The following is a 114,070-nucleotide window of genomic DNA, read 5'->3' on the forward strand; positions in this document are numbered from 1 at the left end:
GGGAGAGCGCAGGCGGTTCCTGGACGAGTTGATCACGGCACGCTCGCCGCGAATGGCCGCGGTGCGGTCGGACTACGAGCGGGTGCTGAAGCAGCGGAACACACTGCTGAAGTCGGCGGCGATGGCCCGTCGCCATGGTGGGCGCGGGGTGGATCTGTCGACGCTGGATGTCTGGGATCAGCATCTCGGGCGTGTGGGAGCGGAGCTGCTGGCACAGCGGCTCGATCTGATCGCGACGATTCAGCCGCTGGCCGACAAGGCCTATGAGCAACTGGCGCCTGGTGGCGGACCGGTCTCGTTCGAGTACCGCAGCTTTGTGAGCGGTGGGCTGCCGGGGGTTCATTCGCGTGAGGAGCTGTACGAGCAGCTGCTCACGGCGCTGGCGGATGCGCGTAAGCAGGAGATCGAGCGGGGGGTGACCCTGGTCGGGCCGCACCGTGACGATCTGGTGCTGAAGCTGGGTCAGCTGCCTGCGAAGGGTTATGCGAGCCATGGAGAGTGCTGGTCGTATGCGCTGTCGCTGCGGCTGGCTTCGTACGACCTGTTGCGGGCCGAGGGCAATGAGCCGGTCCTGGTACTGGATGACGTTTTCGCCGAGTTGGATGCCCGTCGGCGGGAGCGGCTGGCGGAGCTCGTGGCGCCGGGCGAGCAGGTGCTGGTGACGGCGGCTGTGGACGACGATGTGCCGGGTGTTCTGGTCGGTGCCCGCTTCGCGGTGGCCGGGGGCGAGGTGAGCCGGGCGTGAACGGGGAGCGGAAGGTGCCGGAGGCGTCGGGGGTGGATCTGGCGCGCCAGGCGCTGGCGGCGGCGAAGGAGCAGGCGCGGGCCCGTGGGGCCGCGGTGCAGCAGAAGAGGCAGGCCGGGCGGGGTGGACTGCGGTCGGGCGCGCGGGCGGACGGCCGGGATCCACTGCAGCTCGGGGCAGCGCTGGAACGGCTGAAGACGGAGCGCGGCTGGGAGATGCCGATGGCCGTGGGCGGGGTGATGGGGCGCTGGCCGGAGATCGTCGGGGACGATCTGGCGAAACATTGCGTTCCGCTGCGGTATGACGACGATCCTGCTGAGCGTGTGCTGACGGTGCAGTGTGATTCGACGGCGTGGGCGACGCAGCTGCGGTTGCTCGCACCACAGCTGGTGGCGCGACTGAACGCGGATCTTGGGCAGGGAACCGTGCGGCTGATCAAGGTGCTGGGGCCCGGCGGGCCGTCGCGCCGGTTCGGGCCGTTGCGGGCGCCGGGGAGCACGGGGCCGGGCGACACCTACGGCTGACAGCGCGGCTGACACGCACGGCTGAGGTGGGCGACCTCACTCTGACCGTCCTTCCCGCCTCAGACCGCCCCGGCCCCTGGCTGCCGGCCCGCTCCCTCGTGGTCCCATGACCCGTTCCCCAGGGGCCCCGGAGACGTGCAGCTCTCCCGGCGCAGCCGGTCCCGCCGCACCCTCGTCCCGTACGGCAGTGGGCCCCCGAGGTGTCCGACGCGGGGCCGCCGGGGCGGTTGCGGAATGGAACGCTCCTGCACGGAGGCCTCGCGAGGAGGAGGTGTCCCTCACCGTAGCGGGAGGTTGACAGGCCGAAAGCGCTGGATGCCCGCGTGAGCCTCTTGGGGCCCCATCCTGAATATGGGGAGTCGGGAGACGGAGGTTCAGGGCGGCACATGCGGACTCAGGTACCGGCAAACCCCCATTCATGTCGGCGCTACCGGTAGACTGATAACTAATCCCGCCCACTTGCGGAACATGTCGAACGACGCAGCCGCTCCCGCCTGCCCGGAGACCGGCTTGTGCTGTGCCAGAAAGGGCGCTTCGTGGCCGATTCCGGCAACCCCAACGAGAACATTCCGTCCACTGCCGGTGAGAACGGCGAGGTCACCGCCTCGTACGACGCCAGCGCAATCACCGTCCTCGAGGGACTGGACGCGGTCCGCAAGCGGCCCGGCATGTACATCGGCTCGACCGGCGAGCGTGGACTTCATCACCTGGTGTACGAGGTCGTCGACAACTCGGTCGACGAGGCCCTGGCCGGTCACGCGGACACCATCGACGTCACGATCCTTGCCGACGGCGGAGTACGGGTGGTCGACAACGGGCGCGGTATCCCGGTCGACATGCACCCCGTGGAAAAGAAGCCCGCCGTCGAGGTTGTGCTGACCGTGCTGCACGCCGGCGGCAAGTTCGGAGGCGGCGGCTACGCCGTCTCCGGCGGTCTGCACGGTGTCGGTGTCTCCGTCGTCAACGCGCTGTCGAGCCGGCTGTCGGTCGAGATCAAGCGTGACGGCTACCGCTGGACCCAGGACTACAAGCAGGGTGTGCCGACGGCGCCGCTGGCCAGGCACGAGCCGGTCTCCGACTCGGGTACGTCGGTGACGTTCTGGGCCGACCCGGAGGTTTTCGAGACGACCGACTACTCCTTCGAGACGCTTTCGCGGCGCTTCCAGGAGATGGCCTTCCTCAACAAGGGCCTGACCCTGACGCTGACCGACGAGCGCGAGTCGGCGAAGGCCGTCGTGGGTGCGGACTCGGCGGAGGAGCCGGAGGAGGTGCCCGCGCTTTCGGTGACGTACCACTACGAGGGCGGCATCGTCGACTTCGTGAAGTACCTCAATTCGCGCAAGGGTGATCTTATTCACCCCACAGTCATCGACGTCAACGCCGAGGACAAGGAGCGGATGCTCTCGGTCGAGATCGCGATGCAGTGGAATTCGCAGTACACGGAGGGTGTGTACTCCTTCGCGAACACGATCCACACGCATGAGGGCGGTACGCACGAGGAGGGCTTCCGCGCGGCGCTGACGGGTCTCGTCAACCGCTACGCGCGCGAGAAGAAGTTCCTGCGGGAGAAGGACGACAACCTCGCCGGTGAGGACATCCGCGAGGGCCTGACGGCGATCATCTCGGTGAAGCTGGGCGAGCCCCAGTTCGAGGGCCAGACGAAGACGAAGCTGGGCAACACGGAGGCGAAGACCTTCGTGCAGAAGGTCGTGCACGAGCACCTCAACGACTGGTTCGACCGCAACCCGAACGAGGCCGCGGACATCGTCCGCAAGTCGATCCAGGCCGCCACGGCCCGGGTCGCGGCCCGCAAGGCGCGCGATCTGACCCGCCGCAAGGGGTTGCTGGAGAGCGCCTCGCTGCCGGGCAAGCTGAGTGACTGCCAGTCGAACGACCCGACGCAGTGCGAGATCTTCATCGTCGAGGGCGACTCCGCCGGCGGCTCGGCGAAGTCGGGGCGTAATCCGCAGTACCAGGCGATCCTGCCGATCCGCGGAAAGATCCTGAACGTCGAGAAGGCGCGGATCGACAAGATCCTGCAGAACACCGAGGTGCAGGCGCTGATCTCGGCCTTCGGTACCGGAGTCCACGAGGACTTCGACATCGAGAAGCTCCGCTATCACAAGATCATTCTGATGGCGGACGCCGACGTCGACGGGCAGCACATCAACACGCTGCTCCTGACCTTCCTCTTCCGTTTCATGCGGCCGCTGGTCGAAGCCGGGCACGTCTACCTCTCGCGTCCGCCGCTCTACAAGATCAAGTGGGGCCGGGACGACTTCGAGTACGCGTACTCGGACCGCGAGCGTGACGCACTGGTCGAGCTGGGCAAGCAGAACGGCAAGCGGATCCGTGAGGACTCGATCCAGCGCTTCAAGGGTCTCGGTGAGATGAACGCCGAGGAGCTGCGCATCACGACGATGGACGTCGACCACCGCGTTCTCGGCCAGGTCACGCTCGACGACGCGGCGCAGGCCGACGACCTGTTCTCGGTGCTGATGGGTGAGGACGTCGAGGCGCGGCGCTCCTTCATCCAGCGCAACGCCAAGGACGTCCGCTTCCTCGACATCTGAGTCGGTCTGTCGCTGACCGCCCTGAAAGGATTTTGACCAGCAATGGCCGACGAGATCACTCCTGTCACCACTGAAGAAGAAGAGCCGTCCCTGCGGATCGAGCCTGTCGGGCTCGAGACGGAGATGCAGCGCTCCTACCTCGACTACGCGATGTCCGTCATCGTGTCGCGCGCGCTGCCCGACGTACGGGACGGTCTGAAGCCCGTCCACCGCCGGGTGCTGTACGCGATGTACGACGGCGGGTACCGGCCCGAGAAGGGCTTCTACAAGTGCGCCCGTGTCGTCGGTGACGTCATGGGTACGTACCACCCGCACGGCGACTCCTCGATCTACGACGCGCTGGTGCGTCTTGCGCAGCCGTGGTCGATGCGGATGCCGCTGGTGGACTCCAACGGAAACTTCGGCTCTCCCGGCAACGATCCGGCTGCCGCCATGCGGTACACCGAGTGCAAGATGATCCCGCTCTCCATGGAGATGCTGCGGGACATCGACGAGGAGACCGTCGACTTCCAGGACAACTACGACGGCCGCAACCAGGAGCCGACGGTTCTGCCGGCCCGTTTCCCGAACCTGCTGATCAACGGCTCGGCGGGTATCGCGGTCGGTATGGCGACGAACATCCCGCCGCACAACCTTCGTGAGGTCGCGGCGGGGGCGCAGTGGGCGCTGGAGCACCCGGACGCCTCGCACGAGGAGCTGCTGGACGCGCTCATCGAACGGATCAAGGGACCGGACTTCCCGACCGGTGCGCTGGTCGTGGGTCGTAAGGGGATCGAGGAGGCGTACCGGACGGGCCGCGGCTCGATCACGATGCGTGCGGTGGTCGAGGTCGAGGAGATCCAGAACCGCCAGTGCCTGGTGGTGACGGAGCTTCCGTACCAGACGAACCCCGACAACCTCGCCCAGAAGATTGCCGACCTGGTGAAGGACGGCAAGGTCGGCGGCATCGCGGACGTCCGTGACGAGACGTCGTCGCGGACCGGTCAGCGGCTGGTCATTGTGCTCAAGCGCGACGCGGTCGCCAAGGTCGTGCTCAACAACCTCTACAAGCACACCGATCTGCAGACGAACTTCGGCGCGAACATGCTGGCGCTCGTCGACGGGGTGCCGCGCACGCTATCGCTGGACGCTTTCATCCGGCACTGGGTGCACCACCAGATCGAGGTCATCGTCCGGCGTACGAAGTTCCGTCTGCGCAAGGCGGAGGAGCGGGCGCACATTCTGCGCGGTCTGCTCAAGGCGCTGGACGCGATCGACGACGTCATCGCGCTGATCCGGCGCAGTGACACGGTCGAGGTCGCGCGGGAGGGCCTGATGGGCCTGCTGTCGATCGACGAGATCCAGGCGAACGCGATCCTGGAGATGCAGCTGCGCCGGCTGGCCGCCCTGGAGCGGCAGAAGATCGTCGCCGAGCACGACGAGCTGCAGGCGAAGATCAACGAGTACAACGCGATCCTGGCCTCGCCGGAGCGGCAGCGCGGGATCGTCAGCGAGGAGCTGGCGGCGATCGTCGACAAGTTCGGCGACGACCGGCGCTCGAAGCTGGTGCCGTTCGACGGCGACATGTCCATGGAGGACCTGATCGCCGAGGAGGACATCGTCGTCACGATCACTCGGGGCGGCTATGTCAAGCGGACGAAGACCGAGGACTACCGCTCGCAGAAGCGGGGCGGCAAGGGTGTGCGCGGTACGAAGCTGAAGCAGGACGACATCGTCGACCACTTCTTCGTCTCGACCACGCACCACTGGCTGCTGTTCTTCACCAACAAGGGCCGGGTCTACCGGGCCAAGGCGTACGAGCTGCCGGACGCCGGCCGGGATGCGCGCGGACAGCATGTCGCGAATCTGCTGGCCTTCCAGCCGGACGAGCAGATCGCCGAGATCCTTGCGATCCGCGACTACGAGGCGGCGCCCTACCTGGTGCTCGCCACCAAGGCGGGCCTGGTGAAGAAGACGTCGCTCAAGGACTACGACTCGCCGCGTTCCGGTGGTGTCATCGCGATCAATCTCCGGGAGACGGACGGCGGCGGTGACGACGAGCTGATCGGCGCGGAGCTGGTGTCGGCGGAGGACGATCTGCTGCTCATCAGCAAGAAGGCGCAGTCGATCCGGTTCACCGCAACGGACGAGGCTCTGCGACCGATGGGGCGCGCCACCTCGGGCGTCAAGGGCATGAGTTTCCGAGAGGGCGACGAACTGCTCTCGATGAATGTCGTCCGGCCAGGTACGTTCGTGTTCACCGCCACCGATGGTGGGTACGCGAAGCGGACCAACGTGGACGAGTACCGCGTTCAGGGTCGTGGCGGCCTGGGTATCAAGGCCGCCAAGATCGTGGAGGACAGGGGTTCGCTGGTCGGTGCGCTGGTGGTCGAGGAGACGGATGAGATCCTCGCCATCACGCTCAGCGGCGGTGTGATTCGTACGCGAGTCAACGAAGTCAGGGAGACGGGCCGTGACACCATGGGCGTCCAGCTGATCAACCTGGGCAAGCGCGATGCCGTAGTCGGTATCGCTCGTAACGCCGAAGCCGGGCGCGAGGCTGAAGAGGTCGAGGGGACCGAAGACGCCGAGGGCGACGTGGCCGAGGCAGCCGAGGGCACCCAGCCCTCGGCCGGGGAGCACGAGGAGTAGAGCGTGAGTGGAGCCACGGGCGCCGGAGCGGCCGCTTCCGGAGCGAACGGTGCCCGTGGCCCTGCCGCGGACTCCCAGGGGGGAACCGTGACGGACACCCGAGAACCGCAGTCCGCGGGTGCGCAGCCCTACCACCCGCCGCAGGCGTACCCGGCTCCCGGGCCGGGCGCCGCGCAGGGTGGTCAGCAGGGGACTGCGGTGCGCCGGCCGCGTACGGGGGCCCGTACGGTGCCCCGTACCCGTAAGGCGCGGCTGCGGGTGGCCAAGGCCGACCCGTGGTCGGTGATGAAGGTCAGCTTCCTGCTGTCGATCGCGCTGGGGATCTGCACGGTTGTGGCGTCCGCGGTGCTGTGGATGGTGATGGACGCGATGGGCGTCTTCTCCACCGTGGGCGGGACGATCAGCGAGGCCACCGGGTCGAACGAGAGCAACGGATTTGATCTGCAGTCGTTCCTGTCGCTGCCCCGAGTGCTGATCTTCACCTCGGTGATCGCCGTGATCGATGTGGTGCTGGCCACGGCCCTGGCTACGCTCGGCGCGTTCATCTACAACCTGTCGGCGGGCTTCGTCGGCGGTGTCGAGCTGACGCTCGCCGAGGACGAGTAACCGTCGTCCGAAGGGGACCGGAACCGATTTTGGGACTGGCCACCACGTGCGCTAATCTTCAGGGGCAGCGCGGGGCTATAGCTCAGTTGGTTAGAGCGCATCCCTGATAAGGATGAGGCCACAGGTTCAAATCCTGTTAGCCCCACCGCGATGGTCGGCCCGGACGGAGATTTTCCGTCCGGGCCGATTGCTTTGTCCGGCGGTGATTGCTTTGGCCGGGGCGGAACTTGGGTTGCGAGGAGGTCACCGATCGGTATCGGTCGGTGTGTATAGTCGGGCGCCAGAGGTCCCTTACGTCAAGGAAAGACGAGGTCGCGCGGTGAAGAAGCTCCTCCTGGTCGCACTGGCCGCCATCGGCGGGCTCCTCGTGTACCGCCAGATCCAGGCGGATCGCGCCGAGCAGGATCTGTGGACGGAGGCGACCGACTCCGTGCCCGCAGGTTCGGGCGTGTGAGTCGAAAAAGCCTGAGTGACGGAGCCCCGGCCGCGATGCGGCCGGGGCTCCGTGCCGTTGCGGGACCGTGACAGCTGGGCCCTTGAGTTCACCTGAGCAAATCAATAGGTTGCGACAGCAAAGTCGGGCCATCGGGTGAGGGACCCCAGTGAGCAAACGCGTGGCGGCGGGCGGTGGGTGGCGGCGCTGGACCGGGCCGCGGTGAGGCAGGCCCTCGCCGCCGTAGGGCTCGCGGGCGACCCTGTGGCGGCGACGCTCCGCTCTCCACCGGGAAGCAGGAGGAAAAGGATGATTCAGCCGCGGGGGCGGACAGCGTAGGGCCGGGCGGTGCAGGATGGTCCGTCGCTGTGATCGCCGCGACTGCGGGCGGCGCGAAGGTCCCGCTGCTCGCGGTGCAGGTCTTGGTGCGGCGCGGGGTGGCCGGAGTGAGGACAAGGGGTAGCGCGTGAAGAGGCAGCGCAGCAGGAGCGGCCGGACGGCCCTCGTCGCGGCGGCGGCGATGTGCGTGGTGGCGGCCGTGCCCGGGGCGGCGTACGCCGCAGGTCCGGACGACCTGCCGCCGTACAGGACCGCCCCGGACGCCAGACCGGTGAAGGGGGCGGCCAGCAGCGCCGAAGGGCCGCGGCTGGATCCGGGCGGTATCTACACCGACAGCATCGAACCGGGCGAGGAGCGCTTCTACACCGTCGATCTGGATGCCAAGTCGAATGCCTTCGTCTCGGCGGTCGCCGCACCGAAGCCCGGCAGCAAGGTCGCGTTCAACGACGGCATCGACATCGTTCTGATGACCACCGGCGGTGACGAGTGCGGCAGCGCCGACGACACCGACTTCGGTTCGGAGCAGGCCCGGCCCATCGCCGACTACGCCACGCGCCGGATCCAGGAGGACGGGGATTGCCAGCAGGCGGGCCCGTACTACGTGAAGGTGGTGCGGACGAGCGAGAAGACGTCCGGGGCCGAGGCTTGGCCGGTCGAACTCGCCTTCATGCGGGAGCCCGGGCTGGCAAGCGGCGCGTCCGCGACCGCTCCGCCGACTTCCTGGAACTCGGCTTCGCCCGCCCCCGTGAGCGGCACGCCGCAGAAGCGGGAGGGCGGCACCGGGTTCAACGACGCCCGCGCCCTGGGGGACGGGGTGTGGAAGGACACGCTCGCGCCGGGCCAGACCCGCTTCTACCGGGTACCCCTCGACTGGGGGCAGCAGCTCACCGTCAATGCGGAGCTGGCCGGCGCGAAGATGACCAAGGACAGTGGATTCGCCTCCCCCGCGTTGACCACGGCGCTCTACAACACCGCGCGCGGGCCCGTGCTCTCCGAGGACACGTCGTACGACGGCAAGCAGGCCGCGGACGGGCTCGGACCGACCGCCCCCGTCGCCTACAACAACCGCTTCTCCGACGACTCGGCGGCGCGGCCCGTGCGTTTCTCGGGCTGGTACTACCTCGCTGTCACCCTCGACAAGAAGGTGGGCGAGTTCACCACGGGGACTGTTCCGCTGACGCTGCGGGTCAACATCGGCGGCAAGGCGGTACCGGGTCCCGACTACGACGGGGACGCCGCCGCGGCCGGCTTCGGGCTCACCGGATCCGACCGGGAAGCGGCGGAGAAGGGCCAGACCGCCGCCGAGGCCGGTGAGAGCGGCACGATGAAGGTCGTCGCCGCCGCGGGGATCGGGACGGGCACTGCGCTTGTGCTCGGGCTCGGCGTGTGGACGATGCTGGCCAGGCGGCGCGGGAGCACGGCACCCGCCGGGCCCGTGCCGGACGGGCCGACGCAGCAGTACGGGCCCTCCGCCTGGTAGTTCAGGACTGGGTCAGCGCCCAGATGCCCACCGCGTAGCAGAGCAGCGCCACCAGCAGTACCGGGATCGCCACCTTCGGGGGCGGTCCCGGTCGGCGCTGGAGGGGCGCGGTCGCAGGTGCCGTTCGAGCGGGAACCTGCGGGCCCTGGGCGGTGTATGGATGAGTGAGGGGATTGTCGTGCTGCACCGCTGACGTCGGGGCCTGGGAGGGGTCGTACGCCGCTGCGGGGAGGGGGGAGAGGGCATGCGCGGGTACGGGGGCGGAGGCCGGGTGATGCGCGGGTGTGGGGATGGGCGCGGGGGTGTGCGTGGGGGGAGTGGCCGGCTGGACCTGCTGCGGCAGTGGTGTGGCCTGCTGTGGGGGCGGCGCCAGATGGAAGCTGCCCGTCTCCGACATCGCCGGGGACTGCTGAGCGGGGTGCTGTGGGTGTGGCGTGGGCCGGTCGGCCGGCTCGGGGCCGTTCGGGCCGAAACCGGCCGGCAGCGGGCCGATCTGGTCGAAGACCTCGACCGGATCGTCGTCGGGACCCGGCTCCGGCAGCATCTCGGCGGCCGCGGTCAGCGCCTTGCGGGCGCCCGTTGCCGTACGGAACCGCGCCTGCGGGTCCGGCTGGAGCAGATTGGCGATCACTTGCCACAGGGGCTCCGGAATGCCCTGCGGCGCGCCAGGTGTCCCGTACGTGGCGAAGTGTTCGACCAGGGCCTGGGAGTCCGGCTTCTGGCCCTGCAGCAGATAGAGCGCTACCAGGCCGACCGCGAAAAGGTCGGCCGGGAAGTCCGGTTCCGCGCCCATCATTTGCTCCGGGGCGAAATAACCGGGCGTGCCCACCACGTAGTTGGTCTCGGTCAGCCTCGGCTCACCCTTGCGCATCGAGATGCCGAAGTCGGACAGCCGCAGATGCGGCCGTCCCGTCCCGGTGGCCTCGAGCAGGATGTTGGCCGGTTTGATGTCGCGGTGCACCACGCCTTCCGCGTGCACCGCGGTGAGACCCGCCAGCAGTTGGTCCAGCAGGTTGCAGACGAAGCGAGGAGGCAGAGGGCCGTAGTCACCGATGACATGGGCGAGCGAGCCGCCGCTCACCAAGTCCATGGTGAACAACACCTTGTCGTCATCGGCGGCCCAGGAGGCAGGGGCGAGTACATGGGGGTGGTCGATCCGCAGCGCCTGCTCGCGGACGAAGCGCAGCAGGGTGTGCGCATCGCTCTGCTGGAGCACCTTGGCCGCCACATACCGGCGGCGCCGGTGGTCCCAGGAGCGCCAGACGGCGCCTACTCCACCGCGTCCGATCGGATCGATCAGCTCGTACCGACCGGCAAAGACCTCACCCATTGCGCTGCGCCCGCTCCCCGTCCGACGTATTGCCGCTTAGCCCGCCTGGTTCAGCCCTGATGGGCCTCGTAGTGGGAGACCGCGTCCGCGGTCCGCCCGGCGCCGTACACCCTGAGGAACTCTGCCAGTTCCGGGTGGGTCGGTGCGAGGGTGTCCGCCGCATCGATGATGTCGCCGGCCGCCGACACCGAGCGCAGCAGGGACTGGATCTCCCGCACCACCCGGCGCACCGTGGGTGCACCGGAACTGCTCGTCGTCTGGCTGGTGTTGTTGAGCACAGAACCGCCCTGGGACTTCTTGATCTCGTCCATCCGGTCGGTGGCCTCGGCGGCGCTGACGCTGCCGTCGGCCACCTGGCTTGCCAGCTCCTGCAGGGCTTGGACGCGCTGGACCACGGCCGGGTTGCCGATCTTGGCTCGCTGGCCGCTCATCAGCTGGGAAAGCATGGGTGCGGACAGGCCGAGTACCGCCGCAAGCCTGGCCTGATTCAGGCCGAGGTCGTCGATGAGCCTACGGAAGAGCGCCCCCAGCGGCTCCCCGTACCAACTGCGCTGCAGTTCTCTGGCTCTCGCCGTCGTCTCCTGTTGTGCTGCATCCACTGCGTCTCCCCTTCGCTGGTGCGAACCTCGCGTGCATCTTACGGAGCGTGGTCGCCCACGGGGAGTCCTAATCATTTTGCGGGATACAGGGGGTCACCCGGTACTCTGTTCTGCGGCGGTCGCTCAGAGCGCCGTTGCGGGGCCTTAGCTCAGTTGGTAGAGCGCTGTCTTTGCATGGCAGATGTCAGGGGTTCGACTCCCCTAGGCTCCACGTGATCAGACCCCCCTAGCCTGCGGAAACACGGTCAGGGGGGTCTTTGCGTGAGGGCGCAAAGCTCCTCAGGCGAGGCCGGCCAGCGCTTCCGCCTCCTTTTCCGCGGAGAGACCGTCCGCGAGGGGCGGGGCGGTGTTCGCGGGCAGCGATCGACGCCACGCCCGGGTGTCCTTCACCGTCTCCAGGACCGGTCGGCGGCGCAGGCCCGTGGCCAGAACCCGGGAGACATCATCCGCGTGCACCGCCGCGTGGAGTTCGCTGCCCGGTGGAGCCCAGATCGGCAGATCGCTCCAGCCCTCGATGCCCGCGGCCCCGACGGCCTCCGGGGAGGCCCACCGCAGCTCGGCGTCCGATCCGGTGACGTGTACACAGGCCTCTATCAGGTCGCCCATCGTGGCGTGGCCGTGCGGGCCGACCGTGTTGTACGGGCCGTGCAGCCCGGCGGCCAGGGCGTCGAGCACCCACCTCCACACGGATTTCTCGGGTTACACCGCCCAGCCTGGGCGCGCCGCCCCTCCGTCACAACACCGCGCTCATGGAAGGTCCCGAACCCCCGGCTCGGCTGAGCCGATGCCGGGCAGCGGCCGGAGCCCGCCCGTCGGTCTTCGGCAGAGTGTTCCGCCTGATGGCCGGGGGAACGGTGAAAGGTGCCGGGAGACCATGGTCTCCCGGCACCTTTCACCGTTCTACGGACGGTCGCGGTCAGCGCCGCTCGTCGCGGTCGGTCGCCTCGGCATCGGCCTGCTTGGCCTGCACTTCCGGGTCGAGCGGGCCGGTGCCGTCGACCGAGCTCAGCGGGGCTCGGTCGGACACCTCGGTCGCCTCTGGCGGCTCGACCAGCCAGTCCGGGTTCGCCTGCTTGTCCCACCACTTCCAGGCGGCGAAAGCGCCACCCGCCAGCACGCCGAGCACCAGGAGACCCCTGGCCGCACGGCCGGCCTTGGCGCGCCGCTCGTGCTTCTTCACGAGCTTGCTGATCTCCTTGGCGGTCACGTGCCCGCGCAGCGCGGCCAGGGCAGCCGCCGAGCGGGCCGCGGCTTCCTCGGCGACCGGCTGCGCGGCCGCCACGGCGCTCTCCACGCGCGGAACGGTGTAATCAGCCGCATGGCGGGCGGCCTTCCGGGTACGAACGGCGGCCTTGTGCGCCGCCTCGTCGACCTTTGGGGGCACCCGGGGCGCCAGGTGCACTGCGTACTGCGTGCGGGCCTGGTGGGCTGCCGTGTGTGCGGCGTGCGAGACCTTCGGTGCGAGCCGTACGCGTGCCTCATGGGCGTAGTGCGCGGCCTGTTCCTTGGCCTGGCCGGCGTAGGGCGCCACCACTTCCGCGGCGTGCTGCACGCTGTCCTTCGCCGTACCGGTCGCGGCGCGCACGCTGTCGATGCGGGTCACGGGATCCTCCTCCTCGGTGGCGGACGAGTCTGGGGCTGTTTGGCCCAGGAAAGTCACGGTTCACCTTTCCACCCTTTGTCGGATCATGCCTGTCAGGCGGCAAGGTGGCATGTGCGGGCGGGCATCCGGGTCATCGGTGATGACACCGGGCAATGCGGTGCAAGGGGAGCTCGGCGACGACAATGCCACGGTTCGCCACGCCGCGCGGGCGGTTCGGCAGCTACTCGTCGCAATAAGGTCCGTGCGAGGATCGTGAGTCGTCAGTGAGGACTATGGAAGGCGGATCGTGTCCGAGCAGCTTTACGCCACTCTGAAGACCAACCAGGGCGACATCGAGATCCGGCTCCTGCCGGATCACGCACCGAAGACGGTCAGGAACTTCGTGGAGCTCGCCCAGGGCGAGCGTGAGTGGACCCACCCGGCCACCGGCAAGAAGACCAAGGACCCGCTGTACGACGGAACGGTCTTCCACCGTGTGATCAGCGGATTCATGATCCAGGGCGGTGACCCGCTGGGCAACGGCACGGGCGGCCCGGGATACGAGTTCGCGGACGAGTTCCACCCCGAGCTGTCCTTCGACAGGCCGTACCTGCTGGCCATGGCCAATGCCGGCCCGGCCACCAACGGCTCCCAGTTCTTCATCACCGTCTCGCCGACCGCGTGGCTGACCCGCAAGCACACCATCTTCGGCGAGGTCAGCAGCGATACGGGCAAGAAAGTCGTCGACGCCATCGCCGCGACGTCGACCAACCCGCGCACCGAGCGCCCGGTGCAGGACGTCGTCATCGAGTCGGTCGTCATCGAGAAGCGCCCGGTCGTCCTCGAGAAGCGCTGACGCGCCGCCTGCGTTTCCCGTTTCCCATTTCGTGTAACCCGGGAACCATTCCGCCCCGCTCGTCCGTACTGGATAGGCGGGGCGGCGCAGTGAGCGGTACCGCGAGCACAGAGAGCCGAGGGGACCAGATGGGTCAGCAGCCACCGGAAAGCCCGGAGCGGAGCGTGCCCGCGGACCGCCTGCCCGGCTGCTACCGCCACCCCGACCGCGAGACCGGAATCCGCTGCACCCGCTGTGAGCGGCCCATCTGCCCCGAGTGCATGGTCAGTGCTTCCGTCGGCTTCCAGTGCCTCGAATGCATCCGTGGCGGCTCGGGAACGGGGCACGCCCCGACCGCGAACCAGCCGCGCACGATCGCCGGCGGCGCGGTGGCCGCGGACCCGCATCTGGTCACCAAGGTGCTGCTGGGTCTCAACGCGGCGGTGTTCCTCCTCGGCCTGCTCCCGGGAATCGGCGACCGGGTGGTCGAAGAGCTACGCCTTGTCGGCCGCTACTGGGACTTTTTCGGAGCCCCTCTGGAGGGCGTCGCCGAGGGCCAGTGGTACCGCCTGCTGACCTCGATGTTCCTGCACCAGGAAGTCTGGCACTTCGCCTTCAACATGCTGGGACTGTGGTGGCTCGGCGGGCCGCTGGAGGCGGCACTGGGCCGGGCCCGCTATCTGGCGCTGTACCTGGTCTCGGGGCTTGCCGGCAGCGCGCTCACGTATCTCATCGCCGAGCCGAACCAGCCCTCGCTCGGGGCCTCCGGTGCGATCTTCGGTCTGCTGGGCGCCACCGTCGTCCTCATGCGGCGGATGAACTACGACTTGCGCCCGGTGTTCGCGCTGCTCGCGGTGAACCTGCTCTTCACATTCTTCGGGCCGGGCATCGCCTGGCAGGCGCATGTCGGCGGGCTGGTCGCGGGTGTCCTGATTGCCGTCGGGATGGTGCACGCCCCGCGCGAGCACCGGGCCCTCGTGCAGTGGGGCAGCTGTGCGCTCGTCCTCGCGGCGGTCCTCGTCACCGTCGTCACGCGTACGGCGATGCTCACCTGAGGACAGACACCCTCAACTGCGATCCCGCAGTTGTCCACAGCGAGTGGCGGATCTTGTGCACGCGGTGGGGAACACCTGTGCCCCCTGTCGCTGATCCGGGTTTTCCCAGAGAGGACAAGGGGCGAGGCTGTATACCGTGTGGCGTGGTGGCAGTCACACCAGCGTCAACACCCGTCGAGTTATCCACAGATCGTCTGACCTTTTCCCCACTGTGGATAGCGCTGTGGATAACTCAGGGCAGGACTTGACCGAGTGGGCCGAAAGGGCTACTTCCGCAGCGGATGCTTCCGGCTACTTCCACTGGGTGGAAACGCCGAAGCCCGCGGCGATGAAGCCGAAACCGACGACGATGTTCCAGTTGCCGAGGGCTTCGATCGGCAGCCGGGTGTCGGTCACATAGAAGACGACGATCCAGGCGAGCCCGATCAGGAACAACGCCAGCATGACCGGCGCGACCCAGCTGCGGTTGGTCAGCTTGATGCTGGTCGCCTGCTTCGTCGCCGAAGGCGGCGGCGTGAAGTCGGCCTTCTTGCGGATACGTGACTTCGGCACGAGGGACTCTCCTGTCGATGCGCTGCGTGACCGCGCAGGGAACTATGGGCTTGGGGCCGGGGCGGGGGACAGGGGGATCTCTGCCTCCCCCGGGCGTCCGTTAGCGTAGTGCTTCCGCGGCGCCGAAGGAGATAAGGGTACGTTGAGCAATTCTGCCGACCCTCCCACCAAGCCCGCCCGCCGCGTTTTCCGGCGGCCGGTCCGGCTGCTCACCGCTGCTGTTTTCGCCCTCGCGGGTCTCATCTTCGTCACCAGCTTCAACACGTCCAAGGGTACGAACATCCGCACGGACGACTCCTTGCTGAAACTCTCCGACCTCATCCGGGAGCGCAGCGGGAACAACGCGGAGCTGGAGGATTCGGCCGGGTCGGTGCGCGAGGACGTCGATGCCCTCGCCGAGCGCGACGACGGCAGTACGAAGGCCGAGGACGCCGAGCTCAAGGCGTTGCAGCGCGACGCCGGAACCGAGCCGCTGTCCGGCGAGGCGGTGACGGTCACGCTCAACGACGCCCCGCCGAACGCCACCGCCCGTATCCCCAACGTGCCGGAGCCGCAGCCCAACGACCTGGTCATCCACCAGCAGGATCTGCAGGCCGTCGTCAACGCCTTGTGGCAGGGCGGTGCCAAGGGCATCCGGGTGATGGACCAGCGGCTGATCTCCACGAGCGCGGTGCGGTGTGTCGGCAACACGCTGATCCTTCAGGGCCGGGTCTATTCGCCGCCGTACAAGGTGACGGCCGTCGGCGATCCGGCTGACCTCAAGCGGGCACTGACCGCCTCCCCCGCGATCCAGAACTACCAGCTGTACGTCGACGCCTACGGCCTCGGCTGGAAAGTCGACGACCACGAGGCGGTGACTCTTCCCGGCTACTCGGGCACAGTGGATCTCCACTACGCGAAGCCTGTGCGGTAGCCCCTGGGGAGGGAACGGCCGGTGAGCACCACGGTGACCGTGCGCCTGATCGTCCGGACCTTCAGCGAGGTGTGCATCACCGCCGGCACGCTGATCGTGCTCTTCGTGGCGTACGTGCTGTTCTGGACCGGCGTCAAGGCCGACAGCGCCATGGACGGCGAGATCGGCCGGCTCCGGGAGGGATGGGAGCAGGCCCCTGTGCCCATCGGTACGAATGACCGGCCGTCGCAGGCGGCCGGGCTACCCGCCCCGCCGCCGTACCGGGAGGGCAGGCCCTTCGCCGTGATGTACATCCCCAGGTTCGGCGAGCAGTGGCACAAGCCCGTCCTGGAGGGCACCGGGACCGGCACGCTGAAGAAAGGCCTCGGCCACTACGCGCGCACCACGTGGCTGGGCGGAACGGGCAACTTCTCGGTGGCCGGGCACCGGCGTACGCACGGGGACCCGTTCAAGGACTTCCCGAAGCTGCGGCCCGGAGACGCGGTGGTGCTGACGGACGGGACGACCTGGTTCACGTACCGGATATCCAGGAAGCCCTACCGGACGCTGCCGAGTGACGTCGGGGTGGTCGATCCGGTGCCCGAGAAATCCGGTTTCAACGGCCCGGGCCGCTATCTGACGCTGACCACCTGCGAGCCGGAGTGGGGGCACAGCCACCGGCTGATCGCCTGGGCGCATCTCGACGCCACCCGGCCGGTCGCGGAAGGGGAGCCGGAGGCATTGCGCAGCTGACCCACCAGTCCTCGCCGCTGCCCTCTAGTCTTGTGCCGTACCGATCGGAAGGGACAGCATGTACGGCTGGATCTGGCGGCATCTGCCGGGCAACGCAGGGGTGAGGGCTGCTCTCTCGCTCGTGCTGGTCCTGGCAGTGGTTTTTGTGCTCTTCCAGTACGTCTTCCCGTGGGCGGAACCGCTGCTTCCGTTCAACGATGTGACCGTCGACGAGGGATCGGGAGCCACGCGATGAGTGCACGCATTCTGGTCGTCGACAACTACGACAGCTTCGTGTTCAACCTGGTCCAGTACCTGTACCAGCTGGGCGCCGAGTGCGAGGTCGTGCGCAACGACGAGGTCGCACTCGCGCACGCCCAGGACGGCTTCGACGGCGTGCTGCTGTCGCCGGGTCCCGGTACCCCCGAACAGGCCGGCGTCTGCGTCGACATGGTCCGCCACTGCGCGGACACCGGGGTTCCGGTGTTCGGCGTCTGCCTCGGGATGCAGTCGATGGCGGTGGCCTACGGCGGTGTGGTGGACCGGGCCCCCGAGCTGCTGCACGGCAAGACATCGCTGGTGACCCACGGGGGCCAGGGTGTCTTCGCGGGGCTGCCGTCGCCGTTCACGGCGACGCGGTACCACTCGCTCGCCGCGGAGCCGGAGACGGTTCCGGCGGAGCTGGAAGTCACCGCGCGGACCGCCGACGGAATCATCATGGGGCTGCGCCACCGTGACCTCGCGGTGGAGGGAGTCCAGTTCCACCCGGAGTCCGTACTGACCGAGCACGGGCATCTGATGCTCGCCAACTGGCTGGTGCAGTGCGGGGACAGCGGCGCCGTCGAGCGGTCGGCGGGACTTGCGCCGGTGGTGGGCAAGGCTGTCGCGTGACCGCACTCCGCCCCGAGCGGGATTCCGGCTACGACGCCTCGTACGAGAACGGTTCGTACGAGGCTGCCGGTACGTTCGAGGCGGCCGTGGACCAGCTGGCGGACCCGCTGAACGACCCGCTCCCGGGGCAGCACGCGTCTCCCTGGTTCCGGGACGGGAACCAGCCCCCGCCGCAGCAGGCGCCCCAGCGCGAGGCCCAGGAGTGGTACGACCCTCAGGGCTATGAGCAGCAGTGGTACGGGGACCAGGCGCAGCCGCAGCCTGTCGGGCCCGCGGCCATGCCGACGCCCCCGCGCCCTCCCGCGCCTGTGCCGGCGCCCGCCCCGCAGCCCGCCCGCTTCGTCCCCGTACCGGACGACGAGACCGTGGCGCTGCGTACCGCTGAGACCCGGCGCGCAGTGCCGCCGGAGGTTCCGCCCACCGGGGGGCGCGCGGAGCGCCGCAGAGCGGCCAGGCGTGGCGGACGGCCCGACCCGGAGGCCGGCCCCGCCGCAGCCCCCGGGACGCGTATGGAGGCCAGGCTGGCCGCCCGGGCGCGCAAGGAGAGCCCGGCTGTTGTCGCGAGCCGTGTCGTCGGTGAAATGTTCATCACCCTCGGGGTGCTGATGCTGTTGTTCGTCACGTACCAGCTCTGGTACACGAACGTGCTCGCCGATCGGCAGGCGAACGGCGCGGCCAACAGCCTTCAGGACGACTGGGCGAAGGGGCGCAAGGCCGGTGCCTTCGAGCCGGGGCAGGGCTTCGCCATCATGTACATCCCCAGGCTCGATGTGAAGGTCCCGATCGCGGAGGGCATCGACAAGCACGGTGTGCTGGACCGCGGAATGGTCGGTCACTACGCCGAGGGCAAGCTCAAGACCGCGATGCCGTCGGACAAGCAGGGCAATTTCGCGGTCGCGGGCCACCGCAACACTCATGGCGAACCGTTCCGGTACATCAACCGGCTCGAGCCGGGCGACGCGATCGTGGTCGAGACGCAGGACACGTTCTACACGTACGAGATGGCGAGCATCCTGCCCCAGACGCCGCCCTCGAACGTGAGCGTCATCGGCCCCGTGCCAGAGGGTTCCGGCTTCACCGGTCCCGGCCGGTACATCACGCTGACGACCTGCACACCTGAGTTCACCAGTACGTATCGGATGATCGTCTGGGGGAAGATGGTGGAGGAACGGCCGCGCAGCAAGGGCAAACCGGACGCACTCGTCGGGTGAGGCGAGGGGCTGACATTTCTAGACAGGAACAGGTGCAGTGGCACGTGCGCGCAGCCGGATCGCCGGCGTCATCAGCGTCTTCGGCGAACTTCTCATCACGGCCGGTCTGGTGCTCGGGCTCTTCGTCCTCTACTCGCTGTGGTGGACGAACGTTCTCGCGGACCGTGAGGCCTCGAAGCAGGGCGACGAGGTGCGCGGCAACTGGGCGAACAGCGGCCCGGGCGCGCTGGACACCAAGGACGGCATCGGCTTCCTGCACGTACCGGCCATGGACAACGGCGAGGTGCTGGTCAAGCGGGGTACCGGTACGAAGGCGCTCAACGCCGGTATCGCCGGCTACTACACCGACCCGGTGAAGTCGGCGCTCCCATGGGACAAGCAGGGGAACTTCTCGCTGGCGGCGCACCGTGACGGGCACGGTGCGAAGTTCCACAACATCCACAAGCTGAAGAACGGCGACTCGATCGTCTTCGAGACGAAGGACCTCTGGTACGTCTACAAGGTCTACGCGGCGCTGCCGGAGACCTCGAAGTACGACGTGGGGGTCCTGAACCCCATCCCGAAGGGGTCGGGCAAGACGAAGCCGGGCCGGTACATCACGCTGACGACCTGCACGCCGGTGTACACGTCGAAGCACCGGTACGTGGTGTGGGGGCAGCTGGAGCGTACGGAGAAGGTCGACGGCCGGCGTACGCCGCCGCCGGAGCTGCTGTAGAGATCTCTCCCCGGTCCGGGCGCACAGCGAGAGGCCCCGGCACCCATCTCGTGGGTGCCGGGGCCTCTCGTCGTTCCGCGGGCTGCGTTCCCCGGCTGCGGGTCAGTCTCTGTCGCTGAAGAGGCCGCCGTTGTTACCGCCGTTGTTGTTCTGGCCGTTGCCGAAGGTCTTGAGGTCGATCTTCGTGCCCGGGGCGACCTGTGAACCTGCCCCGGGGTTGCTGGCCTGAACGAAGGCGTTGTCGTCCGAGGGGCCGTCGATATTGCCCACCTGCAGTCCTAGCTGCTGGAGCTCCTGGCGGGCCTGGCCGACCGTCTTGCCGAGCAGCAGCGGCACCTGGACCGGCTGCTGGGCCGCCTTGGCGACCTGGATGTTCACCGTCGAGCCGGGGTCCACCTCGGTGCCGGCCTGGGTGCCCTGCTGGACCACCGTGCCGGGCGGGGAGGCGGAGTCCACCTCGGTCGTGGTGCCGAGGACGAGCCCGACCGCCTCCAGGGCCTGCTTCGCCTGGTCGGGCGTCTTGCCCGTCAGGTCGGGCACCTCGACCTTCTTGATCTCCCGGGCGACGGTGAGAGTGATCTCGGTGCCCTTCTGGACCGAGGTGTCACCCTTCGGGTCCTGGGCGATGACGACGTTCGCGGGGCGTTCGGACTCCTCGGTCTTCTTGTCGACCTTGAAGCCCTTGTCCTCCAGCTGCTTCTTGGCCTCGGAGAAGGACAGGCCCTCGACGTTGGGCACGGTCACCTTCGGTGCGCCCGTCGAGACGACCACCGAGATGGTCTCGCCCTCCGCGAGCTTGGTGCCGCCCGCCGGGTCCTGGCTGCAGATCTTGTCCTTGGGCTGTTCCTCGCAGGGCTCCTGCCGGGCAATGGAGACCTTCAGGCCGACGTTGCCGACCAGTCGCTCGGCGTCGGTGAACGTCTCGCCCACCAGCTGCGGCACCTCGGACTGGCTGTCCCCGCCGCCGGGCCCGAAGAGCGAGCGGCCGATCAGGATCGCGCCGACGAGGACGAGGACGCCGGCCACCACCAGGAGGATCGTCGAGGTGTTCGACTTCTTCTGCCGGTCCTGGCGGCGCCGGTCCGACCGGTTGTCGTAGCCGTATCCGCCGTCGTCCGGGTTCATCGGCGGCAGCATCGATGTCTGCTGCGAGTCCGCCGAGCGCAGGGCCGTGGTGGGCTGGTCGTCGGGATAGCCGCCGTAGCCCACCGCGCCCATCGCCGCGGTGGCGGCGACCGGCTGGCCGTCGAGGCACGCCTCGATGTCGGCGCGCATCTCGTCGGCGGACTGGTAGCGGTAGTCGGGGTCCTTGACCAGCGCCTTCAGGACGATCGCGTCCATCTCGGGCGTGATCTCGGGGTCGAAGTTGCTGGGCGGCTGCGGCTCCTCCCGTACGTGCTGGTACGCGACGGCGACCGGCGAGTCGCCGACGAACGGCGGCCGGACGGTCAGCAGCTCGTAGAGCAGACAACCGGTGGAGTAGAGGTCGGAGCGGGCGTCGACCTGCTCGCCCTTGGCCTGCTCGGGCGAGAGGTACTGCGCGGTACCGATGACGGCCGCGGTCTGCGTCATGGTCATGCCGGAGTCGCCCATAGCGCGGGCGATGCCGAAGTCCATGACCTTGACCTGGCCGGTGCGCGTCAGCATGACGTTGGCGGGCTTGATGTCCCGGTGGACGATGCCGTTGCGGTGTGAGTACTCCAGGGCCTGGAGGATGCCGATGGTCATCTCCAGGGTGCGCTCGGGCAGCAGTTTGCGGCCGGAGTGCAGCAGCTCACGCAGGGTGGACCCGTCGACGTACTCCATCACGATGTACGGGATGGAGACGTTGTCGACGTAGTCCTCGCCGGTGTCGTAGACAGCGACGATCGCCGGGTGGTTGAGCGAGGCGGCCGACTGGGCCTCACGGCGGAACCGGGCCTGGAAGGACGGATCACGGGCGAGGTCCGCCCGCAGCGTCTTCACGGCGACGGTGCGGCCGAGCCGGGTGTCGTGTGCGAGGTAGACCTCGGCCATGCCACCACGGCCGAGCACCGAGCCCAGCTCGTACCGGCCGCCGAGGCGACGCGGCTCTTCCATAACTGTTCCAGCCCTCTCCGTCAGTCCCGACCGCACCGGTGTGTGGTCCGGCGGTGTGCTGTTCGCGCATACGCTACCGGCCACGCGAAGCTGATCCGTCCGCGACCGCCGGCTGATATCCGACCGGTACCGCTACGTGGCCGGATAGGCCCCTGATGTGACGCGAGTCACTTGCTGTCGATGACCGCCTTCATGACGGCCTTCGCGATGGGGGCGGCGAGTCCGCCGCCGGAGATGTCGTCGCGGACGGCGGCGCCGTCCTCGACCACCACGGCCACGGCGACCGGGGAGCCGTCGCCTGTCTTGGCGTACGAGATGAACCAGGCGTAGGGGTTCTTGCTGTTGTTCTCGCCGTGCTGGGCGGTGCCGGTCTTGCCGCCGACGGTCACGCCGTCGATCTTGGCCTTGGTGCCGGTGCCCGATTCGACGACGGTCTGCATCATCGCCTGGATCTTCTGCGCGTTCTCGGCGGAGAGCGGCCGGCTCATCTCCTGCGGCTCGTGCCTCTCGAGGACATCCAGGTTGGGCGCGGTCAGCTGGTCGACCATGTACGGCTTCATCAGCTTGCCGTCGTTGGCGATCGCGGCGGTGACCATGGCCATCTGGAGCGGGGTGGCTGCGGTGTTGAACTGGCCGATCGAGGAGAGCGCGTTGCCCGGCCTGTCCATCTTCGTGTCGTAGACGGAGGCGAAGGCGCGGACGGGGGTGTCGATCTCGGGGTTGTTGAAGCCGAACTTCTCGGCGGTCTCCACCATCTTGTCCCGCGTGACGTCGTCGCCGAGCTTGGCGAAGACGGAGTTGCAGGAGACCTTCATGGCCTGCATGAGGCTGGCGTTCTCGCAGCCGTTCGCGTGGTTGACCATCTCGGTCTGGGTGGTGGGCAGGATATAGGGGTCGGGGGTGTCCGTCGGCGCGTTGATGTCCGTGACCTTGCCGTGCTCCAGGGCGGCGGCGGCAGTGAGGACCTTGAACGTGGAGCCGGGCGGATACGTCTCCCGCAGTGCCCGGTTGACCAGGCGCTTGTCCTTGCCGTCCTTGAGCGAGACCCAGTTCTTCTCGTCCGTCTTGGAGTTTCCGGCGAAGCTGGACGGGTCGTACGAGGGGGTGCTGGCCAGCGCGAGGATCGCGCCGGTCTGCGGGTCGATGGCGGCGACGGCGCCCTTCTTGTCGCCGAGGCCCTTGAACGCGGCTTCCTGGGCGGCTGCGTTCAGGGTGGTGACGACGTTGCCGCCCTGCTTCTTCTCGCCGGTGAACATGCCGACCGTGCGGTCGAAGAAGAGCCGGTCGTCGTTGCCGGTGAGGATGCCGTCCTCGAGGGCTTCGATCTGGTTGGAGCCGAAGGCCTGCGAGGCGTAGCCGGTGACGGGGGCCCACATCGGGCCGTCCTTGTAGGTGCGCTTGTACTTGAAGTCGCTGCCGTTGGTGACGACGGACCCGGTGATGGCCTTGCCCTCGACGATGATGTTGCCGCGCTCCTGGGCGTACTGCTCGATCTGGACGCGGCGGTTCTTGGCGTGCGTGCTGAGCTCTTCGGCCTCGACGTACTGGAGCCAGTTGGTACGGATCAGCAGGGCGAGGACGAGCAGCCCGCAGAAGATCGCGATCCGGCGCAGGGGCTTGTTCACGGTCGGACCACCTGGGTCATCTCGGCGTCGGGGGACGGGGCGGGGGCCGGGGCGGGACGGCGCGCGGTGTCGCTGATCCGGATCAGGATGCCGATCAGCGCCCAGTTCGCGATCACAGACGATCCACCGGCGGCCACGAACGGCATCGTCATACCGGTCAGCGGGATGAGGCCCATGACGCCGCCGGCGACGACGAAGACCTGGATGGCGAAGGCTCCGGAGAGGCCGATCGCGAGGAGCTTGCCGAAGGGATCGCGGGCGGCGAGTGCGGTCCGTACGCCCCGCTCGACGATCAGGCCGTAGATCAGCAGGAACGCCATCGTCCCGGCGAGGCCGAACTCCTCGCCGACGGTGGAGAGGATGAAGTCGGAGTTGGCGGCGAAGCCGATGAGGTCGGAGTGGCCCTGGCCGAGTCCGGTGCCGAGGACGCCGCCGGAGCCGAAGGACATGAGCGCCTGGGCGATCTGGTCGCTCTGTTGGAGGGTCTCCTCGGCGAAGGGATTGAGCCAGAAGTCCACGCGCTGCTGGACGTGCGGCTCGAAGGTGGCCACGCCGACCGCGCCCACCGCGGACATCAGCAGACCGAAGACGATCCAGCTCGTCCGCTCGGTGGCGACGTACAGCATGATCACGAAGAGGCCGAAGAAGAGCAGCGAGGTGCCCAGGTCGGTCTCGAAGACGAGGATCAGGATGGACATGACCCAGACCACCAGGATGGGTCCGAGGTCCCGTCCGCGGGGCAGGTAGAGGCCCATGAAGCGGCGGCTGGCCAGGGCCAGGGCGTCGCGTTTGACCATCAGGTAGCCGGAGAAGAACACCGCGATGATGATCTTCGCGAACTCGCCGGGCTGGATGGAGAAGGGGCCCAGGCTGATCCAGATCTTGGCGCCGTTCACCGCGGGGAAGAACATCGGCAGGATCAGCAGGACCAGCGCCGCGGCCATGGAGATGTAGGTGTAGCGCTGCAGGATCCGGTGGTCCTTCAGCGTGAGCAGGACGGCGACGAGCAGGGCGATGCCGATCGCCGAGTACATCAGCTGCTTGGGGGCGTCCGCGCTGTGGGCGCCGAAGAGCTGCTCGGCCCGGCTGATCAGCCGCGGCGACTGGTCGAGGCGCCAGATCAGTACCAGGCCCAGGCCGTTGAGGAGGGTGGCCAGGGGGAGCAGCAGCGGGTCTGCGTACTTGGCGAACTTGCGCACCACGAGGTGGGCGATGCCTGCGAGCAGGCCGAGCCCGAGGCCGTAACCGATCATGCCGGTGGGCATTTCGCCGGTCATGGCCAGGCCCACGTTGGCGTACGCGAAAACCGGGATGACGACGGCGAACGCGAGCAGGACGAGCTCGGTGTTGCGTCGGCTCGGTGCGTCGATCGCGCCGATCGTGGTCGTGTTGGTGACAACGCTCATGGTGCTGAAGGCCCCCTACGGCTCTTACTGCTTACCGCACAGCGGGACCAGCTTTTTCTCTTCCTCGGAGAGGCTGGGACCGGGTGTGGGGGTTGCTTCGGTCGGCTTGTTCGTCGCGGACTGGTTCCCGGGAATGCCGGTGGTGCCACCGGCCTGTCCCTCGGCCTGCTCCGCCGGCTTGCTGATCTCCTGCTCGGCCTTGCGGCGCTGCTCGTCCTTCTTGCAGGCAGAGGCCTGGGTGGAGAGTTCCTGGATCTTCGCGCGGGCATCGCCGAGGCTGCCTTCGCTGATGGTGGCCACGACCTGCTTCTGCTTGAAGGTCGGGAGGTACTTGAGTTCGATCTCGGGGTGGTCCTTCTCGACCTTCGAGAGACTGACCCAGGCCAGGTCCTGGCTGATGCCACGGTAGAGCGCGACGTGCTCGTCGTTGACGCCGACGTAGTACTGGGTCTGCGTCCAGCGCCAGCCGCCGTACACACCGCCGCCGATGACCGCCAGCGCGAGTACCAGGAAGAACGATCTCTTCAGCCACTTGCGGCCGCCGCGCGGCTTCACGAAGTCTTCGTCGGTGTACGCGCCGAAGGCGCCGTCGGGCCCGCTGCCGTATCCCATGTCGTCGCCGCTGCCGGGCGGGCCGAAGCCACCCCCGGGAGCCTGCGGCGGTACCGGCCGGCCGAGACCGGCGGCGCGGCCGGCCGGGGTCTGCATGGCGCTGCCGTCGTTCGGCTGGTGCTGGTTCTCGGCGACCGCGCCGACGACGACGGGCGTGTCGCTGAGCTGCCCGGCCAGGGTGTCGCTGCCGTCGACGTCGAGGACGTCGGCGACGATGCAGGTGATGTTGTCCGGGCCGCCGCCGCGCAGCGCGAGCTGGATGAGCTCCTGCACGGTCTCCTGTGGGCCCTGGTAGCTGGCGAGGGTGTCCTCCATCGTCTGATGGCTGACGACCCCGGAGAGCCCGTCGGAGCAGATCAGGTAGCGGTCGCCGGCGCGGACTTCACGGATGGAGAGGTCGGGCTCGACGTGTTCGCCGCTGCCCAGCGCGCGCATCAGCAGGGAGCGCTGCGGGTGGGTGGTGGCTTCTTCCTCGGTGATGCGGCCCTCGTCGACGAGGCGCTGCACCCAAGTGTGGTCCTGGGTGATCTGGGTGAGTACGCCGTCGCGCAGCAGGTACGCCCGGGAGTCGCCGACGTGGACGAGGCCGAGCCGCTGACCGGTCCACAGCAGGGCGGTCAGGGTGGTGCCCATGCCTTCGAGCTGGGGGTCCTCCTCGACCATGACGCGCAGTTGGTCGTTGGCGCGCTGTACGGCGGTGCCGAGCGAGGTGAGGATGTCCGACCCGGGCACGTCGTCGTCGAGCTGTACGAGGGTGGAGATCACCTCCGAGCTCGCGACCTCGCCCGCGGCCTGGCCTCCCATGCCGTCGGCGATGGCGAGGAGGCGCGGGCCGGCGTAGCCGGAGTCCTCGTTGCCCTCGCGGATCATGCCCTTGTGCGATCCGGCGGCGAAGCGCAGTGAAAGACTCATGCGCACCTCGCCCGTCGGATCCGGGTACAACCGGTCTCGAGCCACACTGCCCACCCTCCGGTCGGGAGCGCGCTCGGGTCCGCTGTCGGGACCGCCGCGGCTCGCTCGCTCCGCTCACTCATTGTCGTACTACTTCCGCAGCTCGATGACGGTCTTGCCAATGCGGATCGGCGAGCCCAGCGGAATGGGTGTCGGGGTGGTGAGTCGGGTCCGGTCGAGATATGTGCCGTTGGTGGACCCGAGATCCTCGACGATCCACTGGCCGTCACGGTCCGGGTAGATCCTGGCATGCCTGCTGGACGCGTAGTCGTCGTCCAGCACGATCGTTGAGTCATGCGCCCGGCCCAGCGTGATGGTCTGGCCCTGGAGGGCGACCGTGGTGCCGGTGAGGGAGCCCTCGGACACGACCAGTTTGGTAGGTGCCCCGCGGCGCTGGCGCTGATGCGGAGGCGCGGCCTGTTGCCGGCCGGCCTGCTGCTGCTGGCGGCTGTCCGCGTTGCGGCGTGAGCCGCGCTGGGTCACTCTCGTACCGAACAGGTCACTGCGGATGACCTGTACGGCCACGATGACGAACAGCCACAGAACGGCCAGGAAACCTAGCCGCATGACCGTCAGGGTCAGCTCTGACATTGCCCCCGCTTCACCCTTCGGCTTGCCGGTAAACGATGGTTGTACTGCCCACGACGATCCGCGAGCCGTCGCGGAGCGTAGCGCGGGTGGTGTGCTGCCCGTCTACCACGATGCCATTGGTAGACCCGAGATCCTGGATCGTCGAGGGCGTTCCGGTCCGGATCTCACAGTGCCGGCGCGATACGCCGGGGTCGTCGATCCGCACGTCGGCTTCGGTGCTGCGACCCAGCACCAGCGTCGGGCGGGAGATCTGATGGCGGGTGCCGTTGATCTCGATCCAGCGTCGCACCTGCGTCCCGGGCATGGGGCCCGGGGTGGCCGGCCGGCGGTCCGCGGCTGCGGGACGCCCGCCGCCCGGCGGCGGCGCCGCCGGCATGGGCGGTGCGCCCACGGGCGGGTAGCCGTAGCCGCCGCGCTGGCCGGCGGCCGGGGCCGCTGGTGCGCGCTGGGGGCTCTGCTGGTCGGTGCTTGAGGCGAGGGTGCGACTGCGGACCCGGTAGAGACCGGTGTCGAGGTCGTCGGCCTTCTCCAGATGGACCTTGATGGGTCCCATGAAGGTGTACCGCTGCTGCTTGGCGTAGTCGCGGACCAGGCCGGACAGCTCGTCCCCGAGCTGGCCGGAGTACGGGCTCAGGCGCTCGAAGTCCGGGGCTGACAGCTCGACGATGAAGTCGTTGGGCACCACTGTCCGCTCGCGATTCCAGATCGTCGCGTTGTTGTCGCACTCGCGCTGGAGGGCGCCGGCGATCTCGACGGGCTGGACTTCGGACTTGAACACCTTGGCGAAGGTGCCGTTGACCAGACCTTCGAGTCGCTGCTCGAACTTCTTCAGGACTCCCATGAGGCACCTCCTCCGTCGTTGCCGTCCTGGTACTGCTTACTGATCGTATCCACGCGTCGGGAAATCGGCTGGTTCCCCTTGTCTGCCCTGTGGAGGAGTGTTGGTCCTCACAAGGGATCGTAGAGGCGGGCCATGGACAGTGTCCCGCACCTGGGCTGGTCTCCGGCCGGGCGGGGTCCGGCCGGGGTGTGTCCGCGGTGTGTGACGGGTGCCCGGAAACGGATGTGAATCCACCCTCGTCAGCGTGCTAATCTTCCGGATGTCGCCAGGCGCTCACACAAACCGGTGGGAGAGCCCAGGAAACAACACTCATGCGCGAGTGGCGGAACGGCAGACGCGCTGGCTTCAGGTGCCAGTGTCCTTCGGGACGTGGGGGTTCAAATCCCCCCTCGCGCACAAGGAAGTACCGACAGAGTGCCCCTCACCAGTGACAAACGTCACCGGTGAGGGGCACTTTCCGGTTCCGCCCGGCACTTTCCGGTTCCGCCCGGCACGGGCCTCCCCACCTTCGGTCGCGGCTACTCGAACCGCGCGGTGTCGCCCGCCCCTCGGCGTACGATCTCGACCTCGCCGCCGGAAAAGTCGATGACCGTGGTCGGCTCGGTGCCGCAGCCGCCCGAGTCCAGCACGGCGTCCACCACGTGGTCGAGCCGTTCCTTGATCTCCCAGCCCTGTGTCATCGGCTCCTCCTCGTCGGGCAGGAGCAGGGTGCTGGACAGCAGCGGCTCACCGAGGTCGGCGACCAGGGCCTGAGCCACCGGATGGTCGGGAATCCGGACTCCGACCGTCTTCTTCTTCGGATGCAGCAGCTGGCGCGGCACCTCCTTCGTCGCGGGAAGGATGAAGGTGTACTTGCCGGGCGTCGCGGCCTTGATCGCGCGGAACACGTCGTTGTCCACCTGGACGAACTGACCCAGCTGCGCGAAGTTCTGGCACACAAGTGTGAAGTGGTGGCGATCGTCCAGGTTCCGGATCGACCGGATCCGGCTGATGCCGTCACGACTGCCCAGCTGGCATCCCAACGCGAAACAGGAATCCGTCGGGTACACGACGAGCGCGCCGGACCGGATGCTGTCGGCCACATTGCTGATGGTGCGGCGCTGAGGGTTATCGGGGTGCACGTCGAAGTACTTCGCCATCCGCCGAGTCTAGGTGACCGGGCACCCGCCTTCGGGCGACCACAACGGCGCCGCCGCGCGGAAAGCGTCCCGGCCGCCCGCTGCCGAAGGTCCGCGAAGCGCCGCGACTTTCGTCGTGCCGGGTGAGACCAAAGGGGGACGCGGGCGTCCGGGCCGCTTGCCTAGGGTCTTCGCGTGCATGTGATTTCGAAGGTCCGGGCTGGATGGAACTGGCTGGCGACGCCCGAGCTGTGGTCCCGCCGGCGGTTCGCCGGCGAGGCCGTACTGGCAGTCGTCCTCGCGCTGATGGCGGCCGGCATCGAGGAACTCCTGGCCAGCTCAGGGCCGCGGACCGGGGCGGTGGCGCTGTGCGTCGTGTTGATGTCGCTGCTGCGGCGTCGGCTGCCCGCGAGCGTGCTGATGGCTTCGGGAGCGCTCGGCGGGCTGCTGGAGGGGCTCGCGCCGCTGCTGGTGCTGACCGGCTGGTCCGCGGGGCGCAGGATCGCAGGGGTGGGGCAGGCGCTGGCCGCGTTCACCGCTTCGTACGTCCTCTACGTCGGTGTCATGGCGGCGGACAACTGGCCCGGGCCGCAGCCGATCGCCATGGCGTTGTTCTCCTCGCTGTTCTACCTGGTGACGACGGCCATGCCCGGTCTCGTCAGCCGTTACTGGTCACAGCGCCGCACCCTGCTGCACACCCTGCAGGAGCGCAACGCCCAACTGCTGCGCGAGCGGGAGATGGTGATCGGTCAGGCGCGGATGCGCGAGCGCCAGCGGATCGCGCAGGACATGCACGACAGCCTCGGCCACCAGCTTGCGCTCATCTCCGTGCACACCGGCGCACTGGAGGTGGACCCGGCGCTGACGGACCGCCAGCGGGAGGCGGTCGGGGTACTGCGGGGCGCGTCGGTCGCCGCGATGCACGAGCTGCGCGAGGTGGTCGGCATCCTGCGGGACGGGGTCGAGGGCCCCGTACGCGGGGACGACGCTCACCCGGCGGCCCGCGGCGTGGCCGGCGTCGCCGGCCTGGTGGAGGCGTCGCGGGCGGCCGGGACGGAGGTGGAGCTGCGGTTCACGGGGGAGGCGCGGCCGCTCGCGGCGGCCTGTGACCACGCGGCGTACCGGATCGTGCAGGAGGCGCTGACCAACGCGTACAAGCATGCGCCGGGCGCCGCGATCACGGTGGAGCTGCGCTACGAGCCGGATTCGCTGGTGGTGGAGATCGCCAACGGGCCGGCAGTTTACCTGCCGGGTGAGGTGGTCAGCGGAAAGCAGGGGCTGACCGGACTGCGGGAACGGGCGCGTCTGGTGGGCGGCATGGTGCATGCCGGGGATGTGGAGGGCGGGGGCTTCCGCGTGGCGGGAGTTCTGCCGTACGGGCCGGACGGCGCGACATTCGTCGCTGCCGCCGACGACTTCCGGCAGCAGTCACAGCCGGTCTCCCTCGGGGACGGTGGTCCGGTCATCGATTGGGCCGGTTCGCAGAGGGAGTTCGTGATGGGTGGCAGGAACAGGTCGGGAGGGGTCGCGCTCGGCTGCGGAATCGCCGTGGCGGCGCTGGTGGTGGTGGTGATAGCCAGCGGCTTCGGACTGTTCTTCCTGATGGGCTCGCTCGACAAGGCCATGATCGACAGCGCTCGGTACGACGAGGTGTCCGTCGGCCAGTCCGAGGAGGAGGTGCGCGGGATGCTCCCGTCGGGAGACTCGGTGCTGACCTCCGGACTGAGCGGGAAGGGGCCGGCGGAACCGAAGGGCTCCACGTGCCTGGTGCTGATGTCGGAAGAGGCGGGCGACAGCCTGGAGACGGAGCCGGTGTTCCGGTTCTGCTTCAAGGACGGCAAGCTGATCGAGAAGAAGGCTTACGTCGTCAAGCGGTAGCGGTTCGCTTCAGGTGCGGGTGTGGGAGTACGTGTGACGGGTGTGACGGGGCCGGGGTCGGGGCCAGGGCCGGGGCCGATGGTCAGAGTCGTGATCGCCGACGACGAACCGCTCATCCGTGCGGGCATCCGGATGATCCTGACCTCGGACCGGTCCATCGAGGTGGTCGCCGAGGCCGCGAACGGCCGCGAGGCCGTGGAGCTGGTGCGCTCGTACGCCCCGGACGTGGTGCTGCTGGACATCCAGATGCCGCTGATGGACGGGCTGACGGCGCTGGCGGAGGTGCAGCGGAGTTCGCCGGCGGCGCGGGTGCTGATCCTGACGACGTTCGGGGAGCGGGAAAACGTACTGCGGGCGCTGGAGCATGGGGGAGCCGGGTTCCTGCTGAAGGACTCGGCACCTGCCGAGCTGATCCAGGCCGTACGGGCGGCTGCCGCGGGTGACGCCTATCTCTCGCCCGGTGCGACCCGGCACGTGGTCGACCAGCTGGCCTCGGGGCGGGCGGCGGGGCGTGGCGAGGGGCGGCGGCACGAGGTCTCCCCTGCGGCGGCCAGGGCGAAGGTCGCGGCGCTGAGTGAGCGGGAGCGGGGGGTCCTGGCGCTGCTGGGGGAGGGGCTGTCCAACGCGGAGGCGGGTAAGCGGCTCCACATGAGCGAGGCGACCGTGAAGACGTACGTCAGCCGGATCCTGTCGAAGCTGGAATGCGGGAACCGGGTGCAGGCGGCGCTACTGGCGCGGGACGCCGGCCTGTGACGGGACGCGGGCCTGTGACGGGATGCCGGCTGCGACGGGACACGGGCAGTGACGGGACCGGCCCGAGTGACGGACGGAGGCGGCACGGAACGAGGGGGAGGAGGCGGCACGGGGCATGCGGCACGCGGCTCCGGGCTGGGGCACGCGGCTCCGGGCTGGGGCCCGGAGCCGCCGACCTGCGCTGTCCGTGGGAGACGTCAGCCGGTGGGGAAGTCGTCCGGCGTCCTGATCCGGTCGCGGACCCACACGCCGGCCGGCTTCAGGGAACTGGTTCCCGCCCACGGCCCGTTGCTGTTGCAGGTGCCGCTGTTGAAGACGGCTCCGGAGCGGGAGTCGTCGGAGTAGTTCCAGTTGACCCAGCTGATCTTTTTGCTCGCCATCAGGTCCAGGTACTGCTGGGAGCGGCCGAAGTCGTTGCCGCCGTCGCCGCTCGCGGTCTGCGTACCGAACTCGGTGACGAACAGGGGGAGTCTGTCGGCCGCGCGGGACAAGGTGTTCAGGTACTCGGTGCCGTGCGAGGCCGCGTAGAAGTGGAACGTGTACATGATGTTGGAGGCCTGAACCGGGTTGTTGACGATCTCACTCTCGTCGCCGCCCTCGGAGACGCCGAGCGATGACCAGGCACGGGTGCCCACGAGAACCGGGGTGTCCGGGTCCTGGGCGCGGATGACAGGGATGAGCTGTTCTGCGTAGCTCTTGATGCGCGACCAGCTCACGCCGCTGGGCTCGTTGGCGATCTCGTACAGCAGGTTGGTCTTGTCCTTGTGGCGCTGGGCGATCTCGGTGAAGAAGGTCTTGGCGCGGCTGAGGTTGTAGTGCGGATCGCCGGGGCTGAGCATGTGCCAGTCGACGATCGCGTACATGCCGCGGGCGGTGGCCTGCTCGATGACCGAGTGGACCTGGTCGGTGAACTTGCGCGGGTCGGTCTCGTACCCGTCTTCCTGGATGTACATCGAGATGCGCAGGACGTCGGCGTTCCAGTCGGTGGCCAGGGCGTCCAGTGAGCCGGTGGTGACGCACTGGCCGTACCACTGCAGGCCGTGGGTGCTCATGCCGCGCAGCTGGACCGGTTTGCCGTACTGGTTGCAGAGCTTCGTGCCGCAGACCTTGAGCTGTCCGTTGATCTCGGCAGGGGGCCTGCCGTCGGGGGCAGGTGCGGTGTCGACGGTGAGGTGGTCGACGTTGGGGCCGCCGTTCGCCGTGGTGGCGGTGGCGCGGACGGTGTTGCTGCCCGCCTTGAGGGCGGCGGTCACCGAGGTGGTGAACCACGAGGTCCAGGCTCCGGTGCCGGGGAAGGCCTTGTCCGTCGCGGCCGTGGCGCCGTTGACGGTGATGGTCATCGGACGGTTGGCGGTGGTGCCGTTGGCGAACCGGAGGGAGAGGTTCGCGGGCCCGGCCTGGGCGGCGTCGACCGTCCATTGGAGGTAACTGCCGCTCGCGTTGTCGTAGTTGACGAAGCCGGTGCCGGTGTAGCCGGTGTGGTTCGACTCCACAACGCCCTGGGAGACCGTCGCGGATTCGGCTTCGTACCGGGTGGGGGCAGCCGAGGCGGTGTCCGGAGCGGCGGTCCCGGTGAGCAGAAGGGCCGTGACGAAGGCGGCCACGCCTCCGCCTCGCAACCAGAGCTGAGCTGATCTCATGGGGGCTCCAACTGGGATAGGAAACTTTCCTAACAGAATGGGAATAGCAGGCGGCGGGATCACTTGCAAGGGTCATGACAAGCAGGGCGAGATGGTGACCTCTGGAGTTGCCCACAGAGGGAGACGCTGGTCGGCACGCGGCGGTACGGTCGTCGGCGATTGATGTTGATGTTCCGGCGTTGCGTTGGCGTTGTACGGAGACGAGGGCATTCGATGGGTGAGGTCGACGGGGCAGTGGCGGACCTGCGGGCGCCGGTGGCCGGTGAGCAGGGGGAGCGCATCCCACCGGTGCCAGGTTTCGCGCCGCGGTTGCCGGAGGGTTCGCCGAGGGCCGAGGGCAAGGCACTTCGGGCCCGGGTCCCCCGGGCCTCGCACGGCTCGATGGTTCTTCCCGAGGGCCGGCCGGACGCGGTACGTGCCGTGGAGGAGTCCAACCAGGGCCGGGTGCCCGAGCTCACGCCGATAAGGGTGGGCAGGATGGCGGCCACGCCGTTCTCGTTCCTCCGCGGGGCCGCCGGGCTGATGGCTCATGACCTGCAGGGCACTCCGGTCACCGGGATCGGCGCGCAGATCTGCGGCGACGCGCACGCGGCGAACTTCGGGCTGTACGGCGATGCGCGGAACCGGCTCGTCATCGACCTCAACGACTTCGACGAGACCGAGTTCGGACCGTGGGAATGGGACCTCAAGCGGCTCGCGACCTCACTTGTGCTGGCCGGCCGGGTGGCGGGTGCGGCCGAGGACGTCTGCCGGGAGGCCGCCCTCGACGCGGCGGGCGCCTACCGGCGGACGATGCGACTGCTGGCGAAACTTCCCGTGCTGGACGCGTGGAACGCCATCGCCGACGAGGAGCTCGTCTCACACACCGACTCGCGGGATCTGCAGGGGACGCTGGAGCGGGTCGCCGAGAAGGCCCGCAACAACACCAGTGCGCGTTTCGCCGCCAAATCGACCGAGCCGACGGAGGACGGCGGCCGCCGCTTCGTGGACGCCCTGCCCGTGCTGCGGCGCGTGGGTGACGCGGAGGCGGCGGCGGTGGCGCTCGCGCTCGGGGAGTACTTGAGGACGGTCCAGGAGGACCGGCTGCCGCTGCTATCGCGGTACGCGATCCACGACGTGGCGTTCCGAGTGGTCGGGACGGGCAGTGTGGGGACGCGTTCGTACGTGGTGCTGCTGCTCGACCACCGGGGTGAGCCACTGGTGCTGCAGGTCAAAGAGGCGCGGCCATCGGCGCTGCTGCCCTATCTGCCGGGGCTGGGCTTCGAGAACCCGGAGCCCGTGCACGAAGGGCGCCGGGTGGTGCGCGGGCAGAAGCGGATGCAGGTGGTCAGCGACATCCTGCTGGGCTGGACCACGGTGCAGGGGCGGCCGTTCCAGGTGCGGCAGTTCAGGAACCGCAAGGGCAGCGTGGACCCGACGGCGCTGTCCTCCAACCAGGTCGACGACTACGGACGCATGACCGGTGCACTGCTGGCGCGAGCGCATTCGCACAGCGTCGATCCACGGCTCATCGCGGGTTACTGCGGCAAGAGCGACGAGTTCGACGAGGCGGTGGCCACGTTCGCGGTGGCGTACGCGGACCGTACGGAAGCGGACCATGCCGACCTGGTCGCGGCCGTCAAGGCGGGACGGATCGCTGCGGAGACGGGGGTGTGACCCGGGGTCGGGGTGTGACGAGGGTTCGCCCGGGCGCCCGTAGGCTGGGCGGGTGAGCCAGGAATCTGCCGGGGCGCCGACCGCCCGGAACGACGACGAGCAGCGCCGTGAGCATGAGCACGAGCAGCAGAACGACGAGCGGCGCGATGAGCAGCAGCGCCCTGAGCAGCAGCACGACCAGCGGCCGGAGGCACGGTTGGAGAAGGCCGTGCGGGCGGCCGAGCAGGCGCTGATCGAGTTCGAGATCGCGGTGGAGACCTTCCGGGTCGAGGTGGAGAACTTCTCCCGGATCCACCACCAGAAGCTCGGCCCGATGTACTCGCGTCTCGACGAGCTGGACGCGCTCATCGCGGAGGCCCGGGCCGCCCGCAGCGGCGATCCGGAGGATCTGCGCAGGGCCCAGGACCTGCGCGCCCTGGTGATGCCCATGCCCGGTGTCGAGGAGCTGTTCCACGACTGGATCGACTCCGACGGCTTCTCCCCCGAGGCCGCGGCGATGCTCACCGATCAGCAGGTGCAGCCGCCCAAGCGGGTCCGGCCCAGCGAGGAGGCCCGGAAGCTCTACCGCGAGCTGGTCCGGGAAGCGCATCCGGATCTGGCGCAGGACGAGGCCGAACGGGCACGCCGGGACCAGTTCATCGTCCGCGTCAACGCCGCCTACGGCCGCGGGGACGTGGCACAGCTGCGGTCGCTGGCCGAGGAATGGGCCGCGGGACCGGTCCCCGAGGGGCACGGGCCCAGTGAGAGCGAGGAGCTCTACGCGAGGCTGGAGTGGCTGGCGCAGCGCAAGGAGCTGCTGGCGGTGATGGCCCAGGAGCTGGAGGCCAGCGCCATCGGGGCGATGCTGAAGATGGCCCCCGACGACCCGGACCGGCTGCTGGATGAGATCGCCGAGCAACTGCTCGCGCAGGTCTCCGAGCGTGAGGCTGAGCTCGCAAAGCTGGTGGGTTAGGTTTTCGGTATTGCTTGCACGCGTACGAGAGAAGGCGTGACCCCATGAATTTCGGCTCGCTCCCCGCCGTGGACGCCGCGGCGGTGCCCGCCGAGGGCTTGGTACTGGACGTCCGGGAAGACGACGAATGGGCGGCGGGACACGTCGCGGGCGCCCTGCACATTCCGATGAGCGACTTCGTGGCGCGCTTCGGCGAGGTGACGGCGGCGGCCGAGGGCGGCCGCCGCCTCCACGTCGTGTGCCGGGTCGGCGGCCGGTCCGCGCAGGTCACCCAGTACCTGCTGCAGCAGGGCCTGGACGCCGTGAACGTTGACGGCGGCATGCTCGCCTGGGACCGTGCAGGGTTTCCGATGGTCACCGACAGTGGCGGCCCCGCGATCGTTCTGTAACGGACTGATCCCCGGCTGCCTCAGCCGAGGGCGTGGGCGGCCAGCAGGTCGCCCAGTGCCTCTTCGTGGGCTGCTGCCGGGCCGAGGGACAGCTCCAGCTGCTTGGCCCAGGCGTGGTAGCGGTGCAGCGGATAGTCCGTGTCCGCGCCGAAACCGCCGTGCAGGTGCTGGGCCGTCTGGACGACCCGCCGGACGCCCTCGGACGCCCAGATCTTCGCCACCGCCACATCGCCCGCGGCGGGCAGCGGTCCGCCGGCTCCGCTGTCGAGCCGCCAGGCCGCCTGCCAAAGGGTGACCTCCATGGCGCGCAGGTCGATATAGCGGTCGGCGGCCTGCACCGCGACCGCCTGGAAGGTCGCGATGGGGAAGCCGAACTGTTCGCGCTTGCCGGTGTAGTCGCCGGTCATGCGCAGTACCGCCTCGCCCAGCCCGAGCGCCAATGCGCAGGTGCCGGTGGCCAGCAGGTTGCGCAGCCGTTCCCAGGCGCCCTCCACGTCGATGAGGTGGCGGCTCTCGATCCGTACGGAGTCGAGAGTCAGCTCGGCGAAGCGCTCGCCGCTGGTGGACACCTGGTCGGCGAGGGAGAGGCCCGCCTCCTGGCGGCGGACCATGGCCAGCACGGCCCGGCCCTCGCCCGTATGGGCCGGAACAGCAATGAGGTCGGCGCTCTGGGCCCACGGCACACCCGTCTGGACCCCGTCGAGCACCCAGCCGACGCCGTCACGCCGTGCGGTGACGGCGAGTTCGGCCGGGTCGTGTCCGGTGCGGCCGTTGGCCGCGACCGTCAGCACCAGCTCCCCCCGTCCGGCACGGGGCAGGATCTCCGAGGCCAGTTCGGGGCCCCCGGCGGCCTGCACGGCCATGGTGACGGCGCAGTGCTCCAGTAGCGGCACCCGGGCGAGCACCTTGGCGGACTCGCGGAGCACCAGGCACAGGGCCGTGGCGTCGAGCCCTGCCCCGCCGTGCTCGGGATCCAGCACCAGGCTGAGCAGGTCGGAGCCGGCCAGCCCGGCCCAGAGCCCGCGGTCGAAGTCGTCGGCCACCGCTCCGGGAGTGAGCGCGGGGCTGGGAACGCTGTCGGGTTCGACGCCCGAAAAGACCGCCTTCGCCGCCTCGACGGCGGCCTGCTGCTCCTCGGTGAAGGTGAAGTCCACTGCCTGTCCTCCCGCGCACCCGGTTCCGCCCTGACCTGACGACCCGTCAAGATAGAACATGTTCTTGAAAAAGAACACAGCCGCAAAGAGAAGGCCTCCGCGATGGAACACGGAGAGGCAGATGTCAGCGGTCGAAGTCCAACTCCACCTCGTCCGTGGTCGCATGGGACTGACAGGCCAGTACGAAGCCCGCCTCGGTCTCCTCCGCCTCCAGTGCGAAGTTGCGGTCCATCCGGACCTCTCCCGAGACCAGGAAGGCGCGGCAGGTCCCGCACACCCCTCCCTTGCAGGCGTACGGAGCGTCCGCCCGGTTGCGCAGCACGGTCTCCAGCAGAGACTCGCCGTCCTGGGCCGGCCAGGTGCCCGAGCGGCCGTCGAGCTTCGCGGTCACCCGGCTGTGCACTGCCGTCGCGGCCACCGGTGCGGGGGCGGCGCCACCGTCCACGTGGAAGATCTCCTCGTGGATGCGGTGCCGGTTCACTCCCAGCCCGCGCAGGGCCCGCTCGGCTCCCTGCACCAGCCCGTACGGGCCGCACAGGAACCAGCCGGTGACGGTCTCCACCGGCAGCAGCGCCGGCAGCAGGCCGGTCAGCCGCTGTTCGTCCAGCCGGCCCGAGCCGAGACCGGCCTGCTGCTCCTCCCGGGACAGCACGGTCACAAGCTGGAACCGTTCCGGATAGCGGTCCTTGAGGTCGGCGACCTCCTCCAGGAACATCGTCGAGGCCGCGGTGCGGTCGCTGCGGATCAGGCAGAACCGCGCATCGGCGGTCTGCGCGAGGAGCGTGCCGGCGATGGCCAGAACCGGTGTGATGCCGCTGCCGCCGACGACCGCGGCGTAGTACCCGGGGGCCGGCTCGAGGACGAACCGTCCCGCCGGGGTCATCACATGCAGGATGTCGCCCGCGGCCAGTTCCTTGTGGGCGAAGGTGGAGAACTCCCCGCCCTCCACCAGCCGTACCCCCACCCGGAGTTCGGCCGGGGCCTCCGGGCCGAGCACCGGTGAGCAGATCGAGTACGTACGACGGACCTCGGTGTCGTCGACGTCCAGCCGGACAGCGAGATGCTGGCCCGGCGTGTAGCGGTACTCCTCGCGCAGTGCGGGCGGGACTTCGAGGGTCACGGCCACCGAGTCGTCGGTGAGCCGGTCGACCGCCGCCACGCGGAGCGGGTGGAAGCGGGCCATCTACAACTCCTTGAAGTGGTCGAACGGTTCGCGGCAGGCGGCGCAGCGCCGCAGAGCCTTGCACGCGGTGGAGGAGAACCGGCTCAGCAGCTCGGTGTCCGTCGACCCGCAGTGCGGGCAGCGGACCGAGAGTGCCACCGGTACCGCTCCGCCGGCGGCACGGGCGCGCGGCGGGGCGATGCCGAACTCCGCCAGTTTGCGGCGGCCTTCGGCGCTGATGTCGTCCGTCGACCAGGCCGGGGAGAGAACGGTGCGGACCGAGACGTCCGGTATCCCGTGCTCGTGCAGCACCTGCTCGATGTCCGTGGACATGGCCTCGATCGCCGGGCAGCCGGTGTACGTCGGGGTCAGCTCGACCTCGACCCTGCCGGGACCCAGTACCTGCACCCCGCGCAGCACCCCCAGTTCGGCGAGGGTCAGCACCGGCAGCTCCGGGTCGGGGACCGACCCGGCCAGCCGGGCCAGTTCCTCTTCGAGGGCGGTCGTGGTCACCATGACGCCCCCGGGTGGCTGCGGTGCAGGTGCTGCATCTCGGCGAGCATCCGCCCGAACGGCTCGGTGTGCAGGCCCTGCCGTCCTGCGCCGGCCGCCCAGGCTCCGGTCCGCGGCCCCTCGGGAACGGTCAGCGTCGCCCGCTCCAGTACCGAGGTCACCGACTCCAGCCAGCTGTCCTCGAGCGTGCGTGTGTCCACGGCCACGCCCTCGACCGGCCGGAACATCTCGCCGGTGAACCGCCACAGCGCGTCCAGCCCGCGCTGCATCCGGTCCCGGCTCTCCGTCGTGCCGTCGCCGAGCCGCAGCGTCCACTGCTCCGCATGGTCCCGGTGGTACTCGACCTCCTTGACCGCCTTCGCGGCCAGCGGGGCGAGCGCACCGTCCCCTGCCGCCAGCTGTCCGTACAGCAGGTGCTGGTAGGTGGAGAAGTAGAGCTGGCGGGCGATCGTGTGCGCGAAGTCACCGTTCGGCTGCTCCACGAGCTGCAGGTTGCGGAAGGCGCGCTCCTCGCGGAGATACGCCAGTTCGTCCTCGTCGCCGATAAGAGAGAGCAGCACCCGCGCCTGTCCCAACAGGTCCAGCGCGATGTTCGCCAGCGCCACTTCTTCCTCGAGCACGGGGGCGTGGCCCGCCCACTCCCCAAGCCGGTGGGAGAGCACCAGTGCGTCGTCGCCCAGAGCGAGAGCCGCCACGTCGGCCGTGGCCGCCGCGGTCTCCTGGCTCACAGGTACGCGGTTCATAGATGCCGTACACCTTCCGGGATGTCGTAGAACGTCGGGTGGCGATAGGGCTTGTCGCCCGCCGGCTCGAAGAACGAGTCCTTCTCGTCGGGGGACGAGGCGGTGATCGCGGTGGAGGGCACCACCCAGAGCGAGACGCCCTCGTTCCGGCGGGTGTAGAGGTCGCGCGCGTTGCGCAGGGCCATCTCCGCGTCCGGGGCGTGCAGGCTCCCCGCGTGCGTGTGCGACAGTCCGCGGCGCGAGCGCACGAACACCTCCCACAGCGGCCAGTCGGTCGAGCTGCTCATGCCGTCGCCTCTCCCTGCTTCTGTGCGTGCTTCGCGGCATACGCGGCCGCCGCGTCCCGAACCCAGGCGCCTTCCTCGTGCGCCTGGCGCCGCTGGTTGATCCGCTGGTCGTTGCAGGGGCCGTTGCCCTTGAGGACGTCCCAGAACTCGGTCCAGTCGATCGCGCCGAAGTCGTGCTGCCCGCGCTCCTCGTTCCACCGCAGGTCCGGGTCCGGGAGGGCCAGCCCGAGTGCCTCGGCCTGCGGAACGCAGATGTCCACGAAGCGCTGGCGCAGCTCGTCGTTCGAATGGCGCTTGATCTTCCAGGCCATCGACTGCACGGAGTGCGAGGACTCGTCGTCCGGCGGGCCGAACATCATCAACGACGGCCACCACCAGCGGTCCACCGCGTCCTGCGCCATCGCGTGCTGCGCCGGTGTCCCCTTGCTGAGGGCGAGCAGCAGCTCGTACCCCTGGCGCTGGTGGAAGGACTCCTCTTTGCAGATACGGACCATGGCGCGGGCGTACGGTCCGTACGAGCAGCGGCACAGCGGCACCTGATTGGTGATCGCCGCGCCGTCCACGAGCCAGCCGATCGCACCCACGTCGGCCCAGGTCAGCGTCGGGTAGTTGAAGATCGACGAGTACTTCTGGCGGCCGGAATGCAGCTTGTCGAGCAGCTCCTCGCGGCTGGTGCCCAGCGTCTCCGCAGCGCTGTACAGGTACAGCCCGTGCCCCGCCTCGTCCTGGACCTTCGCCATCAGGATGGCCTTGCGCCGCAGCGAAGGCGCGCGGGTGATCCAGTTCGCCTCGGGCTGCATACCGATGATCTCGGAGTGGGCGTGCTGTGCCATCTGGCGCACCAGCGAGGCGCGGTAGGCGTCCGGCATCCAGTCGCGCGGTTCGATGCGCTCGTCGGCAGCCACGGCCGCGTCGAAGGCGGCCTCGTACGTCGTGTGGTCCGCAGCCACTTTTGCCATTCCTGGCTCCCTACCGACCGATCGTTCGGTTCATTGACTTCAATGGTGAGTCGGCGGCCCGTAGGGTGTCAACCTCTGTGGACAACTTTGAGCTCGAGGGCCGTTGGGGATCGGGGCGGGATGGATTCGTACGACGACAGGGGTGGGAGCGCGCCACCCGGCGCCGGGGCGCAGTCCGGCGGCATAGCGGGGCTCTCGCTGCCCTACCAGATCGTGGCCTCGTTCGCCCTCGCCGTCATCGGAGTGTTCGCCTGCGTGCACGTCGCGATGGTGTTCCTGCACGTCGCGCCGTCGAACACGATGACCAAGCAGCACGGTGAGGCGATCGACGAGTGGATCTACCCCGAGTTCGAGCAGAACTGGAAGCTCTTCGCCCCCAACCCGCTGCAGCAGAACATTGCCGTCCAGGTGCGGGCCGATGTCCGCACCCCCGGTGGTGAGCGCACGACCACGGTCTGGAAGGACCTGACCGCCCGGGACGCCGCGCGGGTCCGCCACAACCTCTTCCCCAGCCACGTCGACCAGAACGAGCTTCGCCGCGCCTGGGACTTCTACACCGGTTCCCACGACAACGAGAACAGGCCCAACGGTCTGCGCGGTGAGCTCTCCGAGTCGTATCTGCGGCGCATCGTCATGCTGCGCCTCGACGCCGGCGAACTGGGCGGCAGGGTCGAACGCATCCAGCTCAGGTCCTCGACGACCTCGGTCGCGGCACCGCCGTGGAGCGAGGAGCGGATCGACACCAAGGCGTTCTACCGCGTGCTCCCCTGGTGGCGGGTGAGCTCCGCCGATCTGCCGGCCGAGCGCAAGGAGACCGCCCAGTGACCACGCCCGCCTCCTCCGGCACGCCCGCCTCCACGGGCACCGCCTCCACGGGCACCGCCTCACCCGGCACCCCTGCCTCCCCCGCCGTTCCGGTCGACCGGAAGCTGGCGCACGCCATCCGCCGTGTCACCGCGGGTGCCCTCGGCCCGTACCAGAGCGCGGTCATACGCATAGGTTTCGCGGCCACCTGGCTGCTCTTCCTGCTCCGCGAACTGCCCAACCGCCACGAGCTGTACGGTCCCGACGGTGCCTGGAGCTGGGACCTGGCCCGGCAGCTCATCGCCGGCAACGAGGCCTTCAGCGTCCTGATGTGGTCGGACGGCACGGTGTGGTTCGAGATCGTGTACGGCCTCGCGATCGTCGCCAGCGCCCTGCTGATGCTCGGCTGGCATACCCGTGCCATGTCGGTGCTCTTCATGGCCGGTGTGCTCTCGCTGCAGAACCGCAGCGTCTTCATGGGCGACGGCGGCGACAACGTCATCCACCTGATGGCGATCTACCTCGTACTGACCCGCTGCGCCCAGGTCTGGTCGCTGGACGCCCGTCGCGCGGCCCGTGCGCAGGAGGCCGGCCGGCCGGTGCGGGACCGGGCCGGCCCTGCCCTGTGGTCGGTGCTGGGACTGGTCCTCGCGGCCGTCACGCTGATGGGCGAGCTCAGCTGCGGCTGGCTGCTGGTTTTCTGGGGCCTGTGGGTGGTGCACGGGGCGTGGTGGGCGCTGTGCCGCTACGAACCGGACAGCCAGCTGCGCCGGCTGATGGACGTGCTGACCAACCTGGTCCACAACGCCGCCATGCTGGTGATCATGGCCGAGGTCTGCCTGATCTACGCGACCGCGGGCTGGTACAAGATCCAGGGCTCCCGCTGGCAGGACGGCAGCGCGCTCTACTACCCGCTTCACCTGGACTATTTCTCGCCCTGGCCCGAGCTGTCCGGGCTGCTCGCGGGCAGCGGGGTGATCGTGATGCTGCTGAGCTACGGCACGGTCGCCGTGCAGGTCGCGTTCCCCTTCACCCTCTTCAACCGGCGGGTCAAGAACGTCCTGCTCGCCGCGATGATGCTGGAGCACGCCGGTATCGCGATCCTGCTGGGGCTGCCCTTCTTCTCGATGGCCATGATCACTGCCGATGCGGTGTTCCTTCCCACGGCCTTCCTGGTCTGGGTCGGCGGCCGGGCGGCGGGGGGCCGGGCACGGCTGTTCTCGCGGGCACGGCTGTTCTCGCGGGCGCGGCCGGTACCCGAGCAGCGGCGTCCGAGCGAGGCACAGGCCCCCCGTAGTCTCGTGGGGTGAGCACCTCCGACGACCCCATGACCACCACCACGAGTACCACCGCGAGTACGACCAGGAGCACGACCGCGTTGCGCCAGTGGCGTGAGACCGCCGCCGAGGCCGTACTACTCGACGGGTTCCACGCCCTCAAGCACGCGTTGCGTTTCGGCGCGGACGTGCGGCTGACGCTCACGAGCGACCGCGATTCGGTGCTCGAGCTCGCCGCGACGCTGGCCGACGACCTGACCGGCGTACTGGCGGAGACCCTGGTGGAGGTCCCCTCGCAGGTGCTGCGGGAGCTCGTACCGCGGGGGCACACGACCGAGGTGGCCGCGCTCGCCGTCCGGCGCAGCGCGGCGGCGAACCGGGACGCGCTGTCCCGGCTGCCCCGGCCCGCGCCGGTGATCGTGCTGGACAACCCCCGCAACCTGGGCAACGTCGGGGCGGTGGTCCGGCTGGCCGCCGGATTCGGCGCGACCGGCGTGGTGACCACAGGCGACATCGACCCCTGGCACCAGAACGCCGTACGAGCCGGTGCCGGGCTCCACTACGCCACCGCCGTGGAGCGGACGAGCCTCGACGGACTGCCGCCGGGGCCGTTGTACGCACTGGACCCGGCAGGGGAGGACATCAGGTCGGTCACGGTCCCCGACGACGCGCTGCTCGCGTTCGGCTCGGAGCGCCACGGCATCTCGCCGGAGTTGCGCGGTCGCGCGACGAAGCTGGTCTCGCTGCCGATGAGGCGGCAGGTGTCCAGCTACAACCTCGCCACCAGCGTGGCGATGGCGCTGTTCCACTGGGCCGCCACCGGCCCCGCTCACGTGGGGGACGGCGGCGGCCCGGAGCGTCGGTCCTACGCCTGACGCCTTACCTCCACCACCCGGAAGCGGTTGGCCACGAACGCTCCGTCGCACAGCGCCGCGTTCGCCGCCGGGTTGCCGCCGGAACCGTGGAAGTCGGAGAAGGCCGCGGTCTGGTTGACGTACACCCCGCCGGTCAGGTTCAGCGAGAGTTGCGCCGACTCCTCCAGACAGACGTCCTCGACCGCCCGCTCGGTCTCGGCCGAGGTGGTGTACGCCCCGACCGTCATCGCGCCCTTGTCGCGGACCGTGCGGCGCAGCAGCTCGACCGCGTCGCCCGTGGAGTCGACGGCGACGGCGAACGCGACCGGGCCGAAGCACTCGGACAGGTAGGCGGCCTCGTCGTCCGGCTTGGAGCCGTCCAGCTTGACCATCACCGGCGTACGGACCACCGCGTCCGGGAACTCCGGGTTGGGGACCTCCCGCGAGGGCAGGGCGACCTCGCCCAGGCCGGCCGCTGCTTCCAGCCGGGCCTTGACGTCCGGGTTGACCAGGGCGCCCAGCAGCGCGTTCGCCCGGGCGTCGTCACCCAGCAGTCCGTTCACCGAGGCGGCGAGGTCGGCGACCACTTCGTCGTACGACTTGGGGCCGGCCTCGGTGGTGATGCCGTCGCGGGGGATGAGCAGGTTCTGCGGGGTGGTGCACATCTGGCCGCTGTACAGGGAGAGCGAGAAGGCCAGATTGGCGAGCATGCCCTTGTAGTCGTCGGTGGAGTCGATGACGACGGTGTTGACGCCGGCCTTCTCGGTGTACACCTGCGCCTGGCGGGCGTTGGCCTCCAGCCAGTCGCCGAAGGCGGTGCCTCCGGTGTAGTCGATGATGCGGATCTCGGGGCGGAGGGCCAGGGTCTTGGCGATGCCCTCACCGGGCCGCTCGGCGGCCAGGGCGACCAGGTTGGCGTCGAAGCCCGACTCGGCCAGCACCTCGCGGGCGACCTGCACGGTCAGCGCGAGCGGCAGCACGGCCCGCGGGTGCGGCTTGACCAGGACCGGGTTGCCCGTGGCCAGGGAGGCGAAGAGACCCGGGTAGCCGTTCCACGTGGGGAAGGTGTTGCAGCCGATGAGCAGCGAGATGCCGCGCGGCACGGCGGTGAACGTCTTGCCGAGGCTGAGCGGGTCGCGCTTGCCCTGCGGCTTGGACCAGTCGGCGGCCTCGGGGGTGCGGGTCTGCTCCGCGTACGCGTACGCCACGGCTTCCAGACCACGGTCCTGGGCGTGCGGGCCGCCGGCCTGGAACGCCATCATGAAGGCCTGGCCGCTGGTGTGCATGACGGCGTGGGCGAACTCGTGCGTACGGGCACTGATGCGCGCCAGGATCTCGATGCAGACCAGGGCGCGCGTCTCGGGGCCCGCCTCGCGCCAGGCCGTCATTCCCGCCCGCATGGCGGGCAGCAGGACGTCCGGGTCGGCGTGCGGGTACTCGACACCGAGCTCGGGACCGTACGGCGATACCTCGCCGCCGGTCCAGCCGTCCGTGCCGGGCTGGTCCAGGCCGAGGCGGGTGCCGTGCAGGGCCTTGAAGGCCGCGAGACCGTCGGCGGGGGCGGTTTCGCCGTATGCCTTGGGGTGCTCGGGGTGGGGTGACCAGTAGGCACGCGTGCGGATCGCCTCGAGGGCCTGTTCGAGGGTGGGCCGGTGCTTGTCGGACAGCTGAGGTGCGGTGAGTTCGGCGGCCATCAAGGACCAACTCCTCGTCGAGCTCAATCGAATCGGCGCGCGAGGCGCACTTCGATGGGCGGTGGTGGGAGACGGGCGGGCAGAGAAAGACGGACAGGAGTTAGAGTAACCGAACGATCGGTCGGGACAAGAGGGCCCGGTCGTCCTGTGGCCGTCGTCCCCCGGGGGACGACCCCCGTACCCCCGACAGGAACCCATACAGGAGGATCGGGGTCATGACAGCAATCGAGCGGTCCCGCACCGTCGCCGTCGTCGGCACAGGCACCATGGGCCAGGGCATCGCCCAGGTCGCTCTGGTCGCCGGCCACCCCGTACGCCTCTACGACGCCGCGCCCGGACGTGCGCAGGAAGCCGCCGGGGCCGTCGCCGCCCGTCTGGACCGGCTCGTCGAGAAGGGCAGGCTCGACCGCGCGGAGGCCGAGGAGGCACGTGCCCGGCTGCACCCCGCCAAGGACCTCACCGAGCTGTCCGACGCCGCTCTCGTCGTCGAGGCGGTCGTCGAGCGGCTCGATGTCAAGCAGGAGCTGTTCCGCGCGCTGGAGGAGACCGTCGCCGACGACTGTCTGCTCACCACCAACACCTCCTCGCTCTCCGTCACCGCGATCGCGGGCGGCCTGAGGCTTCCCGGCCGCTTCGTCGGCCTGCACTTCTTCAACCCGGCTCCGCTCCTGCCCCTGGTCGAGGTGGTCAGCGGCTTCGCCACCGACGAGACGGCCGCCACCCACGCGTACGAGACGGCCGCCGCCTGGGGCAAGACGCCCGTCCGCTGCGCCGACACCCCCGGCTTCATCGTCAACCGCATCGCCCGCCCGTTCTACGCCGAGGCGTTCGCGGTTTACGAGGAACAGGGCGCCGATCCGGCCACGATCGACGCCGTCCTGCGCGAGTGCGGCGGCTTCAGGATGGGCCCGTTCGAATTGACCGACCTGATCGGCCAGGACGTCAACGAGGCCGTCACACGGTCGGTCTGGGACGCCTTCTTCCAGTCGCCGAAGTTCGTCCCGTCCCTCGCCCAGCGGCGGCTCGTCGAGTCCGGCCGGCACGGCCGCAAGGCCGGCCACGGCTGGTACTCGTACGCGGAAGGGTCACCCAGGCCCGTACCGCATACGGCCGCGCCGGAGGAGGCGCCCGATGCCGTCACCGTCGTGGGCGCTCTGGGCCCGGCCGAGCAGCTCATCCCGATGATGGAGGAGGCCGGCATCACCGTGAAGAGGGCGGCCGAGACCGGCGGCCCCTACATCGCCCTGCCGGGTGACGGACAGCTCGTCCCGGCCGACGGCGCCACTTCCGTCGAGTACGCCGACGTCGTCTACTTCGACCTCGCCCTCGACTACCGGGGAGCCACCCGTATCGCGCTCTCCGTCTCCGAGGACACCTCAGAACAGGCGCTCCGGGAAGCGACCGGCCTCTTCCAGAAGCTCGGCAAGGACGTCAGCGTGATCGGGGACCTCCCCGGCATGATCGTCGCCCGGACCGTCGCCATGCTGATCGACCTCGCGGCCGACGCGGTGGCCAAGGGCGTCGCGACCCCCGAGGACATCGACACCGCCATGCGGCTCGGGGTGAACTACCCGCTCGGCCCGGTCGAATGGGGCCGCAGGCTCGGCCAGGACTGGGCGTTCGACCTGCTGCGGGCGATGCACGAACGCTGTCCGACCGGGCGCTATGCGCCGTCGCTCGCGCTGTACCGCCGGTCCTACGCGGCGTCCGCCGGTGAGGAGGCCGCGTCATGACCGCCGTCAGACGGGACACGTACACCCCGGAGACGCTCCTGACGGTCGCCGTCCGGGTCTTCAACGAGCGCGGGTACGACGGCACGTCCATGGAGCACCTCTCCAAGGCGGCCGGCATCTCCAAGTCCTCGATCTACCACCACGTCGCGGGCAAGGAGGAACTGCTGCGGCGAGCCGTCAGCCGGGCCCTCGACGGGCTCTTCGGCATCCTCGACGAGCCGGGGGCGGCGCGGGGGCGGGCGATCGAGCGGGTGGAATACGTGACCCGGCGCACCGTCGAGGTGCTGATGGCCGAGGTGCCGTACGTGACGCTGCTGTTGCGGGTGCGCGGCAACACGAAGACCGAGCGATGGGCGCTCGAGCGTCGTCGCGAGTTCGACCAGCGGGTTTCCGATCTGCTGAAGGCGGCCGCCGCGGACGGGGATCTGCGGGCCGATGTCGACATCCGGCTTGCCACCCGGCTGCTCTTCGGCATGGTGAACTCACTGGTGGAGTGGTACCGGCCGCACCCGGACGGCGGCGCCGACCGCGACCAGGTGGCGGAGACGGTCGTACGGCTGGCCTTCGACGGTCTGCGCACCGGTCCGGCGGGCACCACCGGTCCGGCGGGCGCCGGAGCGGCGGGCGCCGGACCGGCCTAGGGCAGATCGGGGACCGGGTCGAGGTCCGTCTCCTCGAAGACCAGCAGCGTGCGGGTGGAGAGCACCTCGGGGATCGACTGCAGCTTGGTGAGCACCAGCTCCCGCAACGTTCTGTTGTCCGGGGTATGCACGAGCAGCAGTACGTCGAAGTCGCCGCTGACCAGCGCGATGTGGGCGGCTCCGGGCAGGGCCTGGAGCTGCTCCCGCACGGTGCGCCAGGAGTTCTGGACGATCTTGAGCGTGATGTACGCCGAGGCGCCCTGCCCTGCGCGCTCATGGTCGACCCGGGCGGTGAAGCCGCGGATCACCCCGTCGTCGATCAGCCGGTTGATGCGCGCGTACGCGTTGGCCCGGGAAACGTGCACATGCTCGGCCACGGAGCGTATCGAGGCACGTCCGTCGGTGCGCAGCATGTACAGGATGTCGCGGTCGATGGCGTCAAGAGGCCGTGCGGGGGCGTTCTGGCCGTCGGTGCCCTCGGCGGCCATTTGTTCATCCGTCATTGCCCCCGGCCTCCCTGCCATGGACGTCCTGCCTCTATCTCAGGCTGTGGAGAACCGTTTGTCCACAGCCTGGCTGCGCCTGTAGCCAAAATGCCCCCGCGACCGAACAATCGGTAGGTGAGGCGCCTCACTCTCGTGCGCCCCCCGCCGCTCCCACGAGGAGGAGGTCGTCATGACGGTCCAAGAGCTGCCCGGTGCGTCTTACCGCCCCACGCCGCCGCCGGCCTGGAGGCCCCGTACCGACCCCGCACCGCTGCTCCCGGACCCCGAGCCGTACCGCGTGCTCGGCACCGATGCCGCCGACCGGCTCGACCCCGACCTGATGCTGCGGCTGTACACCGAGCTGGTGCGCGGCCGCCGGTACAACGCGCAGGCCACCGCTCTCACCAAGCAGGGCCGACTCGCCGTCTACCCGTCGACCGTCGGGCAGGAGGCGAGCGAGGTCGCCGCAGCCCTCGTGCTCCAGGAGCAGGACTGGCTCTTCCCCAGCTACCGCGACACCCTCGCGGCTGTCGCGCGCGGCCTCGATCCCGTACAGGCTCTTACCCTGCTGCGCGGTGACTGGCACACCGGATACGACCCGCGTGAGCACCGCATCGCGCCGCTGTGCACTCCGCTCGCGACCCAGCTGCCGCACGCGGTCGGGCTCGCCCATGCCGCCCGGCTCAAGGGAGACGATGTCGTGGCGCTCGCCATGGTCGGCGACGGCGGGACCAGCGAGGGCGACTTCCACGAGGCGCTCAACTTCGCGGCCGTGTGGCAGGCGCCGGTCGTGTTCTTCGCACAGAACAACGGCTTCGCCATCTCGGTGCCGCTGGCCAAGCAGACCGCGGCACCGTCGCTGGCCCACAAGGCCGTCGGCTACGGAATGCCCGGGCGGCTGGTCGACGGCAATGACGCGGCGGCGGTGCACGAGGTGCTGAGCGACGCCGTACGGCGGGCGCGTGCGGGCGGCGGGCCGTCGCTGGTCGAGGCGATTACGTACCGCATGGAGGCCCACACCAACGCGGACGACGCCACCCGCTACCGCGGTGACGCGGAGGTCGAGGCCTGGCGTGAGCACGACCCGATCGTGCTGCTGGAGCGCGAACTCACCGGCCGGGGGCTGCTCGACGAGGACGGTATCCGGGCGGCGAAGGAGGCGGCCGAGACGATGGCCGCGCGACTGCGCGAGCGGATGAACGCCGATCCGGTACTGAATCCGATGGACCTCTTCGCGCATGTCTACGCGGAGCAGACGACACACCTGCGGGAGCAGGCCGAGATGCTGCGGGCCGAGCTCGACGCCGACGCCGCTTCGGACGCGGAGGGGGAGCGATGACCACGGTCGCCGTCAAGCCGGCCACCATGGCGCAGGCGCTCGGGCGAGCGCTGCGCGACGCGATGGCCGAGGACCCGCGCGTACATGTGCTGGGCGAGGACGTCGGCACGCTCGGCGGGGTGTTCCGGATCACCGACGGGCTCGCGAAGGAGTTCGGCGAGGACCGCTGTACGGACACGCCGCTCGCGGAGGCCGGGATTCTCGGAACCGCGGTCGGCATGGCGATGTACGGGCTGCGGCCGGTGGTCGAGATGCAGTTCGACGCTTTCGCCTACCCGGCCTTCGAGCAGCTCATCAGCCATGTGGCCCGGATGCGGAACCGCACCCGGGGCGTGATGCCGATGCCGATCGTGGTCCGCGTGCCGTACGGCGGCGGCATCGGGGGCGTCGAGCACCACAGCGACTCCTCCGAGGCGTACTACATGGCGACTCCGGGTCTCCATGTCGTCGCCCCCGCTACGGTCGCCGACGCGTACGGACTGCTGCGGGCCGCGATCGCTTCCGACGACCCGGTCGTCTTCCTGGAGCCCAAGCGGCTCTACTGGTCCAAGGCGGAGTGGTCCCCGGACGCGCCCGAGGCGGTCGAGCCGATCGGGCGGGCCGTCGTGCGGCGCTCCGGCCGCAGTGCCACCCTCATTACATACGGACCCTCCGTACCGGTCTGCATGGAGGCCGCGGAAGCGGCCCGGGCCGAGGGATGGGACCTGGAAGTCGTCGACCTGCGCTCGCTGGTGCCGTTCGACGACGAGACGGTGGCCGCGTCCGTGCGGCGCACCGGGCGCGCGGTCGTCGTGCACGAGTCCACCGGCTTCGGCGGGCCCGGTGGGGAGATCGCCGCCCGGGTCACCGAGCGCTGCTTCCACCATCTGGAGGCGCCGGTGCTGCGGGTCGCCGGATTCGACATCCCGTATCCGCCACCGATGCTGGAAAGGCACCACCTTCCCGGTGTGGACCGCATCCTGGACACGGTGGCGCGGTTGCAGTGGGAGGTGGGGAGCTGATGGCACAGGTCCTGGAATTCAAGTTGCCGGACCTCGGTGAGGGACTGACCGAGGCCGAGATCGTCCGCTGGCTGGTGGCTGTCGGCGATGTCGTCGCCGTCGACCAGCCGGTCGTCGAGGTGGAGACGGCCAAGGCGACGGTGGAGGTGCCCTGTCCGTACGGCGGCGTGGTCACCGCGCGCTTCGGCGAGGAGGGCACAGAACTGCCGGTCGGCGCACCGTTGCTGACGGTCGCCGTGGGTGCGGTGTCGAATTCGCACGATGAAGCGCAGCCCGCTTCCGCCGCGGCGATGCAGGGGTCGGGGACAGGCTCCGCCGCGGGTGGCCCGGGCTCCGGGAACGCCTCCGGCAATGGCTCCGGAGCTTCCGGGAATGGTTCCGTCGGCGGGTCCGGGTCCGGCAACGTGCTGGTCGGTTATGGCACCGATACGGGTCCGACCGTCCGGCGCCGGAGGATTCGTCCGGAGGCCTTTCAGGACACTCCGCCGGTCGTTCAGGCCGCGCCCGAGCAGTTCGAGCCCTCCATGCCAAGCGGTCCCGTGCCGGTCATCTCGCCGCTCGTCCGGCGGCTGGCCCGCGAGCACGGCCTGGATCTGCGGGAGTTGACCGGCTCCGGCCCGGACGGGCTGATCCTGCGCTCCGATGTGGAGGCGGCGCTCCGACCGGTGCACGAGCCGGTTGCCGAGCCCACGGCCGAGCGCGTGCCGCTGCGCGGGGTCCGCGGTGCGGTGGCCGACAAGCTCTCCCGCAGCCGGCGCGAGATCCCGGACGCGACATGCTGGGTGGACGCCGACGCCACCGAGCTGATGGCCGCCCGCGCCGCCATGAACGCGGTCGGCGGCCCGAAGATCTCGGTCATCGCGCTGCTCGCCCGCATCTGCACGGCCGCACTCGCGCGTTTCCCCGAGCTCAACTCCAGAGTGGACGTGGACGCGCGGGAGATTGTGCGCCTGCCGGAGGTCCATCTCGGCTTCGCCGCCCAGACCGAGCGTGGGCTGGTGGTGCCCGTCGTACGGGACGCCCAGGACCGGAGCGCCGAATCGCTCAGCGCCGAGTTCGCCCGCCTCACCGAGAAGGCCCGGGCAGGTGCCCTGGCACCCGGGGACCTCACGGGCGGCACCTTCACGCTGAACAACTACGGCGTCTTCGGGGTGGACGGCTCCACGCCGATCATCAACCACCCCGAAGCGGCCATGCTGGGCGTCGGCCGGATCGTCGCAAAGCCGTGGGTCCACGACGGCCAGCTGGCCGTGCGCCAGGTCGTCCAGCTCTCGCTGACGTTCGACCACCGGGTCTGCGACGGCGGCACGGCCGGCGGTTTCCTGCGCCATGTCGCGGACTGTGTGGAGCACCCGGCGGTGCTGCTGCGCTCGCTGTGACGGACGGAGCCCCGTGATGGACGGAGCCCGGTGACGAAGGGAGCCCCGCCGCATACGCAGCGGGGCTCCCTTCGTCACGGGTCGTCCGTCTCACCGCGCCAGCAGCAGGATCTTGCCGACGTGCGTGCCCTCTTCCAGCGCGCGGTGCGCCTCGGCCGCCTCCCGGAGGGGGAATGTGCGATGCACCACCGGGCGGACCAGGCCCGCGCCGGTCAGGGGCCAGACGTGTTCGTGTACCGCCGCCACGATCGACGCCTTCTCGGCCACCGGCCGGCCCCGCAGCGAGGTGGCGGTGATGGCCGCCCGCTTGGCCAGCAGTGAGGCGAGGTTCAGCTCGCCCTTGACGCCGCCCTGGAGGCCGATCACCGCGAGGCGGCCGTTGACGGCCAATGCCCGCACGTTCCGGTCCAGGTACTTCGCACCGACGATGTCGAGGATGACGTCTGCGCCCGCCCCGTCGGTGGCCTTGCGGAGCTCCTCGACGAAGTCCTGCTCGCGGTAGTCGATCAGGATGTCGGCGCCGAGTTCGGCGCAGCGCGCCAGCTTCTCGGGTCCGCCCGCGGTGACCGCGACCCGTGCGCCGACGGCCTTGGCGAGCTGGATGGCCATGGTGCCGATGCCGCTCGCGCCGCCGTGCACCAGCAGGGTCTCGCCTGGCCGGAGGTGGGCGATCATAAAGACGTTCGACCAGACGGTGCAGGTCGCTTCGGGCAGCGCCGCGGCCGTGATGAGGTCGACTCCGTCCGGGACGGGCAGCAGCTGCCCTGCCGGGACGGCGACCTTCTCGGCGTAGCCACCGCCGGCCAGCAGTGCGCAGACCTCGTCACCGACTGCCCACCCCGAGACGCCGGGACCGAGCGCCGCGATCCGTCCGGAGCATTCGAGCCCCGGGTAGGGCGAGGAGCCGGGTGGGGGATCGTAGAAGCCCTGTCGTTGCAGCAGGTCGGCGCGGTTGACCGCACTGGCCACGACTTCGACGAGGACCTCGCCTTCGCCGGGCTCGGGATCGGGTACCTCGGCCCAGACGAGGGCCTCGGGACCGCCGGGTTCGGGGATCGTGATCGCATGCATGGCGGCGAGGCTACTCCGGGCCGTGCGCCGGTGTGACGGGCCTCGCCCGCACGACGGCGATCACGCGGTCGGTGAGCTGCAGCGGACTGGCCGCCGGATCGTCGTACGCGAGCAGGCGATGGCCCCGCAGTACGCTCACCACCAGGTCGTCGGTCTCGCGCACGTGCTTGCCCGCCTCGGACTTTATGACCGGGCGTTCGATGAGGTCGAGGCCGCTGCCCTGTTGGATGAGATCCTCCATCACGGTGCCGGCGCTGGGGCTGAGCACCGACAGACCGAGCAGCCGGCCGGCCGCGCTGGCGCTGGTGATCACGGCGTCGGCGCCCGACTGGCGCAGCAGCGGAGCGTTCTCCTCCTCCCGTACCGCGGCGACGATCTTCGCTCCGCGATTGAGCTGGCGGGCGGTGAGCGTGACCAGGACCGCGGTGTCGTCGCGCTGGGTGGCGATGACGATCTGACGTGCTTTCTGTACTTCGGCGCGGAGGAGTACGTCGCTGCGGGTGGCGTCGCCGACCACCCCGACGTATCCCTCGGCGTTGGCCATGTCGATGACCTTCTCGCTGGGGTCGACGACGACGACCTGCTCCTGCTTGAGACCGGTGGCGCAGAGCGTCTGGATCGCGGAGCGGCCCTTCGTCCCGAAGCCGATGACGACGGTGTGATCACGCAAGTGGGACCTCCAGCGGTTCAGCCGCCACTCGTCCCGGGTGCGCTCCGTGAGGACCTCGAGAGTGGTACCGACCAGGATGATCAGAAACAGCACGCGCAGCGGTGTCACCAGAAGCACGTTGGTGAGCCGGGCGCTGTCGCTGTGCGGGACGATGTCGCCGTAGCCCGTCGTGGACAGGGTGACGGTGGCGTAGTAGACGGCGTCGAGGAAGTCGACGTTGTCGTCGGCGTTGTCGTGGTAGCCGCCGCGATCGATGTAGACGATGAGAACCGTCAGGGCGAGAACTGCCAGGGCCATCAGGAGTCGTTTGCCGACCTGGATGAGCGGGCGCTCGACGACTTGCTTGGGGAGCTTCACACGCCGGGTGACCAGTTTCTCGTCCGCGTGGCGGGCCATCGCGTCGTGGCCGGGAAGTTTCACGTGAAACCTCCGGCGGCCCAGGGGAGACCCAGCCAGGGAAGATCGAGAATGTCCACTTCCTGCCCGCTCACCGCGCCGCCGGGAGGTACGACGGCCAGTCCGTCCGCCGTGGCGACACCCCGCAGCATGGCGGGCCCGTTGTAGTGCAGCGGCACGGCCTGGTCGGCGCGATGGACGACGGGGACCAGACGGGTGTCGTACGGATGGCCGTGTACGTCGCCGCGTACGGGCGCGGCGTACGAGGGCTGGGGGCCCAGCCCCGCCAGCCCTCGCAGCAGCGGCTCGGCCAGGGTCAGCAGCGCGGACACCGCGGCAAGGGGATTGCCCGGCAGGCCCACTAGGAATTTCCCCTGGGTGAGCCGGGCCAGCAGCATCGGGTGGCCCGGCCGGACGGCGACCCCGTCGACGAGCAGCTCCGCACCGGTCCGGCGCAGGGCCGGGTGGACATGGTCGCGGGGGCCCGAGGCAGTGCCGCCGGTGGTGACGACAAGGTCGGCATCGGAAGTGGTCACCGCCTTGTGCAGCGCTTCGGCGTCGTCACCGAGCCGGCGGGTGGCGATCACGTCGGCGCCCAGGGCGCGCAGCCAGGGGCCGGCCATGGGGCCGAGCGCGTCGCGGATCAGCCCGTCGTGCGGCCGTCCGGCGGTCAGCAACTCGTCGCCGAGGACGAGGATTTCGACCCGCGGACGGGGGACGGTGAGAAGTTCGTCGTAGCCGGCGGCTGCGGCCAGTCCCAGTACGGCGGGAGTGACCAGCGTGCCGGCGGGCAGCAGCCGGTCGCCGCTGTGGCACTCCTGGCCGCGTGGGCGGATGTCCTGCCCCTGTACGACTTCACGGTCCGCGTACAACTGGCCCTTGGTTTCCGTACGGGCATGTTCGCTGCGGATCACGGCGGTGGTGTCGGGGGGTACACGGGCGCCCGTGGCGATCCTGACCGCTTCGCCGTCCGCGAGCGGTGCGGGCCGGTCAGCGCCCGCGAGGATGCCGCCCTCCCGGACGGTCCACGGACCCGGACCTGCAACCGCCCATCCGTCCATGGCCGAGGTATCGAAGGACGGCAGGTCGGTGTGGGCCTCCAGCGGGCTGCCGAGCACTTCGCCCAGCGCGTCGTCGAGGGGTGTCGGCCGGGCGTGGGCCGGCACCGCCCGGGCCGTGGCCGCCGCCAGGGCGCGGGCCTCGGGCCAGCCGGTGGCACGGTGCTGCGGGCCCGGTGCGGGGGCCGGCCCGGGTGTGGCTCCGGAGGCTGAGGCGACGGCCGGATCCGGGACCCGGCAGACCAGCGCCAGCGCCTCGTCGAGCTCACGCTCGTGGTCCTCGCTCGCGGTGCTCATCCTTCCTCGGCCCAACGCGCGGCGAGGGCCGCGGCCTTGCGCGCGGCCTCGGCCACCGCCTCTTGACCGCCGCCGGCCGTCTCCGCCTTCGCCGCCGCGTACCCCACGAGGAACGTGGTCAGCGGGGCGGCGGGCCGGGCGACACCGTGGGCGGCGTCGCGGGCGAGGTCGAGAAGGAGCGCGGTGTCGACGTCGAGCTCGATGCCGAGTTCGTCCTTGACTGCGGTGATCCATTCATCCAGCACGTTCCCATGCTCCCTGATCCGGGCTCGGGCGGTTGCGATGTCGTCCCAGGTGTCGCAGTCGAAGGAGTCCAGAGGTCCTGAGGCGACCCGGGTGAGGTCCAGCTCGGTGGTGAGGAGTCTCAGCGGCAGCCCGGTGAGTCCGCCGTGTTCGGAGGCGAGCAGCGCGAGCTCGCGGCGGAGCGGTTCCGCGCGGTAGGCCGCGACCAGAGGCTGCTCCCGCCCCCCGGGGTCGGCGAGCAGCGCGGCCTCCCGGCCGCTCCGACCGAGTGCGGCGAACAGTTCCCGCACGGTCTGCGCCCCCAGGAACGGCAGATCGGCCGAGAGGACAAGCAGGCTCTCGGCCGATGTGCGCCGTACTCCCGCGTCGAGGGCGGCGAGCGGGCCGCCGCCGGCTGGCTCTTCGCGGGTCCAGACGACCGGCCGGACGGTGGGCCTCCTGCCGCCGACGACGACCGTGACGCCGGCGTCGGAGCAGGCACTCAGCACCCGGTCGAGCAGCGCCCGCCCGCCCACGCTGAGGCCCGGCTTGTCGGCGCCACCGAGCCGGCTGGCCGCGCCTCCGGCGAGGATGATCGCGTCATACGCTGTCATGCCCCCGAGTATGGCCCTTGCAGATCTTCGGGGGAACGCGGAACTACAGGTAGGGGCCGGAGCGGATGGCTCCGTGGCCGCCCTCGTCAGTGTCGTCGGGGTGTCCGCTCGCGCCCGGCGGCAGCGCACGGCGCATCTGCTCCAACTGGGCCCGCGCCGCCATCTGCTGTGCGAACAGCGCCGTCTGGATCCCGTGGAAGAGACCTTCGAGCCAGCCGACCAATTGAGCCTGCGCGATACGCAGTTCGGCTTCCGAGGGGATCGCTTCGTCGGTGAACGGGAGCGAGAGCCGCTCCAGTTCCTCGACCAGCTCCGGTGCGAGGCCGTCCTCGAGCTCCTTGACCGAGCTGGCGTGGATGTCTTTGAGCCGTACCCGGCTCGCCTCGTCCAGAGGAGCCGCGCGGACTTCCTCCAGGAGCTGTTTGATCATGCTGCCGATGCGCATGACCTTCGCGGGCTGTTCGACCATCTCCGTCACCGGGACCTCGCGGGACTCGTCATCGGCGCCGCCGATTGCCGTCCCGTCCTGTCCCACCACAAGGACCGGGGGGCTCTCCTGCGACCGTTCACTCCTCGGCATATCCATGCCGCCATTCTCTCGCACAGATGCATCTCCACTCGGTGTGCCCCCGTACAGAGGTGATCCACCCTGTACGGGGGCACATGGACAGCATCCGGTGCCGTGGGGCCGCCGGTGTCAGCCTGCCGCGCGGCGCGCCACCGCGGTACGCGATCGGGTGACGAGTGCCGCGAGGAGTGCCGCACCCAGCGGTACCGCGATCAGCAGGGCCGCCAGGGTCTCCCAGGGGATGACGATCGGGACGTACGGCTTCGGGCCACCGCTCCCCCAGCCGTTGTCCAGAGCCTCCTGGTACCACTTCAGCTGCTCGCGCCGGTCGGTGAGCCGCAGCCCGATGGCGGGCAGCACGCCCGCCGCCGAGCCCAGGACAACCCCCATCGCCGCCACCACCCCGCACTGGAAACCGCTCAGGGTCCTGCGCACGCGCGGAGGCGCGCCGACCGCGGCGAGGGTCTTCAAGTCGGGCTCGGCGTCGGTCTGGGCCAGGCCGGTGGCTATACCCGCGGCGCCGATGGTGACCAGTCCGGCGAAAACCGTCAGGGCCAGCAGGACGATGCTGTTGTCGCTGCTGTAGCCCTCTTCGATGTGAAGGTTGACGTCGGTGGCGAGCTGGTCGAGCGCACCCGCCAGCCTCTGCTTCTGCTCGGTGCTCGGCTGCTGGCCGGTCGAGAAGTACGCACCGAACGCGACCGTGGAGAGGCCCGCCGACTTGGCCACGGCCGGCGGCACGATGAGTTTCACCCCGTACGAACGAACCGTTTCCGGGGCCTGGTGGACGGCGAACGACGTGACCTCGCCCGGGGCGTCCTTGCCCTCCTCTACGGCGCGGTCGGCCTTCTCCTGGTCGGTGATCAGTCTGATGCCGACCTTGCCCGTCTCCACATTGCGCTTGTCGAAGGAGACCGCCCGGCCGTTCTTCAAAGCCTGCACCGAGGCGGGATCCGTGATGGCAAGAGCCTGGAGCAGCTCGGGACCGGCGACGACCACGTCCTGTTCGGCGTAGTCGGCGGGCTCCTTGCAGCGCCAGTCCTCCGCCAGCTTGCGGCGTTCGGCCACGGTGAACTTCTGCTCTACGTCCTCGACTCCCCACAGAGGGCACTGCTGGGCCTTGGGGACGACGATCTCGTAGCGGCCGCAGCCCTTCTCGGTGCTGTACGGCTCACAGCCGAGCTTGCCGACCACGACGCGGTCCACGTCGGCGCGCACATCGACGGGCAGGTTCTTCTGCACCGCGGTCCGGACGGCCTGGACATCCCGGCCACCCGCTTCGGTGACGGTCACGGAGACCGCCCCGTGCGGCAGCTGTGCCCGGTACTCGGCCCGCTGCTGGGCATCCTGGCTGGCGGCGTACGTCGCCACGGCGACCGTGCCGGCCACGGCCGCCAGCACGGCGGCCACGGCAGGGGCCGTGCGGCCCCGGTTGCGTACGGCGTCACGCAGGGCCAGTCGCGGGGAGAGCGGCAGCCAACGGCCGGTGCGGCCGAACAGACCGACCAGGGCCGGAGTGAGCGCGACCACGCCCAGCTCGGCGAGGGCGCTGCCGCCCGCGACGATCAGGACGTTCTCGGTCGCCACCGCCCCGTACAGGGTGATGGCCGCACCCAGACCCGCCGCGATCAGGCCGATGACGGGCAGCACCCGGCTGGAGCGGCGCACCCCCCGGCGGCCGGTTAGCGAGGCCAGGACGGTCTGCCGTGAGGCGGTGATGGCCGGGACGATCGCGGCCAGCACACCGGTCAGGACGGCGAGGAGCGCGATGCCCAGCAGTTCGAACGGGCGGATGTCGAAGCTGCCGAACCGCTTCCCCATGTACCCCTCGAGCACCGGCTGCAGCGCGAAGGTGAGGAGCAGGCCGAGCACCGTTCCGACGACCGCCGCGGCGACACCGATGACCAGGCCGCCGGAGAGGACGATGGCGCGGATGTGGCGGCGGTCGCCGCCGTTGGCCCCGACCAGGCCGAGCTGGCGTCGGGAGCGGCGCGCACCGACCGCGAAGGCGGGCCCGGCGAGAAGGCAGATCTCCAGCATTGCGAGGCCGACGACGGTGCCGACCGCCGCGAGTGCCGCGGCCTTGGCCGCCGTGCTCTCCTCGTACTTGTTCGAGCCCTCCTCCTGGTAGAGCGGCACTTCGGAGTCGGCGGGGGGGTCGAGGGCGACGGCCCGGGACATCACCTGAACGCCCTTGGTGTTGGCCTCCATGACCATGTTCCACGTGAAACCGTCGCCACCGACGTTGACCAGGTACGAGCTGCTGGACTCGGAGTCGGGCAGGCCCTCTGCCGCCAGGCCCTTGTCGAGCGGCGCCAGGAAGGTCCCGGGGAGCGCGTTGATCTCTTCTGAGTCCAGCGCGTCGGGGAGTTCGTACGCGCCGACGATGCGGAACTCGGTGTCCAGACCGCGGGCGGTGACCCTGGAACCCACATGCAGTCCGCTGGACTCCAGGAACCGGGTGGTCGCGGCGACCTCACCGGCCTTCTTGGGGAAGCGGCCACGGTCGAGGACCATGATGCCCCTGGCCATCGGGTCGTTTCCGTCCAGCTCACGGATGACCGTATTGAGCAGTCCGTGCTTGGTACGGATCTTGCCGCTGCCGTTGGTGTCCTTGAGCGATTTGGCCCCGGACGGGATCGCCGCCTTGATGTCCGTGGGGCCCTCGGGCCACGGCTTGTCCTCAAAACTCCCGACCGGCATGGTGCCGAGGCCTTCAGGGTCCTGGTATATGGGCACACCGCCCATACCCGTCCCGGACATCCGGGCATCGGCCGCGCCGAGGGAGCGCTCCAGCTTCTGCTCGGTGGACAGTTCGGCACTGCGCAGCGTCAGATCGGCCGCGCTCACCCCGAGGATCGGCAGGGCGATCATGGCGAGGACGAGCGAGCTGCGCCCCTTGGAGCGCCAGGCGTCGCGGCGGGCGATCCGCACCGCGGCCACCCATGAGTGGTACCAGTTCTTCACTGACCGGCCGCCTGCCCCGAGAGCAGCGAGTCCGGCCGGCTGCGCAGTGTCTCGTCGACGACGGCGCCGTCACGAAGGAAGACCACCCGGTCAGCCCAGGCCGCAAAGCGCGGCTCGTGCGTGACGAGGATGCCGGCCGCGCCCGCGTCGCAGCGGGCCCGCAGCAGGGCGAGCACGGACTCGCCGGTCTCGGAGTCCAGAGCGCCGGTCGGCTCGTCGGCGAGGACCAGCCGGCGGTCCCCGACCAGGGCGCGGGCGATGGCGACGCGCTGCTGCTGGCCACCTGACATCTCGTCGGGGAAGCGGTCGGCAAGGTCACCGAGCCCCATCTCCTCCAGTGCCGCCACAGCGCTGACCCGGGCCTTGCGGGCGGAGATCCCGTCGAGTTCACGCGGCAGGGCGACGTTCTCGGCGGCGGTCAGCGCCGGTATGAGGTTGTAGTCCTGGAAGACGTAGCCGATGCTACGTCGGCGCAGCGTGGCCAGTTCCTTGCGGCTCGCGGTGGTGATGTCCGTCCCCTCGACGACCACCCGTCCGCTGGTGGGGATGTCGAGACCGCCCGCGATGGTGAGAAGGGTGGACTTGCCGGACCCCGAGGGGCCCATGACGGCCACGAGTTCACCGGGGAAGACTGAAAGGTCGACGCCGCGCAGGGCGTGTACCTCGGTGGCGCCACTGCCGTGGACCCGGGTCAGTTGCTGGAGTTGCAGCACGGGCTGGTGGGACTGGTCGGGCATGGAGGGTTCCCCCCTGGATGCGTACGGGCAATACGGGTGCCTGTACGTGGTGGATGGTCGGCCGCGCCGCGCGTCAGCGCCGTGCGGCCCGGTTCGTGGTCTCCGGTGCGGCCGCCGGAGCGGTCGGCTGGTCGGCCGGAGGGGCCGGCGCGGTGCCCGGATCCTCGGCTCCCCGCTCGGCAAGGACGGAGAGCCGGACAAGCCGGGACTCGGAGTGATCGAGCCAGCGGGCCTCGGCCTCGGTCTGAAAGATCAGCTGCTCCAGTACGAGGAGCCAGGCCACGTCGTCCCGCTCCCGCGCCCCGCCGCTCTCGATCGCCGCGAGCGCCCGCGCCTTGAGCCGGGTGTAGTCCTGCATGGCCTTGACCGTCGCGTGGCGCTGGGCCTGGATGACGGCGCGGATGTCGACCCCCGGTGCCCCGACCGCCATCGCGAGCTTGATGGACAGCTCGTCACGGGGCGGGCTCGTCCGGTCGACCGGACGTTCGTACCAGCTGTGCAGCTCCTCACGTCCCGCATCGGTGATCGCGTAGAGGGCATGTCCCGCGTCGTCCTCACCGCTGGGGACGACCATGCCGTCTCGCTCCAGGCGGCCGAGCGTCGTGTAGACCTGGCCGACGTTCAGTGGCCAGGTCGCACCGGTGCGCGATTCGAACTCGGTACGGAGCTGGGAGCCGTAGCGGGGCCCGCGCTCGAGGAGGGCCAGTAGCCCATGGCGAATCGACATACGCAGTATGTATACCGGGTATGCCGATGGTGGCAACCGTCTTGGGATGTACATCCCAAGGGGGACCAGCCCAGGCAACGGCCGGGCGAGGGCCGGTGCGAGGGGCGGGTCAGTCGCGGCGCAGTCGCACTCCCAGGAACGCCAGACCGAGTCCGACCAGCGCAAGGCCGATCCCGAGAGCCAACACATGGATCCCGGTACCGGGTGGTTCGGTCACCGACTGCCCCGAGCCGATCGCCGAAACGAAGGGCGAACTTCTGGCGGGGCTGGGGGGCAGGGCCGACTGGGTCGGGGGGCTCGTCGGTGTGGGCTCCGGCGCGGCGGGTGACGCCTCGGGCACCGTTTCCTCGGCAGGCTCCAGCAGACTGAGGGGTGGCGGCGCAACGGGCACCCGCCCCGGCCGGAGCCGGCCTTCGCCCGCCCTGCTTCCCGCGAGTTCGCCCGACCAGGTGTCGGCGAGCCGCCCGGTGCCGGGTTCGGGATCTACGGCGTACGCGACGGGCATCGGCATGAGCATCCCCGCCATCAGCACTGAGGCCACGCACCGCGAGCGGAACTTTGGAGTCACGGGGTGCGCCCCTCCCGTACCGAGCCGCCGAGCTATCGGACTCAGCGTCACACGAGAGGGCAATTCCGGCATCCCGGACGGCGGATCCGACGAAGGGCATCGCCCAAGGGGCCGGCGAGGGGCTGGCGAAGGGCCCGCCAAAGGCCCGACGAACGGGCCGGCGAAGGGGCCGAACGGGCGACAGAGGGGAGTTGACTACTCCGGGTTGCCCGTGGAGACGTCGAGGGTGAACTCGGCGTCCTTGGGGTCCATCTCGGTGCCGGGAGCGGGGAACTGCTCCATCACCGCACCCTCGCCGTAGACCGCCTCGTCCTTGGGCCTCTCCAGCTTGATCTGCCAGCCCGCGGCCTGGATGCACTCCTTTACCGAGGCGATGTGCTTCAGCCGGAAGTCGGGCGCCTGCACCTTGTCGGGGTCGTCGTACGCCTCTTGGGCGTCCGTGCACTTGTCGGTCTCGATCGTCTTCGTGTGGTCCGGGCCCTTGTACCCCGGCTTCTCCGACTCGGTCTCCGTCGTGTTGGTCCCCGGGCTGCCGGTCTTGCCCCCCGGGTCCTCCTTGTTCAGGGCGATCGCCGTGATGAGGCCACCGATCGCCAGCAGCGCGACCGCGATCGCACCCACGATGACCGGCATGTGCCGCTTGCCGCCGCCACCGCCGTTGCCGCCCGGACCTCCCTGTGCCACCGGGGAGATCGTGTACGGCGGCGGGGTCGAGGCGCCGTGCGTCGCGTACTGCGCCGGCGCGGGCGTCGCGTAACCCTGCTGGGGCTGGTGCTGCTGTGGGTAGCCGTAACCCGCCGACGGCACCGACGGACCAGGCGTGTACGGACCCGGCTGGTACGGGGTCTGGACGCCGTGCGGCGGCGCCTGCGCGCTCGTGTCCACCGGCGGGAAGACCGCCGAGCCCACGCCCGCACCGCTCTGGCTCGGGCCGCCGGCCACGATCATCGGCGTCCCGGTCTGACCCGCGCTCGCGATCCGCGCGCACTCGTCGCGCATCGCGGCGGCGGTCGGGAAACGCTCGTTCGGGTTCTTCTTGAGCGCCCGCGCGACCAGCGCGTCCATCGCCGGAGTGACCGACCGGTTCACCGTGGACGGTGCGACCGGCTCCTCCTGCACATGCGCGTACGCGATGGCGAGCGGCGAGTCCGCGTCGAACGGCAGCCGTCCGGTGAGCAGCTGGAAGAGCATGATGCCGACCGAGTACAGGTCGGAACGGGCGTCCACGCCGCGTCCCAGCGCCTGCTCGGGCGAGAGGTACTGCGGGGTGCCGACGACCATGCCGGTCTGCGTCATGGAGGTGACACCGGACTGCATGGCGCGCGCGATGCCGAAGTCCATGACCTTGACCACGCCGCGCTTGGTCATCATCACGTTGCCCGGCTTGATGTCCCGGTGGACCAAGCCCATTTCGTGGCTGGTCTCCAGGGCGGCCAGCACGTCGGCCGTCACCTTCAGGGCCTTGTCGGCGGGCATCGCGCCGTACTGCTGAATGTCCGTCTGCAGTACCGAGCCGAGAGGCTGCCCCTCGACGTACTCCATGACGATGTACGGCATCAGCGAGCCGTCCAACTCGTCCTCGCCGGTGTCGAACACCGAGACGATGTTCGTGTGCGAGAGCTTGGCGACAGCCTGTGCCTCGCGGCGGAACCGCTCGCGGAACGACTGCTCGCGGCCGAGTTCGGTGTGCAGCGTCTTGATGGCCACCTGGCGGTCGAGCGCCGAGTCGTAGGCGAGGTACACCGAGGCCATGCCGCCCTCGCCGAGCAGGTCGCGAAGCTGGTACCGGCCGCCCGCAACCGAACCACCCGCGTAGCGGCCCTGTGCGCCGTCCTGGCTCATGACTGTGGTTCCCCCTCGGCGTGAAGCCCCGTGCACACGAGCGCCCCGCGATGATCCGTATTTACGCGCCAAGTCTGCCCGGTGGCACCGACACGTCAAGCCGGGTGCCCGTTCCGTGACCGTACGCGCATCAAGCGTCTCGGAAGCGTTACAGGGACTGCGCGGGATTTGCACGGGTACCCGTAAGCGGATTGGATGGCCCGTCCGTCGCGGACCGGACCGCCGCGGGAAGCCTGTAGCGTGCACTACTGGAGCACTGTACCGACCACCGCGTACGCGCAGACGCGGACAGAAACGACGGCGAGGACCGATGGCACCCGAACCCGAGGCAAACGGCGCCGGGATGGCTGATGCTCCTGAGCAGTGGGGCGCGGGCGGACTGGTCGGCGACGGCCGTTACCGGCTGACCCACCGGCTCGGCCGCGGCGGTATGGCGGAGGTCTTCGCCGCCGAGGACGTTCGTCTGGGGCGCACCGTGGCCGTGAAGCTGCTGCGCGCCGATCTGGCCGAGGACCCGGTCTCCAAGGCCCGCTTCACGCGCGAGGCTCAGTCGGTCGCCGGCCTCAACCACCATGCGGTGGTGGCTGTGTACGACTCCGGCGAGGACAAGGTCGGTATCAGCACCGTTCCTTATATCGTCATGGAACTCGTCGAGGGCCGCACGATCCGGGACCTGTTGACGAGCGCCGAGGCGCCGGGTCCCGAGCAGGCGCTGATCATCGTCTCCGGTGTGCTCGAAGCTCTCGCGTACAGCCATCAGCACGGCATCGTGCACCGCGACATCAAGCCCGCGAACGTCATCATCACGGACGGCGGCGCGGTCAAGGTGATGGACTTCGGCATCGCGCGCGCCCTGCACGGCGCGCAGTCGACGATGACTCAGACCGGCATGGTCATGGGCACCCCGCAGTACCTCTCGCCCGAGCAGGCGCTGGGCAAGGCCGTCGACCACCGCAGCGACCTGTACGCGACCGGCTGCCTGCTGTACGAACTCCTCGCGCTGCGGCCCCCGTTCATCGGCGAGACACCGCTCTCGGTCGTCTACCAGCACGTTCAGGACGCGCCCGTCCCGCCGTCCGAGATGTCCGACGGGGTACCGCCGGAGCTCGACGGTCTCGTCATGCGCTCCCTCGCCAAGGATCCGGACGACCGGTTCCAGAGCGCCGAGGAGATGCGCGGGCTGGTCCAGTACGGCCTGCAGATGCTCCAGGAGCAGGGCAGCCACACCGGCACGTGGAACACGGGCCCCGTCGAGATCCACACCGGCGGCACCCCTGTCATGGGCCTGGCCGGCGCCGGCGCCCTGCCGCACCCCGACCACGGCATGACCTCGCAGTTCGGCGGGCCGATGCTGCGGCCGCCGGGCGGCGACGACGGCGGATTCGACGGGGGATACCGCGACGGCAACGGCCAGGGCGGCCGCTGGAAGATGTGGCTGTTCGCCGCCCTCGCCGTGTTCGCGATCGCCGGCGGCATCGTGTACGCGCTGGACCGGGGGCAGACCGCGGGGGAGGGGAACAAGCCCGGCACGACGATCTCCGAGACCCCGTCCACTTCGAAGCAGAACACCCCGAGTGAATCCCAGTCCTCCGACGACGAGGAGGAGCAGCCGGACAACTCGACGGGTGGTCACCAGGACTTCACCCCCGAGCCGACCCCGACGAAGAGCGAGCCGAGCACGGACCCGTCTCCCAGCGAGTCCGACTCCGAGTCCCCCAGCACCGGTACGTCGGAGGGCGGTTCGACGACCGACGGCGGGACGGACGCCGGGACCGACGGCGGTACGGACGAGGGCACCACGGAGGGTACGACCGAGGGGACCACGGAGGGCACCACCACCGGAACCGCCGCCGGTACCGACGCGGGTACCGACCCGGGCGGGGCGGCCAACGCGGGTACCACGGCCGGCTGAGCTCACCCGGCCTCGGTGAGGCGCTCCCACCGCACCCGGTGCACCGCCGCCGGGAGTTCGGCCGCGCAGGCCCCGGACGCGCGCCGGTAGGTGCATCCGGCGTGATTCCACGGCGGTGAACTGGTCCCCACCTCCGTCACCCCGGGTGCCGGGATGGTCGCGCTGTGGAACAAATCGGTCGGCATCGGCTCCGATGGCTCCTTATGCGTACACCGGCTCACGGGTGTCGCGGCGGACACCTTCATGGTCGGCGAGTAGAAATACAGTGATTTTTCGATCTTCCGCCACGGAATGACTCAAACACGCTCACCCCTTCCCTGGGGGAGTTGGCCGGGATAACGTGCCGTTGTTCCGGCCGCCTGCAAGGCTGTGACCAGTGGTTGTTCCCGACTTTCTCGATTTACTTGGAAATCCAAGCAAAATCGCAGGTCAAGTGGGGTTTCGCAGTTATGCGAAGCACTGGGTAACGTGCATTGCGCAGGGCTCGCCGGGGCACCTGTCACGCCTGTTCCCGGCCGAGTCGCACCCACCCCGTGCGCGGGTACGGATACAGGCGAGCCGCACTGGTTTCCCGGCAGACCCCGGGGGCCGGACCGACGGAGGAGCACACGTGACCGTGGAGAGCACTGCCGCGCGCAAGCCGCGACGCAGCGCCGGCACCAAGCGCGCCGCGAGCGCGAGCGCCAAGAAGGCGCCGTTGCCGCAGAGTGCCGAGCCCCAGCTCGTACAGCTGCTGACGCCCGAGGGCGTCCGGGTCGAGCACCCGGAGTACGACATCGACCTCACCGCGGACGAGCTGCGCGGGCTTTACCGGGACATGGTCCTGACGCGCCGCTTCGACGCCGAGGCCACCGCGCTGCAGCGGCAGGGCGAGCTCGGCCTGTGGGCCTCGCTGCTCGGCCAGGAGGCTGCCCAGATCGGCTCCGGGCGCGCACTGCGCGACGACGACTACGTCTTCCCGACCTACCGTGAGCACGGCGTCGCCTGGTGCCGCGGGGTCGACCCGACCAATCTGCTGGGCATGTTCCGCGGCGTGAACCACGGCGGCTGGGACCCCACCACCAACAACTTCCACCTCTACACCATCGTCATCGGCTCGCAGACGCTGCACGCGACCGGGTACGCCATGGGTGTCGCGAAGGACGGCGCGGACTCCGCCGTGATCGCCTACTTCGGGGACGGCGCCTCCAGCCAGGGTGACGTCGCCGAATCGTTCACCTTCTCCGCGGTCTACAACGCCCCGGTCGTCTTCTTCTGCCAGAACAACCAGTGGGCGATCTCCGAGCCCACCGAGCGCCAGACCCGTGTGCCGCTCTACCAGCGCGCGCAGGGCTACGGCTTCCCGGGCGTCCGGGTCGACGGCAACGACGTCCTGGCGTGTCTGGCCGTGACCCGTTCCGCGCTGGAGCGGGCCCGGGCCGGCGAGGGCCCGACCCTGGTCGAGGCCTTCACGTACCGCATGGGCGCGCACACCACCTCCGACGACCCCACGAAGTACCGGGCCGACGAGGAGCGCGAGGCGTGGGAGGCGAAGGACCCGATCCTGCGCCTGAAGACCTACCTGTCCGCCGAGGGGATCGCCGACGAGGCGTACTTCGCGGGGCTGGAGGCGGAGAGCGAGGCACTGGGCAAGCGGGTGCGCGAGGCCGTACGCGCCATGCCCAACCCGGACACCATGGCGATCTTCGAGAACGTCTACGCGGACGGGCACGCGCTCGTCGACGAGGAGCGCGCGCAGTTCGCCGCCTACCAGGCGTCGTTCGCCGAGGAGGGCAACTAAAGCCATGGCCATCGAAAAGATGTCTCTCGCGAAGGCTCTGAACGAGTCGCTGCGCAAGGCCCTCGAAGACGATCCCAAGGTCCTCATCATGGGTGAGGACGTCGGCAAGCTCGGCGGCGTCTTCCGGATCACCGACGGTCTGCAGAAGGACTTCGGCGAGGAGCGCGTCATCGACACGCCGCTCGCCGAGTCCGGCATCGTCGGCACGGCGATCGGTCTCGCGCTGCGCGGCTACCGCCCCGTCGTCGAGATCCAGTTCGACGGTTTCGTCTTCCCCGCGTACGACCAGATCGTCACGCAGCTCGCGAAGATGCACGCCCGTGCGCTCGGCAAGATCAAACTTCCGGTCGTCATCCGCATCCCTTACGCGGGCGGCATCGGCGCGGTCGAGCACCACTCGGAGTCCCCCGAGGCGCTGTTCGCCCACGTCGCCGGTCTCAAGGTCGTCTCACCGTCCAACGCGGCCGACGGCTACTGGATGATGCAGCAGGCCATCGCCGGCGACGACCCGGTCATCTTCTTCGAGCCCAAGCGGCGGTACTGGGACAAGGGCGAGGTGGACGTCGAGGCGATCCCCGGCCCGCTCCACAAGGCCCGCGTGGCGCAGGCCGGCTCGGACCTCACCCTTGCCGCGTACGGACCGATGGTGAAGGTCTGCTTGGAGGCGGCCGCGGCCGCCGCCGAGGAGGGCAAGTCGATCGAGGTCGTCGACCTGCGCTCGATGTCGCCCGTCGACTTCGACACCCTTCAGTCCTCGGTCGAGAAGACCCGCAGGCTGGTCGTGGTGCACGAGGCTCCGGTGTTCCTGGGTGTGGGCGCCGAGATCGCCGCCCGCATCACCGAGCGGTGCTTCTACCACCTCGAGGCCCCGGTGCTCCGGGTCGGCGGCTACCACGCCCCGTACCCGCCGGCCCGGCTGGAGGACGAGTACCTGCCCGGCCTGGACCGGGTGCTCGACGCCGTCGACCGCTCGCTGGCGTACTGAGGAGAGGGTCTTGACGACAATGACTGAGAGCGCAACCCGCTTCCGCGAGTTCAAGATGCCCGACGTGGGCGAGGGACTCACCGAGGCGGAGATCCTCAAGTGGTACGTCCAGCCCGGTGACACCGTCACCGACGGCCAGGTCGTCTGCGAGGTCGAGACGGCGAAGGCCGCGGTCGAGCTGCCCATCCCGTACGACGGTGTGGTGCACGAGCTGCGCTTCGACGAGGGCACGACGGTGGATGTCGGCCAGGTGATCATCTCGGTGGACACCGACCCCTCCGCCGGGGACGCGGCGCCGGAGCAGCCATCCGCCGCCGCGCCGGCCCCGGCGGCCGAGGCGGCGCAGCCGGAGGCCCGGCAGCCGGTCCTGGTCGGATACGGCGTCTCCACCGCCTCGACCAAGCGCCGCCCGCGCAAGCCCGCCGGCGACACGGCCCAGGCCGCACCGGCGGCTCCGGCGCAGGCGGCTGCTGCCGCGCTGCAGACGGAGCTGAACGGACACGGCGGCAGGCCGGCACTGGCCGGCACCCCCGCCTCGACGGGGCGCCCGCTGGCGAAGCCGCCGGTACGCAAGCTCGCCAAGGACCTCGGGATCGACCTCGCCGCCGTGGTGCCCACCGGGGCCGACGGAGTCGTGACCCGCGAGGACGTGCACGCCGCGGCGGCAGCCGCCGCGCAGCAGGCCGCCCCGGTGGCGGAGCCGGTCGCCGTGGCGCCCGTGTCCCAGCCCTCCGTCGCGGCCGCGCCGGACTCCCGGGAGACCCGTATCCCGGTCAAGGGAGTGCGGAAGGCCACCGCGCAGGCGATGGTCGGCAGCGCGTTCACCGCGCCGCATGTCACGGAGTTCATCACCGTCGACGTGACGCGGACGATGAAGCTGGTCCAGGAACTCAAGCAGGCCCCCGAGCGGTACGACATGGTGGGGCTGCGGGTCAATCCGCTGCTGCTGGTAGCCAAGGCACTGCTGGTCGCGATCAAGCGGAATCCGGACGTCAACGCGGCTTGGGACGAGGCGAACCAGGAGATCGTGGTCAAGCACTACGTGAACCTGGGGATCGCGGCGGCCACGCCGCGCGGGCTGCTCGTGCCGAACATCAAGGACGCGCACGCCAAGACCCTGCCGCAACTGGCCGAGTCCCTCGGCGAGCTGGTGTCCACGGCGCGGGAGGGCAAGACGTCCCCGGCGGCCATGCAGGGCGGCACGGTGACCATCACCAACGTCGGTGTGTTCGGCGTGGACACCGGTACGCCGATCCTGAACCCGGGCGAGTCCGCCATCCTCGCGGTCGGCGCGATCAAGCTCCAGCCGTGGGTCCACAAGGGCAAGGTGAAACCGCGTCAGGTGACCACGCTGGCGCTGTCCTTCGACCATCGGCTGGTCGACGGCGAACTGGGTTCCAAGGTCCTCGCCGACATCGCGGCGGTTCTGGAGGACCCCAAGCGGCTCATTACCTGGGCCTGACGGACCAGTCCGGGGGTACGGGCCGAGCGCCCGTACCTCCGGGACCGGATCAGTCGCGCTGCGCGTTCTGCGGCAGCGAACGCAGCTTCATGCTCGCCGCGGTGCTGGAGCCGAAGCCGAAGTCCAGCAGCTTGCCCGCGTCCTGGTAGCGGACGGTGGCGTTGCTGCTGGCCAGGACGACGCCGACGAAGGTCTTGCTGCCGCGGGTGGCGGCGAACACGAGGCAGGGGCCCGCGGCGGTGCCGGTGCCGGTCTTGATGCCGATGGCGCCGCTGTAGGAACCCAGCAGCTTGTTGGTGTTGTACCAGGTGTACGTGCGGGTGCCGCCCGAGCTCGTCGGGGCGGAAGTCACGTACTTCGGCGCCTTGACGACCGCGCGGAAGTTGGCGTTGCCCATGGCGAAGCGGGCGATCTTCGCCAGGTCGCGCGGGGTCGTGTAGTTGCCGCCGGCCTGTGAGATGCCGTCGAACGAGTCGAACTTGGTGTTCTTCAGGCCGAGGTCGGTGGCCTTCTTGTTCATCTTCGCGATGAACGACTTGGTGCGTGCGGCGGTGGTGGTGCCCGTGCCGAAGGAGTCGGCCAGGGCGTACGCGGCGTCGCAGCCGGACGGCAGCATCGTTCCGTACAGCAGCTGGCGGACGGTGACCTTGTCGCCGGTGCGCAGATCGGCGGTGCTGGCCCCGTTGCGCGCCACGTAGTCGCGGTACGCCTGCTTGACGGTCACCTTGCGGTTGAGGTCGACACCCGGCGTGCTGACCACGACGGCCGCCGTCATGATCTTCGTCGTGCTCGCCATCTGGCGTCTTGTGTCATTGGCCTTGCCGTAGACCGCGGCGCCCGTCGTCTGGTTGAGCAGGAACCCGCCCTTGGCGGTGATGGACGGGATCGGGGCCGCGTGGGCGGACGTCACCAGGGGCGAGGCCGTCAGCAGCAGGCCGCCGGTGAGAACAACCGTGGCGGCTCTGCGCACGCCCGAGTGGCTGAGTATCAAAGGGAACGCTCCGAGTTCGCGAATGCGTTGAAGAGGGACCGGATGTAAGGGGGTCCCTGTACGAGACTCCTGAACGTGTCCGATGGATGTACGGACAGCGAAGGCTCGTTCGCGACAACCCGTCCGTGGGGACTTGTCCTGAATGCTGGACGCGGCCTTCTGATGCACCTCTGTTGTATCTATGCTGTGCGCATGCCAGCCGCCGCCCCCGCCGCCGACCGCGTCTACACCCACATCAAGCAGGCCGTCCTGGACCGCCGGTACGGGGGCGGCACCCTCCTCACCGAGGGCGAACTCGCCGAAGCCGTCGGGGTGTCCCGCACGCCCGTGCGCGAGGCGCTGCTCAAGCTCGAGGTGGAAGGGCTGATCAAGCTCTATCCGAAGAAGGGCGCGCTCGTCCTGGCCGTCTCCGCGCAGGAGATCGCCGATGTCGTGGAGACCCGCCTGCTGGTCGAGGAGCACGCCGCCCGCAAGGCCGTACCGGCGCCGCCGCACCTGCTTGCCCGGCTCGAAGAGCTGCTGGAACAGCAGAAGCGGCAGGCCGACGCCGGCGACCTGGCCGCCGTCGCGGTCACCGACCGCTGTTTCCACGCCGAAATCGTCCGCAGCGGAGGCAACGAGATCCTCTCCCGCCTCTACGACCAGCTGCGCGACCGGCAGTTGCGGATGGGTGTCGCCGTGATGCACTCCCACCCCGACCGGATCGCCAAGAACATCGTCGAACACGGCGAGATCCTCGAAGCGCTGCGCGCGGGCGACGCGGACGCGGCGGCCGGCCTCGTGCACCGCCACGTCGGCTGGTTCAGCAACCTGGCCCGGGGCGAGGTCCGATGACCACCGCCGCGGTCGCACTCCCCGGAGACCCACCCGGCGGCCGGCGCGCGGCGGCTGTCTGGGGGATCGGCGTCGCCGTCTACTTCGTCGCCGTCATCTTCCGTACCAGCCTGGGCGTGGCGGGCCTCGACGCGGCCGACCGCTTCGACGTGAACGCCTCCGCGCTGTCCACTTTCTCCATCCTGCAGCTCCTCGTCTACGCGGGCATGCAGATACCCGTCGGCCTGATGGTCGACCGGCTCGGTACCAAGAAGGTCCTCACCCTCGGGGTGGTGCTCTTCACCGTCGGCCAGCTCGGCTTCGCGCTCTCCCCTTCGTACGGCACTGCGCTCGCCTCCCGGGCCCTGCTGGGCTGCGGGGACGCGATGACCTTCATAAGTGTGCTGCGGCTCGGCTCGCGCTGGTTCCCCGCCCGGCGCGGACCGCTCATCGGGCAGGTCGCCGCGCTCTTCGGGATGGCGGGCAACCTCGTCTCCACGATCTTCATCGCCCGCGCCCTGCACGGCCTCGGATGGACCGCGACCTTCGCGGGCAGCGCGGTGGCGGGCCTCGTCGTTCTCGTCCTGCTGCTGCTCTTCCTCAAGGACCACCCGGAAGGGCACGAGCCGGCGCCCGCGCAGCGCGCCGGCCGGAGCTTCGTCCGCCGCCAGATCGCCGAGTCCTGGCGCGAGCCCGGTACCCGGCTCGGCTTGTGGGTTCACTTCACGACGCAGTTCCCGGCGATGGTCTTCCTGCTGCTGTGGGGCATGCCGTTCCTGGTCGAGGCGCAGGGCCTGTCCCGGGCCACCGCCGGCGAGCTGCTCACCCTGGTCGTGCTCTGCAACATGGCGCTGGGCCTGGTGTACGGGCAGCTCATCGCCCGCCACCACGCCGCCCGCACCCCGCTCGTCCTCGGCACGGTGGCGGCGACCGCGCTGCTGTGGGCGACCACGCTGGCCTACCCCGGCGGTCCGGCGCCGATGTGGCTGCTGATCACCTTGTGCACGGTGCTCGGCGCGTGCGGGCCGGCCTCGATGATCGGCTTCGACTTCGCCCGTCCGGCGAATCCGCCGGAGCGTCAGGGCACCGCCTCCGGCATCGTCAACATGGGTGGTTTCGTGGCCTCGATGACGACGTTGCTCGCGGTGGGCGTCCTGCTGGACGCCACCGGCGGCGACTACCGCATCGCGTTCGCCTCGGTGTTCGTCCTTCAGGCGCTGGGCATCAGCCAGATCCTGCGCCTGCGCAACCGCACCGCCCGCCGCGAACGCGACCACCTGGTCGCCAGCCGCGTCGAGACGGTGCACGTGCCCGCCTGACCCCCGGACTTCAGGGCGTCAGAGGGTGATGGCGAACTCGCGGAGGATCGCGTCGGCCAGCGCCTGGTCGCCCTCCACCTTGATGCGGTCCGCCACCGTGTGCAGCCTCACCCGGCCGCAGGCCAGCCGTACGTACGTTTCCCAGTCCATGGCCAGCGTCGCCGCCGGGCCGAGTGACGGCGTCCCGTCGATCGTGCCGCGCCCCTCCGCGTTGACCCGGACCGTACGCATGAACTCCACCGGGCCGTGCACGTCGAGCACCACAGCCGAATTGGCCGGCGCACCGGCCCGCTTGGCGACCACCTTCGGAAGCCCCTCCAGCAGGAAGTCGCGTGTGACGTGCGCGCCGGGGGAGTCCAGGTTCCCTGGCGTGCCGAGCGCGGTGCGCAGGTCCTGCTCGTGCACCCAGACGTCGAATGCCCGCTGCCGCAGCGCGTGCTCCAGCGTCACCTCGGAGCCCAGCGGTCCGCGGACGAGCGCCGAGGGATCGCGCTTCTCGTTCCGCAGCTGCCGCGCGCGGCGGATGATCGTGTACTCCAGCTCCGCCGTCATCTCGGGCGCGGTGTGGTGGCGCCGTACGTCGACCTGCACCTCCATGTACCTGGTGAACTCGTCGACCACGTGGTACAGATCGCGCGGGAGGGTGTGAATGGGTCGCGGGTCGCCGAGCTGTTCGCACTCGATGCCGATGACATGCGAGACGATGTCTCGTACGGACCAGCCGGGGCACGGAGTGGCCCTGTTCCACTCTCCTTCGACGAGTGGCTGGACGAGTTCGGATATCGCTTCGATGGAGTGGGTCCAGGCGTCGGCGTAGGTCTGGAGGCTGGAATGGACGGTCACGGGACCCCTCGGGCGGTTCAGTGGCGCGGTCTGGACAGGGCTGCGTGGGAGGCTCGGCAGCTAAGTTACGCTGCCCTGTGGCACCCCGGCAGTGCTTTCGTGTGACGATCGTAGGCCCGTGTTGAAGGCTCGAATGCCAGGACGGTGGTAGTGTGCGCGCCTCCCTCATCCAGATCGCTGCAAACCCGGACGAAACCGTCAATGCTCGTCGGCAGCGGGTCGCTGCCCTGGTACGGGAACAGCGCGGTGCCGATCTGGTGGTGCTCCCGGAACTCTGGCCCGTCGGCGCTTTCGCGTACGAGCTGTTCGCCCAGGAGGCCGAGCACCTCGACGGTCCCACCCACGAGGCGATGTCCAAGGCCGCGAGCGACGCGGGCGTCTGGCTGCACGCTGGCTCGATCGTCGAGCGGGACCCTGACGGGCCGCTCTACAACACCTCCCTGGTCTTCTCCCCCGACGGCGAGCTCGTCCGCAGCTACCGGAAGATCCACCGCTTCGGCTTCGACAAGGGCGAGGCCGTCATGATGGGCGCCGGCGCCGAACTCGTCACCGTCCGGCTCCCGGACACCACGCTCGGCCTCGCCACCTGCTACGACCTCCGCTTCCCGGAGCTCTTCCGCGGCCTCGTCGACGCCGGCGCGCAGACCCTCGTCATCCCGGCCGGGTGGCCCGCCCGGCGCCGCGACCACTGGACGCTGCTGGCCCGGGCCAGGGCCGTCGAGAACCAGGCATACGTCCTGGCCTGCGGCACCGCGGGCACGCACGCCGGCGTCGAGCAGGCCGGACACAGCATCGCCGTCGACCCGTGGGGCACGGTGCTCGCCGAGGCGGGCGCCGGCGAGGAGGTGCTCACCGTGGACCTCGACCCCACGAAGGTGGCCACGACACGGGAGCAGTTCCCGGCCCTGAAGGACCGGCGGCTGGGTCTGCCGCAGCCGCGCTGCTGACCCAGCCGCCGGGAGCCGCCTCGCTCCCTCCCCTCGCGTCGGCCGGGAAGGAGCGCCCACCCATACGCCGCGGCTGTTCACCGGCAGCGGGGTGAAACCCTGGTTGCCCAGGGTGGTCCGCCACAGGCCGTGCCGTCGGTGGCACGCACGGCGACGGCCGTCTCGCTGTCGACCTGGGTGTAGAGGGTGCCCTCGTGTCAGGTGGGCGGGTAACGGCACCAGACAGCGTTCAGCGTGGTGGTCCACCTTCGGGCTCCGTCGGCGTGATTCCACGCGGTGATCCCGTCCATCGTCTGCGTGTAGAGCAGGCCCCCTCCGTACGCGACGGCGCTTACCCGGCCGTCCGCCTCCGACACCTCCCCGGCCGGACAGTGCTCAGTCCCGGCCGGCCTCTTTCTCGGACATCCGGATGACGCACACCGCGACCGCGATCAGCAGCGCCGCGTCCGCGTCCTCGCGCACCACGTTCACGGCGTACGTGTCCCGCACCCGGAACCACTTGCGGGAGATGTGCGCCAGCAGCTCGCCGTCGTACTCGACGGTGAACTCGCGGTCGAGGATCCGTCCGCTCACGTCCAGTTCGGTGCCCTCGACGAGCGTCACCCGGAAGTGATTGCGCAGCAGGGACAGCCGCTTCCTGCGGATGGTGGCCAGCGGCCGGGCGTCGCGTTCGACCGTCATGGCGTCGCGCACGCTGAACATCTTCTCCCGCAGGGTGACCAGCACCTGCCCGTTCGGATCCTTCAGCTCCAGGGTGTCGCGCAGCCGGAGCGCCTTGCCGTCGACGAGGAAGGCGGGCCGGCCGCCCTCGTCCTCGATCCAGTAGTCGTCGCCGATGGCGAAGATCTTGTCGCGTACGAGGTATCTCATGACCGGAATGCGTACCCGGCCCCGTGCTGTTGGATGGATGTATGTCTACACGTGCACGCGTTCGGGCCCCTGAGCTGGTCGGCAAGGGCGGCTGGCTCAATACGGGCGGCAAGCAGTACACCCTCGCTGAGCTGCGAGGACGGATTGTTATTCTCGATTTTTGGACGTTTTGCTGCATTAACTGCCTACATGTTCTGGACGAGCTGCGCGAGCTCGAGGAGAAGCACCGCGACACCGTGGTGATCATCGGAGTCCACTCGCCCAAGTTCGTGCATGAGGCCGAGCATCAGGCCGTCGTCGACGCCGTCGAGCGGTACGAGGTGCACCACCCCGTCCTGGACGATCCCGAACTGGCGACCTGGAAGCAGTACGCCGTACGGGCCTGGCCCACGCTCGTCGTCATCGACCCCGAGGGGTACGTCGTCGCGCAACACGCCGGCGAAGGACATGCTCACGCCATCGGGACGCTGGTCGGGGAGCTGGAGGCGGAGCACGCGGCGAAGGGCACGCTGCGGCGCGGAGACGGGCCGTACGTCGCGCCGGAGCCGGTGGCGACCGATCTGCGCTTCCCCGGCAAGGCCTTGGTCCTGCCCGGAGGCAACTTCCTCGTCTCGGACTCGACCCGGCATCAGCTGGTCGAGCTGGAGCCGGACGGCGAGACCGTCGTACGGCGCATCGGCAGCGGCGAGCGTGGCTTCGGACCGGAGGGGTTCAGCGAGCCGCAGGGGCTCGCGCTGCTGCCCGGGGGCAAGGTCGTCGTCGCCGACACGGTGAACCACGCCCTGCGCGTGTACGACCCGGAGACGGGCGAGATCGAGACCGTCGCCGGGACCGGCCGGCAGTGGTGGCAGGGGTCCGCGACATCCGGGCCGGCGCGCGAGGTGGATCTGTCCTCGCCCTGGGACGTGGCCTGGTTCGCGGGCAAGGTGTGGATCGCGATGGCGGGTGTGCACCAGCTGTGGACGTACGACCCGGCCGAGGGGACCGTCGGGGTCGCTGCCGGGACCACCAACGAGGGGCTGGTGGACGGGCCGGCCGCCGAGGCGTGGTTCGCGCAGCCGTCGGGGCTCGCCGCCACCGAGGACCGGCTGTGGGTCGCCGACTCCGAGACGTCCGCCCTGCGGTACGTCGAGCGGGACGCCGGGAACGCGGACGGTTTCGTCGTACGCACGGCCGTCGGCACCGGGCTCTTCGACTTCGGCCACCGGGACGGCGAGGCGGGTCAGGCGCTGCTGCAGCATCCGCTGGGTGTGACCGCGCTGCCCGACGGCTCCGTCGCGGTCTGCGACACGTACAACCACGCGCTCAGGCGCTTCGATCCGGCGACGGGTCAAGTCACCACGCTCGCCACTGATCTGCGCGAGCCGAGCGACGCCGTGGTCGTCGGGGACGACATCGTCGTCGTCGAGTCGGCCCGCCACCGGCTCACGCGGCTGCGGCTCCCGGAGGAGGCGGTGCGGGTCGAGTCCGTCGCCCACCGCACGCAGCGCGCCGCGACCGAAGTCGCCCCGGGGAAGCTGCTGTTGGACGTGGTGTTCCAGGCGCCCAGCGGGCAGAAGCTCGACACCCGGTACGGACCTTCGACCCGGCTGCTGGTGAGTGCGACGCCACCGGAGCTGTTGGCCGACGGCGCGGGCACCGGCACGGATCTGAGCCGGGAGCTGGTCCTCGCGGACGGCGTCACCGAGGGCGTGCTGCACGTCTCCGCGATGGCCGCGTCCTGTGACGACGACCCGTCGAACGAGTACCCCGCCTGCCATGTGCACCAGCAGGACTGGGGCGTCCCGGTCCTGGTGACGGCGGACGGGACGCCCCGGCTGCCGCTGGTGCTGGCGGGGATGGATCAGTAGGACGGAGTCGTCGCGGGCGGATCCGTTACGGAACGGGTCGGCGCGCGCGACGCGTACGGGCGGTACCGGTCACTCGTAGTGCCGGTACCGCTCCTCCACCACTGGTGCCTCGGCCGTCGGAAGATGCGTGGTGCGGCGCCGCTTGAGGACGCTCGTGTAGACGGTGACGCCGATGATGCCGACGGCCATCATGATCAGACCGACCAGGTCGAGGTTGACGCTCTCCATTTCCCAGTCGGTGGCGAACGTGAGGATGGCCCCCACCGCGATGAGGGCGATGCAGCCGCCCATACCCATGTGACTCGCCTCCGCGTGTCGAAGTGGCTGTTCCGGCGCCACCTCTCGGGTACCCCCGTCCGGAACGGCCATGCTTCGCGGCGGAGTTCAGCCCTCCAGGAAGGCCGCCAGCGCGTTCGCCAGCAGGTACGGGTCGTCGGCGCCGCACAGCTCGCGCGCGCTGTGCATGGAGAGGATCGCTACGCCGATGTCGACGGTCGCGATTCCGTGGCGGGCGGCGGTGATCGGGCCGATCGTCGTGCCGCACGGCATGGCGTTGTTCGAGACGAAGTTCTGCCAGGGCACGCCGGCCTTCTCGCAGGCCGCGGCGAAGACGGCCCGGCCGCTGCCGTCCGTCGCGTACCGCTGGTTCACGTTGACCTTGAGGATCGGGCCGCCGTTGGCGCGCGGTTGGTGCGTCGGGTCGTGCCGCTCGGCGTAGTTGGGGTGGACGGCGTGTCCGGTGTCGGACGACAGACAGATGGTGCCGGCGAAGGCGCGGGCCCGGTCTTCGTACGTCCCGCCGCGGGCGAAGACGGAGCGCTCCAGGACATTCCCGAGGAGCGGGCCGTCGGCGCCGGTGTCGGACTGTGAGCCGTTCTCCTCGTGGTCGAACGCGGCGAGCACCGGGATGTACGGAAGGCTGTCGGCGGCCGACACCGCGGCCAGCGCGGCCGTACCGGCGTGCACCGAGAGGAGGTTGTCCATGCGCGGGCCGGCCAGCAGCTCGCGGTCCCGGCCCAGGTAGGCCGGTGCTTCGATGCTGTGGACCATGAGGTCCCAGCCGGTGACTTCGCCCGCCGCGAGCCCTTCCTCCTCCTCCAGGAAGCGGATGAGGTCGCCCTCCTGGACGTCGCCGAGGCCCCAGATCGGCTGCATGTGCCGCTGCTTGTCGAGCTTGAGGCCGTCCGTGTTGACCGAGCGGTCGAGGTGGACGGCGAGCTGCGGCACGCGCAGCAGGGCCCGGTCGATGTTCACGAGCCGGTGGCTGCCGTCGCGCAGGGTGAGCCGCCCGGCGAGTCCGAGGTCGCGGTCGAGCCAGGTGTTGAGGAGCGTTCCGCCGTAGATTTCGACGGCGATCTGCCGCCAGCCCTGCGAGCCGGTGTCGGGCAGCGGCTTCACCCGCAGGTTGGGGGAGTCGGTGTGGGCGCCGATGATCCGGAACGGGGTGTGCGCCCGGGCGCCCTCCGGCACGTACCAGGCGATGATCGCCCCGCCGCGCAGGACGAACTTGCCGCCCGTGCTCCCCTCCCAGGCGTCCGTCTCCGCCAGCTGCCGGAACCCGGCCTTCTCCAGCCGCTCGGCCGCGTTGGCGACCGCGTGGTACGGCGAGGGGCTCGCCGTCAGGAAGGTCATCAGGTCGTCGGTGTGGCCGCGGTGGAAGCGGGCGGGAGAGCTCATGTGGTTCACCTTAACGACGGTCGTGTTCGTCTTGCCGGGGACTAAGGGCCACCCGGTCGGTCGAAGCGGCGGTGCAGGTTGCGCCGCTCGCCGCGGCGGATGCGGGGCAGCATCTCCGGGGTCTGCGGAGACCGCTGTTCGCGCCGTCTCCGCCCGGCGCAGAACATACAGCCCTCGCCGGGCGGGGCGTCCGGATCGATGGGCGCGCCGGGGTGTTCCGCACAGCCCGACGCGTTGCGCGGCCGGGACAGCTCGCGGGCGACGATGAAGGCGCGGTGCAGGGAATCCGCCAGCTCGACGAATTCCTCGGCGGGCGAGGAGATCCCGACCCCGAACGCCCGGTCGTTGACGTGCTGGACATGCCGTTTGAGCACTTCCAGCGTGTAGGGGGGATCGGGCACCGGATAGCCGAGGCGCCGCTGCGACCCGGCGGCCGGGACACTTCGTTCGCCGCGCCGTCTGCGGTCGTTGCACAGCAGGCAGCGGCCCCAGCCCTCGGGGGCCTCCGGGTCGAGCGCGCCGTTGGGATGGATCTCGCAGCCGGTGTAGCTCTTCACCGGTGCCAGCCCGGCCGCCGACTGGAACGCGCTGTACAGGGCGTCGGCGACCGCGTCGTACTCCATCGGGTAGGCGCCGTCGTACAGCTCGCGGATCTGGTCGCCGACCGAGCCGAGCTTCCCGCGCAGCTCGCTGAGCTGGTACGGGCGGCCGGCCGGGACGGAGTAGCCCCTGCTGTGGTCCTGGGAACTCATGTCTACGAGCCTCGCAGATCGGGCTGACAAACCGGCAACGGGCCGGATCCCCGGTGAAGGGGGTCCGGCCCGTTGCCCGTGCGGTCGTCAGGGGGGTGGCCTAGAAGGCCGCCTCGTCCAGCTCCATCACGGAGTTGTCGATGCTCTCGGCGAGGGCGCGCTGCACGGAGACGCCCGGCAGGACGTTGGCGGCGAAGAACTTCGCGGCCGCGATCTTGCCGGTGTAGAAGGGCACGTCCTTGGCGGACGCCGTGGCCAGCTTCTCGGCCGCGACTGCCGCGCCCTTGAGCAGCAGGTACGCGACGACGACATCGCCGGAGACCATCAGGAGGCGGGTGGTGTTGAGGCCCACCTTGTAGATGTTCTTGACGTCCTCGCCGGTGGAGGTCAGGTCGGTGATCATCGTGCCGACGATCGCCTCCAGGTCCACGGCCGCCTTGGCGAGCTGCTCGCGGGCCGCCGCCAGCTCCTCGCCGCCGGTGCCGACCGCCAGGAACTTCTTGATCTCCTCGGCGAGCGTGTTCAGGGAGGCGCCCTGGTCGCGGACGATCTTCCGGAAGAAGTAGTCCTGGCCCTGGATGGCCGTGGTGCCCTCGTAGAGGGTGTCGATCTTGGCGTCCCGGATGTACTGCTCGATCGGGTACTCCTGCAGGTAGCCGGAGCCGCCGAAGGTCTGCAGGGACTGGGCGAGCTGCTCGTACGACTTCTCCGAGCCGTAGCCCTTCACGATCGGCAGCAGCAGGTCGTTCAGGCCGTGCAGGGCCTTGGTGTCCTCGCCCGCGGCTGCGTTGACGGCGATCTCATCCTGTACCGACGCGGTGTAGAGCACCAGGGCGCGCATGCCCTCCGCGTACGCCTTCTGAGTCATCAGCGAGCGGCGCACGTCGGGGTGGTGCGTGATGCTGACCTTGGGCGCGGTCTTGTCCATGAAGTTCGCCAGGTCGGGACCCTGGACGCGCTCCTTGGCGTACTCGAGCGCGTTCAGGTAGCCGGTGGAGAGGGTGGCGATGGCCTTCGTGCCGACCATCATCCGGGCGAACTCGATGATCTTGAACATCTGGCGGATGCCGTCGTGCTTCTCGCCGAGCAGCCAGCCCTTGGCCGGGTGCTGGTCGCCGAAGGTCATCTCGCAGGTGTTGGAGGCCTTCAGGCCCATCTTGTGCTCGACGTTGGTGGCGTAGACGCCGTTGCGCTCGCCCAGCTCGCCGGTCTCCCAGTCGAAGTCGTACTTCGGGACGACGAAGAGGGAGAGGCCCTTGGTGCCGGGGCCGGCGCCCTCGGGGCGGGCCAGCACCATGTGGATGATGTTCTCGGACATGTCGTGCTCACCCGAGGTGATGAACCGCTTCACGCCCTCGATGTGCCAGGAGCCGTCCTCCTGCTGGACCGCCTTGGTGCGGCCGGCGCCCACGTCGGAGCCCGCGTCGGGCTCGGTGAGGACCATGGTCGAGCCCCACTGCTTCTCGACCATCAGGCGGGCGATCTTGTGCTGCTCCTCGGTGCCCTCGTCGAAGACGACGCCGGCGAAGGCCGGGCCGGAGGAGTACATCCAGACGGCCGGGTTCGAGCCAAGGATCATCTCGGCGTACGCCCAGATCAGGGTGGCCGGGGTGGCCTGGCCGCCGATCTCCTCCGGGATGCCCAGACGCCACCACTCGGCGTCCATGTACGCCTGGTAGCTCTTCTTGAAGGAAGCGGGGACCGGCGCGGTGTTGGTCGCGGGGTCGAAGACCGGCGGGTTGCGGTCGGCGTCCTCGAAGGACTCCGCCAGGTCGTTCTCGGCCAGGCGGCATATCTCGGACAGCACGCTCTTGGCGGTCTCGGTGTCCATCTCCGCGAACGGGCCGGTGCCGTACAGCCGGTCGCGGCCGAGGACCTCGAAGAGGTTGAACTCGATGTCTCGGAGGTTCGACTTGTAGTGGCCCATGACTTCGGCTCCGTTAAGGCTCGGGAGGCAGGTTCCTCGTACGCGTACCAGCAAGTAGCTACGATGATGCTACCCGTCGGTAATAAGACGCAACCCCAAAGCGGCCAGTGTGACCCGTCTCTACCGACAGCCTGATCGTCTGACGGCAAAGCGCCGTTGGCGGGAACTCCGGCTCCACGGCCCAGGTCCACTCGTTACGCTTGCGGCCATGTACGGCTACGACCAGAACGCGAGTGCCGGGCAGCAGTACTCCGCCCCGCAGCCACCGCCGCAGCAGATGTCCGGCGGGTACGGCGAGCAGCCGCTCTATCCGGAGCCGTCGCCGCCGTCGCTGGCGGATGCCGTGCGCGCCTTCACCACCGGGTCGCTGTCCGCCGAGGACTTCCAGCAGATCTTCGCCACGTCGAAGGTGTACTGCCCGCGGGGTGACAACCCCGGGTTCCTGGCGCTGCACAACACCCAGCAGCCGGTGATCCCGATGTTCTCCACGCTCAAGGAGCTGCGCCGGTACGCGGGCAAGGAGTCCAAGTACTTCGTGATCACCGGAGCCGAGGTGATCGACCTGCTGCCGACCGGGTACGGGTTCGTCCTCGACATGGAGGGTGATCACAGGATGGTCTTCGACGCCAAAGCGGTCGAACAGATGGTGGATTTCGCAATGCGTCGCATGTACGGCTAGATCCGGCCACCGACCGACGAATGGGCGTCCGAGGGGGAATTCCTCCCGGGCGCCCTTCGTTGTGACCGGTGGCAAGAAGTTCGAGTTTCAACTAAACTCCGAACATGAGGAGGTCCCGACCATGCCTGCTGTGACCGTCGAAAACCCGCTGACCCTGCCCCGTGTCGCCGCGTCCCATGACGCCCTGCCGCGTCCCGTGCTCGCCGTCACGACCGCGCCCAGCGGTTTCGAGGGCGAAGGATTCCCGGTGCGCCGCGCCTTCGCCGGCATCAACTACCAGTACCTCGACCCGTTCATCATGATGGACCAGATGGGCGAGGTGGAGTACGCCCCGGGCGAGCCCAAGGGCACGCCCTGGCACCCCCACCGGGGCTTCGAGACCGTCACGTACCTGCTCGACGGCACCTTCATCCACCAGGACAGCAACGGCGGCGGCGGAGTCATCAACGACGGTGACACCCAGTGGATGACCGCGGGATCCGGCCTTCTCCACATCGAGGCTCCGCCGGAGTCGCTCGTCGTCAGCGGCGGTCTCTTCCACGGCCTCCAGCTGTGGGTGAACCTCCCGGCCGCGGACAAGATGATGCCGCCGCGCTACCAGGACATCGGCGGCGGCAACGTCCAGCTGCTGACCTCGGCTGACGGCGGCGCGCTGATGCGCGTCATCGCGGGCGAGCTCGACGGTCACAAGGGACCGGGGGTCACCCACACCCCCATCACGATGATCCACGCCACGCTGCGGCCGGGAGCGGAGATCACGCTGCCCTGGCGCGACGACTTCAACGCCCTGGCCTACGTCATGGCCGGCCGCGGCGCGGTCGGCGCCGACCGGCGGCCCGTCCGGACCGGCCAGACCGTGGTCTTCGGCGCGGGCGGCGCAGTCACGGTCCGCGCGGACGCGTCCCAGGACTCGAACTCCCCCGACCTCGAGGTCGTCCTGCTCGGCGGCAGGCCGATCCGGGAACCCATGGCGCACTACGGCCCCTTCGTCATGAACAGCAAGGCCGAACTCCAGCAGGCGTTCGACGACTTCCAGGCCGGCCGCCTCGGTACCGTCCCGGTCCCGCACGTCTGACCCGTGGGCGGGCGCCCGGCGCCCGGCCACGGAAGTGATGGCTCGTCACCCGCCCGGACGCCCTGGGCGGGACGGAGGCGGACCCGCGTGATCGGGTGGGAGGGTGCAGACCCACAAGTCCCTCCTCCCCGACGGCGTCCGGCGCGTGGCCGCGTGGTGCGTGGTGGTGCTGCTGGTCGCCGGGGTGGCCACCCTCGGGGTCTGGCTGGTGATCATCTTCAAGACCGCCTTCACCCCGCTGCTGCTCGCCCTGCTGGGCACCGCGCTGCTCCGGCCGATGTACCGGCGGCTCGTCCGGATGAAGATGAACCGGTCGCTCGCCGCCGGGCTCACCTGCGCCGCGGTGCTCGCCGTCGTCGGCGGGGCGACGTACATCGTGGTCAGTGCGCTGGTCGACAGCGGCGACGAGATCCTGGCCTCGCTCAAGCAGGCCGCCTCCGACCTCGGGAAGCACTTCGGGGCCGCCGGGACCTCGCTCGACGATGTGGCGTCCAATGCCAGGGAACTGCTGAGCAAGTTCGGCGGGACCGCGGCGTCCGGGGTGATCTCCGGTCTGAGTGTGGTCGGCGAGATGATTGCCATCGCCGTGCTGGCGCTGCTGCTGGTCTTCTTCTTCCTCCGGGACTCCGACCGCGCGGCCGGAACGCTGCGCTCGCTCGTGCCCCAGGAGACCGGCGACACCGTGGAGGCGGTGGCCCGCAGGGCCTTCCAGGCCGTCGAGGGCTTCATGCGCGGGACGACGTTCATCGCTCTCATCGACGCGATCTGCATTACCGCGGGGCTGCTGATCCTGCGGGTGCCCGGAGCGGTCGGGCTGGGGGCCCTCGTGTTCGTCGGCGCGTACATCCCGTACCTGGGGGCGTTCATCTCGGGCGCCGTCGCCGTGCTGGTCGCGCTCGCCGACCGCGGGTTCCTGATCGCGCTGTGGGTACTGGGGGTGGTGATGGCCGTCCAGGTGCTTGAGGGGCACGTGCTCCAGCCGGCGATCCAGAGCCGTACGGTCCAGATGCATCCGGCGGTGGTGATGCTGGCGATCACGGCGGGGGCGAGCGTCGCGGGGATCCTCGGCATGCTGCTGGCGGTGCCGCTGACAGCGGCCGCGGTCGGGGTGATCTCCGAGATGAGGGAGCGCTACGCGGCCCCTCCCGTCGCCTCGGCACCGCCGGCGTCCTCGTAGAGCTCGAACCAGATCGACTTGCCCTCGCCGCGCGGGTCCACGCCCCAGCTGTCGGCGAGCATCCCCATCAGCAGCAGGCCCCGCCCGCTGGACGCCATCTCCCCCGGCCGCCGCTCGTGCGGCAGCTCGTCGCTGGCGTCGGCCACCTCCACGCGCAGCCGCCGGGCGCCGATCTCCCCGGTGGCCTCGGCCAGCAGCAGGGCGTCTCCATCCGTGTGGACCAGGACGTTGGTGACCATCTCGGACACCATGAGGACCGCCGAGTCGACCTGCTCCTCGTCGCTCCAGTCGTGCAGCAGCTCGCGCAACTGCTGCCGGGCGCCGGCGATCCGCTCCGGCTCGGCCTGGGCGACCGTCAGCGCGGTGCGCCGGGCCGGGCGGCCCGCGCGCCCGGTGGCGTCCGGACCGCAGACGCAGCCCTCCCCCACGCGGCACAGCAGCAGCAGGGCTATGTCGTCCTCGCGCCGGTCCGCGAAGGGGCCGGTGGTGTGGTGCGAGGAGGGACCGTGGACGGCGCTTACGAGTTCGTCGGCCAGTTTCTCCAGGCCGTCCTCCGCGTCGCCGGGGAACGACTCGAGGATGGCGCGGAGCCGCGCCCAGCCGGTGTCGAGGTCGTGGCCGCCGGTCTCGATGAGTCCGTCGGTGCACAGCATCATCGTCTCGCCGGGCTGGAGGACGAACCGGGTCGTCGGATAGTCGGTGTCCGGGACGATGCCGAGCGGGAGGCCTCCCGCGGTCGGCCGCACCAGGACCGTCCCGTCCGCCATCCGCACGGCCGGTTCCGGGTGGCCCGCCCGGGCGATGTCCAGCGTCCCGGTGGCGGGGTCCGCCTCCACGTACAGGCAGGTCGCGAAACGGGGGCCGGGATCTCCGTCGCCGCTTCCGGCGCCCTGGCCGTTCCCGTACGCGTCCATCAGCCCGGCGAGGAAGCGTGAGGCGCGCGAGAGCACGGCGTCGGGGCGGTGCCCCTCCGAGGCGTACGCCCGTACGGCGATCCGCAGCTGCCCCATCAGCCCGGCGGCGCGCACGTCGTGTCCCTGGACGTCGCCGATGACCAGGGCTATGCGGCCCGACGGCAGCGGGATCATGTCGTACCAGTCGCCTCCGACCTGCAGCCCCCCGCCGGTCGGCACATAGCGGGCCGCCACCGACATCCCGGGAATCTCCGGGCCCAGAGTGGGCATCATCGAGCGCTGCAGCCCGACCGTCAGCTCCCGCTCGGACTCGGTGACACCGGCCCGCTGGAGCGCCTGGGCCAGCATCCGGGCCACCGTCGTCAGTACGGACCGCTCGTCGGGCGTGAACGCCACGGTGTGCTTGAAGGCGGCCATCCAGGCGCCCATGGTGCGGCCCGCCACGACCAGTGGGAGGAACGCCCAGGACTGCCGGTGGAAGCGCTGGGCGAGCGGCCAGGTGGCGGGGAAGCGGCGGCGGTAGTCCTCCGGGGCCGGCAGGTAGATGGCCCGCCCCGTCCGCACGACCTCGGCCGCCGGATACTCGGTGGCCAGCGGCATGTCGGTGAAGGGATTGTCGTCGCCCGGAGTGTGCCCGTGGTGCCCGACGACCGACAACCGGTCGCCGACGACGCCGAAAACGGCCAGGCCGTCCGGCGAGAAGCCGGGCATTGACAGGGACGCGGCGACCCGCAGCACCTCGGCGGTGGACCTGGCCTCGGCGAGCGCACGGCCCGCGTCGAGCAGGAACGCCTCCCGTGAGCGGCGCCAGTCGCCGGTGATGGGGGTCGGCACGGCGGTGGTGCCGGGCTGCGGGTCGGCGACCTCCTGGATGGTGCCGAACAGCCGGTAGTCCTTGCCGTCGACCACGGGCTTGGAGCGGCTGCGCACGGTCCGCAGCACCTGGCCGTCCCCGTCCATGATCCGCAGCCGGGCCTCGGCAAGGGTGCCCTCGGCGACCGCGAGGTTGACTACGCCGTTGATCTCGTTCCAGTCCACCGGGTGGAACCGGGAGCGGACGGCGACCGCGGGCAGGACCGCGGGCTCGGCGGGCAACCCGAGCAGCCGGGCGGCCTCGCTGTCGAGGGTGACCAGCCCGGACGCGTTGTCCCAGCGCCACAGGCCGGTCGCGATCGCGGCCAGGACGTCCTCGGTGCGCATTGCCCCATCCTTACAGGTCACCCCCCGCCCGGCTGCCCGAGGGCCCCGCCCGCAAGGGCGGCGGGGGCCTTCCGGGCGGACCGGTAACCTTGGGAGGGTTGAATCCCACCTGTCATCGCGAAGAACTGGATGAACGATGCATCGGTACAGGTCCCACACCTGCGGCGAGCTGCGCGCCTCTGACGTCGGCACCGACGTCCGGCTCAGTGGCTGGCTGCACAATCGGCGCGACCTGGGCGGCATCCTCTTCATCGATCTGCGCGACCACCACGGTCTGGTGCAGCTCGTCGCCCGCCCCGGCACCCCCGCCAACGAGGCGCTGAGCCACATCACCAAGGAGACCGTCGTCCGGATCGACGGCAGGGTCTCCGCGCGCGGCGCCGAGAACGTCAACCCGGAGCTGCCGACCGGCGAGATCGAGGTCGAGGTCACCGACGTCGAGGTGCTGGGCGCCTCCGCCCCGCTGCCCTTCACGATCAACACGGACGACGGGGTGAACGAGGAGCGGCGCCTGGAGTACCGGTTCCTCGACCTGCGCCGGGAACGCATGCACCGCAACATCATGCTGCGCACCGCCGTCATCTCCGCCATCCGGCACAAGATGACCGCACTGGGCTTCAACGAGATGGCCACCCCGATCCTCACCGCGACCTCTCCCGAGGGTGCGCGTGACTTCCTGGTGCCGTCCCGTCTGAACCCCGGCAAGTTCTACGCGCTGCCGCAGGCCCCCCAGCAGTTCAAGCAGCTGCTGATGATCGCGGGCTTCGACCGGTACTTCCAGATCGCGCCCTGCTTCCGGGACGAGGACGCGCGTGCGGACCGCTCGCCGGGCGAGTTCTACCAGCTCGACGTCGAGATGAGCTTCGTCGAGCAGGAGGACGTCTTCCAGCCGATCGAGAAGCTCATGACCGAGCTGTTCGAGGAGTTCGGCAACGGCCGCCATGTCACCTCCCCCTTCCCGCGGATCCCGTTCCGCGAGTCGATGCTCAAGTACGGCAACGACAAGCCGGACCTGCGCGCCAAGCTGGAGCTCGTCGACGTCTCGGACGTCTTCGCGGACTCGGGCTTCAAGGCGTTCGCCGGCAAGCACGTGCGGGCGCTGCCGGTGCCGGACACGGCCGGCCAGAGCCGGAAGTTCTTCGACGGCCTCGGCGAGTACGCGGTCGAGCACGGCGCGAAGGGCCTGGCCTGGATCCGCGTCGGCGAGAACAACGAGCTGACCGGTCCGATCGCCAAGTTCCTCACCGAGGAGGACACCAAGGCGCTCACCGACCGCCTGGACCTCAAGCCGGGGCACGCCGTCTTCTTCGGCGCGGGCGAGTTCGACGAGGTCTCCAAGATCATGGCCGCGGTCCGCGTCGAGGCCGCCAAGCGCGCCGGCCACTTCGAGGAGGACGTCTTCCGCTTCGCCTGGATCGTGGACTTCCCGATGTTCGAGAAGGACGAGGAGACCGGCCGGATCGACTTCTCGCACAACCCGTTCTCCATGCCGCAGGGCGGGCTCGAGGCCCTGGAGACGATGGACCCGCTGGACATCCTGGCCTGGCAGTACGACATCGTCTGCAACGGCACCGAGCTGTCCTCCGGCGCCATCCGGAACCACGAGCCGGAGGTCATGTACAAGGCCTTCGAGATCGCCGGCTACGACAAGGAGACGGTGGAGAAGGAGTTCTCCGGCATGCTCCGCGCGTTCCAGTTCGGCGCTCCGCCGCACGGTGGCATCGCCCCGGGCGTGGACCGCATCGTGATGCTCCTGGCCGACGAGCCGAACATCCGCGAGACGATCGCGTTCCCGCTCAACCAGAACGCCCAGGACCTGCTGATGGGTGCCCCGAGCGAGATCGACGAGGCACGGCTGCGAGAGCTGAACATCTCTCTCCGCAAGCCGCCGGCGAAGTCCGGCGAGTAATCCGGGCGGGCCTGCCGGGCCGCTGCACCGTCGCGAGGGGGCCGGGAACCGAGAGGTTCCCGGCCCCCTCGCGCGTTCTCGTGCACATTCCTGCTCCTTACGAGTCGTTCGAGCCGCACCGGCCGTCGGCGCTCGGCCCGAACGGGAAGGTTGGGCAGATACCGGTGGCGCACATCACCGGTGACTGACCACGAGAGGACCACGCGTAGTGCTCAGCACCGTACTGACCAGAGCAGCGACTCCGCTGCTGGCGGCTGGACTGCTGGTCGTGGGCTGCGCGAAGCCCGCGCCGTCACCGCCCCACTCAGGACCCGCCCATACGCAGAACCCGCCCACCACGGCCGGCCCCCAGAGCCCCCGGTTCCCGCAGGGGAAGGCCCTGCGGGAACCGGCCCTGCCCGCCGAGATTCCCCGGCTCGGCCCTCGTACCCGCGACCGCGTCCCGGACGGCACGAACCAGGCCGTCGTGGTGACCGGCGAAGACCGGGACTCCAGCCGCTCCACGGCCGTCCTGTACGAGCGTGACCCGGTGAAGGGCTGGAAAGCCGTTTCCGGGCCGTGGCCCGCCCACAACGCCCTGAACGGCTGGACCGACGAACACTGGGCGGGGGACAGACGCTCGCCGATCGGGGTCTTCGGGCTCACCGACGCGGGCGGCCGGCTGCCCGACCCCGGTACGAAGATCCCGTACCACCAGGAGGAGGACCTGTTCGCCGCCGGCGGTACCGGCTTCCTGGGTGAGTCGCTCGAAGGCTCCTTCGACTACGTCGTCGCCATCAACTACAACCGCCGGCCGGGTGCGTCCCCGCTCTACGACGACGACAGCCGGCCCATGGGCTGGGACAGGGGCGGCGGGGTCTGGTTCCACGTCGACCACGAGGGCCCCACCCAGGCGTGCGTGTCGCTGACGCGGGGGCGGATGCGGCAGCTGCTGCTGTGGCTGGACCCGGACGAGCGGCCGGTGGTGGTGATGGGTGACGCGGCGGCGCTGGCGCGCTGAGCCGACCGCAGGGGCCCGGCCCGTACGCGGAAGGGTCCGGGAACCATCACGGTTCCCGGACCCTTCGCGGTCGGCCGGCCCGGTCCGCCGAGGTGGTCGGCCGAGCCGTTCGGCCGCTTACGCAGGCTTCTCCTCCAGGCGCGGGAACAGCACCGCGCCCTTCGTCACCGTCGCGCCGGCCGGCAGCAGGCCCCACGTGCCCGCGTCCTGGACAGGCTGCGCGGCCAGGGCGCCCATGGGCGCCTCGGCGCCCAGCGAGTCCCACAGCGCCTGCGAAGTCTCCGGCATGACCGGGTTGAGCAGCACCGCCACCGCGCGCAGCGACTCGGCGGCCGTGTACAGGATCGTCGCGAGACGGGCCTGGCCCTCCTCGGACTGGTCCTTGGCGACCTTCCAGGGCTCCTGCTCGGTCAGGTACCCGTTGACCTGCTTCACGAAGTCGAAGACGGCCGCGATGCCACCGGCGAAGTCCAGCTCGTCACCGATCTTCCGGTCGGCTTCGGCGACGGCCTTCGCCATGCCTTCCTGGACCGCCTTCTCCGCGTCGCCGGACGCGGTGGCCTCCGGCAGCGCGCCGCCGAAGTACTTGCCGACCATGGCGGCGACACGTGAGGCGAGGTTGCCGTAGTCGTTGGCGAGCTCCGAGGTGTAGCGGGCGGTGAAGTCCTCCCAGGAGAACGAGCCGTCCTGACCGAAGGCGATGGCCCGCAGGAAGTACCAGCGGTAGGCGTCCACGCCGAAGTGCGAGGTCAGGTCCTGCGGCTTGATGCCGGTCAGGTTCGACTTGGACATCTTCTCGCCGCCGACCATCAGCCAGCCGTTGGCGGCCACCTTGCCCGGCACGGGCAGGCCGTTCGCCATCAGCATCGCGGGCCAGATGATGGCGTGGAAGCGGAGGATGTCCTTGCCGACCAGGTGCACGTCGGCGGGGAAGGTCTCCGCGAACTTCGCCGGGTTCTCGTTGTAGCCGACAGCCGTGGCGTAGTTGAGGAGGGCGTCGATCCACACGTAGATGACGTGCTTGGGGTCCCAGGGGACCGGCACACCCCAGTCGAAGGTCGAGCGCGAGATGGAGAGGTCCTGGAGGCCCTGCTTGACGAAGTTCAGCACCTCGTTGCGGGCCGACTCGGGCTGGATGAAGCCGGGGTTGGCCTCGTAGAACTCGAGCAGCTTCGGGCCGTACTCGCTGAGCTTGAAGAAGTAGTTCTCCTCTTTGAGGATTTCCACCGGCTTCTTGTGGATCGGGCACAGCTTCTGCCCCGCGAATTCGTCCTCGCCGTCGAGCAGGTCGCCGGGGATCTTGTACTCCTCGCAGCCCACGCAGTACGGGCCCTCGTACCCGCCCTTGTAGATCTCGCCCTTGTCGTACAAGTCCTGCACGAACTCCTGCACACGGTCCGTGTGCCGCTTCTCCGTCGTACGGATGAAGTCGTCGTTGGCGATGTTCAGGTGCTCCCAGAGGGGCTTCCAGGCCTCCTCGACGAGCTTGTCGCACCACTCCTGGGGCGTGACCCCGTTCGCCTCGGCAGTGCGCATGATCTTCTGACCGTGCTCGTCCGTGCCGGTGAGGTACCACACCTTCTCGCCGCGCTGACGGTGCCAGCGAGTGAGCACGTCGCCTGCGACGGTCGTATAGGCGTGGCCCAGGTGAGGAGCGTCGTTGACGTAGTAAATGGGGGTCGTGACGTAGTACGCCTTCGCCCCCTGCTTCTCGGATCCAGTGGCCGCCATGGTCGAAATCCTATCGGCCCGCGGAAGATCCACTCACATCGATAAAGCCGCACTCGGCGCAGGACTGGGCGGAGGAAGATCTTTGCCGGTGATGGCGGCCGTGCGGTGGAGGGGGCCCTGCCCGCCACGGGTGACGATCCGGTGGCGGGCAGGACTGCGCGGTTCCGCGGTTCCTACCGGTTCTGCCAGGAGGCGAGGAGTCCCTCGTACACCTCGGTGTCCGTGAGCTCGCGCGGGTCAGGGCCGGCGTGGAAGAAGCCGGCGTTCTCCGCGCCCAGCTTCCGCAGGAAGTCGAAGCCCTTGGCGTCGTGCTCGCCGAACGCGACGAACTGCCAGAACAGCGGCAGCTCGGCGGCGTCCGCGAGCGCCTTCTCGGCGGCCTGCTTGGCGGTCGGGGCGCCGTCCGTCTGGAAGATCACGAACGCGGGACCGGTGGAGCCGGACTTCTCGTGCTGGGCGATCACTTCCTCGATGGCGCGGTGGTAGTTGGTACGTCCCATGTGGCCGAGCCCGGCGTGCAGCTCGTCGATGCGGCCCGCGTACTCGGTGAGGCTGAGCTCCCCGGTGCCGTCGATGTCCGTGGAGAAGAACACGACGCGGACGGTCGCGGCGTCGTCCAGGTGCGCGGAGAGGCCGAGGGCCTGCTCGGCGAGATTCTGGACGCTGCCGTCCTTGTAGTACGGCCGCATCGAGCCCGACCGGTCCAGTACGAGGTACACGTCGGCCCGGGCCCCGGCGAGCCCCCGCGCCTTGAGCACGGCGCCGGCGGCCTTGTAGGCCCCGACGAGCTCGGGAGCGCGCGACTTGACCCGGGCAGGGGAGTACGCGGGCTTCTCGCCGTCGACCCCGGCGGCTTCGGGTTCGGCCGCGGCTTCGGGTTCGGCGGCCACCTGTGGCTCGACCACGGCGGCTTCGGGTTCGGCGGCGGCTTCCGCCTCGACCACGGCGGCTTCGGGTTCGGCCGGAGCGGCTTCCGGCTCCGGTTCGGTGACAAGCGCCTCCGGCTCCGCCGGGGTCACGGCTTCCGGGGCAGCAGCCTTGGGATCCACGGCGGCTTCGGCCGTGGGGACCGCCGGCTCGGGCTCGGCCGCGGTCTCTTCGGCAGCCGGTGCCGCGTCGGACTCCGCCGGGGTCACAGCTTGGGAGACCGCGTCGGCGTCGGTCTCCGAAGCCGCTTCGGGCTCCGGCTCCGGCTCCGGCTCGGCGGCCGCCGGCTCCACCGGGGCGGCGGCCTCGGCCTGGGGCTCGGTGGCCGGCGCCTCCGTCTCCGGGACCGCCGCGGTCACCGGATCGGCCTCTGCGGCGGTCTCCGGGACGGCCGAGGCTTCCGGGACGGCCGGGGCCGCCTTCCGCTCCGCCGGGGCGTCCGCCTCGCGGCCCGGGGTGAGGTCGCGCTTCGGCTGCGGCGGGACGGAGGGGTTGTCGAACGCCGCCGCCACCAGTTCCGCCGCCGTGCTGCTCCCCGACTGCGCGGGCACCGTGGCCGGCACGTGGGCCGGGGTCGCGGTCGTCGGCTCCGCCGACTGGGCGCGTTCGGACTGGGCCGGAACGGCCACCGTCTGCTCGTCACGGACGGCGGTGGTTTCTCGGTCGCGTCCGAACACCTTGCGCAGCAAGCTCCGAATACCCATGGGCGAGGCCTTTCACATGAGTTGGGTGCGATGTTTGTCCGTACTGCGGGAAAAATCCCTGGCCAGGGTGGACACGTAAGGTTAGCGGCCGCTCCGGGCGATCTCCGGGAGGGTAGGCCGAACTCGGCGCACTCAAGACCCGCGCGGGTGAACTCCCGCCCGGACGTGCCGGATTCACTTGCCGTTCATCCGTCGGCCGCCGCATTGCAGACAGACGCACCTAACGTCGCGGCGGACACATTCCGACACGATGTCGGCGCAGGGCGCGCCGCTGTGAAGTCAAACGGAGGACAACGTGCGCAAACTGCTGCCGCTCATCGGTACCCCGCACGCGGGGGGCCGTTCCGCGCTCACCTGCCGTTACCGCTGCGGCGACGCCTGCTTCCACGAGGTTCCGAACACCAGCGACAACGAGTACTCCGGCGACCTGATAGCCGGTGCCCTGTCGAGACGGTCCATGATGCGCGCCGCCGCCGTGGTGACCGTAGTGGCCGCCGCCGGCACCGGCGCGCTCGTCGGCCAGGGCGGCGGCGCCCAGGCCGTCGCCGCGGCCCCGGCCGCGAACAGCCACCGGCACGGCAGCAGCAAGGGCGCCCGCGGCCTCCGCTTCACCCCCGTCGCCCCCAACACCGCCGACCAGGTCACCGTCCCGGAGGGCTACGCCCAGAACGTCGTGATCCGCTGGGGCGACCCGATCCTGCGCGGCGCGCCCGCCTTCGACGCGGACAAGCAGACCGCCAAGGCGCAGGCCGGCCAGTTCGGCTACAACAACGACTTCCTGAGCCTGCTCCCTCTCCGGGACGAGCGGGACCGTCAGGTACTCGTGGCCAACCACGAGTACACGGACGAGATCCTGATGTTCAAGGGGTACGACCCGGCGAACCCCACCCGCGAGCAGGTGGAGATCGCCTGGGCCGCGCACGGCCTCTCGGTCGTCGTTGTCCAGGAGGAGCACCGCAGCGGCAAGCTCACCCCGGTCACCCGCCACCACCTCAACCGCCGTCTGACGGCCACGAGCGAGTTCAGGCTCACCGGGCCCGCCGCCGGCAGCCCCCTGCTGAAGACCTCCGTCGACCCGACGGGCACCAAGGTGCTGGGCACCCTCAACAACTGCGCCGGAGGCACCACTCCGTGGGGCACCACGCTCCACGGCGAGGAGAACTTCAACCAGTACTTCGCCAACGGCAGCAGCGCCACCGACAAGCGCTACGGCCTCGGCAGCGGCGCGACCGAGCGCAAGTGGGAGCGTTTCGACAAGCGCTTCGACGCCGCCCAGGAGCCCAACGAGTCGCACCGCCACGGCTGGGTCGTCGAGCTCGACCCGTACGACCCGGACTCGACCCCGCGCAAGCGCACCGCGCTCGGCCGCTTCAAGCACGAGGCCGCGCAGCCCCGGCTGACGGACGACGGCCGCCCGGTGGTCTACATGGGCGACGACGAGCGCTTCGACTACTTCTACAAGTTCGTCTCGTCGAAGCGGATGAAGAAGGGCAACTCCCGCGCTGCCCGCGAGCACAACCTCACCCTCCTCGACGACGGCACGCTGTACGTCGCCAAGCTCACCGGCGACTCCCCGGCAGCTGAGATCGACGGCACGGGCAAGCTGCCCGACGACGGCGAGTTCGACGGCAGCGGCGTCTGGATTCCGCTCGCGACCGGCAGCACCTCCCACGTCCCCGGCATGACCGCCGAGGAGGTGTACGTCTTCACGCGCCTCGCGGGCGACAAGGTCGGCGCCACCAAGATGGACCGCCCCGAGGATGTCGAGCCGTCGCCGCGCACCGGCCGGGTGTACATCGCGCTCACCAACAACGGCGACCGTGGCAAGCCGGGCAAGGCGGGAGCGGACGAGGCCAACCCGCGGAACCTCAACAAGCACGGCCACATCCTCGAGCTCGCCGAGCACTGGGACGACCCGGCCTCCGACGGCTTCGCCTGGCGTCTCTTCCTGGTCGCGGGTGACCCGAACGACCCCTCGACGTACTTCGCGGGCTACCCCAAGGACAAGGTCAGCCCCATCTCCTGCCCGGACAACGTGGCCTTCGATCCGCACGGCAACCTGTGGATCTCCACCGACGGCAACCAGCTCGGCACGCACGACGGCCTGTTCGGTGTCGCGACGCGGGGCGAGCGGCGCGGTGAGCTCAAGCAGTTCCTGACCGTGCCCAAGGGCGCCGAGACCTGTGGGCCGGTCATTCAGGAACGCCGGGTCCTGGTGGCGGTGCAGCACCCGGGCGAGATCGACGGCGCGACCGTCGAGAAGCCGGCCTCGGCATGGCCCGACGGACCGGGCAAGCTGGTCCGTCCGTCCGTGGTCAGCGTCTGGCGCAAGGACTTCCGCGACATCGGTGTGTGAGTCCTGAGTTCACGGTTCACGCGGTGGCACCGACCTGCTCGCGCCACCGCGTGAACTGCTGGGCCGCATCACCCGTGTACGACCACGGCACTCGAGCCGCCCGCCCGTCCAGAGCCCGGAACAGGTGGGCGGCTTCGCCGTGCAGGCCCGCGTAACAGGCCGCATGGGCGAGGTAGTTGAGCTCGGCCACCTCCTCCGGCGGGAACGGCCCGTCCTGCGCGGCCGTGGTGCCCTCACGCGCGGCGATCCACCGGTCGAAGGTACGCCGCACCTCCTGGACCGCCAGCTCGTGGTTCCAGTGCTGCCCCACGTTCGAACCGCCCAGGACCTGCCGTCCCTTCGCGCCCTCCGCGATGTACCGGTACTCCTCCACCCGGGCGATCTGCACCAGGACCGGCAGTGGCGACCCCGGCGGCGCCGCGCCCGCCGCGTCGCGGGCGAAGTCGTACATCGTGCCGTGCGTGCCGTGCCAGCGCGCCGAGTAGTAACGCAGCATCTGCACATGGCCCTCGATGTTGTACGGATCGCGGTCGCGCAGCTCGCTCCACCAGCGGGCCAGTTCCCGGCGCTGCACCCCGCCCTCGTACAGCCGGGCGACAGTGAGCAGCGAGGCCCAGGGCATCGGGTCAGCGGGGCAGGCGTCGGCCGCCCGCAGGCAGGCCATCACCGCCAGGTCGATCCGGTCCCGGTCGACCTCGCCGCCGCGTCCGGTGGCGACGGCCACGTTGAAGATCCGTACGACTTCGGTGGCTGCCCGGAGCACCACCGCGTCCGGGTTCTCCGGCTCCGCCGCGAGCCACGACTCCACCGCGGTGCTGCCCGCCGCCGCGTGCGCGAGGAGACGCAGGCGGTGGGTGCGGCGCGACCGGACGGGGCCGGTCGCCAGGAGGAGATCGCGTACGCCCTGCCATCTCCCGATAACGATGTCGTGCCGGGCGGCCGTGAGTGGGCGGTCCCCGAAGTCGGGGTCGAAGTCGGGTACGAAGCGGCGGCGTGCGGGGGCCATCTGCGAGCCTCCTCTCATCGGGTCGGGAGCCCGGGCGGCGAGTCGGGGCCGGGCCGGGTTCGGGTCAGAAGTCGGTGGCCAGGGCGTCGTCCGCGTAGTCGGGACGGCCCGAGCCGGAGTTGACGTACGACTCGTCGATCTCGATGGTGCGGGTGGCATCCAGCTTGGCCGGACGGTAGTACGAACTCCCCTGCTTCCAATACCAGATCATGGGGACCAGCCCGACAGCGAGCCCGCCGATGCCGATCGCGATCGACGTGGCGCTGAGCTCGGTCAGCGACTCGTAGAAGATCCAGAACATGAACAGGGCGCCGAACAGCGGCCAGGCCCCGCCGAGGAGGAAGTCCGCCGGGGACTTCAGGAGCATCTTGCGGTACGCGACGACGGCCGCGATGCCCGCGAGACCGTAGTAGACGGCGATCTGGAGGCCGATCGCGGCGACCGCGTCGGACAGGATGTCGCCGACGGAGCCGAGCGCGTTGGCGGCGACGAACATGGCCAGCGCCACCGCCCCGACCACGGCGATCGCCACCCATGGTGTGTTCCAGCGGCGGTGCACCCGGCCGAGCGCGGACGGCAGCGTACGGTCGCGGCCCATCGCGAACAGCGAGCGGGTGACCTGGATGAGTGTGGTCTCCAGGGTGGCGATGGTGGACAGCATCACGGCGACGACGAGCAGTTTCCCGCCGAGGCCCGGCCAGATGGCCTCGCCCAGCACGGCCAGCACATTGGCGCTGTTCTTCTCGATGTCCCCGGCGCTGACGATGACGTTCACGGCGATCGTGAACACCTCGAAGAGGAGGAAGACGATGCCGATTCCGACCAGGCCGGCCAGCCCGGCGGTCCGGCGGCTGTTGCGGGTCTCCTCGCTGAGGTTGCTGGTGACGTCCCAGCCCCAGTAATAGAACGCGGCGATCAGCGCGCCCGAGGCGAAGCCGGAGACCCCGTCGAAGTGGCCGAAGCCGAGCCAGGACCAGTCGAAGGCGGCGGCGGATCCGTGGTGCAGGAGGGCGCCGAACGCGAAGAGGACGAGGACCAGCAGCTCGACCCCGGACATGAGCAGCTGCGCGCGTACGGTCAGCCGGGCGCCGCCCAGCACAACCAGCAGCATCACCAGGAACCAGCCGGCGCCGACCAGCGTGGCCAGGGCGGTGCTGGTGGCGAGTTCGGCGTCGAAGAGGGAGAGGGTCAGGGCGCCGGCCGGTACCGAGCCCGCCACCATGAAGATCGTCGCGGAAATGACCAGGGCCCAGCCGCTGAGGAAGCCCAGAAACGGGTGCAGCGTGCGGCCCACCCACGAGTAGCTGGCGCCCGCGTTGACGTCGATCCGGCCGAGCCTGCCGAACGCGAGGGCGATGCCCAGCATCGGTATCGCGCAGTAGAGCAGGGCGGCCGGGGCGGCGAAGCCGACGGCTCCGACGAGGACGGCCGTGGTGGCGGCGAGCGAGTAGGCCGGGGCACTGCCCGCGACCGCCATCACGATCGTGTCGAACGTACTGAGGGCGTTGGGCGTCAGGCCCCGGCCGGCGTTGCTGCTCATGGCTCTCACTGCTTCCGGAAGTGCGCCCTGCCCGGCTGCGGAAACCTGTGCCGGCACGGCATATGGCGGAACGTCAGGTGCGGATGGCGGTGCGGATGGCGGTGCAAATTGCGGTGCGGGTGCGGCTGGGAACGGGGTGCGGGCAGGGATCGGAACAGACCCCTCCGCACGCGAAGACCGAGCGCATCGTAGTCGCCGCCCGGGAGTTCGGCCTACGCGGGCCGGGCAGTCCGGTGGGCCGAGTCGTGGACGCGGCTACCGGCATGTGCCTTCCGGTCCGCAGGTGGCGGGTGGCCGCCATGGCAGCTACCCGCCAACCATCTTCTCCGAGAACATCGAGGGAGCGGCGGGTACCGGGAAGATCTCCGGCGGCACGCTGGAGGTCTCGTTCGACGACGGCAGGACATGGTCGAAGGCCGAACTCGACGGCGTTCGGGGCAAGGCCGCCGCCTGGGCGGGCTCGGTGCGCGTCCCGGCGGAGGCCCAGTACATGTCCCTTCGGGCGTCGGCCTCCGACGACCGGGGCGGTTCGGTCGAGCAGGAGATCATCCGCGCGGTGGGTGTGAAGAGGTAGCACCGCCGTCGCGGGGAGGCCCGGCCGCGCCGATCGGGCGCGGCCGGGCCCCCCGCCGCGTGGAGCAAGACCACGGCCGTACCGGGCCGCTGAGACAGAAGGTGGCGACGCACCCGGCTCGGAGCTCAGGCGCTCAGCGGCGTGGGGAGGCGATGGCGCGGGCCGCGGCCGTCTCCTGGCCGAGCGGGGCCAGCACGCTGTGCCGGCCCGCCGCCGGTTCGGTGCGGACCTCCACGAGCGTGTCGCTGCTGCGCAGGTTCGCCGCCAGCTCCCGCAGTTGGCCGGTGATCGCGTCGACCTCCTCCGGGGGCGGCTCGGCGGCCCCTTGGTCGACCCGGACACGCGCCGCTGTCGTCGCGTCGACGATCCGCTCGACCGCGACGACCAGCGGCCACCATGCGGCGGCCCGCGCCCCCATGGGCGGGGGTTCGGTCAGGGCCCGCTGGAACTCGGACCGTACGACCGACAGTTCGCGGTAGATCCGGCGGCGCGCCCGGACCCGCGCCGCCTGATCCCGGGGCTGCGTACCGAATGCCTGCCCGACATAGTGCGCCGCATCGTCCACCGCGTCCGCCAGCCTGGCCCCGATCCGGGTGTGCCAGCTCTCGGGCCACAGCAGATAGCCCGCGACGAGTGCGATCGCACACCCGATGAGGCTGTCGACCAGACGCGGCAGCACCAGAGCCGTACCCTCCCGGTTGAGGATGTCGGAGAGCAGCAGGATCACGGGCGTGATGGCCGCGGTCTGAAACGCGTACCCCTTCGTCGAGAACGCCGGGATCAGCGCGGCCAGCACCGCCATCACGGGCACTTCCCACATGCCGAGCGGTACCTCCGCCAGTACCACCGCCGCGACGACCAGGCCGGCCGCCGTGCCGAGCGCCCGCAGAACGGCCCGCGAGAAGACCGACCCGAAGTCGGGCTTGAGGACGAACGTGACCGTGAGCGCGACCCAGTAGGAGCGCGGCACGGGCACCAGCGAGACCAGGGCCTGTGCCAGGCCGATGCACAGCGCGAGCCGCAGCCCGTAGCGCCAGGAGGCGCCGGAGAGCATGACGTTGCGCGCGCCCCGCCTCAGCCGCACGCCCAGCGCCGCCGGCAGGCCGAGCCGGTCGGCCATGTCGTAGGGGCCGGGGTCGCTCTCGTGCACGACGGCCGCCGCGTGTCGCAGTGCGGCGTCGACCGCGCGCTCCGAGGGTGTCCGGGGTGCGGGCAGCTCGTAGTCCACGGTCCCCGTGCGGCCCTGCTCGACGGCGTCGGCGAGGTCGCGTACGGCGGAGGGGATCGCTTCGGGCAGCGAACGGCCGTCCTGCCGGGCGGCCAGATGGACGGCGGGAGCCGCTTCGGCGAGCGGGATGACCGTGTTGAGCTGGGCGAGTACCCGTACGAGCGCCGTGCTGCGGCCGTGGTTACGCGTGCGCCGCGCGAGGATCAGGTCGTACGCCTGGTTGAGCGACTGGGTGAGATCCTGCCGCCGGTCGTCGTACTCGTCCGTGCCCGCGGCCTCCAGCAAGGCGGCGAGCGACCGGTACGTGGCCGCGACCGCGGCCCGCTCCGGCACCCCGCCCCGCACCGGCCATCCCAGCAGGGTCAGCAGCAGCACGAACAGCCCGCCGAGAAGAATCAGGACCGGGGGCTTCCACCAGGGCTCCGGCATCGGCAGGCCTGCTCCGACCACTGCGTTGAGCAGGAGGAGCAATCCGGACACGGATGCGACCGCGCCGATCGACGAGATCATGCCGGACACGAGCGCGACCAGGACGAGCGCGGCGACCGCGAGCCGGCCCTCGCCGTGGACGAGGGTGCCAAGGGTGACGCCGATCGCGCCGAAGGTCTGCGGTACGGCGATGTTGAGGATCCGCATCCGGTACGCGTCGGCGGTGTCGCCGATCACGCCGTTCAGCGCCCCCATCGAGACCAGTGCCCCGTACGCCGGCCGGTCGGCGGCCAGGCCGACGGCAAGGGGGACGGACAGGGCGACGGCGGCGCGGGCCATCGCCGCCCATCGAAGGGAGGCGGGCTGCGGGCGCAGGCCTTTCAGCAGCCACTCCGGCGGAGTGAAGGGAGCGAGACGTCCCCCGCGCGCCCCGTTCCCGGAGCCGGCCTCGGCCCTGTCCCCGTGCCCGCCCTCGTGCTTGTCGCTGCTCACCGGTTGTTCCCGTGCATGTCGTACAGGTCCAGTTCCACGAGCAGAGCCCGGTGGTCGGTGTCAGCGAGGTCCAGGAAGCGCGCCGACCTGGCCCGGAAGTCGCCGCTGACCAGCACATGGTCGATCTGTGTCCCCGGCATCCAGGGATGGTCCGCCGGCCAGCTCGGCGTACGGGACCGGCCGGCGAGCCGGGCGCTGTCGTGCAGACCGCCCGCGTCGAGCAGGGCGCGGAAGGCGGCGTGGTCCTGGGATGCGTTGAAGTCGCCCGCGAGGATGGCGGGCCGGCCCTTCACCGCGGCGGCGTGGTGCTGCAGGGCGCCGAGTTCGCTTCGCCACAGGGAGACCCCGCCTGGAACCGGCGGCAGCGGGTGGGCGAGCTGGAGCTGTACGGACCGGCCGCCGATCCGCGCCACCGCACCCGGCATCGCGAGGACCCCGGGCACGCCTTCCGAGGTGCTCAGCGGGTGGACGCTGAGGATCGCGGAGCCCTCCGCGCCGCCCGCCTCGACCACGTTGCGGAACGGATAGTCCTTGCGCGGCAGGCGGGATTCGAGCGCCCCCGAGCACGTGTAGTCGCACTCCTGGACGAAGACCAGATCCGGTTTCTCGCGCCGGACGGTGTCCAGCAACCCCTCGGTCCCACCCCCGAATTCGACGTTCGCGGTCAGCACGCGCAGATGGGCGACGACCTGTCCGTGCGCGCCGGTCGCGTCCGCGCCGTACGGGCGTACGAGCCAGCCGGTCCCTGCGAGTGCGACGAGCGCCCACACCAGGCCGGTCCGCCAGCGGGCCGCGGCGGCGAGCAGCAGGCCGAGTCCGGCCGGGGCGAAGAGCCAGGGCAGGAAGGCGAGGAGCTGGGGAACGGGCGTCACGCCGTCCGCGTCCGCCGCTCGGAAGCCGAGGAGCACGCTGACCCCGGCCAGGAGCAGCCCGCCACACCGGGCGGCGAACCGCCGCCACCCCGGTGGGCCGGGCGGGGGCACCGCCGGCTGCGCCGCCCGCACCGCCGCTCCGAACGCGGCGGCCGCCCCAGGTGCGTCGCCGTCCCGGCTCACCACACTGTCTGTGCCGTCCACAGGAGCAGGCCTCTCGTTTCGCCGATGCCCAATTCTCCCGCAGTGGCGGTCTCAGGCCTGCCGGGGCGCGTAGTCCCGGAGCGCGTTGATCAGCATCTCCACGCCGAACGTGAACTCCGCCTCGAAGTCGACCGCCGCCAGGACCGGTGCCACCCTCTCCACCGCCGGGAAGCCGCAGCCGGCCAGGCGGGCCGTCCGCTTGCGCACCGCTGCCTCCTCGGTCCCGCTGAACGTCGGCGAGGCGTTCGCCTCGCGCAGCAGCGAGCCGATCTGGTACGCGATGAAGGTCCGCAGCGCGTGCACGGCAGTCGCCTCGTCGAACCCTCGGTCCAGCAGGATCGAGAGGACCGTGTCGATCGGCGCCAGCACGGTCGGGGACGACAGCTGGCGGGAGAGGACCAGCTCGCATGCGCGCGGGTGCCGCAGCGAGGACCGGCGGAAGTTGTGCGCGACCGTTCGTACGCCGTCCTCCCAGCTGCCCTCGAAGCGCAGGGGGAGACTCAGATCCGTGGTGATGTACTCCGTGACTCCGTCCAGGATGTCCGCCTTGCCGCGCACATGGTTGTAGAGCGACATAGCCTGAACATCCAGGTCAGCGGCGATGCGGCGCATGCTGACCGCGTCCACGCCCTCGTCGTCGATGATCCGCAGTGCGGCAGCGATGATTCGCTCCCGGTTCAACGGCGGTCGCGCCGCGGCCACTTGGGTGCGTGAGCCGGTGGACATGACTGCTCCTCAGGTCGGGTGGACCCATTGACGTACTTACAGCGTAAGTGCTTCGCTCGGACAGCGAACTTACGGTGTAAGCCAGGAAGGGGACACAGTAGATGCACGCGCGCCCCGCCGACCTCCGCGGGTCCGGAGAAGCCCGTGAGGCGCTGGTGTACGAACACATGGAGACCGAGAACCGGCACCAGTTCGACGCCACGCCGAGCACCTCCGGGCATCCCCGGGGCGAAATCCCCGCCACCGGGCAGGCCTTCGGCGGTGCTGACGGCGTCGCCGCGTACTACAGGACCTCGCGCACGGACTTCCCCGGCCGGCGCGACAAGGTCCCCTTCCTGAGGCGCGCGAAGGACGCCGCCTTCGCCGAGTCCGGTCCGACGGGCATCCGCCTGTACGGATCACCGCCCACCGGGCTCGAGTTCACCCGCCGGACGGCCGCCCCGCTCCTCTCCGAGGGCGGGCAACCGGCCCGCGAGCGCATCCACTCCGACTCCCCGACCATCCCCTCCCCGCTCGGCTTCGTACCAGGGCCACCGCTCTCCACGTAACGACGGAGGCACAGATGTCTGTGCATGTCACTCCCCCTTCCAGTCCCTCTCCCCACTGGTCCGAGGCGTTCCCGTCGGTCGATCCCCGGCGGACCGCCCGCACCGTCCACCACCTCGACTGCGCCTCCCTGTGCCCGCTGGGCACCGCACCGCTCGTGGGCCACTGTCTGCTCGTCGAGGCCGGCAGCGGGCTCGTCCTCATCGACACCGGCCTCGGTGCGGCGGACGTCTCCGACCCGCGCCGCCTCGGCCCGCTCTTCCGGGCCACCATGCGTCCCCGGCTCGATCTGTCCCGTACGGCGGTGCATCAGGTCCGAAACCTCGGCTATGACCCGCGGGATGTACGAGACATCGTTGTCACCCATCTGGACCTGGACCACGCCGGCGGCCTCGCCGACTTTCCCGAAGCGCGGGTGCACGTCATGGCGGACGAGTACCGGGCGGCGATGAGACGGGAGAGCCGCCTCGAAGCCGCGCGCTACGTCCCGGCGCACTGGGAGCACGGCCCGCAGTGGGTCATCCACGACACCGCGGATTCCGACTGGCTGGGCTTCCGCGCCTCCCGGGTCCTGAAGGCACCCGACATCCTGCTGGTCCCGCTCCCGGGCCACACCAGGGGGCACTGCGGGGTCGCCGTCCAGCAGCCGGACCGCTGGCTGCTGCACGCGGGGGACGCGTACTTCTTCCACGGCGAGGTGGACCTGCGCCGCCCCCGCTGCCCGCGTCCCGCGGGGCTGTACCAGCGCCTGGTCGCAGTGGACCACGAGTCGCGGATGACCCAGTTGGAACGCCTGCGCGAACTGCGGCGGGCGCAGCCGCGCCTGGTCCGGATGTTCTCTTCGCACGACGCGTACGAGTTCAGCCGCCTGACGGGCACCGGATAAAGGCCCGGTCCCGGACCCGGGTGGCCCGGCCGCCGGGCGGGGGCGAGGGGCCGCCGGCGGCCGGGCAGCGGCGGGGTCAGCGGCGGCCGCGGGCCAGTTCGGCGGTGTCCGTTGCCAGGGCCCAGACGACGAAGGCGCTGATGCCCATCGAGAACACCGCCCAGACCGGCTGGTACGGCAGGAACATGAACTGGAGCACGATGTTGAGGGCCGCCAGGGCGATGCCTGTCGTCCGGGCCCACTTCGCGCCCTTGAGGATGCCCCAGCCCGTGAAGGCCGCCACGAGGCCGACGATCAGGTGGATCCAGCCCCAGGTGGTGATGTCGAAGGAGAAGACGTAGTCGCCGATGCGCGTGTAGACGTCGTCCTCGGCGATGGCGGCGATGCCCTCGATGATGCTCATCAGCCCGGTCACCAGCAGCAGGACACCGGCGAACAGCGTGCCGCCGGCGGCCCAGCCGGCATCGGCCTTCGGCCTCGTCGTGGTGGACGCTGAGCTCTGGGTGGTCATGGGAGGCCTCCTGGGTGACGGATCGACTACCTCCCCATACTGGGCACAGCTGGGCAATGCGGGCGGTCTGATTAGGCCGGTCGAGCGACGTCCAGGTAGTCGCGCAGGGCAGCGTTGAACTCCGCCGGGCGCTCGAGATTCGGCATGTGGGCCGCGGACTCGACGACGCACAGCGTCGAGTCGGGGATCGCCGCGTGCATCGCCTCCGCTTCGGCGACCGGGGTGTACTCGTCGTCGCGTCCCACCACGACCAGTGCCGGAACCGTGACCCGGGTGAGGAGTTCGCGGTAGTCGGGGCGTTCGGCACGGCCGCGGAGCGCGGCCGCGGCGCCTTCGGGGTCGGTGCCGCACATCATGCGGTGCACATGGGCTGCGGTCTCGGGGTCGGCGTCCGGCGCGACCATCTTGTGGAGAACTTCGTCGGCGTACCCGCGCATCCCGTCGCGCAGCAGCCTGTCGGCCATCTCGTAGCGGGCCGCCTTGCCCACCTCGGTCTCGGCGGCCGGGAAGGTGTCGGCCAGGATCAGCCCGCTGATGCGCTCGGGGAAGAGCCGGTAGCACTCCATGACGATCTGGCCGCCCATGGACAGCCCGCCGAGGACGAATCGCTCGACCCCGAGATGGTCCAGCAGCGCCGCTGTGTCGGCGGCGAAGGCGGAGAGCGGGGTCACCCCGGGTTCGACGGTCGACGCGCCGTAGCCGCGCAGGTCGGGGGTGATCACGCGGTGGGTCTCCCCGAACGCGGCGAGCTGCGGGATCCACATCGTGCGGTCGAAGGGGTGGCCGTGGACGAGGACGAGCGGGGGGCCGCTGCGAGCGTCGCCCCGTCCGGTGTCGTCATAGCCGAAGGTGCGGGATCCGATGAGTGCGGAGGGCATGCCAGGAGGCTAGGCGCGGTCAACTCCTCGGTGCAATAGTCTCTTTGCTCTCGGTGCAATACGCGATCCCTGGTAGATACGCGATCCCTGGTGGAGAGGAGCAGGCCCGTGCCGGAGTACGTGCCGGACTACCTGAGGGTCGCCGAGGAGGTGGCCGCGGAGATCAGCACCGGCCGGCTGCGGCCCGGCGACCGACTGCCCACCCAGCGGGCGTTCGCACGCAGCCGCGGCATCGCCAACTCCACGGCGATCCGGGTGTACGGAGAGCTGGTGCGGCGAGGCCTGGTGGTCGGCGAGGTGGGTCGCGGGACTTTCGTCCGCGCGGCGCCCCCGGCGCCCGGCTCCGCCCTCGCGGAGGCGACCGGCACGGCGCCGGTGAACCTGGAGCTCAACTATCCGGTGGCAGAGGGGCAGTCGGAACTGATGGTCCGGAGCCTGGAGGGGCTCCTGCGCGCGGACTCGCTCGACGAAGCGACGGGGCCGGCCGCCGCGGCCGGCACACCCGAGGCGCGACGTGCGGCGGCCGGGCTGCTGGCCCGGGGCGGCTGGCAGCCCGATGCGGACCGCGTGCTCTTCGCCGGCAACGGCCGTCAGGCCATCGCCGCCGCGGTCTCCTCCCTGGTGCCGCCGGGCGGCAGACTGGGGGTGGAAGCGCTGACGTACCCGCTGGTCAAAGGGATCGCGGGGCGGTTGGGAGTGGCTCTTGTGCCGATCGCGACCGACGGCGAGGGGCTGCGCCCGGACGCGCTCGCGGCCGCCCACCGCAGTACGCCGCTCGGCGCCGTGTACGTACAGCCGACGCTTCACAATCCGCTCTCCGTGACGGCCGGGGAGGGGCGGCGGGCGGAGCTGGCCGCGGTGCTGGACGCGTGCCGTCTCCATGCGGTCGAGGACACCACATGGGCCTTTCTGGCCCCGGACGCGCCGCCTCCCCTCGCCGCGTACGCGCCGGGCCGGACGGTCCTGGTCGACAGCCTGTCCAAGCGTCTCGCCCCCGGGCTGTCCGTGGGCTTTCTCGTCGCCCCCGGCGGAGGCGCCGACGGACGCCCCGAAGCGCGCACCGGCGGATCTGCCGGCGGATCCGCCGGCGGACCTTGTCACGCGCTCGCCCGGACCCTGCGCTCCGGCGCCTGGACCGCCGGACGGTTCAACCTGGAGGCCGCCACTCGCTGGACCGTCGACGGTACCGTCGCCGCCGTGGTCGAGACCAAAAGGAAGGACGCGGCCACCCGGCAGGCCCTGGTGCGGGAGCATCTCGCCGGCTTCCGGGTGCATACCGACGTACGGGCGTACTACTGCTGGTGGGAGCTGCCCACGGGCTGCCGCGCCGAGACCTTCGTCGCCGCGGCGGCGGGGCACGGGATCGCCGTCACCCCGGGCTCCGCGTTCGCGGTCGGCTCGCGCACCGCCCCGGACGCCGTCAGGATCGGGCTCGCCTCACCGCCCGTGCAGACCCTCGCGTACGCGCTCAGGACGCTCGCCGGGATCGCCCGGGGGTAGTTGTCCCGGAGGCTCGGCCACGTCGTCGGGCCGCCCGGTTCCCAGCCGCCCGCCGAGCCAGGCACCGAGCGCCACCGCCAGGCCCAGGACGAGGATCACCCAGGCCGTTGTGCGCAGGAAGCCCGTCAGCGCGTCGTACACCGCGCCGGCGGCCGCGCGGTCCACCTCCGGCGGCAGGTCGCCGAGGGAGAGCCGGCGGCCGACGACGACGCCGGCCCACAGCAGGGCCGCGCCCACCGCGAGGCCCAGCCCGGTGGCGGCCAGCGCGCGGCGGCGGCGAGCGGCGACGGCCACGGCGCCCACCGCGAGCAGCAGGGTGAGGACGGGCAGCCAGACTCCGGCGATCTGCAGCACGTGGAAGCCTTTCCGGAATTCGTCGAGCTGGTCGGACTCCAGGACGGTGATCTCGGCGTGTTCCACGGGGATCCGGTCCGCGAACGGCACGGCGTCCGCGGCCAGTTCCCGCTTGACCTGCTCGATGACGGGAGCCAGGTCGATGGTCACCTTGGTGCCGGAGCCGCTGGTCAGCGCCTCCTCGACGGCGGCGTGGGCGGCACGGTTGACCGCGTTCCACGTGGTCCGGAAGGCATCGGTGCCGACGAAGGACCGTACGGCCTCGCCGAGATACTTCTCGACGCCGGACTGGAGCGGCCGGGCGTCGATCTCCTGCACGATCGTTTCGTCGATGCGCTCGGCGACGGCGTGCTGTACGGCGGGGTCGGAGGCCAGGGGAGCCATGACCTCGACATAGCGGCCCGCATCACCGACCTCAAGATCGGCCCAGACGGCGAGAGCGCTCAGCGGCACCATGACGGCCACAAGAACGCTCAGTACCGCTGACAGGAGGGTCCGCACGTCTCCAGGGAATGACGGGGCCGGGCCGGGCGCGAGTGGTGCTGGTGCACGCGGGTGGCGTGCGGCTCGGGCCAAGGGCACCATGAAACCGGGGGTGGAGCCGGACGAACGCGGTCCGGACGAAAGGAGTTCCGTCATGGCACACGCCGCACCCACACCGAGGACGCACCGGCTGGGCGGGCTGAAGACGAGTGCCTGGGCCGGTCCGCTGCTGTTCGGAGCCCTGTACGGCATCTGGGCGGCTTTCATCGGGCGCCAGGCGGGGCCCATCACGGGCTACAACGTCGTGCTCGGCTTCGTGTCCGGCCTGCTCTTCGCCGGCATCCTGTTCCTGCTCAACCGGATGGGCCACGACGTGCTGCCCGAACTGCGCGCGCTCGCGTACGGAACGTTCGCGGCGCTCGCGATGGGCTTCATGTTCAGCCTCACCAACGACTCGGTCCTGCGGTCCAGCGCCGTCGGGCTCGCGGTGGGCGCGGCGGTGGGAGTCACCGCCTTCTACCGTTTCCACCAGCACGAACCCTGAGTCGCGGCGGTCGGGAGCCAGGCCCGGACGAGCGAGTTGCCGGAGTTCCCGGCTCTCGCTCCGCCTGCCCCGAGAAGAACGACGGCGCGGCCGCTAGACGGGATCTAGCGGCCGCAGCGTCGTTTCTCGCGCCCAGAGGGTGACCGCACAGCGCGATCCCCGAGGAGGCGCCCGATGACCGACACCCGTGCGGCGGCCGTGGCTCCGCTGCGTGTCGCCGTGATCATCGGCAGCACCCGCGAGGGGCGTGTGGGCGACAGCATCGGACGGTGGTTCACCGAGCAGGCCCGCAGGCGGGACGACCTCGACCTCGCCGTGATCGACCTGGCGGACTTCGACTTCCCGGAGCGCTATCCGGAGGAGGCAACCGCGCAGATGGCACGGTTCGCGGCGCGGGTCGGGGAGGCGGAGGCGTTCGTCGTGGTCACGCCCGAGTACAACCGGAGCTTTCCCGCGTCCCTCAAGCAGGCCATCGACTACGCCTACGACGAATGGCAGGCCAAGCCGGTCGGCTTCGTCAGTTACGGCTACGGGTCCCAGGGCCTGTACGCCGTTGAACAACTGCGCTGCGTCTTCACCGAGTTGCATACCGTGACCATGCGCAACGGCGTCGGTCTCAATCTGCTGGACGACACCGTCGAGGACCGGCGACGGGAGGTCACCTCGCTGCTCGACCAGCTGGGCTGGTGGGGCCTCGCACTGCGCGATGCCCGTGCCGTACGCCCGTACATCTCATAGATGCCCTCAGGAGGGCCCAGAAGGAGCGGAAGAAATGACTACCGACCTCGCAATCGAGACGGCCGGCCTGGTGAAGGTCTTCGGTGAGAACCGCGCTGTGGACGGCGTCGACCTCGCGGTCCCCGCCGGCACGGTCTACGGCGTCCTGGGCCCCAACGGAGCGGGCAAGACAACCACCGTCAAGATGCTCGCCACACTGCTGCGGCCGGACGGCGGTGAGGCCCGCGTCTTCGGCAAGGACGTGATCAAGGATCCAGACGCGGTGCGCAGCAGGGTGAGCCTCACCGGGCAGTACGCCTCGGTCGACGAGGACCTGACGGGTTCCGAGAACCTGGTCCTCCTGGGGCGGCTGCTCGGACACTCCAAGCGGGCGGCGCGTGACCGGTCGGCCCAGCTCCTGGAGGCGTTCGGACTCACCGAGGCCGCCGCACGCCAGGTGAAGAACTACTCGGGCGGCATGCGGCGGCGGATCGACATCGCCGCGTCCATCCTCAACACCCCGGACCTGCTCTTCCTGGACGAGCCGACCACGGGCCTCGACCCGCGCAGCCGCAACCAGGTGTGGGACATCGTGCGGGCGGTCGTCGCCCAGGGCACGACGGTCATGCTGACCACGCAGTACCTGGACGAGGCCGACCACCTTGCGTCCCGGATCGCCGTGATCGACCACGGGAAGGTCATCGCCGAGGGCACCAAGGGAGAGCTCAAGGCCTCGGTCGGTTCGGGCGCCGTACATCTGCGGCTGCGTGACGCCGCCCAGCGCGCCGAGGCCGAACAGGTCCTTGCGACCGCGTTGAACGCCGTCGTCCAGCTGGACCCGGACCCGGTCGCCCTCACCGCGCGGGTCAACGGGCACGGCACGGAACAGGGGGCGGCGGAACGGGCCGCACGGGCGCTGGCCGAACTGGCCCGTTCCGGGATCACCGTCGACAACTTCTCGCTGGGGCAGCCCAGTCTGGACGAGGTCTTCCTCGCCCTCACCGACAAGTCCGGCAGGGCCCAGGTGGCCGCCGGCTCCGACAAGGCCGACCACACGACCGACACGAAGGAGGCAGTGGCATGAGCACCGTGGCCACCAAGGAAATGGACGACGTCGCTCTTGCCGCGCCCCGGGCGGAGGACCTGGCGGCCCTGCTGGTGAGCAAGGACCGGCCGGCGCGTCCCGGTGCGCTGTCGACCTCGCTGACGTTCGGCTGGCGGGCGGTCCTCAAGATCAAACATGTGCCGGAGCAGCTCTTCGATGTCACCGCTTTCCCGATCATGATGGTGCTGATGTACACGTACCTCTTCGGGGGAGCGATCGCCGGCTCCCCGGAGGCGTACATCCAGGAGCTGCTGCCCGGCATCCTGGTGATGAGCATCGTCATGATCACGATGTACACGGGTGTGTCGGTCAACACGGACATCGAAAAGGGCGTCTTCGACCGCTTCCGCACACTGCCGATCTGGCGGCCCTCGGTGATGGTGGGCTACCTGCTCGGCGACATGCTCCGGTACACGCTCGCCTCCCTGGTGATGCTGACCGTAGGTCTGATCCTGGGCTTCCGGCCGGACGGCGGGGTCGTCGGAGTCGTGGCCGGGGTCGCACTGCTCATCGTCTTCTCGTTCGCCTTCTCCTGGGTCTGGACGATGTTCGGACTGCTGCTGCGCAGCGAGAAGTCGGTGATGGGCGTCAGCATGATGGTGCTGTTCCCGCTGACGTTCCTGAGCAATATCTTCGTCGACCCGAAGACGATGCCGGGCTGGCTGCAGGCGTTCGTCAACGACAGCCCGATCACGCATCTGACGACGGCGGTGCGGGAGCTGATGGCCGGCGACTGGCCGGCCACCGAGCTCGCGTGGTCGTTCGGCTGGGCCGGTCTGCTCGTTCTGGTCTTCGGCCCGGTCACGATGCGGCTCTACAACCGCAAGTGAGCCGCTCGGGCGGGGCAGCAGCCGGTTGAGCCCGCCGGTTGAGCCCGCCGGTTGAGCGGGCCCGGTTGAGCCAAGCCGGATTGAGCGGGCCCGGTTGAGCCAAGCCGGATCGAGCCAGGCCCGGTGGCAGGTTTCCCGGACTCGGTACCGCGTCGTGGATCCAGGCGGTCTTCGCCTCCGCCTCGCGGTACCGGTCCGTCTTGCGCGCTGGGCGCGGCTGCCGGGGCGGGCTAGAGCCGCCAGGCGAAGGGCTGTTCCGGCCGGTACGTGCACGTGGCGCCCGTCGACACCGTCGCCCGCAGATGCGCGGCCAGTTCCGGATGGCGGTCGTCGAGCTTGCGCAGCGTGTCGCGGATGCGGGCGGTGACCGTCTTGCGGGCCCGCTCCGCCTCGTCACCGAGGCGGCGGGAGCGGCCACCGAGTCCGGCCGCGGTGCGCAGCTCCGTGAGGAGCGCTTCGCGCTCGAGGTCGTACTCGGCGGCCCGTTGTGTCTCCCCGAGTGAGGCCGCCCGGTCGATCTCCCGGTCCAGCAGCTCGAGCCGGCGCTTGTACCGGGACTTGGCCTCCTCGTCGAGGACCGGGTCGCCCCCCAGCGAGCCGGCGGCCACCACCTCCTGCCCTCCCTCGGGTGCGAGGAGGTGAACCGCGGGGATGTCGGAGCCGGGACGGCCCAGTAGAAAGCGCAGGTCGCGCAGCCCCTTGGCGTCGGGCACATGTGCCGTACGGCCGGCGTAAGTGAGGTTCCATACGGAGCCGTCGAACCGGAACTCGTGCGACGGAGCCGGAGCCGGAGCCGGAGCGGCAGCCGTGCCCGCTGCCATGGCGGACGCGTCTCGCTCGGCGTCGGCGGTGCGGGCGCGTCGGACCCGCGCGGGAATTTGCCGCATGCCCAGCTCGGCGGCCTCCCGCTCGACCTCGGTGAGGAGCGTTTCGGCGGCGGCCGCGTCGCCGGGTGCCGCGCGGGTCAGCAGCACCTCGGCCAGCCGGACACGGGCTTCGACCGACCACGGGCGGGCCTGGAGCAGCTCGGCCGAGCGGTGGGCGTCGGCGAAGCCCTCGACAGCCGCGTCCCAGCGCCCCTGCGCGGCGTCGAGGACGGCCGACCACAGCACCATCGGGCCGCTGATGTCCCAGCCGTACATGGACACCGCCCACTGCCCGAGGAAGGGCTCCAGTGCGTCCCGCGCCCGCTCGCACAGCCGCGGGTCCGCCGAGGCCGCGGCAGCCTGTGCCTGGAAGCGCAGCCGCAGCGGGAGGAAGCCGCGCTCCCACGGCTGGTCCGAGTCGTGCGCGCCGAGCTCGGCGAGATACGCCACGGCCGGTTCCACGTTCCCCCGCTCGACCGCGCTGATGGCGGCGAGCAGCCGCGGGCAGGGGTGGCTGCGCTCCAGAATCCGGTGCAGCTCGTCCAGTTCCTCGTACCGGCCCTGGAGCAGCGCGAGTGTCCAGCGGTGGTGGTGCAGCAGATGGCTGAAGTGCTCGTGCCGATGGTGCTCACTGAACGCGTACGCCTGGGCGAGGAAGCTCTCGGACTCGGCGAACCGGCCCATCAGCGCGGTGATGATGGACTGGTCGACGGCGGCGCCTATGTCCATGCGGGGCAGGCCGTACCGCTCGACCAGCGCGACGAAGGCGCGGTACTGGTCGAGATAGCGGGGGTCGCCCAGCTCTAGCAGCGCCACCCAGCGCAGCGACGCGGCGTAGTGCTCCCCTTCGATGTCGTTGCGGCGGCGGGACAGGGCCAGCAACTCCTCGATGAGGGCCACTCGTTCCGGTGCGGTGCCCGGACCCCAGATCGCGTGGTGGCGGGCCCACAGGCCGAAGTCGAGTGCCTCGTCGTCGTGATGGCGCCGGGCCAGCACGGCCACCCGGATGCTCAACTCCTGCGCCAGCTCTTCGTCCGTCCGCGGCTCGGACGGGGCGCCGCCGACCAGCTGCGCGTGAGCCTCGTGCAGCAGTTCGGAGCGCAGCGACTTCAGTTCGCCGGTGTCGAGCGCGCCGTGGAGGGTGAGCGCGACGCGTCCGAGCACGTCCGGATCGGCGGCCTCGCGGGCGACCGCGGCGGTTTCGGTGAAAATCCGGCACGCCTCCTCCCGCTGCCCGAGGTGGTGCAGGTCCTGCGCGAGGTCCAGGGCGACGACGACCTGCCGCCGCGGCGCCGCCCCCGCCGACCGCTCCCGCGCGCGGCGCCGGTGGGCGATCTGCTCCTCGAATGCCAGCCGGCTGCCGGCGTCCTTCGCCGCGGCCAGCAGCAGATCGAGGGCGTGGTCGGGATCGAGTTCGTCACCCGCCGCGTACGCGTGCCGGGCCAGGTCGGCGGGGAACACCTTCTCGGCAAGTGCTGGGGACCGGTCAAGGGCACGGACCACGGCCGCATGCCGATGCCGGAGCTCGGCCTCGTCCAGCGAGTCGTACAGCGACTCCCGTACGAGATCGTGGGCGAAAGCGAACCGGCCCGTCTGCCGGGGCACCACGAGCCGGGCCGTCACCGCCTGGTCCAGCAGCCGGTCCACATGCGGTACGGGAGCGGCGGCGGTGGCGGCCAGCACCTGGCGATGGAACTCGCGGCCGAGTACGGAGGCCGTGGTCAGGACCCGCCCCACCGGTTCGGGCAGCAGTGACAGGCGCCGCCGCACGGCCTCCCGTACCCCTGGGGCGATGGCGGTCACCGAGGAACCGCCGCGCCAGAGCCGGGCCGTCTGCTCGACGAAGAACGGATTGCCGCCGGTCCGCAGATGCACCTCCGCGACCAGTGAGCCGGCCGGCTCCCGGCCGGTGGTCAGCGCCATCAGCGCCCCGACCTCCTCGCGCTCCAGCCCGGTCAGGGTCACCGTCGTCGCCTTCGCGACCAGCGGCAGGATCAGTGC

At 70.2% G+C, this 114,070-nt stretch carries 101 protein-coding genes and 3 tRNA genes (2 of these 104 cut by a window edge); 53 read left to right on the top strand and 51 right to left on the bottom strand.

Features of this window, described 5'->3' with window-relative positions:
• The 8 genes from recF to AB0M62_RS06305 all read left to right on the top strand — a co-directional run.
• On the top strand, positions 1-745 hold the 3' portion of the coding sequence (gene recF, locus AB0M62_RS06270) for a DNA replication/repair protein RecF (protein WP_366072937.1). The gene continues 386 nt to the left of window position 1, outside the view; the window shows 745 of its 1,131 coding nt (coding positions 387-1,131); its start codon lies beyond the left edge, outside the window; its stop codon occupies positions 743-745.
• Positions 742-1,269 carry a DciA family protein gene (locus AB0M62_RS06275; RefSeq protein WP_366072938.1) on the top strand — a complete coding sequence of 176 codons (528 nt, stop codon included), beginning with the start codon at positions 742-744 and terminating at the stop codon, positions 1,267-1,269. Before recF ends, AB0M62_RS06275 begins: the two co-directional genes overlap by 4 nt.
• 512 nt (positions 1,270-1,781) lie before the next feature.
• Positions 1,782-3,842, top strand: coding sequence for a DNA topoisomerase (ATP-hydrolyzing) subunit B (gene gyrB / locus AB0M62_RS06280; RefSeq protein ID WP_366072939.1), 2,061 nt, complete (start codon positions 1,782-1,784; stop codon positions 3,840-3,842).
• 42 nt (positions 3,843-3,884) lie between these two features.
• Entirely contained in the window at positions 3,885-6,473 is a 2,589-nt protein-coding gene (gene gyrA / locus AB0M62_RS06285) for a DNA gyrase subunit A (RefSeq protein ID WP_366072940.1), read from the top strand.
• A gap of 3 nt (positions 6,474-6,476) precedes the next feature.
• The gene (locus AB0M62_RS06290; protein ID WP_366072941.1) at positions 6,477-7,079 is read left to right on the top strand and encodes a DUF3566 domain-containing protein; all 603 of its coding nucleotides are present in this window, start codon (positions 6,477-6,479) and stop codon (positions 7,077-7,079) included.
• Positions 7,080-7,150: 71 nt separating this feature from the next.
• Positions 7,151-7,224, top strand: a tRNA-Ile gene (locus AB0M62_RS06295).
• Between the two features lie 174 nt (positions 7,225-7,398).
• Positions 7,399-7,533, top strand: a complete 135-nt coding sequence (locus AB0M62_RS06300) for a DLW-39 family protein (RefSeq protein ID WP_003958712.1) — start codon at positions 7,399-7,401, stop codon at positions 7,531-7,533.
• 445 nt (positions 7,534-7,978) lie between these two features.
• Positions 7,979-9,331, top strand: coding sequence for a hypothetical protein (locus AB0M62_RS06305; protein ID WP_366072942.1), 1,353 nt, complete (start codon positions 7,979-7,981; stop codon positions 9,329-9,331).
• A gap of 1 nt (position 9,332) precedes the next feature.
• On the opposite strand, the gene AB0M62_RS06310 is transcribed toward AB0M62_RS06305, so the two are convergent.
• Positions 9,333-10,661, bottom strand: coding sequence for a protein kinase (locus AB0M62_RS06310; RefSeq protein ID WP_366072943.1), 1,329 nt, complete (start codon positions 10,659-10,661; stop codon positions 9,333-9,335).
• A 50-nt stretch (positions 10,662-10,711) separates the two neighbouring features.
• Positions 10,712-11,260: a DNA-binding protein gene (locus AB0M62_RS06315; RefSeq protein WP_366072944.1), complete on the bottom strand. Its 549-nt coding sequence runs from the start codon at positions 11,258-11,260 to the stop codon at positions 10,712-10,714.
• 138 nt (positions 11,261-11,398) lie between these two features.
• On the opposite strand from AB0M62_RS06315, the gene AB0M62_RS06320 reads away from it, so the two are divergent.
• Positions 11,399-11,471 (top strand) — tRNA-Ala (locus AB0M62_RS06320).
• Positions 11,472-11,539: 68 nt separating this feature from the next.
• On the opposite strand, the gene AB0M62_RS06325 is transcribed toward AB0M62_RS06320, so the two are convergent.
• Together AB0M62_RS06325 and AB0M62_RS06330 are read right to left on the bottom strand one after the other, a co-directional pair.
• Complete coding sequence (locus AB0M62_RS06325) at positions 11,540-11,935, bottom strand: hypothetical protein (protein WP_366072945.1); 396 nt, start codon at positions 11,933-11,935, stop codon at positions 11,540-11,542.
• Positions 11,936-12,176: 241 nt separating this feature from the next.
• Positions 12,177-12,863 carry a DUF5324 family protein gene (locus AB0M62_RS06330; RefSeq protein WP_366072946.1) on the bottom strand — a complete coding sequence of 229 codons (687 nt, stop codon included), beginning with the start codon at positions 12,861-12,863 and terminating at the stop codon, positions 12,177-12,179.
• Between the two features lie 286 nt (positions 12,864-13,149).
• Here AB0M62_RS06330 and AB0M62_RS06335 point away from each other — a divergent pair, with 286 nt between their 5' ends.
• Both AB0M62_RS06335 and AB0M62_RS06340 read left to right on the top strand, forming a co-directional pair.
• Positions 13,150-13,698, top strand: a complete 549-nt coding sequence (locus tag AB0M62_RS06335; protein WP_366072947.1) for a peptidylprolyl isomerase — start codon at positions 13,150-13,152, stop codon at positions 13,696-13,698.
• A 128-nt stretch (positions 13,699-13,826) separates the two neighbouring features.
• On the top strand, positions 13,827-14,732 hold the full coding sequence (locus tag AB0M62_RS06340; protein WP_366072948.1) for a rhomboid family intramembrane serine protease: 906 nt from the start codon (positions 13,827-13,829) through the stop codon (positions 14,730-14,732).
• 291 nt (positions 14,733-15,023) lie between these two features.
• Here the strand turns inward: AB0M62_RS06340 and crgA are convergent, their stop codons facing one another.
• Complete coding sequence (crgA, locus tag AB0M62_RS06345) at positions 15,024-15,284, bottom strand: cell division protein CrgA (protein WP_366072949.1); 261 nt, start codon at positions 15,282-15,284, stop codon at positions 15,024-15,026.
• Positions 15,285-15,426: 142 nt separating this feature from the next.
• Between crgA and AB0M62_RS06350 the strand changes: the two genes are divergently transcribed.
• The 6 genes from AB0M62_RS06350 to AB0M62_RS06375 are packed head-to-tail and all read left to right on the top strand — an operon-like array spanning position 15,427 to position 19,725.
• Entirely contained in the window at positions 15,427-16,197 is a 771-nt protein-coding gene (locus AB0M62_RS06350; protein ID WP_366072950.1) for a DUF881 domain-containing protein, read from the top strand.
• 33 nt (positions 16,198-16,230) lie between these two features.
• Entirely contained in the window at positions 16,231-16,929 is a 699-nt protein-coding gene (locus AB0M62_RS06355) for a class E sortase (protein WP_366073068.1), read from the top strand.
• Between the two features lie 58 nt (positions 16,930-16,987).
• Positions 16,988-17,164, top strand: coding sequence for a hypothetical protein (locus tag AB0M62_RS06360; RefSeq protein ID WP_366072951.1), 177 nt, complete (start codon positions 16,988-16,990; stop codon positions 17,162-17,164).
• The gene (locus AB0M62_RS06365; RefSeq protein ID WP_366072952.1) at positions 17,161-17,799 is read left to right on the top strand and encodes an aminodeoxychorismate/anthranilate synthase component II; all 639 of its coding nucleotides are present in this window, start codon (positions 17,161-17,163) and stop codon (positions 17,797-17,799) included. Before AB0M62_RS06360 ends, AB0M62_RS06365 begins: the two co-directional genes overlap by 4 nt.
• Positions 17,796-19,010 carry a class E sortase gene (locus AB0M62_RS06370; protein ID WP_366072953.1) on the top strand — a complete coding sequence of 405 codons (1,215 nt, stop codon included), beginning with the start codon at positions 17,796-17,798 and terminating at the stop codon, positions 19,008-19,010. Before AB0M62_RS06365 ends, AB0M62_RS06370 begins: the two co-directional genes overlap by 4 nt.
• A gap of 37 nt (positions 19,011-19,047) precedes the next feature.
• Positions 19,048-19,725 carry a class E sortase gene (locus AB0M62_RS06375; protein WP_366072954.1) on the top strand — a complete coding sequence of 226 codons (678 nt, stop codon included), beginning with the start codon at positions 19,048-19,050 and terminating at the stop codon, positions 19,723-19,725.
• Positions 19,726-19,827: 102 nt separating this feature from the next.
• Here the strand turns inward: AB0M62_RS06375 and pknB are convergent, their stop codons facing one another.
• The 6 genes from pknB to AB0M62_RS06405 form a co-directional block, all read right to left on the bottom strand.
• Positions 19,828-21,804, bottom strand: coding sequence for a Stk1 family PASTA domain-containing Ser/Thr kinase (gene pknB, locus AB0M62_RS06380; protein ID WP_366072955.1), 1,977 nt, complete (start codon positions 21,802-21,804; stop codon positions 19,828-19,830).
• 167 nt (positions 21,805-21,971) lie between these two features.
• Entirely contained in the window at positions 21,972-23,429 is a 1,458-nt protein-coding gene (locus AB0M62_RS06385) for a penicillin-binding transpeptidase domain-containing protein (protein WP_366072956.1), read from the bottom strand.
• Entirely contained in the window at positions 23,426-24,835 is a 1,410-nt protein-coding gene (locus tag AB0M62_RS06390) for an FtsW/RodA/SpoVE family cell cycle protein (RefSeq protein ID WP_366072957.1), read from the bottom strand. The genes AB0M62_RS06385 and AB0M62_RS06390 overlap by 4 nt, the downstream gene beginning before the upstream one ends.
• 24 nt (positions 24,836-24,859) lie before the next feature.
• Complete coding sequence (locus AB0M62_RS06395; RefSeq protein WP_366072958.1) at positions 24,860-26,359, bottom strand: Stp1/IreP family PP2C-type Ser/Thr phosphatase; 1,500 nt, start codon at positions 26,357-26,359, stop codon at positions 24,860-24,862.
• Positions 26,360-26,488: 129 nt separating this feature from the next.
• On the bottom strand, positions 26,489-26,989 hold the full coding sequence (locus AB0M62_RS06400) for an FHA domain-containing protein (RefSeq protein ID WP_366072959.1): 501 nt from the start codon (positions 26,987-26,989) through the stop codon (positions 26,489-26,491).
• A gap of 10 nt (positions 26,990-26,999) precedes the next feature.
• On the bottom strand, positions 27,000-27,830 hold the full coding sequence (locus AB0M62_RS06405) for a DUF3662 and FHA domain-containing protein (protein ID WP_366072960.1): 831 nt from the start codon (positions 27,828-27,830) through the stop codon (positions 27,000-27,002).
• Positions 27,831-28,143: 313 nt separating this feature from the next.
• Here AB0M62_RS06405 and AB0M62_RS06410 point away from each other — a divergent pair.
• Positions 28,144-28,226, top strand: a tRNA-Leu gene (locus AB0M62_RS06410).
• A 122-nt stretch (positions 28,227-28,348) separates the two neighbouring features.
• On the opposite strand, the gene AB0M62_RS06415 is transcribed toward AB0M62_RS06410, so the two are convergent.
• Entirely contained in the window at positions 28,349-28,969 is a 621-nt protein-coding gene (locus AB0M62_RS06415) for an L-threonylcarbamoyladenylate synthase (protein WP_366072961.1), read from the bottom strand.
• A gap of 174 nt (positions 28,970-29,143) precedes the next feature.
• Between AB0M62_RS06415 and AB0M62_RS06420 the strand changes: the two genes are divergently transcribed.
• Both AB0M62_RS06420 and AB0M62_RS06425 read left to right on the top strand, forming a co-directional pair.
• Complete coding sequence (locus AB0M62_RS06420; RefSeq protein ID WP_366072962.1) at positions 29,144-30,826, top strand: histidine kinase; 1,683 nt, start codon at positions 29,144-29,146, stop codon at positions 30,824-30,826.
• 78 nt (positions 30,827-30,904) lie between these two features.
• On the top strand, positions 30,905-31,579 hold the full coding sequence (locus AB0M62_RS06425) for a response regulator transcription factor (RefSeq protein ID WP_366072963.1): 675 nt from the start codon (positions 30,905-30,907) through the stop codon (positions 31,577-31,579).
• Between the two features lie 197 nt (positions 31,580-31,776).
• Here AB0M62_RS06425 and AB0M62_RS06430 read toward each other — a convergent pair whose 3' ends face one another.
• Positions 31,777-33,219 carry a cellulase family glycosylhydrolase gene (locus tag AB0M62_RS06430; RefSeq protein WP_366072964.1) on the bottom strand — a complete coding sequence of 481 codons (1,443 nt, stop codon included), beginning with the start codon at positions 33,217-33,219 and terminating at the stop codon, positions 31,777-31,779.
• Between the two features lie 213 nt (positions 33,220-33,432).
• Here AB0M62_RS06430 and AB0M62_RS06435 point away from each other — a divergent pair, with 213 nt between their 5' ends.
• The 3 genes from AB0M62_RS06435 to AB0M62_RS06445 are packed head-to-tail and all read left to right on the top strand — an operon-like array spanning position 33,433 to position 36,216.
• Positions 33,433-34,875 carry a DUF2252 domain-containing protein gene (locus tag AB0M62_RS06435; RefSeq protein ID WP_366072965.1) on the top strand — a complete coding sequence of 481 codons (1,443 nt, stop codon included), beginning with the start codon at positions 33,433-33,435 and terminating at the stop codon, positions 34,873-34,875.
• Between the two features lie 52 nt (positions 34,876-34,927).
• Positions 34,928-35,827: a hypothetical protein gene (locus tag AB0M62_RS06440; protein ID WP_366072966.1), complete on the top strand. Its 900-nt coding sequence runs from the start codon at positions 34,928-34,930 to the stop codon at positions 35,825-35,827.
• A 44-nt stretch (positions 35,828-35,871) separates the two neighbouring features.
• Positions 35,872-36,216 carry a rhodanese-like domain-containing protein gene (locus AB0M62_RS06445; protein ID WP_366072967.1) on the top strand — a complete coding sequence of 115 codons (345 nt, stop codon included), beginning with the start codon at positions 35,872-35,874 and terminating at the stop codon, positions 36,214-36,216.
• Positions 36,217-36,236: 20 nt separating this feature from the next.
• Here the strand turns inward: AB0M62_RS06445 and AB0M62_RS06450 are convergent, their stop codons facing one another.
• From AB0M62_RS06450 to paaA, 6 genes are all read right to left on the bottom strand, one after another.
• Complete coding sequence (locus tag AB0M62_RS06450) at positions 36,237-37,370, bottom strand: acyl-CoA dehydrogenase family protein (RefSeq protein ID WP_366072968.1); 1,134 nt, start codon at positions 37,368-37,370, stop codon at positions 36,237-36,239.
• A 124-nt stretch (positions 37,371-37,494) separates the two neighbouring features.
• A complete protein-coding gene (locus AB0M62_RS06455; protein WP_366072969.1) occupies positions 37,495-38,553 on the bottom strand; it encodes a 2Fe-2S iron-sulfur cluster-binding protein in 1,059 nt (352 codons plus the stop codon).
• Complete coding sequence (paaD, locus tag AB0M62_RS06460) at positions 38,554-39,048, bottom strand: 1,2-phenylacetyl-CoA epoxidase subunit PaaD (protein ID WP_366072970.1); 495 nt, start codon at positions 39,046-39,048, stop codon at positions 38,554-38,556.
• Entirely contained in the window at positions 39,042-39,788 is a 747-nt protein-coding gene (gene paaC, locus AB0M62_RS06465) for a 1,2-phenylacetyl-CoA epoxidase subunit PaaC (protein WP_366072971.1), read from the bottom strand. Before paaC ends, paaD begins: the two co-directional genes overlap by 7 nt.
• Positions 39,785-40,075: a 1,2-phenylacetyl-CoA epoxidase subunit PaaB gene (gene paaB, locus AB0M62_RS06470; protein WP_366072972.1), complete on the bottom strand. Its 291-nt coding sequence runs from the start codon at positions 40,073-40,075 to the stop codon at positions 39,785-39,787. Before paaB ends, paaC begins: the two co-directional genes overlap by 4 nt.
• Positions 40,072-41,034 (bottom strand): 1,2-phenylacetyl-CoA epoxidase subunit PaaA, encoded by a 963-nt coding sequence (paaA, locus tag AB0M62_RS06475; protein WP_366072973.1) that lies wholly within the window; start codon positions 41,032-41,034, stop codon positions 40,072-40,074. Before paaA ends, paaB begins: the two co-directional genes overlap by 4 nt.
• A 120-nt stretch (positions 41,035-41,154) precedes the next feature.
• Here paaA and AB0M62_RS06480 point away from each other — a divergent pair, with 120 nt between their 5' ends.
• From AB0M62_RS06480 to AB0M62_RS06490, 3 genes are all read left to right on the top strand, one after another.
• Positions 41,155-41,859 carry a DUF5819 family protein gene (locus tag AB0M62_RS06480; protein ID WP_366072974.1) on the top strand — a complete coding sequence of 235 codons (705 nt, stop codon included), beginning with the start codon at positions 41,155-41,157 and terminating at the stop codon, positions 41,857-41,859.
• A 104-nt stretch (positions 41,860-41,963) separates the two neighbouring features.
• Entirely contained in the window at positions 41,964-43,148 is a 1,185-nt protein-coding gene (locus tag AB0M62_RS06485) for an HTTM domain-containing protein (RefSeq protein WP_366073069.1), read from the top strand.
• A gap of 17 nt (positions 43,149-43,165) precedes the next feature.
• Positions 43,166-43,990, top strand: a complete 825-nt coding sequence (locus AB0M62_RS06490; RefSeq protein ID WP_366073070.1) for a TrmH family RNA methyltransferase — start codon at positions 43,166-43,168, stop codon at positions 43,988-43,990.
• On the opposite strand, the gene paaN is transcribed toward AB0M62_RS06490, so the two are convergent.
• A complete protein-coding gene (gene paaN / locus AB0M62_RS06495) occupies positions 43,981-45,663 on the bottom strand; it encodes a phenylacetic acid degradation protein PaaN (RefSeq protein ID WP_366072975.1) in 1,683 nt (560 codons plus the stop codon). The two genes, AB0M62_RS06490 and paaN, sit on opposite strands and share 10 nt — an antisense overlap.
• A gap of 215 nt (positions 45,664-45,878) precedes the next feature.
• Between paaN and AB0M62_RS06500 the strand changes: the two genes are divergently transcribed.
• Complete coding sequence (locus AB0M62_RS06500; RefSeq protein ID WP_366072976.1) at positions 45,879-47,396, top strand: 3-hydroxyacyl-CoA dehydrogenase; 1,518 nt, start codon at positions 45,879-45,881, stop codon at positions 47,394-47,396.
• Entirely contained in the window at positions 47,393-48,037 is a 645-nt protein-coding gene (locus tag AB0M62_RS06505) for a TetR/AcrR family transcriptional regulator (RefSeq protein ID WP_366072977.1), read from the top strand. Before AB0M62_RS06500 ends, AB0M62_RS06505 begins: the two co-directional genes overlap by 4 nt.
• Here AB0M62_RS06505 and AB0M62_RS06510 read toward each other — a convergent pair.
• Complete coding sequence (locus tag AB0M62_RS06510) at positions 48,034-48,540, bottom strand: Lrp/AsnC family transcriptional regulator (RefSeq protein ID WP_366072978.1); 507 nt, start codon at positions 48,538-48,540, stop codon at positions 48,034-48,036. The two genes, AB0M62_RS06505 and AB0M62_RS06510, sit on opposite strands and share 4 nt — an antisense overlap.
• Before the next feature lie 172 nt (positions 48,541-48,712).
• On the opposite strand from AB0M62_RS06510, the gene pdhA (AB0M62_RS06515) reads away from it, so the two are divergent.
• Genes pdhA (AB0M62_RS06515) through AB0M62_RS06525 form a run of 3 tightly spaced genes read left to right on the top strand, consistent with a single transcriptional unit; the run spans position 48,713 to position 52,241 of the window.
• A complete protein-coding gene (gene pdhA, locus AB0M62_RS06515) occupies positions 48,713-49,861 on the top strand; it encodes a pyruvate dehydrogenase (acetyl-transferring) E1 component subunit alpha (RefSeq protein WP_366072979.1) in 1,149 nt (382 codons plus the stop codon).
• Positions 49,858-50,862, top strand: coding sequence for an alpha-ketoacid dehydrogenase subunit beta (locus tag AB0M62_RS06520; protein WP_366072980.1), 1,005 nt, complete (start codon positions 49,858-49,860; stop codon positions 50,860-50,862). The genes pdhA (AB0M62_RS06515) and AB0M62_RS06520 overlap by 4 nt, the downstream gene beginning before the upstream one ends.
• Positions 50,862-52,241, top strand: a complete 1,380-nt coding sequence (locus tag AB0M62_RS06525) for a dihydrolipoamide acetyltransferase family protein (RefSeq protein WP_366072981.1) — start codon at positions 50,862-50,864, stop codon at positions 52,239-52,241. Before AB0M62_RS06520 ends, AB0M62_RS06525 begins: the two co-directional genes overlap by 1 nt.
• 90 nt (positions 52,242-52,331) lie before the next feature.
• Here AB0M62_RS06525 and AB0M62_RS06530 read toward each other — a convergent pair whose 3' ends face one another.
• The 10 genes from AB0M62_RS06530 to AB0M62_RS06575 form a co-directional block, all read right to left on the bottom strand.
• On the bottom strand, positions 52,332-53,312 hold the full coding sequence (locus tag AB0M62_RS06530; RefSeq protein ID WP_366072982.1) for an NAD(P)H-quinone oxidoreductase: 981 nt from the start codon (positions 53,310-53,312) through the stop codon (positions 52,332-52,334).
• A gap of 10 nt (positions 53,313-53,322) precedes the next feature.
• The gene (locus AB0M62_RS06535) at positions 53,323-54,378 is read right to left on the bottom strand and encodes a potassium channel family protein (protein ID WP_366073071.1); all 1,056 of its coding nucleotides are present in this window, start codon (positions 54,376-54,378) and stop codon (positions 53,323-53,325) included.
• 20 nt (positions 54,379-54,398) lie between these two features.
• Positions 54,399-55,733: a molybdopterin molybdotransferase MoeA gene (locus tag AB0M62_RS06540; protein ID WP_366072983.1), complete on the bottom strand. Its 1,335-nt coding sequence runs from the start codon at positions 55,731-55,733 to the stop codon at positions 54,399-54,401.
• Positions 55,730-56,569, bottom strand: coding sequence for an NTP transferase domain-containing protein (locus AB0M62_RS06545; protein WP_366072984.1), 840 nt, complete (start codon positions 56,567-56,569; stop codon positions 55,730-55,732). The genes AB0M62_RS06540 and AB0M62_RS06545 overlap by 4 nt, the downstream gene beginning before the upstream one ends.
• A gap of 43 nt (positions 56,570-56,612) precedes the next feature.
• Positions 56,613-57,155 (bottom strand): bacterial proteasome activator family protein, encoded by a 543-nt coding sequence (locus AB0M62_RS06550; protein ID WP_366072985.1) that lies wholly within the window; start codon positions 57,153-57,155, stop codon positions 56,613-56,615.
• A gap of 111 nt (positions 57,156-57,266) precedes the next feature.
• Positions 57,267-60,104, bottom strand: a complete 2,838-nt coding sequence (locus AB0M62_RS06555; RefSeq protein WP_366072986.1) for an ABC transporter permease — start codon at positions 60,102-60,104, stop codon at positions 57,267-57,269.
• On the bottom strand, positions 60,101-60,841 hold the full coding sequence (locus AB0M62_RS06560; RefSeq protein ID WP_366072987.1) for an ABC transporter ATP-binding protein: 741 nt from the start codon (positions 60,839-60,841) through the stop codon (positions 60,101-60,103). Before AB0M62_RS06560 ends, AB0M62_RS06555 begins: the two co-directional genes overlap by 4 nt.
• 73 nt (positions 60,842-60,914) lie before the next feature.
• Entirely contained in the window at positions 60,915-61,568 is a 654-nt protein-coding gene (locus tag AB0M62_RS06565) for a PadR family transcriptional regulator (RefSeq protein WP_366072988.1), read from the bottom strand.
• 109 nt (positions 61,569-61,677) lie between these two features.
• Positions 61,678-62,109: a hypothetical protein gene (locus AB0M62_RS06570; RefSeq protein ID WP_366072989.1), complete on the bottom strand. Its 432-nt coding sequence runs from the start codon at positions 62,107-62,109 to the stop codon at positions 61,678-61,680.
• Between the two features lie 222 nt (positions 62,110-62,331).
• Positions 62,332-63,978, bottom strand: a complete 1,647-nt coding sequence (locus AB0M62_RS06575; protein ID WP_366072990.1) for a protein kinase — start codon at positions 63,976-63,978, stop codon at positions 62,332-62,334.
• Positions 63,979-64,288: 310 nt separating this feature from the next.
• Between AB0M62_RS06575 and AB0M62_RS06580 the strand changes: the two genes are divergently transcribed.
• Entirely contained in the window at positions 64,289-65,890 is a 1,602-nt protein-coding gene (locus AB0M62_RS06580) for a protein kinase (RefSeq protein WP_366072991.1), read from the top strand.
• Positions 65,891-65,892: 2 nt separating this feature from the next.
• Here the strand turns inward: AB0M62_RS06580 and AB0M62_RS06585 are convergent, their stop codons facing one another.
• Entirely contained in the window at positions 65,893-66,075 is a 183-nt protein-coding gene (locus AB0M62_RS06585) for a hypothetical protein (protein WP_366072992.1), read from the bottom strand.
• A 425-nt stretch (positions 66,076-66,500) separates the two neighbouring features.
• Between AB0M62_RS06585 and pdhA (AB0M62_RS06590) the strand changes: the two genes are divergently transcribed.
• The 3 genes from pdhA (AB0M62_RS06590) to AB0M62_RS06600 are packed head-to-tail and all read left to right on the top strand — an operon-like array spanning position 66,501 to position 70,117.
• Positions 66,501-67,670, top strand: coding sequence for a pyruvate dehydrogenase (acetyl-transferring) E1 component subunit alpha (gene pdhA, locus AB0M62_RS06590; protein ID WP_366072993.1), 1,170 nt, complete (start codon positions 66,501-66,503; stop codon positions 67,668-67,670).
• Between the two features lie 4 nt (positions 67,671-67,674).
• The gene (locus AB0M62_RS06595) at positions 67,675-68,655 is read left to right on the top strand and encodes an alpha-ketoacid dehydrogenase subunit beta (protein WP_366072994.1); all 981 of its coding nucleotides are present in this window, start codon (positions 67,675-67,677) and stop codon (positions 68,653-68,655) included.
• Between the two features lie 10 nt (positions 68,656-68,665).
• Positions 68,666-70,117 carry a dihydrolipoamide acetyltransferase family protein gene (locus AB0M62_RS06600; RefSeq protein WP_366072995.1) on the top strand — a complete coding sequence of 484 codons (1,452 nt, stop codon included), beginning with the start codon at positions 68,666-68,668 and terminating at the stop codon, positions 70,115-70,117.
• Between the two features lie 49 nt (positions 70,118-70,166).
• Here the strand turns inward: AB0M62_RS06600 and AB0M62_RS06605 are convergent, their stop codons facing one another.
• Positions 70,167-71,087, bottom strand: coding sequence for a serine hydrolase (locus AB0M62_RS06605; protein WP_366072996.1), 921 nt, complete (start codon positions 71,085-71,087; stop codon positions 70,167-70,169).
• Between the two features lie 213 nt (positions 71,088-71,300).
• Here AB0M62_RS06605 and AB0M62_RS06610 point away from each other — a divergent pair, with 213 nt between their 5' ends.
• Both AB0M62_RS06610 and AB0M62_RS06615 read left to right on the top strand, forming a co-directional pair.
• Positions 71,301-71,942 carry a GntR family transcriptional regulator gene (locus AB0M62_RS06610; RefSeq protein ID WP_366072997.1) on the top strand — a complete coding sequence of 214 codons (642 nt, stop codon included), beginning with the start codon at positions 71,301-71,303 and terminating at the stop codon, positions 71,940-71,942.
• The gene (locus AB0M62_RS06615) at positions 71,939-73,240 is read left to right on the top strand and encodes an MFS transporter (protein WP_366072998.1); all 1,302 of its coding nucleotides are present in this window, start codon (positions 71,939-71,941) and stop codon (positions 73,238-73,240) included. The genes AB0M62_RS06610 and AB0M62_RS06615 overlap by 4 nt, the downstream gene beginning before the upstream one ends.
• A gap of 18 nt (positions 73,241-73,258) precedes the next feature.
• Here AB0M62_RS06615 and AB0M62_RS06620 read toward each other — a convergent pair whose 3' ends face one another.
• The gene (locus tag AB0M62_RS06620; protein WP_366072999.1) at positions 73,259-74,083 is read right to left on the bottom strand and encodes a maleylpyruvate isomerase family mycothiol-dependent enzyme; all 825 of its coding nucleotides are present in this window, start codon (positions 74,081-74,083) and stop codon (positions 73,259-73,261) included.
• 152 nt (positions 74,084-74,235) lie between these two features.
• On the opposite strand from AB0M62_RS06620, the gene AB0M62_RS06625 reads away from it, so the two are divergent.
• Complete coding sequence (locus AB0M62_RS06625) at positions 74,236-75,030, top strand: carbon-nitrogen family hydrolase (RefSeq protein ID WP_366073000.1); 795 nt, start codon at positions 74,236-74,238, stop codon at positions 75,028-75,030.
• A 375-nt stretch (positions 75,031-75,405) separates the two neighbouring features.
• On the opposite strand, the gene AB0M62_RS06630 is transcribed toward AB0M62_RS06625, so the two are convergent.
• Complete coding sequence (locus AB0M62_RS06630; protein WP_366073001.1) at positions 75,406-75,900, bottom strand: LURP-one-related family protein; 495 nt, start codon at positions 75,898-75,900, stop codon at positions 75,406-75,408.
• A 41-nt stretch (positions 75,901-75,941) separates the two neighbouring features.
• On the opposite strand from AB0M62_RS06630, the gene AB0M62_RS06635 reads away from it, so the two are divergent.
• Positions 75,942-77,750 (top strand): NHL domain-containing thioredoxin family protein, encoded by a 1,809-nt coding sequence (locus AB0M62_RS06635; protein WP_366073002.1) that lies wholly within the window; start codon positions 75,942-75,944, stop codon positions 77,748-77,750.
• A 69-nt stretch (positions 77,751-77,819) separates the two neighbouring features.
• Here the strand turns inward: AB0M62_RS06635 and AB0M62_RS06640 are convergent, their stop codons facing one another.
• The 4 genes from AB0M62_RS06640 to AB0M62_RS06655 all read right to left on the bottom strand — a co-directional run bounded on the left by AB0M62_RS06640 (position 77,820) and on the right by AB0M62_RS06655 (position 82,106).
• The gene (locus AB0M62_RS06640) at positions 77,820-78,047 is read right to left on the bottom strand and encodes a DUF6458 family protein (protein ID WP_366073003.1); all 228 of its coding nucleotides are present in this window, start codon (positions 78,045-78,047) and stop codon (positions 77,820-77,822) included.
• An 87-nt stretch (positions 78,048-78,134) separates the two neighbouring features.
• The gene (locus AB0M62_RS06645; protein WP_366073004.1) at positions 78,135-79,427 is read right to left on the bottom strand and encodes a M18 family aminopeptidase; all 1,293 of its coding nucleotides are present in this window, start codon (positions 79,425-79,427) and stop codon (positions 78,135-78,137) included.
• A 41-nt stretch (positions 79,428-79,468) separates the two neighbouring features.
• Positions 79,469-80,179 carry a hypothetical protein gene (locus AB0M62_RS06650; protein ID WP_366073005.1) on the bottom strand — a complete coding sequence of 237 codons (711 nt, stop codon included), beginning with the start codon at positions 80,177-80,179 and terminating at the stop codon, positions 79,469-79,471.
• A 100-nt stretch (positions 80,180-80,279) separates the two neighbouring features.
• Complete coding sequence (locus AB0M62_RS06655; RefSeq protein ID WP_366073006.1) at positions 80,280-82,106, bottom strand: acyl-CoA dehydrogenase; 1,827 nt, start codon at positions 82,104-82,106, stop codon at positions 80,280-80,282.
• Between the two features lie 208 nt (positions 82,107-82,314).
• Between AB0M62_RS06655 and AB0M62_RS06660 the strand changes: the two genes are divergently transcribed.
• From AB0M62_RS06660 to AB0M62_RS06670, 3 genes are all read left to right on the top strand, one after another.
• Entirely contained in the window at positions 82,315-82,785 is a 471-nt protein-coding gene (locus tag AB0M62_RS06660; RefSeq protein ID WP_366073007.1) for an SseB family protein, read from the top strand.
• A gap of 121 nt (positions 82,786-82,906) precedes the next feature.
• On the top strand, positions 82,907-83,860 hold the full coding sequence (locus AB0M62_RS06665; RefSeq protein WP_366073008.1) for a pirin family protein: 954 nt from the start codon (positions 82,907-82,909) through the stop codon (positions 83,858-83,860).
• A 103-nt stretch (positions 83,861-83,963) separates the two neighbouring features.
• Complete coding sequence (locus tag AB0M62_RS06670; protein WP_366073009.1) at positions 83,964-85,037, top strand: AI-2E family transporter; 1,074 nt, start codon at positions 83,964-83,966, stop codon at positions 85,035-85,037.
• Here AB0M62_RS06670 and AB0M62_RS06675 read toward each other — a convergent pair.
• Complete coding sequence (locus tag AB0M62_RS06675) at positions 84,992-87,151, bottom strand: SpoIIE family protein phosphatase (RefSeq protein WP_366073010.1); 2,160 nt, start codon at positions 87,149-87,151, stop codon at positions 84,992-84,994. The two genes, AB0M62_RS06670 and AB0M62_RS06675, sit on opposite strands and share 46 nt — an antisense overlap.
• Before the next feature lie 136 nt (positions 87,152-87,287).
• Between AB0M62_RS06675 and aspS the strand changes: the two genes are divergently transcribed.
• Both aspS and AB0M62_RS06685 read left to right on the top strand, forming a co-directional pair.
• Positions 87,288-89,060, top strand: coding sequence for an aspartate--tRNA ligase (gene aspS, locus AB0M62_RS06680; RefSeq protein WP_366073011.1), 1,773 nt, complete (start codon positions 87,288-87,290; stop codon positions 89,058-89,060).
• Positions 89,061-89,268: 208 nt separating this feature from the next.
• The gene (locus tag AB0M62_RS06685; RefSeq protein WP_366073012.1) at positions 89,269-90,060 is read left to right on the top strand and encodes a hypothetical protein; all 792 of its coding nucleotides are present in this window, start codon (positions 89,269-89,271) and stop codon (positions 90,058-90,060) included.
• A 117-nt stretch (positions 90,061-90,177) separates the two neighbouring features.
• On the opposite strand, the gene metG is transcribed toward AB0M62_RS06685, so the two are convergent.
• Positions 90,178-91,791 (bottom strand): methionine--tRNA ligase, encoded by a 1,614-nt coding sequence (gene metG, locus AB0M62_RS06690; protein ID WP_366073013.1) that lies wholly within the window; start codon positions 91,789-91,791, stop codon positions 90,178-90,180.
• Positions 91,792-91,964: 173 nt separating this feature from the next.
• Positions 91,965-93,422 carry a VWA domain-containing protein gene (locus AB0M62_RS06695; RefSeq protein ID WP_366073014.1) on the bottom strand — a complete coding sequence of 486 codons (1,458 nt, stop codon included), beginning with the start codon at positions 93,420-93,422 and terminating at the stop codon, positions 91,965-91,967.
• Between the two features lie 295 nt (positions 93,423-93,717).
• Between AB0M62_RS06695 and AB0M62_RS06700 the strand changes: the two genes are divergently transcribed.
• Positions 93,718-95,778, top strand: coding sequence for a PhoX family protein (locus tag AB0M62_RS06700; protein WP_366073015.1), 2,061 nt, complete (start codon positions 93,718-93,720; stop codon positions 95,776-95,778).
• Positions 95,779-95,794: 16 nt separating this feature from the next.
• On the opposite strand, the gene AB0M62_RS06705 is transcribed toward AB0M62_RS06700, so the two are convergent.
• Both AB0M62_RS06705 and AB0M62_RS06710 read right to left on the bottom strand, forming a co-directional pair.
• Positions 95,795-96,784, bottom strand: coding sequence for a hypothetical protein (locus AB0M62_RS06705; RefSeq protein ID WP_366073016.1), 990 nt, complete (start codon positions 96,782-96,784; stop codon positions 95,795-95,797).
• 64 nt (positions 96,785-96,848) lie between these two features.
• Entirely contained in the window at positions 96,849-98,324 is a 1,476-nt protein-coding gene (locus AB0M62_RS06710) for an APC family permease (RefSeq protein ID WP_366073017.1), read from the bottom strand.
• Between the two features lie 283 nt (positions 98,325-98,607).
• Between AB0M62_RS06710 and AB0M62_RS06715 the strand changes: the two genes are divergently transcribed.
• The gene (locus AB0M62_RS06715; RefSeq protein WP_366073018.1) at positions 98,608-98,898 is read left to right on the top strand and encodes a hypothetical protein; all 291 of its coding nucleotides are present in this window, start codon (positions 98,608-98,610) and stop codon (positions 98,896-98,898) included.
• Between the two features lie 133 nt (positions 98,899-99,031).
• Here AB0M62_RS06715 and AB0M62_RS06720 read toward each other — a convergent pair whose 3' ends face one another.
• The 3 genes from AB0M62_RS06720 to AB0M62_RS06730 all read right to left on the bottom strand — a co-directional run bounded on the left by AB0M62_RS06720 (position 99,032) and on the right by AB0M62_RS06730 (position 102,849).
• Entirely contained in the window at positions 99,032-100,894 is a 1,863-nt protein-coding gene (locus AB0M62_RS06720; protein WP_366073072.1) for an FUSC family protein, read from the bottom strand.
• Between the two features lie 149 nt (positions 100,895-101,043).
• Positions 101,044-102,030 carry an endonuclease/exonuclease/phosphatase family protein gene (locus AB0M62_RS06725; RefSeq protein WP_366073073.1) on the bottom strand — a complete coding sequence of 329 codons (987 nt, stop codon included), beginning with the start codon at positions 102,028-102,030 and terminating at the stop codon, positions 101,044-101,046.
• Between the two features lie 144 nt (positions 102,031-102,174).
• Complete coding sequence (locus tag AB0M62_RS06730; RefSeq protein WP_366073019.1) at positions 102,175-102,849, bottom strand: TetR/AcrR family transcriptional regulator C-terminal domain-containing protein; 675 nt, start codon at positions 102,847-102,849, stop codon at positions 102,175-102,177.
• Between the two features lie 101 nt (positions 102,850-102,950).
• On the opposite strand from AB0M62_RS06730, the gene AB0M62_RS06735 reads away from it, so the two are divergent.
• Both AB0M62_RS06735 and AB0M62_RS06740 read left to right on the top strand, forming a co-directional pair.
• Positions 102,951-103,397 (top strand): hypothetical protein, encoded by a 447-nt coding sequence (locus AB0M62_RS06735; RefSeq protein ID WP_366073020.1) that lies wholly within the window; start codon positions 102,951-102,953, stop codon positions 103,395-103,397.
• A 14-nt stretch (positions 103,398-103,411) separates the two neighbouring features.
• A complete protein-coding gene (locus tag AB0M62_RS06740; RefSeq protein ID WP_366073021.1) occupies positions 103,412-104,281 on the top strand; it encodes an MBL fold metallo-hydrolase in 870 nt (289 codons plus the stop codon).
• A 76-nt stretch (positions 104,282-104,357) separates the two neighbouring features.
• On the opposite strand, the gene AB0M62_RS06745 is transcribed toward AB0M62_RS06740, so the two are convergent.
• Both AB0M62_RS06745 and AB0M62_RS06750 read right to left on the bottom strand, forming a co-directional pair.
• On the bottom strand, positions 104,358-104,792 hold the full coding sequence (locus AB0M62_RS06745; protein ID WP_366073022.1) for a hypothetical protein: 435 nt from the start codon (positions 104,790-104,792) through the stop codon (positions 104,358-104,360).
• Positions 104,793-104,863: 71 nt separating this feature from the next.
• Entirely contained in the window at positions 104,864-105,670 is an 807-nt protein-coding gene (locus tag AB0M62_RS06750) for an alpha/beta fold hydrolase (RefSeq protein WP_366073023.1), read from the bottom strand.
• 120 nt (positions 105,671-105,790) lie between these two features.
• Here AB0M62_RS06750 and AB0M62_RS06755 point away from each other — a divergent pair, with 120 nt between their 5' ends.
• On the top strand, positions 105,791-107,170 hold the full coding sequence (locus tag AB0M62_RS06755) for a PLP-dependent aminotransferase family protein (protein WP_366073074.1): 1,380 nt from the start codon (positions 105,791-105,793) through the stop codon (positions 107,168-107,170).
• On the opposite strand, the gene AB0M62_RS06760 is transcribed toward AB0M62_RS06755, so the two are convergent.
• Entirely contained in the window at positions 107,108-108,025 is a 918-nt protein-coding gene (locus AB0M62_RS06760; protein WP_366073024.1) for a hypothetical protein, read from the bottom strand. The genes AB0M62_RS06755 and AB0M62_RS06760 overlap by 63 nt on opposite strands.
• 136 nt (positions 108,026-108,161) lie before the next feature.
• Between AB0M62_RS06760 and AB0M62_RS06765 the strand changes: the two genes are divergently transcribed.
• From AB0M62_RS06765 to AB0M62_RS06780, 4 genes are all read left to right on the top strand, one after another.
• Positions 108,162-108,551 carry a hypothetical protein gene (locus tag AB0M62_RS06765; RefSeq protein WP_366073025.1) on the top strand — a complete coding sequence of 130 codons (390 nt, stop codon included), beginning with the start codon at positions 108,162-108,164 and terminating at the stop codon, positions 108,549-108,551.
• Between the two features lie 174 nt (positions 108,552-108,725).
• Complete coding sequence (locus tag AB0M62_RS06770) at positions 108,726-109,289, top strand: NAD(P)H-dependent oxidoreductase (RefSeq protein ID WP_366073026.1); 564 nt, start codon at positions 108,726-108,728, stop codon at positions 109,287-109,289.
• Positions 109,290-109,323: 34 nt separating this feature from the next.
• Entirely contained in the window at positions 109,324-110,352 is a 1,029-nt protein-coding gene (locus tag AB0M62_RS06775; protein ID WP_366073027.1) for an ATP-binding cassette domain-containing protein, read from the top strand.
• Entirely contained in the window at positions 110,349-111,203 is an 855-nt protein-coding gene (locus AB0M62_RS06780) for an ABC transporter permease (RefSeq protein ID WP_366073028.1), read from the top strand. The genes AB0M62_RS06775 and AB0M62_RS06780 overlap by 4 nt, the downstream gene beginning before the upstream one ends.
• Before the next feature lie 230 nt (positions 111,204-111,433).
• On the opposite strand, the gene AB0M62_RS06785 is transcribed toward AB0M62_RS06780, so the two are convergent.
• Positions 111,434-114,070, bottom strand: partial view of an AAA family ATPase gene (locus AB0M62_RS06785; protein WP_366073029.1) — the 3' portion only. Its footprint extends 582 nt past the window's final position; 2,637 of the gene's 3,219 nt are visible here — the last part of the coding sequence; its start codon lies off the right edge, out of view — the gene reads right to left on this strand; the stop codon is at positions 111,434-111,436.

Origin of the sequence: Streptomyces sp. NPDC051219, from assembly GCF_040682335.1 — a bacterium.
In the GTDB taxonomy this organism is placed as follows: domain Bacteria; phylum Actinomycetota; class Actinomycetes; order Streptomycetales; family Streptomycetaceae; genus Streptomyces.

Bases quoted from the DNA above. Each gene is read 5' to 3' on its own strand.
- gyrA (WP_366072940.1), top strand. From the start codon at position 3,885: ATGGCCGACGAGATCACTCCTGTCACCACTGAAGAAGAAGAGCCGTCC.
- AB0M62_RS06310 (WP_366072943.1), bottom strand. From the start codon at position 10,661: ATGGGTGAGGTCTTTGCCGGTCGGTACGAGCTGATCGATCCGATCGGA.
- AB0M62_RS06340 (WP_366072948.1), top strand. From the start codon at position 13,827: ATGGGTCAGCAGCCACCGGAAAGCCCGGAGCGGAGCGTGCCCGCGGAC.
- AB0M62_RS06360 (WP_366072951.1), top strand. From the start codon at position 16,988: ATGTACGGCTGGATCTGGCGGCATCTGCCGGGCAACGCAGGGGTGAGG.
- AB0M62_RS06365 (WP_366072952.1), top strand. From the start codon at position 17,161: ATGAGTGCACGCATTCTGGTCGTCGACAACTACGACAGCTTCGTGTTC.
- pknB (WP_366072955.1), bottom strand. From the start codon at position 21,804: ATGGAAGAGCCGCGTCGCCTCGGCGGCCGGTACGAGCTGGGCTCGGTG.
- AB0M62_RS06390 (WP_366072957.1), bottom strand. From the start codon at position 24,835: ATGAGCGTTGTCACCAACACGACCACGATCGGCGCGATCGACGCACCG.
- AB0M62_RS06395 (WP_366072958.1), bottom strand. From the start codon at position 26,359: ATGAGTCTTTCACTGCGCTTCGCCGCCGGATCGCACAAGGGCATGATC.
- AB0M62_RS06400 (WP_366072959.1), bottom strand. From the start codon at position 26,989: ATGTCAGAGCTGACCCTGACGGTCATGCGGCTAGGTTTCCTGGCCGTT.
- AB0M62_RS06405 (WP_366072960.1), bottom strand. From the start codon at position 27,830: ATGGGAGTCCTGAAGAAGTTCGAGCAGCGACTCGAAGGTCTGGTCAAC.
- AB0M62_RS06415 (WP_366072961.1), bottom strand. From the start codon at position 28,969: ATGGCGAAGTACTTCGACGTGCACCCCGATAACCCTCAGCGCCGCACC.
- AB0M62_RS06425 (WP_366072963.1), top strand. From the start codon at position 30,905: ATGGTCAGAGTCGTGATCGCCGACGACGAACCGCTCATCCGTGCGGGC.
- AB0M62_RS06430 (WP_366072964.1), bottom strand. From the start codon at position 33,219: ATGAGATCAGCTCAGCTCTGGTTGCGAGGCGGAGGCGTGGCCGCCTTC.
- AB0M62_RS06435 (WP_366072965.1), top strand. From the start codon at position 33,433: ATGGGTGAGGTCGACGGGGCAGTGGCGGACCTGCGGGCGCCGGTGGCC.
- AB0M62_RS06445 (WP_366072967.1), top strand. From the start codon at position 35,872: ATGAATTTCGGCTCGCTCCCCGCCGTGGACGCCGCGGCGGTGCCCGCC.
- AB0M62_RS06455 (WP_366072969.1), bottom strand. From the start codon at position 38,553: ATGGCCCGCTTCCACCCGCTCCGCGTGGCGGCGGTCGACCGGCTCACC.
- paaD (WP_366072970.1), bottom strand. From the start codon at position 39,048: ATGGTGACCACGACCGCCCTCGAAGAGGAACTGGCCCGGCTGGCCGGG.
- paaC (WP_366072971.1), bottom strand. From the start codon at position 39,788: ATGAACCGCGTACCTGTGAGCCAGGAGACCGCGGCGGCCACGGCCGAC.
- paaB (WP_366072972.1), bottom strand. From the start codon at position 40,075: ATGAGCAGCTCGACCGACTGGCCGCTGTGGGAGGTGTTCGTGCGCTCG.
- paaA (WP_366072973.1), bottom strand. From the start codon at position 41,034: ATGGCAAAAGTGGCTGCGGACCACACGACGTACGAGGCCGCCTTCGAC.
- AB0M62_RS06480 (WP_366072974.1), top strand. From the start codon at position 41,155: ATGGATTCGTACGACGACAGGGGTGGGAGCGCGCCACCCGGCGCCGGG.
- AB0M62_RS06490 (WP_366073070.1), top strand. From the start codon at position 43,166: ATGACCACCACCACGAGTACCACCGCGAGTACGACCAGGAGCACGACC.
- paaN (WP_366072975.1), bottom strand. From the start codon at position 45,663: ATGGCCGCCGAACTCACCGCACCTCAGCTGTCCGACAAGCACCGGCCC.
- AB0M62_RS06500 (WP_366072976.1), top strand. From the start codon at position 45,879: ATGACAGCAATCGAGCGGTCCCGCACCGTCGCCGTCGTCGGCACAGGC.
- AB0M62_RS06505 (WP_366072977.1), top strand. From the start codon at position 47,393: ATGACCGCCGTCAGACGGGACACGTACACCCCGGAGACGCTCCTGACG.
- AB0M62_RS06510 (WP_366072978.1), bottom strand. From the start codon at position 48,540: ATGACGGATGAACAAATGGCCGCCGAGGGCACCGACGGCCAGAACGCC.
- pdhA (WP_366072979.1), top strand. From the start codon at position 48,713: ATGACGGTCCAAGAGCTGCCCGGTGCGTCTTACCGCCCCACGCCGCCG.
- AB0M62_RS06520 (WP_366072980.1), top strand. From the start codon at position 49,858: ATGACCACGGTCGCCGTCAAGCCGGCCACCATGGCGCAGGCGCTCGGG.
- AB0M62_RS06525 (WP_366072981.1), top strand. From the start codon at position 50,862: ATGGCACAGGTCCTGGAATTCAAGTTGCCGGACCTCGGTGAGGGACTG.
- AB0M62_RS06530 (WP_366072982.1), bottom strand. From the start codon at position 53,312: ATGCATGCGATCACGATCCCCGAACCCGGCGGTCCCGAGGCCCTCGTC.
- AB0M62_RS06535 (WP_366073071.1), bottom strand. From the start codon at position 54,378: ATGGCCCGCCACGCGGACGAGAAACTGGTCACCCGGCGTGTGAAGCTC.
- AB0M62_RS06540 (WP_366072983.1), bottom strand. From the start codon at position 55,733: ATGAGCACCGCGAGCGAGGACCACGAGCGTGAGCTCGACGAGGCGCTG.
- AB0M62_RS06545 (WP_366072984.1), bottom strand. From the start codon at position 56,569: ATGACAGCGTATGACGCGATCATCCTCGCCGGAGGCGCGGCCAGCCGG.
- AB0M62_RS06550 (WP_366072985.1), bottom strand. From the start codon at position 57,155: ATGGATATGCCGAGGAGTGAACGGTCGCAGGAGAGCCCCCCGGTCCTT.
- AB0M62_RS06560 (WP_366072987.1), bottom strand. From the start codon at position 60,841: ATGCCCGACCAGTCCCACCAGCCCGTGCTGCAACTCCAGCAACTGACC.
- AB0M62_RS06565 (WP_366072988.1), bottom strand. From the start codon at position 61,568: ATGTCGATTCGCCATGGGCTACTGGCCCTCCTCGAGCGCGGGCCCCGC.
- AB0M62_RS06575 (WP_366072990.1), bottom strand. From the start codon at position 63,978: ATGAGCCAGGACGGCGCACAGGGCCGCTACGCGGGTGGTTCGGTTGCG.
- AB0M62_RS06580 (WP_366072991.1), top strand. From the start codon at position 64,289: ATGGCACCCGAACCCGAGGCAAACGGCGCCGGGATGGCTGATGCTCCT.
- AB0M62_RS06585 (WP_366072992.1), bottom strand. From the start codon at position 66,075: ATGCCGACCGATTTGTTCCACAGCGCGACCATCCCGGCACCCGGGGTG.
- AB0M62_RS06595 (WP_366072994.1), top strand. From the start codon at position 67,675: ATGGCCATCGAAAAGATGTCTCTCGCGAAGGCTCTGAACGAGTCGCTG.
- AB0M62_RS06610 (WP_366072997.1), top strand. From the start codon at position 71,301: ATGCCAGCCGCCGCCCCCGCCGCCGACCGCGTCTACACCCACATCAAG.
- AB0M62_RS06615 (WP_366072998.1), top strand. From the start codon at position 71,939: ATGACCACCGCCGCGGTCGCACTCCCCGGAGACCCACCCGGCGGCCGG.
- AB0M62_RS06630 (WP_366073001.1), bottom strand. From the start codon at position 75,900: ATGAGATACCTCGTACGCGACAAGATCTTCGCCATCGGCGACGACTAC.
- AB0M62_RS06635 (WP_366073002.1), top strand. From the start codon at position 75,942: ATGTCTACACGTGCACGCGTTCGGGCCCCTGAGCTGGTCGGCAAGGGC.
- AB0M62_RS06640 (WP_366073003.1), bottom strand. From the start codon at position 78,047: ATGGGTATGGGCGGCTGCATCGCCCTCATCGCGGTGGGGGCCATCCTC.
- AB0M62_RS06645 (WP_366073004.1), bottom strand. From the start codon at position 79,427: ATGAGCTCTCCCGCCCGCTTCCACCGCGGCCACACCGACGACCTGATG.
- AB0M62_RS06650 (WP_366073005.1), bottom strand. From the start codon at position 80,179: ATGAGTTCCCAGGACCACAGCAGGGGCTACTCCGTCCCGGCCGGCCGC.
- AB0M62_RS06655 (WP_366073006.1), bottom strand. From the start codon at position 82,106: ATGGGCCACTACAAGTCGAACCTCCGAGACATCGAGTTCAACCTCTTC.
- AB0M62_RS06660 (WP_366073007.1), top strand. From the start codon at position 82,315: ATGTACGGCTACGACCAGAACGCGAGTGCCGGGCAGCAGTACTCCGCC.
- AB0M62_RS06665 (WP_366073008.1), top strand. From the start codon at position 82,907: ATGCCTGCTGTGACCGTCGAAAACCCGCTGACCCTGCCCCGTGTCGCC.
- AB0M62_RS06675 (WP_366073010.1), bottom strand. From the start codon at position 87,151: ATGCGCACCGAGGACGTCCTGGCCGCGATCGCGACCGGCCTGTGGCGC.
- aspS (WP_366073011.1), top strand. From the start codon at position 87,288: ATGCATCGGTACAGGTCCCACACCTGCGGCGAGCTGCGCGCCTCTGAC.
- metG (WP_366073013.1), bottom strand. From the start codon at position 91,791: ATGGCGGCCACTGGATCCGAGAAGCAGGGGGCGAAGGCGTACTACGTC.
- AB0M62_RS06695 (WP_366073014.1), bottom strand. From the start codon at position 93,422: ATGGGTATTCGGAGCTTGCTGCGCAAGGTGTTCGGACGCGACCGAGAA.
- AB0M62_RS06705 (WP_366073016.1), bottom strand. From the start codon at position 96,784: ATGGCCCCCGCACGCCGCCGCTTCGTACCCGACTTCGACCCCGACTTC.
- AB0M62_RS06710 (WP_366073017.1), bottom strand. From the start codon at position 98,324: ATGAGCAGCAACGCCGGCCGGGGCCTGACGCCCAACGCCCTCAGTACG.
- AB0M62_RS06720 (WP_366073072.1), bottom strand. From the start codon at position 100,894: ATGGCCCGCGCCGCCGTCGCCCTGTCCGTCCCCCTTGCCGTCGGCCTG.
- AB0M62_RS06730 (WP_366073019.1), bottom strand. From the start codon at position 102,849: ATGTCCACCGGCTCACGCACCCAAGTGGCCGCGGCGCGACCGCCGTTG.
- AB0M62_RS06735 (WP_366073020.1), top strand. From the start codon at position 102,951: ATGCACGCGCGCCCCGCCGACCTCCGCGGGTCCGGAGAAGCCCGTGAG.
- AB0M62_RS06740 (WP_366073021.1), top strand. From the start codon at position 103,412: ATGTCTGTGCATGTCACTCCCCCTTCCAGTCCCTCTCCCCACTGGTCC.
- AB0M62_RS06745 (WP_366073022.1), bottom strand. From the start codon at position 104,792: ATGACCACCCAGAGCTCAGCGTCCACCACGACGAGGCCGAAGGCCGAT.
- AB0M62_RS06750 (WP_366073023.1), bottom strand. From the start codon at position 105,670: ATGCCCTCCGCACTCATCGGATCCCGCACCTTCGGCTATGACGACACC.
- AB0M62_RS06765 (WP_366073025.1), top strand. From the start codon at position 108,162: ATGGCACACGCCGCACCCACACCGAGGACGCACCGGCTGGGCGGGCTG.
- AB0M62_RS06770 (WP_366073026.1), top strand. From the start codon at position 108,726: ATGACCGACACCCGTGCGGCGGCCGTGGCTCCGCTGCGTGTCGCCGTG.
- AB0M62_RS06775 (WP_366073027.1), top strand. From the start codon at position 109,324: ATGACTACCGACCTCGCAATCGAGACGGCCGGCCTGGTGAAGGTCTTC.
- AB0M62_RS06780 (WP_366073028.1), top strand. From the start codon at position 110,349: ATGAGCACCGTGGCCACCAAGGAAATGGACGACGTCGCTCTTGCCGCG.